Origin of the sequence: Pseudomonas sp. B6(2017) (assembly GCF_002112765.1) — a bacterium.
GTDB lineage: Bacteria > Pseudomonadota > Gammaproteobacteria > Pseudomonadales > Pseudomonadaceae > Aquipseudomonas > Aquipseudomonas piscis.
In genome coordinates this window covers 56,944-167,415 of the sequence record NZ_NEIQ01000007.1, presented here as the reverse complement: position 1 = coordinate 167,415, position 110,472 = coordinate 56,944, and the positions used below count along the sequence as shown (strand labels likewise).

General features: G+C 63.6%; 105 protein-coding genes and 1 pseudogene (2 of these 106 cut by a window edge). 52 read left to right on the top strand and 54 right to left on the bottom strand.

Features of this window, described 5'->3' with window-relative positions; all coding sequences use genetic code 11:
- Positions 1 to 640: the 3' portion of a GntR family transcriptional regulator gene (locus tag CAG11_RS13790; RefSeq protein ID WP_085596770.1), read on the top strand. Its footprint begins 14 nt before the window's first position; only the last 640 of its 654 coding nucleotides appear in the window; the start codon falls outside the window, past its left edge; it ends in the stop codon at positions 638 to 640.
- Positions 641 to 655: 15 nt separating this feature from the next.
- Positions 656 to 1,507: a DUF1989 domain-containing protein gene (locus CAG11_RS13785; RefSeq protein WP_085596769.1), complete on the top strand. Its 852-nt coding sequence runs from the start codon at positions 656 to 658 to the stop codon at positions 1,505 to 1,507.
- Between the two features lie 41 nt (positions 1,508 to 1,548).
- Here the strand turns inward: CAG11_RS13785 and CAG11_RS13780 are convergent, their stop codons facing one another.
- The gene (locus CAG11_RS13780) at positions 1,549 to 1,716 is read right to left on the bottom strand and encodes a DUF2897 family protein (protein WP_085596768.1); all 168 of its coding nucleotides are present in this window, start codon (positions 1,714 to 1,716) and stop codon (positions 1,549 to 1,551) included.
- A 126-nt stretch (positions 1,717 to 1,842) separates the two neighbouring features.
- On the bottom strand, positions 1,843 to 3,207 hold the full coding sequence (eat, locus tag CAG11_RS13775; RefSeq protein ID WP_085596767.1) for an ethanolamine permease: 1,365 nt from the start codon (positions 3,205 to 3,207) through the stop codon (positions 1,843 to 1,845).
- A gap of 326 nt (positions 3,208 to 3,533) precedes the next feature.
- Here eat and CAG11_RS13770 point away from each other — a divergent pair, with 326 nt between their 5' ends.
- The 6 genes from CAG11_RS13770 to CAG11_RS13745 all read left to right on the top strand — a co-directional run bounded on the left by CAG11_RS13770 (position 3,534) and on the right by CAG11_RS13745 (position 11,547).
- Positions 3,534 to 3,623 carry a potassium-transporting ATPase F gene (locus CAG11_RS13770; protein WP_022640106.1) on the top strand — a complete coding sequence of 30 codons (90 nt, stop codon included), beginning with the start codon at positions 3,534 to 3,536 and terminating at the stop codon, positions 3,621 to 3,623.
- 11 nt (positions 3,624 to 3,634) lie between these two features.
- Positions 3,635 to 5,329, top strand: a complete 1,695-nt coding sequence (kdpA, locus tag CAG11_RS13765; protein ID WP_085596766.1) for a potassium-transporting ATPase subunit KdpA — start codon at positions 3,635 to 3,637, stop codon at positions 5,327 to 5,329.
- Between the two features lie 10 nt (positions 5,330 to 5,339).
- The gene (gene kdpB, locus CAG11_RS13760) at positions 5,340 to 7,424 is read left to right on the top strand and encodes a potassium-transporting ATPase subunit KdpB (RefSeq protein ID WP_085596765.1); all 2,085 of its coding nucleotides are present in this window, start codon (positions 5,340 to 5,342) and stop codon (positions 7,422 to 7,424) included.
- A gap of 32 nt (positions 7,425 to 7,456) precedes the next feature.
- Positions 7,457 to 8,002, top strand: a complete 546-nt coding sequence (gene kdpC, locus CAG11_RS13755; protein ID WP_085596764.1) for a potassium-transporting ATPase subunit KdpC — start codon at positions 7,457 to 7,459, stop codon at positions 8,000 to 8,002.
- 99 nt (positions 8,003 to 8,101) lie between these two features.
- On the top strand, positions 8,102 to 10,753 hold the full coding sequence (locus CAG11_RS13750) for a sensor histidine kinase KdpD (protein WP_085596763.1): 2,652 nt from the start codon (positions 8,102 to 8,104) through the stop codon (positions 10,751 to 10,753).
- A gap of 98 nt (positions 10,754 to 10,851) precedes the next feature.
- Positions 10,852 to 11,547 carry a response regulator gene (locus tag CAG11_RS13745; protein ID WP_022640101.1) on the top strand — a complete coding sequence of 232 codons (696 nt, stop codon included), beginning with the start codon at positions 10,852 to 10,854 and terminating at the stop codon, positions 11,545 to 11,547.
- Between the two features lies 1 nt (position 11,548).
- Here CAG11_RS13745 and CAG11_RS13740 read toward each other — a convergent pair whose 3' ends face one another.
- Positions 11,549 to 12,586, bottom strand: a complete 1,038-nt coding sequence (locus CAG11_RS13740) for a patatin-like phospholipase family protein (protein ID WP_022640100.1) — start codon at positions 12,584 to 12,586, stop codon at positions 11,549 to 11,551.
- Positions 12,587 to 12,809: 223 nt separating this feature from the next.
- Here CAG11_RS13740 and CAG11_RS13735 point away from each other — a divergent pair, with 223 nt between their 5' ends.
- The 3 genes from CAG11_RS13735 to CAG11_RS13725 all read left to right on the top strand — a co-directional run bounded on the left by CAG11_RS13735 (position 12,810) and on the right by CAG11_RS13725 (position 14,907).
- Entirely contained in the window at positions 12,810 to 13,088 is a 279-nt protein-coding gene (locus CAG11_RS13735; protein ID WP_022640099.1) for a hypothetical protein, read from the top strand.
- Between the two features lie 144 nt (positions 13,089 to 13,232).
- Positions 13,233 to 14,000, top strand: a complete 768-nt coding sequence (locus CAG11_RS13730) for a CHAD domain-containing protein (RefSeq protein WP_085596762.1) — start codon at positions 13,233 to 13,235, stop codon at positions 13,998 to 14,000.
- A 109-nt stretch (positions 14,001 to 14,109) separates the two neighbouring features.
- Complete coding sequence (locus tag CAG11_RS13725) at positions 14,110 to 14,907, top strand: acyl-CoA thioesterase II (protein WP_022640097.1); 798 nt, start codon at positions 14,110 to 14,112, stop codon at positions 14,905 to 14,907.
- A 13-nt stretch (positions 14,908 to 14,920) separates the two neighbouring features.
- Here the strand turns inward: CAG11_RS13725 and CAG11_RS13720 are convergent, their stop codons facing one another.
- From CAG11_RS13720 to CAG11_RS13710, 3 genes are all read right to left on the bottom strand, one after another.
- The gene (locus CAG11_RS13720) at positions 14,921 to 15,283 is read right to left on the bottom strand and encodes a terminase (protein ID WP_085596761.1); all 363 of its coding nucleotides are present in this window, start codon (positions 15,281 to 15,283) and stop codon (positions 14,921 to 14,923) included.
- A gap of 153 nt (positions 15,284 to 15,436) precedes the next feature.
- Positions 15,437 to 16,918, bottom strand: a complete 1,482-nt coding sequence (locus CAG11_RS13715) for a methyl-accepting chemotaxis protein (protein WP_085596760.1) — start codon at positions 16,916 to 16,918, stop codon at positions 15,437 to 15,439.
- Positions 16,919 to 17,003: 85 nt separating this feature from the next.
- The gene (locus CAG11_RS13710) at positions 17,004 to 17,810 is read right to left on the bottom strand and encodes a TatD family hydrolase (RefSeq protein ID WP_085596759.1); all 807 of its coding nucleotides are present in this window, start codon (positions 17,808 to 17,810) and stop codon (positions 17,004 to 17,006) included.
- Between the two features lie 236 nt (positions 17,811 to 18,046).
- Between CAG11_RS13710 and CAG11_RS13705 the strand changes: the two genes are divergently transcribed.
- The 3 genes from CAG11_RS13705 (at position 18,047) to CAG11_RS13695 (ending at position 20,611) form a co-directional block, all read left to right on the top strand.
- Positions 18,047 to 19,468: a transglycosylase SLT domain-containing protein gene (locus tag CAG11_RS13705; RefSeq protein WP_085596758.1), complete on the top strand. Its 1,422-nt coding sequence runs from the start codon at positions 18,047 to 18,049 to the stop codon at positions 19,466 to 19,468.
- Positions 19,469 to 19,569: 101 nt separating this feature from the next.
- Positions 19,570 to 20,004 carry a DoxX family protein gene (locus CAG11_RS13700; RefSeq protein ID WP_085596757.1) on the top strand — a complete coding sequence of 145 codons (435 nt, stop codon included), beginning with the start codon at positions 19,570 to 19,572 and terminating at the stop codon, positions 20,002 to 20,004.
- 298 nt (positions 20,005 to 20,302) lie between these two features.
- Positions 20,303 to 20,611, top strand: a complete 309-nt coding sequence (locus tag CAG11_RS13695) for a hypothetical protein (RefSeq protein WP_085596884.1) — start codon at positions 20,303 to 20,305, stop codon at positions 20,609 to 20,611.
- An 86-nt stretch (positions 20,612 to 20,697) separates the two neighbouring features.
- On the opposite strand, the gene CAG11_RS13690 is transcribed toward CAG11_RS13695, so the two are convergent.
- Positions 20,698 to 21,327, bottom strand: a complete 630-nt coding sequence (locus CAG11_RS13690; RefSeq protein ID WP_085596756.1) for a response regulator transcription factor — start codon at positions 21,325 to 21,327, stop codon at positions 20,698 to 20,700.
- A 295-nt stretch (positions 21,328 to 21,622) separates the two neighbouring features.
- Between CAG11_RS13690 and greB the strand changes: the two genes are divergently transcribed.
- A complete protein-coding gene (greB, locus tag CAG11_RS13685) occupies positions 21,623 to 22,096 on the top strand; it encodes a transcription elongation factor GreB (RefSeq protein ID WP_031320264.1) in 474 nt (157 codons plus the stop codon).
- 24 nt (positions 22,097 to 22,120) lie between these two features.
- Here the strand turns inward: greB and CAG11_RS13680 are convergent, their stop codons facing one another.
- A complete protein-coding gene (locus tag CAG11_RS13680) occupies positions 22,121 to 24,631 on the bottom strand; it encodes an ABC transporter permease (protein ID WP_085596755.1) in 2,511 nt (836 codons plus the stop codon).
- On the bottom strand, positions 24,631 to 25,314 hold the full coding sequence (locus tag CAG11_RS13675) for an ABC transporter ATP-binding protein (protein ID WP_031320263.1): 684 nt from the start codon (positions 25,312 to 25,314) through the stop codon (positions 24,631 to 24,633). Before CAG11_RS13675 ends, CAG11_RS13680 begins: the two co-directional genes overlap by 1 nt.
- A 10-nt stretch (positions 25,315 to 25,324) precedes the next feature.
- On the opposite strand from CAG11_RS13675, the gene CAG11_RS13670 reads away from it, so the two are divergent.
- The 3 genes from CAG11_RS13670 to CAG11_RS13660 all read left to right on the top strand — a co-directional run bounded on the left by CAG11_RS13670 (position 25,325) and on the right by CAG11_RS13660 (position 27,389).
- Complete coding sequence (locus CAG11_RS13670; protein WP_085596754.1) at positions 25,325 to 25,930, top strand: arylesterase; 606 nt, start codon at positions 25,325 to 25,327, stop codon at positions 25,928 to 25,930.
- 56 nt (positions 25,931 to 25,986) lie between these two features.
- On the top strand, positions 25,987 to 26,280 hold the full coding sequence (locus CAG11_RS13665; protein WP_007931378.1) for a hypothetical protein: 294 nt from the start codon (positions 25,987 to 25,989) through the stop codon (positions 26,278 to 26,280).
- A gap of 134 nt (positions 26,281 to 26,414) precedes the next feature.
- Positions 26,415 to 27,389: a L,D-transpeptidase family protein gene (locus CAG11_RS13660; RefSeq protein WP_085596753.1), complete on the top strand. Its 975-nt coding sequence runs from the start codon at positions 26,415 to 26,417 to the stop codon at positions 27,387 to 27,389.
- A gap of 126 nt (positions 27,390 to 27,515) precedes the next feature.
- Here CAG11_RS13660 and oprI read toward each other — a convergent pair whose 3' ends face one another.
- Positions 27,516 to 27,767 carry an outer membrane lipoprotei OprI gene (gene oprI / locus CAG11_RS13655; RefSeq protein ID WP_003448337.1) on the bottom strand — a complete coding sequence of 84 codons (252 nt, stop codon included), beginning with the start codon at positions 27,765 to 27,767 and terminating at the stop codon, positions 27,516 to 27,518.
- 632 nt (positions 27,768 to 28,399) lie between these two features.
- Here oprI and CAG11_RS13650 point away from each other — a divergent pair.
- Entirely contained in the window at positions 28,400 to 28,681 is a 282-nt protein-coding gene (locus CAG11_RS13650; RefSeq protein WP_022640086.1) for a GNAT family N-acetyltransferase, read from the top strand.
- Positions 28,682 to 28,738: 57 nt separating this feature from the next.
- Here the strand turns inward: CAG11_RS13650 and CAG11_RS13645 are convergent, their stop codons facing one another.
- Entirely contained in the window at positions 28,739 to 29,815 is a 1,077-nt protein-coding gene (locus CAG11_RS13645; RefSeq protein ID WP_022640085.1) for a 3-deoxy-7-phosphoheptulonate synthase, read from the bottom strand.
- A 142-nt stretch (positions 29,816 to 29,957) separates the two neighbouring features.
- Positions 29,958 to 30,392, bottom strand: a complete 435-nt coding sequence (locus CAG11_RS13640; protein ID WP_085596752.1) for a PilZ domain-containing protein — start codon at positions 30,390 to 30,392, stop codon at positions 29,958 to 29,960.
- Here CAG11_RS13640 and CAG11_RS13635 point away from each other — a divergent pair.
- The 5 genes from CAG11_RS13635 to cysB all read left to right on the top strand — a co-directional run bounded on the left by CAG11_RS13635 (position 30,391) and on the right by cysB (position 34,338).
- Positions 30,391 to 30,777, top strand: coding sequence for a thioredoxin family protein (locus CAG11_RS13635; protein WP_085596751.1), 387 nt, complete (start codon positions 30,391 to 30,393; stop codon positions 30,775 to 30,777). The genes CAG11_RS13640 and CAG11_RS13635 overlap by 2 nt on opposite strands.
- Complete coding sequence (locus CAG11_RS13630; RefSeq protein WP_085596750.1) at positions 30,777 to 31,730, top strand: putative 2-dehydropantoate 2-reductase; 954 nt, start codon at positions 30,777 to 30,779, stop codon at positions 31,728 to 31,730. Before CAG11_RS13635 ends, CAG11_RS13630 begins: the two co-directional genes overlap by 1 nt.
- Before the next feature lie 31 nt (positions 31,731 to 31,761).
- Positions 31,762 to 32,667, top strand: coding sequence for a 5'-nucleotidase (locus tag CAG11_RS13625; protein WP_022640081.1), 906 nt, complete (start codon positions 31,762 to 31,764; stop codon positions 32,665 to 32,667).
- Positions 32,668 to 32,751: 84 nt separating this feature from the next.
- Positions 32,752 to 33,252 (top strand): universal stress protein, encoded by a 501-nt coding sequence (locus tag CAG11_RS13620; protein ID WP_022640080.1) that lies wholly within the window; start codon positions 32,752 to 32,754, stop codon positions 33,250 to 33,252.
- 111 nt (positions 33,253 to 33,363) lie between these two features.
- A complete protein-coding gene (gene cysB, locus CAG11_RS13615; RefSeq protein ID WP_022640079.1) occupies positions 33,364 to 34,338 on the top strand; it encodes an HTH-type transcriptional regulator CysB in 975 nt (324 codons plus the stop codon).
- A gap of 12 nt (positions 34,339 to 34,350) precedes the next feature.
- On the opposite strand, the gene CAG11_RS13610 is transcribed toward cysB, so the two are convergent.
- Positions 34,351 to 34,833: a GreA/GreB family elongation factor gene (locus tag CAG11_RS13610; RefSeq protein ID WP_085596749.1), complete on the bottom strand. Its 483-nt coding sequence runs from the start codon at positions 34,831 to 34,833 to the stop codon at positions 34,351 to 34,353.
- A gap of 2 nt (positions 34,834 to 34,835) precedes the next feature.
- On the bottom strand, positions 34,836 to 35,231 hold the full coding sequence (locus CAG11_RS13605) for a hypothetical protein (protein WP_085596748.1): 396 nt from the start codon (positions 35,229 to 35,231) through the stop codon (positions 34,836 to 34,838).
- A 124-nt stretch (positions 35,232 to 35,355) separates the two neighbouring features.
- Between CAG11_RS13605 and earP the strand changes: the two genes are divergently transcribed.
- Together earP and CAG11_RS13595 are read left to right on the top strand one after the other, a co-directional pair.
- Positions 35,356 to 36,489 (top strand): elongation factor P maturation arginine rhamnosyltransferase EarP, encoded by a 1,134-nt coding sequence (gene earP / locus CAG11_RS13600; RefSeq protein ID WP_085596747.1) that lies wholly within the window; start codon positions 35,356 to 35,358, stop codon positions 36,487 to 36,489.
- A 48-nt stretch (positions 36,490 to 36,537) separates the two neighbouring features.
- Entirely contained in the window at positions 36,538 to 37,110 is a 573-nt protein-coding gene (locus CAG11_RS13595) for an elongation factor P (protein ID WP_053133142.1), read from the top strand.
- A 70-nt stretch (positions 37,111 to 37,180) separates the two neighbouring features.
- Here CAG11_RS13595 and CAG11_RS13590 read toward each other — a convergent pair whose 3' ends face one another.
- From CAG11_RS13590 to CAG11_RS13580, 3 genes are all read right to left on the bottom strand, one after another.
- Complete coding sequence (locus CAG11_RS13590) at positions 37,181 to 37,600, bottom strand: organic hydroperoxide resistance protein (protein WP_085596746.1); 420 nt, start codon at positions 37,598 to 37,600, stop codon at positions 37,181 to 37,183.
- A 212-nt stretch (positions 37,601 to 37,812) separates the two neighbouring features.
- Positions 37,813 to 38,274: a MarR family winged helix-turn-helix transcriptional regulator gene (locus tag CAG11_RS13585; RefSeq protein WP_022640072.1), complete on the bottom strand. Its 462-nt coding sequence runs from the start codon at positions 38,272 to 38,274 to the stop codon at positions 37,813 to 37,815.
- Between the two features lie 75 nt (positions 38,275 to 38,349).
- On the bottom strand, positions 38,350 to 39,300 hold the full coding sequence (locus tag CAG11_RS13580) for a LysR family transcriptional regulator (protein ID WP_085596745.1): 951 nt from the start codon (positions 39,298 to 39,300) through the stop codon (positions 38,350 to 38,352).
- 105 nt (positions 39,301 to 39,405) lie between these two features.
- Between CAG11_RS13580 and CAG11_RS13575 the strand changes: the two genes are divergently transcribed.
- Positions 39,406 to 40,155, top strand: coding sequence for a sulfite exporter TauE/SafE family protein (locus CAG11_RS13575; RefSeq protein WP_085596744.1), 750 nt, complete (start codon positions 39,406 to 39,408; stop codon positions 40,153 to 40,155).
- Here the strand turns inward: CAG11_RS13575 and CAG11_RS13570 are convergent.
- From CAG11_RS13570 to CAG11_RS33165, 3 genes are all read right to left on the bottom strand, one after another.
- Positions 40,145 to 40,999, bottom strand: a complete 855-nt coding sequence (locus CAG11_RS13570; protein WP_085596743.1) for a LysR substrate-binding domain-containing protein — start codon at positions 40,997 to 40,999, stop codon at positions 40,145 to 40,147. The two genes, CAG11_RS13575 and CAG11_RS13570, sit on opposite strands and share 11 nt — an antisense overlap.
- Before the next feature lie 91 nt (positions 41,000 to 41,090).
- The gene (locus CAG11_RS13565; protein ID WP_085596742.1) at positions 41,091 to 41,660 is read right to left on the bottom strand and encodes a peroxiredoxin; all 570 of its coding nucleotides are present in this window, start codon (positions 41,658 to 41,660) and stop codon (positions 41,091 to 41,093) included.
- A 2-nt stretch (positions 41,661 to 41,662) separates the two neighbouring features.
- Positions 41,663 to 41,911, bottom strand: a complete 249-nt coding sequence (locus CAG11_RS33165; protein WP_143494556.1) for a hypothetical protein — start codon at positions 41,909 to 41,911, stop codon at positions 41,663 to 41,665.
- 109 nt (positions 41,912 to 42,020) lie between these two features.
- Between CAG11_RS33165 and CAG11_RS33795 the strand changes: the two genes are divergently transcribed.
- The 4 genes from CAG11_RS33795 (at position 42,021) to CAG11_RS13550 (ending at position 45,322) form a co-directional block, all read left to right on the top strand.
- Entirely contained in the window at positions 42,021 to 42,188 is a 168-nt protein-coding gene (locus tag CAG11_RS33795; RefSeq protein ID WP_022640067.1) for a hypothetical protein, read from the top strand.
- Positions 42,189 to 42,313: 125 nt separating this feature from the next.
- Positions 42,314 to 44,092 (top strand): hypothetical protein, encoded by a 1,779-nt coding sequence (locus tag CAG11_RS13560; protein WP_177409121.1) that lies wholly within the window; start codon positions 42,314 to 42,316, stop codon positions 44,090 to 44,092.
- Positions 44,089 to 44,985: a hypothetical protein gene (locus tag CAG11_RS13555; protein ID WP_085596741.1), complete on the top strand. Its 897-nt coding sequence runs from the start codon at positions 44,089 to 44,091 to the stop codon at positions 44,983 to 44,985. Before CAG11_RS13560 ends, CAG11_RS13555 begins: the two co-directional genes overlap by 4 nt.
- A gap of 121 nt (positions 44,986 to 45,106) precedes the next feature.
- Positions 45,107 to 45,322: a DUF1127 domain-containing protein gene (locus CAG11_RS13550; RefSeq protein ID WP_053133421.1), complete on the top strand. Its 216-nt coding sequence runs from the start codon at positions 45,107 to 45,109 to the stop codon at positions 45,320 to 45,322.
- A gap of 35 nt (positions 45,323 to 45,357) precedes the next feature.
- On the opposite strand, the gene CAG11_RS13545 is transcribed toward CAG11_RS13550, so the two are convergent.
- A complete protein-coding gene (locus CAG11_RS13545; RefSeq protein WP_085596740.1) occupies positions 45,358 to 46,533 on the bottom strand; it encodes a diguanylate cyclase in 1,176 nt (391 codons plus the stop codon).
- 261 nt (positions 46,534 to 46,794) lie between these two features.
- On the opposite strand from CAG11_RS13545, the gene CAG11_RS13540 reads away from it, so the two are divergent.
- Positions 46,795 to 48,009 carry a winged helix-turn-helix domain-containing protein gene (locus CAG11_RS13540; RefSeq protein ID WP_085596739.1) on the top strand — a complete coding sequence of 405 codons (1,215 nt, stop codon included), beginning with the start codon at positions 46,795 to 46,797 and terminating at the stop codon, positions 48,007 to 48,009.
- A 39-nt stretch (positions 48,010 to 48,048) separates the two neighbouring features.
- Here CAG11_RS13540 and CAG11_RS13535 read toward each other — a convergent pair whose 3' ends face one another.
- Positions 48,049 to 49,395, bottom strand: a complete 1,347-nt coding sequence (locus CAG11_RS13535; protein WP_085596738.1) for a class II 3-deoxy-7-phosphoheptulonate synthase — start codon at positions 49,393 to 49,395, stop codon at positions 48,049 to 48,051.
- 160 nt (positions 49,396 to 49,555) lie between these two features.
- Between CAG11_RS13535 and CAG11_RS13530 the strand changes: the two genes are divergently transcribed.
- Together CAG11_RS13530 and CAG11_RS13520 are read left to right on the top strand one after the other, a co-directional pair.
- A complete protein-coding gene (locus CAG11_RS13530) occupies positions 49,556 to 50,311 on the top strand; it encodes a spermidine synthase (RefSeq protein ID WP_022640060.1) in 756 nt (251 codons plus the stop codon).
- Between the two features lie 495 nt (positions 50,312 to 50,806).
- Positions 50,807 to 52,514: pseudogene (locus CAG11_RS13520) on the top strand (DEAD/DEAH box helicase).
- A gap of 81 nt (positions 52,515 to 52,595) precedes the next feature.
- Here CAG11_RS13520 and CAG11_RS13515 read toward each other — a convergent pair.
- The gene (locus CAG11_RS13515; RefSeq protein ID WP_085596736.1) at positions 52,596 to 53,363 is read right to left on the bottom strand and encodes a class III extradiol ring-cleavage dioxygenase; all 768 of its coding nucleotides are present in this window, start codon (positions 53,361 to 53,363) and stop codon (positions 52,596 to 52,598) included.
- Between the two features lie 102 nt (positions 53,364 to 53,465).
- Between CAG11_RS13515 and CAG11_RS13510 the strand changes: the two genes are divergently transcribed.
- Positions 53,466 to 54,131: a thiopurine S-methyltransferase gene (locus CAG11_RS13510; RefSeq protein ID WP_085596735.1), complete on the top strand. Its 666-nt coding sequence runs from the start codon at positions 53,466 to 53,468 to the stop codon at positions 54,129 to 54,131.
- 62 nt (positions 54,132 to 54,193) lie between these two features.
- Here the strand turns inward: CAG11_RS13510 and htpX are convergent, their stop codons facing one another.
- Together htpX and CAG11_RS13500 are read right to left on the bottom strand one after the other, a co-directional pair.
- Positions 54,194 to 55,081: a protease HtpX gene (gene htpX / locus CAG11_RS13505; protein WP_022640055.1), complete on the bottom strand. Its 888-nt coding sequence runs from the start codon at positions 55,079 to 55,081 to the stop codon at positions 54,194 to 54,196.
- 304 nt (positions 55,082 to 55,385) lie between these two features.
- Positions 55,386 to 56,597, bottom strand: a complete 1,212-nt coding sequence (locus tag CAG11_RS13500; RefSeq protein ID WP_022640054.1) for a pyridoxal phosphate-dependent aminotransferase — start codon at positions 56,595 to 56,597, stop codon at positions 55,386 to 55,388.
- 224 nt (positions 56,598 to 56,821) lie between these two features.
- Here CAG11_RS13500 and msrB point away from each other — a divergent pair, with 224 nt between their 5' ends.
- The 3 genes from msrB to CAG11_RS13485 all read left to right on the top strand — a co-directional run bounded on the left by msrB (position 56,822) and on the right by CAG11_RS13485 (position 58,415).
- Positions 56,822 to 57,214, top strand: a complete 393-nt coding sequence (msrB, locus tag CAG11_RS13495) for a peptide-methionine (R)-S-oxide reductase MsrB (RefSeq protein ID WP_085596734.1) — start codon at positions 56,822 to 56,824, stop codon at positions 57,212 to 57,214.
- 257 nt (positions 57,215 to 57,471) lie between these two features.
- Positions 57,472 to 57,957 (top strand): glutathione peroxidase, encoded by a 486-nt coding sequence (locus CAG11_RS13490; RefSeq protein ID WP_022640039.1) that lies wholly within the window; start codon positions 57,472 to 57,474, stop codon positions 57,955 to 57,957.
- Positions 57,954 to 58,415: a MarR family winged helix-turn-helix transcriptional regulator gene (locus CAG11_RS13485; protein WP_085596733.1), complete on the top strand. Its 462-nt coding sequence runs from the start codon at positions 57,954 to 57,956 to the stop codon at positions 58,413 to 58,415. The genes CAG11_RS13490 and CAG11_RS13485 overlap by 4 nt, the downstream gene beginning before the upstream one ends.
- On the opposite strand, the gene CAG11_RS13480 is transcribed toward CAG11_RS13485, so the two are convergent.
- On the bottom strand, positions 58,399 to 60,720 hold the full coding sequence (locus CAG11_RS13480; RefSeq protein ID WP_085596732.1) for a response regulator: 2,322 nt from the start codon (positions 60,718 to 60,720) through the stop codon (positions 58,399 to 58,401). The two genes, CAG11_RS13485 and CAG11_RS13480, sit on opposite strands and share 17 nt — an antisense overlap.
- A 166-nt stretch (positions 60,721 to 60,886) precedes the next feature.
- On the opposite strand from CAG11_RS13480, the gene CAG11_RS13475 reads away from it, so the two are divergent.
- Both CAG11_RS13475 and CAG11_RS13470 read left to right on the top strand, forming a co-directional pair.
- Positions 60,887 to 61,777: an ATP-binding protein gene (locus CAG11_RS13475; protein WP_085596731.1), complete on the top strand. Its 891-nt coding sequence runs from the start codon at positions 60,887 to 60,889 to the stop codon at positions 61,775 to 61,777.
- Positions 61,774 to 62,256: a GAF domain-containing protein gene (locus tag CAG11_RS13470; protein ID WP_085596730.1), complete on the top strand. Its 483-nt coding sequence runs from the start codon at positions 61,774 to 61,776 to the stop codon at positions 62,254 to 62,256. The genes CAG11_RS13475 and CAG11_RS13470 overlap by 4 nt, the downstream gene beginning before the upstream one ends.
- A gap of 4 nt (positions 62,257 to 62,260) precedes the next feature.
- On the opposite strand, the gene CAG11_RS13465 is transcribed toward CAG11_RS13470, so the two are convergent.
- The 9 genes from CAG11_RS13465 to CAG11_RS13425 all read right to left on the bottom strand — a co-directional run bounded on the left by CAG11_RS13465 (position 62,261) and on the right by CAG11_RS13425 (position 78,057).
- Positions 62,261 to 65,209 (bottom strand): HD domain-containing phosphohydrolase, encoded by a 2,949-nt coding sequence (locus tag CAG11_RS13465; protein WP_085596729.1) that lies wholly within the window; start codon positions 65,207 to 65,209, stop codon positions 62,261 to 62,263.
- Between the two features lie 235 nt (positions 65,210 to 65,444).
- Positions 65,445 to 67,106, bottom strand: coding sequence for a response regulator (locus tag CAG11_RS13460; RefSeq protein ID WP_085596728.1), 1,662 nt, complete (start codon positions 67,104 to 67,106; stop codon positions 65,445 to 65,447).
- Positions 67,107 to 67,149: 43 nt separating this feature from the next.
- Complete coding sequence (locus CAG11_RS13455) at positions 67,150 to 67,776, bottom strand: response regulator transcription factor (protein WP_085596727.1); 627 nt, start codon at positions 67,774 to 67,776, stop codon at positions 67,150 to 67,152.
- A gap of 202 nt (positions 67,777 to 67,978) precedes the next feature.
- Positions 67,979 to 72,937, bottom strand: coding sequence for a hemagglutinin repeat-containing protein (locus CAG11_RS13450; protein WP_085596726.1), 4,959 nt, complete (start codon positions 72,935 to 72,937; stop codon positions 67,979 to 67,981).
- A 98-nt stretch (positions 72,938 to 73,035) separates the two neighbouring features.
- Positions 73,036 to 74,679, bottom strand: coding sequence for a ShlB/FhaC/HecB family hemolysin secretion/activation protein (locus CAG11_RS13445; RefSeq protein ID WP_177409127.1), 1,644 nt, complete (start codon positions 74,677 to 74,679; stop codon positions 73,036 to 73,038).
- A gap of 819 nt (positions 74,680 to 75,498) precedes the next feature.
- Entirely contained in the window at positions 75,499 to 76,830 is a 1,332-nt protein-coding gene (locus CAG11_RS13440; RefSeq protein ID WP_022640029.1) for a deoxyguanosinetriphosphate triphosphohydrolase, read from the bottom strand.
- 183 nt (positions 76,831 to 77,013) lie between these two features.
- Positions 77,014 to 77,355 (bottom strand): hypothetical protein, encoded by a 342-nt coding sequence (locus tag CAG11_RS13435; RefSeq protein WP_022640028.1) that lies wholly within the window; start codon positions 77,353 to 77,355, stop codon positions 77,014 to 77,016.
- The gene (locus tag CAG11_RS13430; protein ID WP_022640027.1) at positions 77,352 to 77,741 is read right to left on the bottom strand and encodes a phage holin family protein; all 390 of its coding nucleotides are present in this window, start codon (positions 77,739 to 77,741) and stop codon (positions 77,352 to 77,354) included. Before CAG11_RS13430 ends, CAG11_RS13435 begins: the two co-directional genes overlap by 4 nt.
- Position 77,742: 1 nt before the next feature.
- Entirely contained in the window at positions 77,743 to 78,057 is a 315-nt protein-coding gene (locus tag CAG11_RS13425) for a YqjD family protein (protein WP_085596724.1), read from the bottom strand.
- Between the two features lie 332 nt (positions 78,058 to 78,389).
- On the opposite strand from CAG11_RS13425, the gene CAG11_RS13420 reads away from it, so the two are divergent.
- Complete coding sequence (locus tag CAG11_RS13420) at positions 78,390 to 79,598, top strand: ammonium transporter (protein ID WP_085596723.1); 1,209 nt, start codon at positions 78,390 to 78,392, stop codon at positions 79,596 to 79,598.
- Positions 79,599 to 79,657: 59 nt separating this feature from the next.
- Here the strand turns inward: CAG11_RS13420 and CAG11_RS13415 are convergent, their stop codons facing one another.
- The gene (locus CAG11_RS13415; RefSeq protein ID WP_022640024.1) at positions 79,658 to 81,613 is read right to left on the bottom strand and encodes a monovalent cation:proton antiporter family protein; all 1,956 of its coding nucleotides are present in this window, start codon (positions 81,611 to 81,613) and stop codon (positions 79,658 to 79,660) included.
- Positions 81,614 to 81,867: 254 nt separating this feature from the next.
- Here CAG11_RS13415 and CAG11_RS13410 point away from each other — a divergent pair, with 254 nt between their 5' ends.
- The 6 genes from CAG11_RS13410 (at position 81,868) to CAG11_RS13385 (ending at position 86,151) form a co-directional block, all read left to right on the top strand.
- Positions 81,868 to 82,962 (top strand): acyltransferase, encoded by a 1,095-nt coding sequence (locus CAG11_RS13410; RefSeq protein WP_085596722.1) that lies wholly within the window; start codon positions 81,868 to 81,870, stop codon positions 82,960 to 82,962.
- Between the two features lie 36 nt (positions 82,963 to 82,998).
- Complete coding sequence (locus CAG11_RS13405; protein ID WP_085596721.1) at positions 82,999 to 83,970, top strand: acyltransferase family protein; 972 nt, start codon at positions 82,999 to 83,001, stop codon at positions 83,968 to 83,970.
- Positions 83,971 to 84,040: 70 nt separating this feature from the next.
- Positions 84,041 to 84,277: a glutaredoxin family protein gene (locus tag CAG11_RS13400; protein WP_053133091.1), complete on the top strand. Its 237-nt coding sequence runs from the start codon at positions 84,041 to 84,043 to the stop codon at positions 84,275 to 84,277.
- 106 nt (positions 84,278 to 84,383) lie between these two features.
- Positions 84,384 to 84,821: a S24 family peptidase gene (locus CAG11_RS13395; RefSeq protein WP_085596720.1), complete on the top strand. Its 438-nt coding sequence runs from the start codon at positions 84,384 to 84,386 to the stop codon at positions 84,819 to 84,821.
- Between the two features lie 40 nt (positions 84,822 to 84,861).
- Positions 84,862 to 85,182: a hypothetical protein gene (locus CAG11_RS13390; protein ID WP_022640018.1), complete on the top strand. Its 321-nt coding sequence runs from the start codon at positions 84,862 to 84,864 to the stop codon at positions 85,180 to 85,182.
- 78 nt (positions 85,183 to 85,260) lie between these two features.
- Positions 85,261 to 86,151, top strand: coding sequence for a pseudouridine synthase (locus CAG11_RS13385; RefSeq protein ID WP_031320243.1), 891 nt, complete (start codon positions 85,261 to 85,263; stop codon positions 86,149 to 86,151).
- Positions 86,152 to 86,223: 72 nt separating this feature from the next.
- On the opposite strand, the gene CAG11_RS13380 is transcribed toward CAG11_RS13385, so the two are convergent.
- The gene (locus CAG11_RS13380) at positions 86,224 to 86,445 is read right to left on the bottom strand and encodes a YgdI/YgdR family lipoprotein (RefSeq protein ID WP_022640016.1); all 222 of its coding nucleotides are present in this window, start codon (positions 86,443 to 86,445) and stop codon (positions 86,224 to 86,226) included.
- Between the two features lie 246 nt (positions 86,446 to 86,691).
- Here CAG11_RS13380 and moaB point away from each other — a divergent pair, with 246 nt between their 5' ends.
- Together moaB and glp are read left to right on the top strand one after the other, a co-directional pair.
- On the top strand, positions 86,692 to 87,231 hold the full coding sequence (gene moaB, locus CAG11_RS13375; protein WP_085596719.1) for a molybdenum cofactor biosynthesis protein B: 540 nt from the start codon (positions 86,692 to 86,694) through the stop codon (positions 87,229 to 87,231).
- A gap of 22 nt (positions 87,232 to 87,253) precedes the next feature.
- Complete coding sequence (glp, locus tag CAG11_RS13370) at positions 87,254 to 88,441, top strand: gephyrin-like molybdotransferase Glp (RefSeq protein ID WP_177409128.1); 1,188 nt, start codon at positions 87,254 to 87,256, stop codon at positions 88,439 to 88,441.
- Between the two features lie 41 nt (positions 88,442 to 88,482).
- Here the strand turns inward: glp and CAG11_RS13365 are convergent, their stop codons facing one another.
- From CAG11_RS13365 to CAG11_RS13305, 13 genes are all read right to left on the bottom strand, one after another.
- A complete protein-coding gene (locus CAG11_RS13365; RefSeq protein ID WP_085596717.1) occupies positions 88,483 to 88,722 on the bottom strand; it encodes a hypothetical protein in 240 nt (79 codons plus the stop codon).
- Between the two features lie 103 nt (positions 88,723 to 88,825).
- Positions 88,826 to 89,776 (bottom strand): glycosyltransferase family 2 protein, encoded by a 951-nt coding sequence (locus CAG11_RS13360; protein ID WP_085596716.1) that lies wholly within the window; start codon positions 89,774 to 89,776, stop codon positions 88,826 to 88,828.
- A 13-nt stretch (positions 89,777 to 89,789) separates the two neighbouring features.
- Entirely contained in the window at positions 89,790 to 91,205 is a 1,416-nt protein-coding gene (locus tag CAG11_RS13355; RefSeq protein ID WP_085596715.1) for a lipid II flippase MurJ, read from the bottom strand.
- Between the two features lie 10 nt (positions 91,206 to 91,215).
- Positions 91,216 to 92,037 (bottom strand): acyltransferase, encoded by an 822-nt coding sequence (locus tag CAG11_RS13350; RefSeq protein WP_085596714.1) that lies wholly within the window; start codon positions 92,035 to 92,037, stop codon positions 91,216 to 91,218.
- Positions 92,034 to 93,452 (bottom strand): O-antigen ligase, encoded by a 1,419-nt coding sequence (locus CAG11_RS13345; protein WP_085596713.1) that lies wholly within the window; start codon positions 93,450 to 93,452, stop codon positions 92,034 to 92,036. The genes CAG11_RS13350 and CAG11_RS13345 overlap by 4 nt, the downstream gene beginning before the upstream one ends.
- A complete protein-coding gene (locus tag CAG11_RS13340; RefSeq protein ID WP_085596712.1) occupies positions 93,452 to 94,552 on the bottom strand; it encodes a glycosyltransferase family 1 protein in 1,101 nt (366 codons plus the stop codon). The genes CAG11_RS13345 and CAG11_RS13340 overlap by 1 nt, the downstream gene beginning before the upstream one ends.
- Positions 94,543 to 95,760 carry a glycosyltransferase family 4 protein gene (locus tag CAG11_RS13335; protein ID WP_085596711.1) on the bottom strand — a complete coding sequence of 406 codons (1,218 nt, stop codon included), beginning with the start codon at positions 95,758 to 95,760 and terminating at the stop codon, positions 94,543 to 94,545. Before CAG11_RS13335 ends, CAG11_RS13340 begins: the two co-directional genes overlap by 10 nt.
- A 2-nt stretch (positions 95,761 to 95,762) precedes the next feature.
- Positions 95,763 to 97,058 (bottom strand): cellulase family glycosylhydrolase, encoded by a 1,296-nt coding sequence (locus CAG11_RS13330; RefSeq protein ID WP_085596882.1) that lies wholly within the window; start codon positions 97,056 to 97,058, stop codon positions 95,763 to 95,765.
- Complete coding sequence (locus tag CAG11_RS13325) at positions 97,048 to 98,244, bottom strand: glycosyltransferase (RefSeq protein WP_085596710.1); 1,197 nt, start codon at positions 98,242 to 98,244, stop codon at positions 97,048 to 97,050. Before CAG11_RS13325 ends, CAG11_RS13330 begins: the two co-directional genes overlap by 11 nt.
- Positions 98,244 to 100,238: a GumC family protein gene (locus CAG11_RS13320; protein ID WP_022640002.1), complete on the bottom strand. Its 1,995-nt coding sequence runs from the start codon at positions 100,236 to 100,238 to the stop codon at positions 98,244 to 98,246. Before CAG11_RS13320 ends, CAG11_RS13325 begins: the two co-directional genes overlap by 1 nt.
- A gap of 18 nt (positions 100,239 to 100,256) precedes the next feature.
- Positions 100,257 to 101,030: a polysaccharide biosynthesis/export family protein gene (locus CAG11_RS13315; protein WP_085596709.1), complete on the bottom strand. Its 774-nt coding sequence runs from the start codon at positions 101,028 to 101,030 to the stop codon at positions 100,257 to 100,259.
- A gap of 67 nt (positions 101,031 to 101,097) precedes the next feature.
- Positions 101,098 to 102,555, bottom strand: coding sequence for a mannose-1-phosphate guanylyltransferase/mannose-6-phosphate isomerase (locus tag CAG11_RS13310; protein WP_085596708.1), 1,458 nt, complete (start codon positions 102,553 to 102,555; stop codon positions 101,098 to 101,100).
- On the bottom strand, positions 102,556 to 103,989 hold the full coding sequence (locus CAG11_RS13305) for an undecaprenyl-phosphate glucose phosphotransferase (protein WP_085596707.1): 1,434 nt from the start codon (positions 103,987 to 103,989) through the stop codon (positions 102,556 to 102,558).
- 430 nt (positions 103,990 to 104,419) lie between these two features.
- On the opposite strand from CAG11_RS13305, the gene yegS reads away from it, so the two are divergent.
- On the top strand, positions 104,420 to 105,319 hold the full coding sequence (gene yegS, locus CAG11_RS13300) for a lipid kinase YegS (protein WP_085596881.1): 900 nt from the start codon (positions 104,420 to 104,422) through the stop codon (positions 105,317 to 105,319).
- Position 105,320: 1 nt separating this feature from the next.
- On the opposite strand, the gene CAG11_RS13295 is transcribed toward yegS, so the two are convergent.
- The 3 genes from CAG11_RS13295 to CAG11_RS13285 form a co-directional block, all read right to left on the bottom strand.
- A complete protein-coding gene (locus CAG11_RS13295; protein ID WP_085596706.1) occupies positions 105,321 to 105,980 on the bottom strand; it encodes a response regulator transcription factor in 660 nt (219 codons plus the stop codon).
- The gene (locus CAG11_RS13290) at positions 105,977 to 106,870 is read right to left on the bottom strand and encodes a sensor histidine kinase (protein WP_085596705.1); all 894 of its coding nucleotides are present in this window, start codon (positions 106,868 to 106,870) and stop codon (positions 105,977 to 105,979) included. The genes CAG11_RS13295 and CAG11_RS13290 overlap by 4 nt, the downstream gene beginning before the upstream one ends.
- 534 nt (positions 106,871 to 107,404) lie before the next feature.
- A complete protein-coding gene (locus CAG11_RS13285) occupies positions 107,405 to 107,842 on the bottom strand; it encodes a hypothetical protein (RefSeq protein ID WP_085596704.1) in 438 nt (145 codons plus the stop codon).
- A gap of 562 nt (positions 107,843 to 108,404) precedes the next feature.
- Between CAG11_RS13285 and CAG11_RS13280 the strand changes: the two genes are divergently transcribed.
- Both CAG11_RS13280 and CAG11_RS13275 read left to right on the top strand, forming a co-directional pair.
- Positions 108,405 to 109,340 carry a chemotaxis protein CheV gene (locus tag CAG11_RS13280; protein WP_022639993.1) on the top strand — a complete coding sequence of 312 codons (936 nt, stop codon included), beginning with the start codon at positions 108,405 to 108,407 and terminating at the stop codon, positions 109,338 to 109,340.
- A gap of 82 nt (positions 109,341 to 109,422) precedes the next feature.
- Positions 109,423 to 110,226: an MOSC domain-containing protein gene (locus CAG11_RS13275; protein WP_031320238.1), complete on the top strand. Its 804-nt coding sequence runs from the start codon at positions 109,423 to 109,425 to the stop codon at positions 110,224 to 110,226.
- Between the two features lie 80 nt (positions 110,227 to 110,306).
- On the opposite strand, the gene CAG11_RS13270 is transcribed toward CAG11_RS13275, so the two are convergent.
- Positions 110,307 to 110,472: the 3' portion of a pyrimidine/purine nucleoside phosphorylase gene (locus tag CAG11_RS13270; RefSeq protein WP_022639991.1), read on the bottom strand. The gene runs 119 nt beyond the window's last position; only the last 166 of its 285 coding nucleotides appear in the window; its start codon lies off the right edge, out of view; its stop codon occupies positions 110,307 to 110,309.

Below are 110,472 nucleotides of genomic sequence, written 5' to 3'. Positions count from 1 at the left end.
ATCCCTGGCGGATCAGATTCGCCTGGAACTGCGTGCAGACATCATCGGCGGTCGTCTTTTGCCCGGCATGCCCCTGGTGGAGAACGAACTGGCCGGTAGCTACAACGCCTCGCGCAACACTATCCGCGAGGCGTTGCATTGCCTCGGGCAGGAGGGATTGACACGTTATGTGCGCCACAAGGGAGTGATGGTCCGCCGCTTGGAAAGGGACGATCTGCGCGATCTGTTCAGGGTGCGTCGAACCCTGGAGTTACAGGCAATCGCCAGCGCCAGGCCGCTGCGCGAGTGCCAGTCGGACCATATGCTCGATGCTATCGAGGCGGCCGAACTGGCCAGGGACCGAGAGGACTGGCGCGCCGTCGGTACCCATGGCCTGGTGTTTCACCAGCATGTGGTGGCGTTGCTGGACTCACCATTGCTGGACGAGTTCTTCACCAATGTGGTGGCGCAGCTGCGACTGGTGTTTTGCACCGCGCCAGACGAGGCGCTGTTCCAAGCCCCCTGGCTGGAGCGCGACCGGCAGATCCATGGATGGCTGGCCGACGGCGACACGGCGTCGGCCGGAGCGGCCATGGCGTGTTACCTGGATGATTCCGAGCGCCTGTTGCTGAACATGTTCGATCCATCCTTGCGTCATTGAACGAGGAGCATAGCGATGTACAAAAACTATCCCGCGGCCTACCAGGTCAGCAAGGGCTCGGCGTTGCAAGTGGACACGGCCTTCTACGAGCGCATTCGGGCCAACCCTGGCCAGCGCATGTTGATCGAGAGTTTCGAGGTGCCGATTCGCACGGGACGTGCCTGGAAGGTGCCAGCCGGTCATGTGTTCCGGGTCACCACGCCCCATGGTCCGCAGGTGGGCGATTTCAACGTCTGGAACGCCCACGATCCGCGCGAGCGCTTATGGGCGGCCCGAACCCGGCAGTTGCAGGGAGCGCATGTCAGTACTCACGATCGGCTCTGGTCGAACCTGCCGTTCCTGCGGCCGCTGGTGACCATCACCGATGACAGCCTGGCCGATTACGGTATCGATGAGCATGGCGGGCGCCTGCATGACTTGCTGGGAACCCGCTGCGATCCCTATGTGAACCGGATGCTTACTGGCGAGGATTTTCACCACCACTGCCATTCCAATCTGACGCGGGCGGTGCTGCCCCACGGCCTGACTGAGTTCGACGTGCATGATGTGCTGAACATCTTCCAGTGCACAGGGCTGAACCACGACGACCTGTACTTCATGAAGGCCTGCCCGGCGGGCAAGGGCGATTACCTGGAGTTCTTTGCCGAAATCGACCTGCTCTGCGCCTTGTCGACCTGCCCTGGCGGGGATTTGTCCCTGCCGATGTGGGGGCCACAGGCGCAGGACCCGCTCAGCGTATGCCGGCCGCTGGGGGTCGAGGTCTATCGCCTGGAGCCAGCGTTACTCGAGGGCTGGAACTCGCCTGAACGGGCGGCCTACCAGGGCCTGCATGGTTTGCAGATCGCCAAGCCCGAGTGGGAAAGTTGAGCCCATGGCCCCCTGCACCAAAGGCGCAGGGGGCCATGGGCTCACCGGTCGCGAGCGTCCCTGGCGTCCGCTTCGGCATTGCGTTCGGCCACACGTCGGCGCTGTTCTTCGGTAAGTTCCACCTTGCTGGCGGTATCGCGTAGCAGCATCAGGCCACCCACGATCGAACCGATAGCGACCACCAGAATCAACCAGGCATACCAGGGCATAGGGCTCTCCTTGATGAGGCCGTCTGCCGGAAGCGAGGTTCGCTCCGCAGCGGCTTGTAACGCTTTGAGTCAAAACGTTTTGCAGGGGTTCCATTGTATGCCTGATCGGCCTGGTCGGCAGCGTCTCTAGAGTCCGGTGAGCATGGCATCGGCCGGCGCGTTGGCCCGCGACTGCGCGGTGCACTGGAAGTAGATGAAGCCCAGCCCCATGAGGCCGAGGAAGACCAGGCCGATCAACGTATTGAACCAGGCCATGGCCACCAGGCACACCACGGCCAGCAGCAGTGCCAGGGCCGGGACCAGCGGATAACCGGGAGCGCGGAAGCTGCGTGGCAGGCCGGGCTCGGTCCGGCGTAGCCGGAATAGGCTGAGCATGCTCATGATGTACATCACGATGGCGCCGAACACGGCCATGGTGATCATGGCTGCGGTGAGGCTCAGCCCACCGAGGTTGACCAGGCCATCGCTGTAGATCGCGGCGATGCCCACCAGCCCACCGGCGATGATCGCCCGGTGCGGGGTCTGGAACCGCGACAGCCCGGCCAGGGAGGCGGGCAGGTAGCCGGCGCGGGCCAGGGCAAAGAACTGCCGCGAGTAGCCGAGGATGATCCCGTGGAAGCTGGCTACCAGGCCGAACAGGCCGATCCACACCAGCATGTGCAGCCAGCCGGAGTTATCGCCGACCACCGCCTTCATGGCCTGGGGCAGCGGGTCGTTGATGTTCGCCAAACTGCGCCAGTCACCCACGCCACCTGCGAAGAACATCACGCCCAGGGCCAGCACCACCAGGGTCAGGATGCCGCTGATGTAGGCCCGGGGGATGGTGCGCCTGGGGTCCTTGGCCTCCTCGGCAGCCATGGCCGCGCCCTCGATGGCCAGGAAGAACCAGATGGCGAAGGGGATCGCCGCGAACATGCCGGCAACTGCTGCGCTACCGAACTGATCCGTGCCGGCCCAGCCATTGGCGGCGAAGTGGCTGAAGCTGAACGCCGGGGCCACCACGCCCATGAATACCAGCAGTTCCAGGACTGCCAGGACGCAGACCACCAGTTCGAAGGTTGCCGCCAGCTTCACCCCGAGAATGTTCAGGCCCATGAAGACGACATAGGCCGCCACTGCGGCGTGCTTGGGGTCCAGCGTCGGAAACTGCACGTTCAAGTAGGCACCGATGGCCAGGGCGATGGCCGGTGGGGCGAAGACGAACTCGATCAGGGTCGCCAGCCCGGCGATCAGCCCGCCTTTTTCGCCGAAGGCCCGACGGCTGTAGGCAAAAGGGCCTCCGGCGTGGGGAATCGCGGTGGTCAGTTCGGTGAAGCTGAATATAAAGCAGGCATACATGCAGGCGACCAGCAGCGAGGTCACCAGGAACCCCAGGGTCCCGGCCACGCCCCAGCCATAGCTCCAGCCGAAATACTCCCCGGAAATCACCAGGCCGACAGCGATCCCCCAGAGATGCAGCGTGCCCAGGGTGGGCTTGAGTCTTGTGTTCATCGATAGCGTCCTGAACGATTGGAAAGGTCCGGGACAGGGCGTTGCAGCGGTCGTGCCAGGCGGCCACGGGGCGTCGCAAAGTTCGGAAAACCGTCGTATCGAGGATATTCCCCGACCGCGGCCCGTCTTGGGCGTTGCAATCCGGTGCGCTTGGCAGCCTCGCTTTGGGGCAAGGGCCTAGCGTCCCTCACCCGGGTCAGAGCGGCCCTGGCGTGAGTCTTTACGCTTTCTTTATGGCCCACCCACCCCCTCGCTCTCGTTCCTTTACAGGCAGCCTGCGGACAATGTCGCCATTCGCGGCGATCGCCGTACCTCGGAGACATTCCATGAACATACTGGACGCGGTGTCGTTGCTGCTGGCGGTGGGCCTGTTCGTTTACCTGCTGATTGCACTGTTGTGCGCGAATCGGAACTAGGAGCGACGCTGATGCACAGTTATGACTATTGGCTGATCCTCGCCTTCTTCGCGCTGGTGCTGGTGCCCGCGCCCTGGCTGGGACGCTTCTACTACAAAGTGATGGAGGGCCAGCGTACCTGGCTGACCCCGATCCTGGGGCCGGTGGAGCGTGTGTGCTACCGCATCGCCGGGGTCGATCCCCAGCTGGAGCAGAGCTGGCAGAAGTACAGCCTGGCCTTGCTGGCGTTCAACCTCGCCGGGTTCGCCCTGTTGTTCCTCATCCTGCTGTTCCAGGACCACTTGCCCCTCAACCCGCAACACCTGCCGGGGCAGGAGTGGACCCTGGCCTTCAACACCGCGGTCAGCTTCATGACCAACACCAACTGGCAGGCCTACAGCGGCGAGGCGTCCCTGAGCTACTTCAGCCAGATGGCCGGCCTGACGGTACAGAACTTCGTCAGCGCGGCCACCGGGCTGGCGGTGCTGGTGGCCCTGTGCCGGGGTATCGGCCGGCGCTCGGTACGCACCCTGGGCAACTTCTGGGCCGACATGACCCGTGCCACCCTCTACGGCCTGTTGCCGCTGTGCCTGCTGCTGGCCTTGCTGCTGGTCTGGCAGGGCGTGCCGCAGACGTTCGCTCACTATGTGGACGCCCTGACCGTGCAAGGTCACGACCAGGTGATTCCCCTGGGGCCAGCGGCCAGCCAGATCGCCATCAAGCAACTGGGCACCAACGGCGGTGGCTTCTTCGGGGTCAACTCGGCGCATCCGTTCGAGAACCCCACGGCCTGGAGCAACCTGTTCGAACTGGTATCGATCATCCTGATCCCGGTGGCGCTGGTCTTCACCTTTGGCCATTACGTCAAGGACATGCGCCAGAGCCGGGCCATCATCGCCTGCATGCTGGCGCTGTTCCTGATTGGCGGCGCCACCTCGCTGTGGGCCGAATACCAACCCAACCCGGCATTGGCCAACCCGGCCGTGGAGCAGGCAGCGCCGCTGGAAGGCAAGGAGACGCGCTTCGGTACCATGGCCACGGTGCTGTGGTCGGTGACCACCACCGCCGCTTCCAACGGTTCGGTCAACGGCATGCACGACAGCCTCAACCCGCTGAGCGGCATGGTGGCGCTGATCAACATGATGGTGGGCGAGGTGATCTTCGGCGGCGTCGGCGCCGGGCTCTACGGCATGCTGCTCAACGTGCTGATCGCAGTATTCCTGGCCGGCTTGATGATCGGGCGCACGCCTGAATACCTGGGCAAGAAGCTCCAGGCCAGGGAGGTGCAACTGCTGGTATTGACCCTGATGGTCATGCCCATCGGCGTGCTGGTGCTGGGTGCGCTGGCCGCCAGCTTGCCAGGACCGGCAGGAGCGATCAGCAACCCTGGGCCCCACGGCTTCAGCCAACTGCTGTACGCCTACACCTCGGCCAGCGCCAACAACGGTTCGGCATTCGGTGGTTTCAGCGCCAACACCCCGTTTCATAACCTGATGCTGGGCCTGGGCATGCTGATCGGTCGCTTTGGCTACATCCTGCCGGTGCTGGCGCTGGCTGGCAGCCTGGCCCTGAAAAAAACCGCGCCTGTAGGCCAGAACAGCTTTCCCACCCATGGCCCACTGTTCGTGGCCTTGCTGACCATGACCATCTTGCTGGTAGGTGGCTTGACGTTCCTGCCGACCCTGGCGCTGGGGCCAGTCGCCGAACAACTGAGCATGGGCTTCTGAGGATCCGATGATGAATATGCATGTTCCCGCTTCGAACAAGGTCGCCGATGCGGCGGCCAAGGCCAAGCATTCTCCTGCGCCGTCGTCGGCCACCAGCCTGTCCGCCCTGTGGCGCCCGGCGCTGGTCCAGGCTTTCGTCAAGCTCGACCCACGGCAACTGCAGCGCTCGCCGGTGATGCTGGTGGTGGAGCTGACCGCGATCCTCACCACTGTGCTGTGCTTGGTGCCCAACACCGCGGTGCCGACTTTCGTCGCCGCGCAGATCGCCCTGTGGCTGTGGTTCACCGTATTGTTCGCCAACTTCGCCGAGGCCCTGGCCGAAGGGCGTGGCAAGGCCCGTGCCGACAGCCTCAAGGCCGGCAGCGAAGGCCTGAGCGCCCGGCGCCGGGGGGCTGATGGCAGCTTCCAGCTGGTGCCAGCGGCCAACCTGCGCAAAGGCGATGTGGTGCGGGTCGATGCCGGGGAAATGATCCCGGGCGACGGTGAAGTGATCGAAGGCATCGCCGCGGTCAACGAAGCGGCGATCACCGGGGAGTCGGCGCCGGTGATCCGCGAGTCCGGTGGCGATCGCTCAGCGGTAACCGGCAACACCCGGCTGGTGTCCGACTGGTTGCTGGTGCGTATCACCAGCAATCCCGGGGAGTCGACCTTGGACCGCATGATCGCCCTGGTGGAAGGCGCCAAGCGCCAGAAAACCCCCAATGAGGTGGCCCTGGACATCCTGTTGATCGGCCTGACCCTGATCTTCCTGCTGGTGGTGGTGACCCTGCAGCCGTTCGCCCATTTCGCCAATGGCAGCTTGCCGCTGGTGTTCCTGGTGGCACTGCTGGTGACGCTGATTCCGACCACCATCGGCGGCCTGCTGTCGGCCATTGGCATCGCCGGCATGGACCGCCTGGTGCGCCTGAATGTCATCGCCAAGTCCGGGCGGGCGGTGGAAGCCGCCGGGGACGTGCATGTGTTGATGCTGGACAAGACCGGCACCATCACCTTCGGCAATCGCCGGTGCAGCGCCATCCACCCGGCGCCGGGCATCAACGCCGGGGACATGGCCGAGGCCGCCTTGCTGGCATCCCTGGCCGACGACACGGCCGAAGGCAAGTCCATCGTCGAATACCTGCGCGAACTTTATCCACAGCCCGAGCCGGGCAGCGAGGTGCTGGTGGCCGTGCCTTTCAGCGCAGAGACCCGGCTGTCCGGGGTCGACTATCGCGGCCAGGCCTACCGCAAGGGAGCAGTGGACTCGGTGCTGGATTTCGTTGGCCTCAAGCGCGATGACCTGGCTCCGGCACTGGCCCGCGAGATCGACAAGATCGCCCAGAGCGGCGGCACTCCGCTGCTGGTCTGCGCTGCTGGCCGGTTGCTGGGCGCGATTCACCTCAAGGATGTGGTCAAGCCCGGTATCCGCGAGCGTTTCGCCGAGTTGCGCAAACTGGGGATCCGTACCGTGATGGTCACCGGCGACAACCCGCTGACGGCCGCCGCCATCGCCGCCGAAGCCGGGGTCGACGATGTGCTGGCCGAAGCCACGCCGGAGAAGAAGCTGGCGCGCATCCGCCACGAGCAGAACGACGGACGCCTGGTGGCCATGTGCGGCGACGGCGCCAACGATGCTCCGGCCCTGGCCCAGGCCGATGTCGGCATGGCCATGAACGACGGCACCCAGGCCGCTCGCGAGGCGGCCAACATGGTCGACCTGGACAGCGATCCGACCAAGCTGCTGGACGTGGTGCAGATCGGCAAGGAACTGTTGGTGACCCGTGGCGCCCTGACCACCTTTTCCATCGCCAATGACGTGGCCAAGTACTTCGCCATCCTGCCGGCCTTGTTCGCGGCGATTTATCCACAGCTGGGCGTGCTCAACATCATGCACCTGGCCAGCCCGCAGAGCGCGATTCTCTCGGCGATCGTGTTCAACGCGCTGATCATCGTGGTGCTGATTCCCCTGGCCTTGCGCGGTGTACGGGTGCAGGCCGCGAGTGCCGCCCATCTGTTGCGGCGCAACCTGCTGATCTACGGCCTGGGCGGCATTGTGGTGCCCTTTGCCGGGATCAAGCTGATCGACATGCTGCTGACCGCCGCGCACCTGGTGTAGGCGGCCGGGATTGACCCATCGAGGATTGAGAAATGTCTAGCGTATTGCGTCCGGCCTTGAGCCTGATCGTGTTGATGACCCTGATCACCGGCGTGGCCTATCCGCTGGTGGTCACTGGAGTGGCCCAGGTCGCGTTCGCGGACCAGGCCAATGGCAGCCTGGTCCGCGATGACAGCGGCAAGGTGCGGGGCTCGGCCCTGATCGCCCAGGACTTTGTCGGTGATGCCTGGTTCCACCCGCGCCCCTCCGCAGGTGCCTTTGCCACGGTGGCCAGCGGGGCCAGCAACCTGGCACCGAGCAATCCGGCGCTGGCGACCCGGGTGATCGAAGATGCCAACAAGCTCTTGGTGCCCGGGCAGGGCCCGGTGCCCCTGGCGTTGCTCACCACTTCCGGCAGCGGCCTGGATCCGCACTTGCCACCGCAGGCGATTGACTATCAACTGGCGCGAGTTGCAGCGGCACGCAACCTGCCAGCCGACCGGCTACGAGTCTTGGTGGCAGAGCACACCGAACGGCCGCTGATCGGCCCGCTGGTGGTCAACGTACTGGCCCTGAACCTGGCCCTGGAGCGGCTGTAATCTGGCGAGCCAGGGAAAGCCCCGAAAGGGGCTTTTGCGATGCTCGAGCCCCAAGGAGTGACGATTGAAATCCATTGTCTTGTCGCAGAGAGATACCCCATGAGTGATTCCGGTCGCGCCGACGCGCTGCTTGCCGAGCTGCCCCGGGACGGACGTGGCCGGCTCAAGGTCTTTCTCGGCGCCGCTCCCGGAGTCGGCAAGACCTACGCCATGCTCCAGGCCGCCCACACTCAGATGCGCCAGGGCGTCAAGGTCCTGGCCGGGGTGGTGCAGACCCACGGCCGGGCCGAGACCGAGGCACTGCTGGGCGGCTTGCCGCAACAGCCCCTGCTGCGCTCGGAGTATCGTGGGGTGCTGCTGGAGGAGATGGACCTGGACGGCCTGCTCAAGGCCCGGCCCAAGCTGGCGCTGGTGGACGAATTGGCCCACAGCAACGCCCCGGGCAGCCGCCATGCCAAGCGCTGGCAGGATATCCAGGAGCTGCTGGCGGCGGGCATCGACGTGTTCACCACGGTCAACGTCCAGCACCTGGAGAGCCTCAATGACCAGGTGCGCGGCATCACCGGGGTCCAGGTCCGCGAGACCTTGCCCGACTGGGTACTGCAGGAGGCCTATGAGCTGCAACTGGTGGACCTGCCGCCCCGGGAGCTGCTGGAGCGCCTGCGCGATGGCAAGGTCTATGTGCCGGAGCAGGCGCGGGCAGCTATCGATGCCTTCTTCAGCCAGACCAACCTCACGGCCCTGCGTGAGTTGGCGATGCAGACCGCGGCGGCCCAGGTGGACAACGACCTGACCCAGGGTTATCGCCGCCTCGGGCAAGCGGCACCGGCGGTGCGCGGGCGGCTGTTGGTGGGCGTCGACGGTGATCTCCAGGCCGAACGCCTGGTGCGCCATGCCAGCCGGGTCGCACAGCGTCGGCACTTGCCCTGGAGCCTGGTGCATGTGGATAACGGCCGCCTTGGCGACGAGCAGTCGCGCTTGCGTCTGCAAGCGGCCCAGCAACTGGCCGAGCGCCTGGGCGGCGAGGTGGTGCTGCTGCGGGCGGGCGAGGTGGCCAAGACGCTGATCCAGCACGCTACCGAGCGGCGGGCCAGCCTGTTGCTGGTGGGGCAGTCGAGTCGTCGCTGGCGCCGGCGCTGGTTCGGCGGCGGGCTGGCGGCACGTTTGCTGCGCAACGCCGATGGCCTGGAAATCAATGTCCTGGACAGCGAGCCATTGCCCAGCCAGCCGAGGTTGCGGGTCAAGCATCCGCTGATGTGGTTCGACTATGCCCTGGCGCTGTTGGCGACGCTGTTGGCCAGTGCCCTGGCCTGGGGCGTGGCCGGAATCCTGGCGCTGCCGAACATCTCCCTGGTATTTCTCGCCGCAGTGCTGCTGGTGGCGGTGCGCAGCAGCCTGGGGCCGGCCCTGGCCTGCGCCGCGCTGTCGTTCCTGAGTTACGACTTCCTGTTCATCCCGCCGAACTTTTCCCTTTCCATCCAGCGCGAAGAAGATGTGCTGACCCTGCTGTTCTTCCTGCTGATGGCCGCCCTCACGGGTAATCTCGCGGCCCGCCAGCGCCGGCAGTTGCAGGCCCTGCGCGATACCCAGGAAGAAACCGGCGAGCTGCTGGACCTGTCGCGCAAGCTCACGGCTGCCACCGATCGGCAGGCGGTGATCAGCGCTGCGATCCAGCACCTGAACGGGCGCGAGGAGTTGCGTATCTGTTTGTTCAACCGCGATGAGCAAGGTGCCTGGAAGGTCGAGAGCGGTGGCACGCAGCAACTCTCCGAAGCCGAGCGAGCCGCAGCCGATTGGGCCTGGCAGCACGATCAACCTGCGGGGTTGGGCACCGGGACCCTGCCTTTTGGCCGTTGGTGGTGGTGGCCGCTGTCGGTGGATGACGGCCCCTTGGGCTTGTTGGGGGTGTGCCCCAGGGAGGGCGCGATCTTCAGTGATCAACGTCGGCGCTTGCTCACCGCGCTCAGCCAGCCGTTGGCCCAGGCCCTGGCCCGGGCGCGCCTGGCCGAGGACCTGGAGGCGGCGCGCTTGCACGGCGAAACCGAGCAACTGCGCAGCGCCTTGCTGGCCTCGGTGTCCCATGACTTGCGCACTCCGCTGACGTCGATGCGCGGCAGCATCGATAGCCTGCTGGCCTTGGGCGAGGCGATTCCCCTGGAGGATCGCCAGGAACTGCTGGAGGGTACCCGGGATGAGGCCGAGCGCCTGGATCGGTACATCCAGAACCTGCTGGACATGACCCGCCTTGGCCATGGCGCCTTGAAGCTGGCCCGCGACTGGGTCACCCCGGCGGATATCGTCGGCAGCGCGCTCAATCGCCTGCGGGTGGTGCTGGCGCCATTACAGGTCAGTACGCAGTTGCCCCGGGATCTGCCGCTGCTGTATGTGCACGCGGCGCTGATCGAACAGGCCCTGGTCAATGTGCTGGAGAATGCGGCGCGTTTTTCCCCGGTCCATGGCCGCCTGCACCTGGCGGTTCACGCCGACGAGCAGGAGCTGAGTTTCGCTGTGAGCGACGAGGGGCCGGGTATTCCCGAGGAGGAGCGGGCGAAGATCTTCGACATGTTCTACACCGCCGCCAGGGGCGATCGGGGCGGCCAGGGTACGGGCCTGGGATTGGCGATCTGCAAGGGCATGGTGGGGGCCCATGGCGGGCACATCAGTGTCGCCGATGGCATCGACGGGCAGGGTACCTGTATCACCCTGTACCTGCCCTTGCAGGCCCAGCCGGAACTCGAGGGTGAGCTGTGATGCGCCTGGTGGCAGGGGCGAGGGCTCCTGCAAAAGCCCTCTGGAGGAGATTGGCGTTGCGCTACTCTCTTGTCTCTTATTTGTCTTGAACTGAACCCATGAGCCAGACCGCGACCATCCTGGTCATCGACGACGAGCCGCAGATCCGCAAATTCCTGCGCATCAGCCTGGCGTCCCAAGGATACAAAGTGATTGAAGCCGGCACCGGTACCGAGGGCCTGGCCCAGGCGGCGCTGAACAAACCGGACCTGCTGGTGCTTGACCTGGGGCTGCCGGACATGGATGGTCAGCAGGTGCTGCGCGAGTTTCGCGAGTGGTCGGCGGTACCGGTGCTGGTGCTCTCGGTGCGGGCCAGCGAGTTGCAGAAGGTCGAAGCCCTGGACGGTGGGGCCAACGACTATGTCACCAAGCCATTCGGCATCCAGGAGTTCCTGGCTCGCATACGCGCCCTGTTGCGCCAGGCCCCGTCCGGAGAAGTCCAGGAAGCGGCGTTGCAGGTGGGGCCCTTGACGGTCGACCTGGCGTACCGCCGGGTGTTGCTCGAAGGCGTGGAAGTAGCCCTGACACGCAAGGAATATGCTGTGCTGGCCCAGCTGGCTCGCCACCCGGGGCGGGTGATCACCCAGCAGCAACTGCTCAAGGACATCTGGGGGCCGACCCATACCGAAGACAGCCATTACCTGCGGATCGTGGTCGGGCACTTGCGCCAGAAGCTGGCAGACGATCCGACCCGGCCGCGTTTCATCGTCACCGAGGCCGGGGTCGGTTATCGCTTGTTGGCGGGGGAGGCTTGAGCTAGGGCTGCTCCTGTTCGTAGCGGTCGAGAGTGTCGCTGGCGATTTCCCGACCCAGGGCGATCAGTTCCGGCGCCTTGTAGAACTCGAAGAAACGGCACACCCGCTTGGGTACGTTGACCAGGATATCCGGCGGGTAGCCGGCGATCTTGTACTGGGCCAGCGACGTCTGCATGACCTCGAAGCTCTGGTTGACCAGGTCCAGCAGCGAGGCGGGGCCGACGTTATCGACGATGAACGAGCCGCTGGCTGACCTTGGGGCACCGTCGGTTTCCGGGGCCGCGGCGGGCTGCTGGGACTCAGGTTCGGCGCCTTCGACCCAGGGATTGATCTGCGCCGCATCGCTCCTGAACGCCTCTTGCTCCAGCAGCAACAGTTGCTCGGCCTGCTTGCGCCGGAATGGCAGGCGCGAGCCCAGCGAGTTGATCAGGCTGTCGAAGCGGCTCTTGAAGGCTGGCGGGCGCTGGATCACCGGCAACTGATAGTGCCGCTGGTTGGTGGAGTTGAGGTTGACCGCGATGATCAGGTCGCAGTGGCTGGAGACGACCGGCACGATGGGCAGCGGGTTGAGCAGGCCGCCATCCACCAGCATGCGATTGCCCTGCATCACCGGGGTGAACAGGCTGGGGATCGCCGCCGAGGCGCGCATGGCCTGGTGCAGGCAGCCTTCCTGGAACCAGATTTCCTGTTGGTTGGTCAGGTCGGTCGCCACTGCGGTGTAGGGGATGCGCAGGTCCTCGATGTTGATGTCACCGACGATCTTGCGAATCTGGCCGAAGACCTTCTCGCCGCGAATCGCCCCCAGGCGGAAGCTCACATCCACCAGGCGCAGCACATCCAGATAGTCCAGGCTCTCGATCCATTCCCGGTACTGGTCGAGCTTGCCTGCCGCATAGATGCCGCCCACCACCGCCCCCATCGAGCAGCCGGCGATGCAGGCAATCTCGTAACCGCGTTTTTCGATTTCCTCGATGACCCCGATATGGGCGTACCCACGGGCACCTCCCGAACCGAGGACCAGTGCGACACGTTTTTTCATGATTCGTCCTTTCGCCAAGCAGGCTGCCACAATGCACCCTTAGCGCCCCGAGGTTCAATCGCGGCTGGCCCGGGAATGCGCCTCGGCACGGCGTCGCGGACTGACGTCGAGCCTCGCGCCACGGCGCCTGCGGCTATATTTTCCTGGAGGTGGCCTCGGCACTTTTCTTCACCGCCACCGTCTTAACCCGTACGACTGTATTCCCATTCTTGAGGTGTCATTGATGAAAGCCTGGATCTGCTTGCCCCTGATTGCATTGGTTCTGACCGGTTGCGCAGGCAAGACCGCCTACCGTGACAGCTGCGGTACCCAGCTGGATGCCGCCTGGCGTGAGCTGGACCTGGCCAAGGCCGAGGGTTTCGCCGGCACCGTGAGCTACTCCAAGGCGCTGTCGCTGCTGACGGGGGCCAAGACCCAGCAGCAGTTCGAAGCCTTCGAGGGCTGCACCAACAAGGCCGAGAAGGCGCGTTTCTATATTCGCGAATCACGTGCCGGACGTTGAAAGGCGACAAGCGCTACGCTAAGCCGGCAAAATCGAAGATCGCGGGCCGCGGGCCGGACGTAATGCCGGTCACCGGCCCGCGATTTCATTCCGGGGCCGGATGAGCCGGCACCGGGTTGGTTGAGTTGTGTTGGGGAATCCTTGATGTCTGCCCTGGTTGATCGATTGGTGGCTCGGATCCTGAGCCTGGACGTGAACTTGCTGGCCTGCCAGGCGCGCCTGGCGGCCGCCACGGACGCCGAGGCGCTGCATGACCTGCGTGTCGGGGTACGGCGCTTGCGCAGCCTGTTGCGGCCGTTGCGCGGCCTGCCGGGAGTCGAGCAACTGGAACAGGCCGGTGCGCAAGTAGGGCGCGTGACCACGCCGATCCGGGATCGCGAAGTCCTGGCGGCCTACCTGCATCAGCATGGCCAGCATGCCGCCGGCGACCGCCGCACGGTACTGCTGGCCCAGGAGTATCCTGCCGTGGCGGCGGGGCCTGAGCTGGCGCGCCTGGTCATGGTGCTGGATGCATTCCCGCGATTTCTCAGGGCCGCCCAGCGCCAGGAGTTGCTGGGCGGCTTGCGCCCGCGCATCGAGAAGCGCCTGGGCAAGCAGTGGCAGGCCCTGGGCCAGGCACTGGAGGATCCGGCCCACGACCGCCATCGCCTGCGCTTGCTGATCAAGCGGGTGCGTTATGCCGCCGAGTCCTATCCTGAACTGGACCGTTTGCCTGGCCCGGCCATCAAGCGGCTCAAGGCCGCCCAGGCGGCGCTGGGTGATTGGCATGACTGTTGGCAATGGCTGGCCCAGGCCGAGCAGCAGCCGGACCTGCTGCCTTGCGTGGCTACCTGGCGGCGCACCATGCTCAAGGCCGAGGCGCGTGCCGACCGCATGCTGGACAAGCTGTACGGCGATTGCTTCGGTCATTGAGCATCGGCCAGCGGCCTATCTGTCCGCTGCTTTGGCCGGAATGGTTGCTGTAGAGCCTTGGCTCGCTGGTTAAGATCCTTGGGTTCATTCATTTCCTGTAGAGGTTTTCATGCGTTTCTATGATTTGCTCGAAGCGGTTCGCAAGCAGCCCGAGGCCCTGACCATTCCGGCGCAATGGGCCCAGGGGCGGGCCAGCTTCGGCGGTCTGGTGGTGGCCCTGCAGTACGAGGCGATGCGCGCCAAGGTCCCGGCGGACCGCCCGGTGCGCTCCCTGGCGGTGACCTTCGTCGGTCCTGTGGCTCCCGAGGTGCCGGTGAGTTTCGAAGTGGATGTGCTACGTGAGGGCAAGGCGGTCAGCCAGGTCCTGGGGCGGGTGATGCAGGAAGGCCAGGTCGTGACGTTGGTGCAGGGCAGCTTCGGCGCCTCGCGGGAGTCGGTGGTGAGTGTCGAGGCCTTGCCGGCACCCGAAATGAAGCACTGGGACGATTGCCAGGAGCTGCCCTATATCCCGGGTGTGACCCCGGAATTCATGCGCCACCTGGCGATGCGCTGGAGCATCGGCGGCATGCCGTTCACCGGCAATCGCTCACGGGACATGGGGGGCTGGGTGCGTCTGCGGGGCGACGTCAAGGAAGAACCGGTGACCGAAGCGCACATCCTGGCCCTGGTGGATGCCTGGCCGCCGGCGTTGTTGCCGCACCTGACCAAGCCCGCCGCCGGCAGCACCCTGACCTGGACCATCGAATTCGTCCAGCCGCTGCTGGAGCTGGACACCCTGGACTGGTGCAAGTATCGGGTGGAGATCGAGCATGCCCGCGACGGCTATGGGCATGCCGCTGCCGCACTGTGGAGTGCCGATGGGCGGCTGGTCGCCCTGAGCCGGCAGACGGTGACCATTTTCGGCTGAGCCCCAGTGGCCGTCAGTGCCGGTGGCGTTGCAACCAGGCACGCCACCAGGCGCCGCTCACGACGAAGCGGGGAAAGGTCACGAACTGCTCCACCAGCAAGCGCTGGACCGCGTCCTGGCGATCGGTGAAAGGCTCGCTGGCCTGGGTTTCGAGGCTATGGCCGTGGCGTTGCAGGCCCAGGGCCGCGAGGATGCCGATCACGCCGATGGCCAGGCTCAGCAAGCTCAGGGAAAACACTCCCGAGGCAATCAGCAGGAAACCGACGATGAACAGTGGCACGGCGATCAGGTGCAGCACCAGGTTGGCCGGATGCTGGTGGCTGTTCGGGTAGACCCGCCATTGCCAGGCGGGGAGGTTGGGGTGGCGTTGGCCCATGATGCTCATCCTTAGTGTCTGGAAACTCATGGACCAAGGATAGGGCGCGAGCCGCACGGCGACGAATCAAGGCTGGCTATCGTCTCGATAGCGCAGGCGTGGAGGCGCAGAGGCGGGGGCGAGCAGCTCGCCCCCTTTGGCAGGTCTTGTCGCTCAGAGCTTGAGCTGGCCGATGGCCTTGCTCAGTTCGCCGGCCAGGGTGGCCAGCTCGCTGCTGGTCGTGGCGGAGGCCACGGTCTGCTGCACGGTGTTTTCGGTGACGTCACGGATGCTCACCACCGCCCGGTTCATTTCTTCGGCCACTTGGCTCTGCTGTTCCGCCGCGACGGCGATCTGGGTATTGCTTTCGCGCATCTGCGCCACGGCACCGGTGATTTCCGCCAGGGCTTCGCCGGCCTCCTGGGCCTGCTGCACGCAATCATCGGCCTTGAACGAGCTTTCCTGCATGAAGTCCACGGCGTCTCGGGTGCCTGCCTGCAGGGCGGAGACCATGCTGGTGATTTCATCGGTGGAGGTCTGCACGCGCTTGGCCAGGTTACGTACTTCGTCGGCCACCACGGCGAAGCCGCGGCCCATCTCGCCAGCCCGCGCGGCTTCGATGGCGGCGTTGAGCGCCAGCAGGTTGGTCTGTTCGGCGATGCTGTGGATAACGTTGACCACGCCGTTGATCTTCTGGCTGTCCTCGGCCAGCTTCTGGATCATCTCGGCGGTCTGCTGCACGCCGTTGGACAACCCGGCGATGGACTTCTGCACCCGGCCTACCACCTCATGCCCGGAACCGGCCAGGGCATCGGCGGTTTGCGACAGGTCCCGGGTCGCCCCGGCATGCTGGGCGATGTGGTAGACGGTGGCGGACATTTCATTGATCGCTGTCGCCGCCTGGTCGGTTTCGCTTTGCTGGCCGAGCATGCCGTGGCGCACGTCGTTCATGCTCGATGCCAAGCGTGCGGCCCCCTGGTCAAGCTGGCGCGCGGTATTGGCCACAGTGTTCACCACCCGCTGGTAGCCGGCTTGCATGGCGTTGAAGGCGCTGGCCATCTGGCCCACTTCGTCCTTGCAGGACAGCGGTACCCGGGCGGATAAATCGCCGGTCTTTTCAACGTGCAGCATCACGTCCTTGAGGGTGTTGAGCTGGCTGAGAAGAAAGCGGATCAGCAACTGCGAAGCGCAGAGCATGGCGAACATCAGGATGAACACCGCGACTGCGTAGTTGGTGAAGCGATCGCCGAACACCTGGGCGAAGCTGGGAGTATGGGCCAGTACGGCGACTTGCCGGCCGTCGGCGCGGCCTATGACCTCAGCGCCCAACAGCGGGTTGTCGCCGAACAGCGGCAGGTGGTTGAGTTCGACCCAGCCGCTGGCGCCATTCAACTCGGGGACGGGCTGGTCGTTCAGGGCCGGTGTCTGCCCTCGGGAGAAAAACACCAGGTTCTCGGCACTGGGCAGTGGTTTGTCGACAGGCCAGGTATCGAGCAGGCGTGCCTGGGCCTGGGCAGCGGCCTGGGCACTCTGGCTACGGGCCTGTTGTTCCAGCTGCACGGCGTATAGCACTAATAACAAGGTGGTGACGAAGGCGACCGCATTGACCGCCCAGAATTTGTATTTCAGCGAGATATTGCTAAGCCAGGCACCCATAGAAGGTCTTCTCTGATTGAGCGGAATAGTATTGGCAAGGTGCCATTATTGTGCCGTTATGCGTTAAGAAAAATCTTGATATGCATCAAGCAATTTCTGACAGGCCGAAGAACGCCCGGGCGCAGGCTGTGCTGTGGCGAGCCAGGTCCTCCGGTGTTTCCTGGCGGTGCAAGGCCACTTCACGCAGCACCTCGGTCAGGTAGGCCGGTTCATTCTGGCCATTCTTCGGTTTCGGCCGCAGGCTGCGTGGCAACAGGTACGGCGCATCGCTCTCCAGCATCAGGCGGCCCCGGGGAATCTCCCGCACCAGCGGATGCAGGTGGGTCCCCCGGCGTTCATCGCAGATCCAGCCGGTGATGCCGATATGCAGGTCCAGGTCGAGATAGCTGAACAGCGCTCGCTGCTCACCGGTGAAACAATGCACCACGGCTGCCGGCAAACGGTCCCGGAAGTCTTTCAGGATAGCCAGCAGGCGCTCGTTGGCATCGCGTTCGTGGAGGAACACCGGCAGTTGCAACTCGGCCGCCAGCGCCAGGTGCTCTTCCAGGACCTTTTCCTGCTGCGGGCGAGGCGAGAAATCCCGGTTGAAGTCCAGGCCGCATTCGCCCACCGCCCGTATCCGCGATTCGCCCAGCAGGGCTCGCAGGCGCCGGGCGCTGTCGGGGTTCCAGTCGCTGGCGCTGTGGGGGTGCAGGCCGGCAGTGGCGAACAGCCTCTGGCCCTCGGGATCCAGTTTTTGGCACAGGTCCAGGGCCTGTTCGCTGCCCTCGACGCTGGTTCCGGTCACGATCAATTGGCAGACACCGGCTTCATAAGCACGATCGAGAACCGCTTGGCGTTTTTCGGAAAAACAGGGATTGGTCAGGTTGACGCCGATATCGATGAGTTGCATGGTGCTATCTCCGCCTGCGGCCGGAAAGCATATCAGAGCTCTGGATTTAATAAGAAAAACCAAGAACTACAACGAGTTGAAGCTGTCTCTTGCTGTCGCAAACAGCAATGGCCCAGCGCTCGCACCGGCCATTTCAGCTGTCTTTCGCACCTTGCCAGCGCCCACGGCGCTTAGTTTCTGGCGATCAACCCCGGAAAAGCGACGAAGGGTTGAACAGTATTCCATGCGGAGAACGGATGACCCGACCCTCGATCTTGCTCGCTCTGTGCCTGACCCTGCTCCTGCCGTTGCCGGCGGTGGCGCGCCTGGCCGGGCCACCGGAAGTCCAGGCCAAGGGCAAGGTCCGCGACCTGGCGGAAATCCGTAGCAGTCGGGTGCTGCGGGTGCTGGTCAACCAGAGCCGCAACAGCTCCGGTGAAGTCCAGGGCCAGCCCATCGGGGTCGAGTACCATCGCCTGCGGGCTTTCGAGCAGTACCTTAATGGTCATGCCCGCGATGGCCAGGAAATCAGCCTGAAGATCATCCCCAAGGCCAAGGACCAGCTACTGGGCGCCCTGCAGCGCGGAGAAGGGGACCTGGTGGCCCCAGGGGAGTTGCTGGAGGCCCAGCCCGGGCATGCGGTCAGCTCCAGCGATCCGATCGCCAGTAACGTTCCGTTGCTGCTGGTGGGTATCAAGGGGGAGCGGCGTTATACGCGAGTCGAGCAACTGTCCGGCAAGACCCTGACCCTCACCACCGGCAGCGCTGCCGGTGAGGCGGTGAGCCAGATCAACCAGAAGCTGGCCCTGCACAAGCTGGCTCCGATCAAGGTCGAGTGGGTCGATCCCAGCCTGGCGGTGGAAGATGTGCTGGAAATGGTCCAGGGCGGCATCTTCCACCTGACCATAGTCGAGCAGCCGATTGCCGAGCGCTGGGGCAAGATCCTCGGCAAGTTGCGCCTGGACCGGCAGCTGAAGATCAGCGAGCCCGGGGAGGAACACTGGTTCGTCCGGCGTGATGCCTCGATGTTGCGGGCGAGCATCGATCGGTTCCTCAAGACCTACAAGACGCCAGCGGACCAGGATGCGGCCTTCCTGCGTATCTACCGCCGCCAGTACCAGGTGCATTACCCGCTGGCCCGGGCCGATCGCCAGCGCCTGGAGAAGTTGCGGCCGGTGCTGCAAAAGCATGCCGGGGAACAGGGCATGGATTGGCTGAACCTGGCAGCCCTGGCCTTCAAGGAATCGGCACTTCAGCCCAGTGCCAGGGGGGGTGGCGGTCCCACCGGACTGATGCAGATCACACCTTCGGCGGCGCAGCGGGTGGGCGTGAGCAATATCCAATCCGTGGACAGCAATGTGCAGGCCGGAGCCAGGTACCTGGCCATGATCCGTCGCAAATTCTTCGCCAGCCCCAAGCTCAACGAGCGCGAGCGGATGGCGTTCATCCTGGCGGCCTACAACATGGGGCCGGAGCGGGTCCAGGGCATGCGCACCGAGGCCAGGCGTCGCGGGTTGAACCCGAACCAGTGGTTCTTCCAGGTGGAGCGCATCGCCATGGAGCAGGTGGGGATGGGGGCGGTCAGCTATGTTAATAGTGTCAACAAATACTATCTGGCCTTCGATCGCGAACGGGACTCCCTGGAGCCTCGTGAGCGAAAAGTTGCATCGCGCAAATAATCGAAAAATTTGATTGTTATATCGGAGTATTTCCGCTTTTAACATGATGAAAACTGATTAATATGGCGACCAACTTCTCCCCCTTACACAGGACACACAGCATGAGCACTTTGATCAAGAACGTACTGGGAACCCGCGCAGGTTATGGCCTGACCGTCGTGCGCATCCTTGTCGGCATCATCTTCGCGGCCCACGGTTCGCAGAAACTCTTCGGTTGGTTCGGCGGTGGCGGCCTGGCGGGCACTGCCCAGTGGATGGAAAGCATCGGCCTGGCCCCGGGTTACCTGATGGCCTTGCTGTCAGGTGGCACCGAGTTCTTCGCCGGCCTGGCGCTGGTCATCGGTTTGCTGGCCCGTCCTGCGGCCCTGGGCCTGACCTTCACCCTGGTGGTGGCGATCTTCTCGGTGCATATCAGCAATGGCTTGTTCATGGCCAACAATGGCTACGAATTCGCCCTGGCGCTGCTCGGCGGTACCCTGGCGGTGCTGATCGAAGGGGCCGGCAAACTCTCGCTGGATGCGACCATCGCCAAGTGATCCTGGCGCTCGATCCGGGTGGGCGCAGCTCCTGCGATTGTCCCGGATCAAGCGCTTGCAAGAATGTCCCAAGGCCTGCCGATGCAGGCCTTTTTTCGTCTTGCTGGAATCTTGACACTGACCGGCCGGCTTCTCTAGGATGCTGCTCATGCGCCGATTTAAACAGCTACTTGCGGGGCGCCAGGCAAGCCGAAAGCTTGCTGCCAGAAGCCAGTCCGGCTTCGAAGTACCGCTAAAGCGCTGGTTCGGTGTTGCCTCTCACCTGCCCGGCAGAAACTTGAGGCAGAGACACGATACGATGAATGCACCACGCCCCCTTGTACGTCTTGCGCCAATCACGGCGAGTCTTTCCCCGCGCAATCCGAAAATCCTCCTCAGCGGTCAGCACCAACCTACCTTGTTGCGTTATCTCGATGGCTGGCCCCGGCGTTCCACGGGACCGGCGGCGTTCCTGATCCAGTTTGTCGAGGACGGTGAATCCCTGGCTCGTTTTGCCAGTGACAATTTCGACTTGGCGGTCATCCCCGCTCCCCAGGCGCATGACGCCGCTGAAGTCATCAAGCAGTTGACCCGTGTCGCCCGGCAAGGGTTGATCGTTCGTCGTTGAGCGTCCTCTCTCCAGTCGGACCCGTATCGGTCGGCGGTACCAAGGGCTCACCAGCGATGGTTCCAGTCCGACTGGCGAGCAGTCATTCACACCACCGAATTGCGCTTCGCCAACTCGGCCAGGGCTACCAGGTTGGAAATGTTGAAGTGCTTGAATAGCCGAATCTTGTAGGTGCTGACGGTCTTGTGGCTGATCAGCAGGTTATCGGCGATCTGTTGGTTGTTCAGCCCATTGGCCAGTAGTTTCAGGACCGTGATCTCGCGATCGCTGAGACGGGAAATAAGCACGCTCTCCCGATCGGTGGCACGGCTGTTCTGCTGCATCAGGTTGAGGGTGTCGTCGGGAAAGTAGATATAGCCGGATAATATGGCTTTGACGGCATGACCCAGTTCGTGGAGGTTTTCGGTCTTGCTCAGGAAACCCATGGCTCCGGCCTGAAGGCAGCGCAAGGCGTAGTTCTTCGACTCACTGGCGGTGACCACCAGGATCTTGAGAGGCTTCTGGATACACCTGATGTGATCGATGACCGAAAATCCGTCCAGGTTGGGAATGCCTAGGTCGAGGATCAGCAGGTCCGGGTTGTGTTGGCGTACCAGTTGCACGGCGTCTGCGCCATTGTCGGTTTCGCCGACTATGGTGTACTGCCGGGTTTCCAGTTCCGACCTGAGCGCCAGGCGGATCAGTGGATGGTCATCGACGATGATGATGCTACCCATCGGTGGCTTCCTTTGATTTTCGGCGGATCGAGAGGCACCTTGAGAGTCCTTGAAGTGGAGGGCTCCAGCTGGCGAGCGGCGTGGGATACTGAGAGCGCTGCTGAAAAGGTGCCGTGTCGTCTGAGGCTTTGTCCTCTTGATCAAATGATTGGTCGATTTTTCTGAGATCTAAATCGGACAAATCTGATAGTTGTATAGGGCGGAAGTTGCGGAGCGGCGATGCTCCCTGGTGACCGTGCTTTGCGGTTCATTCAAACAACGTAGCAGCCTGCCGGGCTGGGAGATGACAAGCCAATTGAGTACCAAGCTCATCACGCAGGAAGGTTACGAGGCTCTCAAGCAGGAACTGGATTACCTGTGGCGGGAACATCGCCCGGAAATCACGCAGAAGGTCACTTGGGCGGCTTCGTTGGGGGACCGGAGTGAGAATGCCGACTACCAGTACAACAAGAAGCTGCTGCGGGAAATCGATCGCCGGGTGCGCTACATACGCAAGCGTCTGGAGGACATGCGGGTAGTGGGATATGCGCCGGAGCAGGAGGGCCGGGTGTTCTTCGGCGCTTGGGTCGAAGTCGAGAACGAAGCGGCCGAGATCAAGCGTTTTCGCATCGTGGGTTATGACGAGATCTACCAGCGCAAGGACTACATATCCATTGATTCGCCCATGGCCCGGGCCCTGCTGAAAAAGGAAGTGGGAGATGAAGCCATCGTCGTGACCCCGGCGGGCGAGACCTGTTGGTGGATCAACCAGATCGACTACCAGAAGTAGGCTCGCCACCGCAGCGGCGAGCTCTCATCCCTCGCGCAGAACGCTCAATGGGCTGGCGTTGAGCGCTCGCCGGGTGCCGAACACCCCGGCTGCCCCCACCAGCACCGCACCAGCCAGCGGTAGCAGCAACAGCCAGGGGTGCGGGTGCCAGGGCAGGTCGAAGGCGAAGCGGTAGAGCACCAGGCTGACCAGTTCGCAACCCAGTGCCGCCAACAGGCCGCTCATGGCCCCGAGCAGGCCGAACTCGATCCGTCGTGCCTTGACCAGCAGCCGTCGTTCGGCGCCCAGTGCTCGCAGTAGTGCACCTTGGCGCAGGCGTTCGTCGAGAGTGGCTTGCAAACCGGACAGTAGTACCGCCATTCCTGCCGCTAGTACGAACAGCAGCACATACTCCACCGCCAAGGTGACCTGGGCCAGGATGCTGCGCAATTGCTCCAGCAAGGCCTCGATCTGGAGAATGGTCACTGCCGGGAAGGCCCGCGACAGCTCCACCACTTGCTGGTCGTGCCCGGGGCTCAGGTAGAAGCTGGTGAGGTAGGTCGCTGGCAGGTCCTTGAGGGTTCCAGGTTGGAAGATCATGAAGAAGTTCGGCTGGAAGTTGTCCCAGTTGACGCTGCGCAAGCTGGTGACCCGGGCTTGCCGATTCACACCGGCAACGGTAAAGGTCAACTGGTCCCCCAGTTTCAGTTTCAGGCTTTCGGCCACCTTGGCCTCCACCGATACACCAGGCAGTGCCTCATCCGCCTGGGGCGAGGACGACCACCAGCTTCCTGCGGTAATTTGGTTGCCCGCGGGCAATTCGGCAGACCAGGTCAGGCTCAGGTCGCGTTGCACCGCTCGATCGCCACTGGACTCCTTGGTGACGATCTGCTGCACCGCTTCGCCATTGATGCTCACCAAGCGTCCGGGGACCACCGGGTACAGGGGCGCGGATGGAGCGGACAACTGCAGCAGGCGTTCGGTGAAGGCTTGCTTGTCGGCTGGCAGGATATTCAGGGCGAAGTAGTTGGGAGCATTTTTCGGTAATTGGTTTTGCCAGGTGTCCAGCAGTTCTGCCCGCAACAGGGCGATCAGCGCCATGGACAGCAGGATCAGGCCGAACGCCATGGATTGCCCGGCGGCGGCCAGGGGATGGCGCAGCAACTGGCCCAAGCCCAGGCGCCAAGGCAGGGAGGAGCGAGCCAGCAACCGGCGCAAGCTCTGCAGCGCCAGCAATAGCAGGCCGCCCAGGGCCAGCGCGGCGACCAGCCCGCCACCCAGCAGGGCGAAGGTCAGGATCAGATCCAGGCTCAAGCGCCACATGATCAGGCCCAGGGCCAGCAGCGCGACGCCATAGATCAGCCAAGTGCTGGGTGGGATCGGCAGCAGGTCGCGACGCAGGACCCGCAGGGGCGGCACGCGGCCCAGCGCTGCCAGGGGCGGCAAGGCGAAGCCGGCCAGGGCCACCAGCCCGGTACCGATGCCGGCAATGGCCGGCAGCAGGCCTCCCGGAGGAACATCGGCAGGTAGCAGCCCGTGCAGCAGGTAGAACAACACCAACTGCGCCAGCCATCCCAGCAATGCGCCACTGAGGCTGGCCAGCAGACCGAGCAATGCCAATTGGGTCGTGAACAACAACAGGGTTTCCCGGCGCGATAGCCCCAGGCAACGCAACAAGGCGCTGGCATCGAAACGGCGCGCAGCGAATCGGTTGGCCGATAGCGCCACCGCGACTCCCGAGAGCAGTACCGCCACCAGGCTGGCCATGTTCAGGTAACGCTCGGCCTTGCCCAGTGCGCCGCCGATCTGCTGGTTGCCATCGCGTGCATCCTGCAGTCGCTGGTTGGCTTGAAGCCCCGGCTTGACCTGCTGGCGGTAAGCCTCCAAGGCAGGTGCAGGGCCGCGCCAGAGCTCCTTGTAGCTGACTCGGCTGCCGGGCTGGACCACGCCGGTGGCTTGCAGGTCATCAAGGTTGATCAGCACACGGGGCGTCAGGCTATAGAAGTTGCCGGCACGATCCGGCTCGTAGGTCAGGACCCGGGCCAGGCGCAAGGTCTTGCTGCCGACGTCGATGCTATCGCCGATCTTCAAGTTAAGTGCGGCCAGCAACCGCGGCTCGACCCAGGCTTCGCCGGGCCCGGGAGTCCCGCCAGGTATCTCGCTGGCATAGGGGGCTTCGGCGCTCTTGAGCTGGCCGCGCAACGGGTAGGCGCTGTCCACCGCCTTGATGCTCGACAGCTGGATACCGTTGTCCGTGGCGATGACACTGGAGAACTCGACGATACTGGCGTGTTCCAGGCCCAGGGCGCGCCCGCTGTCGATCTGTTGCGGGTGTGCTGGCGAGCTGCCTTCGAGCAACAGGTCGGCGCCCAGGAATTCGGTGGCCCGCAACTGCATCGCTCCGTTCAGGCGGGCGCCGAAATAGCCGATGGCCGTGCTCGCCGCAACGGCCACCAGCAAGGCGAAGAACAGGACCCGCAGCTCACCGGCCCGGGCATCACGCAGCAATTGGCGCAGGGCCAGGCTGAAGACTCGCAACAGGGGCAGGCGTGCCATCAAGGCTCCAGGGGGGCGACCAGCGAGCCCGCTTCGAGACGGATCAGGCGCTGGCAACGGTGGGCCAGGCGCTCATCATGGGTCACCAGCACCAGGGTGGTACCGCTCTCCCTGTTGAGTTCGAACAGCAGGTCGCTGATACGCTCTCCGGTATGGCTATCGAGGTTGCCGGTGGGTTCGTCGGCGAACAGCACGTCAGGTTCGGCGGCGAATGCCCGGGCGATGGCCACCCGTTGCTGTTCTCCACCTGACAACTGGCGCGGCGAGTGGCTCAGGCGTTGGCCCAGGCCGACCCGGCGCAGTAGCTCGGTGGCGCGTTCGCGAGCATCGCGGCGGCCATCCAGCTCCATGGGCAGCATGACGTTCTCCAGGGCGTTGAGGCTGTCGAGCAATTGGAAGGATTGGAAGACGAAGCCTACATGCTCGGCCCTGACGCGGGCCCGCTGATCTTCATCCAGTTGGCCGAGGCTCTGGCCGGCGAGGATGACCTGGCCACTACTGGGCAGGTCGAGGCCTGCCAGCAAGCCGAGCAGGGTGGACTTGCCGGAGCCCGAGGCACCGACGATGGCCAGGCTGTCGCCCTGGTCGAGTTCCAGGCTGAGCTCGTGGAGGATAGTCAGCTCGCCTTCCGCGCTGGGAACCACTTTGCTAAGGTTCCGCGCAGTGAGAATGCTTGCGCCCATGGAGAATCCGATGCGTGTATGGTTTTTGAGTGCCGGCCTGGCCTTGATGTGCATGGTCCAGAACGCAGCGGCGGGAACGGTCCTGATCGTGGGCGATAGTATCAGTGCGGCTTTCGGCCTGGATACCCGCCAGGGCTGGGTGGCACTGTTGGAAAAGCGCCTCGACGACCAAGGTTTCGGCGCCAGGGTTATCAATGCCTCGGTCAGCGGTGATACCAGTGCCGGAGGCCAGGCACGGCTGCCGGCGCTGCTTGCGGAGCATAAGCCGCAGGTGGTGGTGCTCGAACTCGGAGGCAATGACGGCCTGCGAGGCCAGCCCCCCCAGCAATTGCAACAAAATCTTGCCTCGATGATCGACAGTTCCCAGGCCGCGGGGGCCAAGGTGCTGCTTCTGGGCATGCAACTACCACCCAATTACGGCGTGCGTTATACCCAGGCTTTCGCCAAGGTCTATGGTCAACTGGCCAGCGACAAGAAGGTGGCCCTGGTGCCGTTTTTTCTCGAAGGGGTCGGCGGTCACCCGGAGATGATGCAAGCGGACGGTCTGCACCCGGCGGCAGTGGCCCAGGACAAGTTGCTGGAAAATGTCTGGCCGACGCTAAAACCGCTGCTTTGACGCTTTTCTAGTGGCGGTGTTTCGGCTAATGTTGCGCCCCCGATTTGGAGCCCCCGATGCCGCGTCCCGCCTGGTCCCTGTTTGCCTATCAACTGATCGAGCCTGATGAACAGCTTGACCTGTTCGCTTGTCAGGAGGTCAGGGTGCACCTGGTGACGCGACAGCTGGAGTTGGGCGGTTCCGCCGACCGTACCTTGTGCGGCACGTTATTGCCGGCGCAACCGCGTTGGTCGAGCGTGGATAGGACGATTTTCCAGGACCAGCGACTCTGCCCCTTGTGCCGGGCGATCCTCGAGTCGCAGAAACGTGGCACTCCGCCGATCTGGCCCGAGCTACGCTTCGAGTTGTAGGCGGCCGCTAGCGGGTCGTTTCGGCAGGGATTGCGTATGTGCGCTTGTCTCCCCCGGCCTGGCTCCCGGAGTCTTGGGGCGGGGGTGTACAATCGTGTTTCTTTCATTGGTTGTATATGCGAAGGATTATCCGGATGTTGCCGCGCCTCCCTGTCCTCACCCGTTGCCTGTCACTTGCCGCATTGTGTGTGGCTGGCCCTGTTGCCGCATTGGAATTCCCCCTGCCTCCTCCCGGCGAAGATATCGTCGGCCAGGTACAGGTGATCAAGGCCAAGTACGAAGACACCTTCGCCGACCTGGGCACGGCCAACGACCTGGGTTACCTGGAGATGGTGGCGGCCAACCCGGGTGTCGATCCCTGGTTGCCGGGTGCGGGCACCGAGGTGATCCTGCCCACTCGCTTCATCCTGCCCCCGGGGCCGCGCGAAGGTATCGTGATCAACCTGGCGGAGTATCGGCTGTACTACTTTCCAAAGGGGCAGAGCGTGGTCTACACCTTCCCGCTGGGGATCGGTCGAGAAGGCTGGGGGTCGCCGATCGCGCATACCAGCATCACCGCCAAGACGCCGAACCCGACCTGGACGCCGCCTGCCTCGATCAGGGCGGAGCACGCTGCCGATGGCGATCCGTTGCCTGGCGTGGTGCCGGCCGGGCCGGATAACCCCCTTGGGCCGTTCAAGTTCACCCTGGGCACGCCCGGCTACCTGATTCATGGTTCGAACAAGAAGTTCGGGATTGGCATGCGTACCAGCCATGGTTGTTTCCGCATGCTCAACAACAACGTATTGCAAATGGCCGGTATGGTCCCGGTGGGAACTTCCGTGCGTATCATCAATGAACCGTATAAGTTCGGTATCAGTGCCGGCAAAGTCTATCTTGAGGCTCATACGCCATTGGATGATAAAGGCAATCCTTCGGTGGTCGACAAGCACACTGCGGTAATCAACGCCTTGCTCAAACGCGAAGACCTGGCTAACAACCTGCGTATGAACTGGGATGTGGTACGCGATGTAGTGGCGGCCGAAGATGGCTTGCCGGTAGAGATTGCCTTGCCAACGACTGCTCCCGCGACATCGTTGTCCAGCACACCTTTTGAAATGCCGCAGTAAGCGGCTCAAGAGAACCCGCCGCGGCCTGTTGGCTGCGGCGGGTTTTTTATTGCCGAGGCAAAAGCCAGGCAATAAAAAAGCCGACCCAAAAAATTGGATCGGCTCGATAACAATCCCGAGGGACTATTACTTGCGGCTAGCTTTTTCCAGCATACGCAGAGCGCGCTCGTTAGCTTCGTCAGCAGTCTGTTGTGCTTTTTGAGCAGCAGCCAGAGCTTCATCAGCTTTACGATAGGCTTCGTCTGCACGAGCCTGAGCACGAGCTGCTGCGTCTTCAGTAGCAGTCAGACGAGCTTCGGTTTCTTTGGATACGCTGCTGCAACCGGTAGCCAGAACTGCGGCCAGAGCCAGAGCAGAGAATTTCAGAACGTTGTTCATCGTGTTCCCCTTCAAGGACTTTCTATTAGTGGCTATCACCTCAAAACGAGGAAATAGCCGGCGTACATACTACCCATTACTTGTAGTAAGTAAACTGACGTAGCGCAAGAAGCAAAAAAAATTCTAGGTGGTGAATCTTTTTCGATCAACTCCACAAACCGCCTGTATAAAAAATATTCAACGCAGAGGCCTTGCAGGGCATGAGTGCTGCTTGTTTGCCAGCATTGATCCCGAAATTTTTCCAGGCGCAGTTTCGGGCGCTAGACTAAAGTCGGTCTATATTGTGTCGATGACACTTTTGTGCAGATCTCGATCAAGCTCTTTATGTGTACGGGCGGTGACTTTAAGAGCGCTGCTTCGTCTTAAGTTTCAGCATCCGGCGATGTGTCACTGCCAGGTATCTTGAATCAGAGCCAGGCGGGGATGGCAAACGGCCATCAGGTCCTTTTTTCTGGTCTGTGACGGGTATGGCTTGAGCATTCATGCCAAGGGCGCCTAATATTTTGTAACGTGCTCTCTTGGTGCAAGATTCTACTCGGCGCCTGACAGGCACGAGGTGGCGTAAGTTGTTCCTTCGCCGGAAAAACATCGGTAAGGTAGGGGTCAGCATTCCAGACCCGCAAGGAGTAGTGATGAGCGAGGCGTTGTCCATCCACCATGACCAGGTTGGTCATCAGTTCGAGACCAATGTGGACGGTCATCGTGCCTACCTGACCTATATGGACCTGGGTAAGCAGACCCTGGATATCTACCGCACCTTCGTGCCCAACGCCCTGCGGGGGCGTGGCATCGCTGCGGCGCTGACCGAGCAGGCCCTGGAGTACGCCGACCGCATGGGCTACACAGTGATCCCATCCTGCTCGTATGTGGAGCGCTATATGGAGCGCCACCAGCGCCACGCGGCAAAACTCTGAACAGGGTGATAATGAAAAACGCCGGGCTTGTGCCCGGCGTTTTCGTATCTGGCGAAATCAGCTGCGCTTGCGTTGCGGCAGGACATCCTTGAGCTTGGCATGCATGCTGCGCAAGGTCTTCTCGGTGCTTTCCCAATCGATGCAGGCATCGGTGATCGACACGCCGTATTGCAGCTCCGACAGGTCCTTTGGGATCGCCTGGCAGCCCCAGTTCAGGTGGCTCTCCACCATCAAACCGATGATCGACTGGTTGCCTTCGAGAATCTGGTTGGCGACGTTTTCCATCACCAGTGGCTGCAGCGCCGGATCCTTGTTGGAGTTGGCGTGGCTGCAGTCGATCATGATGTTCGGCTTGACCTTGGCCTTGTTCAAGGCCTGTTCGCAGACCGCGACGCTGACCGAATCGTAGTTCGGCTTGCCGTTGCCGCCCCGCAGGACCACGTGGCCGTAGGCGTTGCCCTTGGTGGTGACGATGGACACGCCGCCCTCCGGGTTGATCCCCAGGAAGCGGTGAGGGCTGGAAACCGATTGCAGGGCGTTGATCGCGACGGTCAGGCCGCCATCGGTGCCATTCTTGAACCCTACTGCCGAGGACAGGCCGGAAGCCATCTCGCGGTGGGTCTGGGATTCGGTGGTGCGCGCGCCGATGGCCGACCAGCTGATCAGGTCCTGCAGATATTGCGGGGAGATCGGGTCCAGGGCTTCGGTGGCGGTAGGCAGGCCCATTTCAGCCAGGTCCAGCAACAGCTGGCGGCCGATGTGCAGGCCATCCTGGATCTTGAACGAGTCGTCCAGGTAGGGGTCGTTGATCAGGCCTTTCCAGCCAACGGTGGTACGAGGTTTCTCGAAGTACACCCGCATGACCAGGTAGAGAGTGTCGGAAACTTCGGCGGCCAGGGCCTTGAGTCGTTCGGCGTACTCATGGGCCGCCTTGATATCGTGGATCGAGCAAGGCCCGATGACGATGAACAGACGGTGATCAGTGCCATCGAGGATGTTGCGGATCACTTCGCGACCGCGGGTCACGGTGCGCAAGGCGGTGTCGCTCAGCGGAATGTCTCGCTTGAGTTGATCGGGAGTGATCAGGGTCTCGTTGGAGGCGACGTTAAGGTCGTTGATCGGTAAATCAGCCATCGTGTTACTCGTCAGGTCACGGATGCCGGCCGCCAGCGATCCCCGAGAGCGGCGGAGCACAGCGGATTTGGGCGCGTCGGGGAGCCGAACCTTAGCGCGTTACCCGGGGGCTCGACAATGGGCAGGGTGCGGTTTTATGGGGCTATGGCTGTATGAATGCCTGGCGTACCCGGTCCTCGGAATAATCCTGCGCGTGGCGCTCGACCCAGTCCAGGGCCAGTGCCTCGATACATTGCTGTTCGCTCTGGGGCTCGTGCAGGCGACAGTAGCGAGCGATCTGGCAAACCTGTTCACTCATGCGTGCGCCGAACAGCGTCTGTTCGTCGACGAAGGCGATGCCCACCAGGTAGCCACGCTTGCGCTTCAGGCACCAGGCCACATAGCCGTTATAGCGGGCATACTCACCCAGGGTCGGCATGTGCACTTCAAGCGCGGTGCCGCGACGCCAGGCGCGATGGTAATTGCAGGCCATGCCGCCGAGGCTGATAGTGTGCAGCCGCTGGCGCGAAATGCAGGCATGCTTGCGCAGGGTCAATTCAACCGGAACATCATCAGGATGAGGCAGAAACCGTCCCATGACCGCAGACTCCGAGTGTCGTCCAACTGACATTGTTTCCCGAAGTATAGTGGCCCAATTGGAGCTGACCGATTTCGACGTCGACCAGACCTTGCTGGGGCTGTCGGGGGTTTCCCTGGTGATCTTCACCAGCCCCGGCTGTTCCGCCTGCCGTTGGGCACGGCAGCAGTTACCCAGGCTGGATTTGCCGGTCGATCGTCTGTGCTGGATCGATGCCGGTGACAATGGCGGCGCGGTGGAGCGTTACCAGGTGTTCCACCTTCCAGCATTGTTCGTGGTGCGCGATGCTCGGTTTCATGGGGGCATAGAATCGCGGCTGACGGCTGGAGAGCTTGCCCTGGGCCTGGATCAGGCGCTTGAACGATTACCAGAGGAGTTGCCGTGATGGATGCAGTTCGCAAGCCGCGTGTGGGCATTATCGGGACCGGGGCAATCGGCGGTTTTTATGGGGTGCTGCTGGCCCGTGCCGGTTTCGACGTGCACTTTCTATTGCGCAGTGAATTTTCGGCCGTCGTCGAACAGGGGCTGCGCTTGACCAGCGCGGTACATGGCACCTTGACCCTCGATCCAGTGCAGGCCTACGCCAGCGCCGAGCAGATGCCGCCTTGCGATTGGCTGCTGGTGGGCGCCAAGAGCACCAGCAACCTGCAACTGGCACCGGCGATCATCCAGGCTGCCGCCCCGGGAGCCAGGGTCCTGTTGTTGCAGAATGGCCTGGGTGTCGAAGACCAACTGCGTGGTGCTTTGCCCGACTCGCTGCATCTATTGGGCGGCTTGTGCTTCATCTGTGTCCATCGTGCCGGCCCCGGGCAGATCGAGCATCAGGCCCTTGGCGCCGTGAACCTGGGCTATCACAGCGGTCCCGCCGGCGACCCGGCGCTGCGCCAGGCGATCGTCGAGGAGGGGGCCGGGTTGTTCCGTGAAGCCGGGATCGATTCCCAGGCCATGGGCAACCTGCAGCAGGCGCGTTGGCAGAAGCTGGTGTGGAACGTGCCGTACAACGGCTTGTCGGTGCTGCTGCGGGCGAGTACCACGCCGCTGATGGCCGACCCGGACTGCCGGCAGTTGATCCAGGATTTGATGCGAGAGGTATTGCAGGGAGCTGCGGCCTGCGGCTACGCCATTCCCGAGGCCTATGCCCAGCAGTTGTTCAAGTCCACCGAGTTCATGCCCGACTATTGGCCCAGCATGTACCATGATTTCCTGCAGCGGCGCCCGCTGGAACTCGGGGCTATCTACGCTGCTCCGTTGGCTGCCGCGCAGGCAGCGGGTTGCGAGCTGCCGAAGATCCGGGCGTTGTACCAGGCCCTGGGTTTCATCGATCGACATCCGGCCTGAGGCCGGCCCATCACCTCAACTAGGAGCGAATATGGCAAAGGGACTGGACGGCAAGCTGGTGGTAGCGATCTCTTCGCGGGCACTGTTCGACCTCAGTGACAGCCATAAGGTCTACCTGGCCCAGGGGGTGGAGGCCTACCGGCAATACCAGATCGAGCACGAGGAGGAAATCCTCGAACCCGGTGATGCCTTTCCCCTGGTCAAGAAGCTCCTGAGCCTGAATGCCAGCCTGGGGCGGGCGCGAGTCGAGGTGGTACTGGTATCACGCAACAGCGCCGACACGGGCCTGCGAGTGTTCAACTCGATCCAGCATTATGGCCTGGGGATTTCCCGGGCTGCCTTCGTTGGCGGGCGCAGCCCCTATCCTTACCTGGCGGCCTTTGGCAGCGACCTGTTTCTTTCCACCCATGCCGAGGATGTGCGCAGTGCGCTGGAGGCCGGTTTTGCCGCGGCAACCATTCTTTCCGGTGGCACCCGGAGGGCGGAGAACGGCGAGCTGCGCATTGCCTTCGATGGTGACGCGGTATTGTTTTCCGATGAGTCGGAACGCATCTACCAGTCCGGCGGTCTGGAGGCGTTCCAGGCCAGCGAGCGCCAGTCGGCCCGCGAGCCTCTGCCAGGTGGGCCGTTCAAGGGATTCCTGGCGGCGCTCAACCTGCTCCAGGGCGAGTTCCCCGGCGATGCCTGCCCGATTCGCACGGCACTGGTCACTGCACGTTCGGCCCCGGCCCACGAACGGGTGATCCGGACTTTGCGCGAGTGGAACATCCGCCTCGACGAGTCGCTCTTTCTCGGTGGCCTGGAAAAGGCCGCCTTCCTCGAAGCCTTCGCCGCCGATGTGTTCTTCGACGACCAGGCCGGTCACTGCGAGCTGGCGCGAGAGGTGGTAGCCACCGGTCACGTGCCCCATGGCATCAGTAACCAAGCCAAGGCCTGAGCCCCCCGGAATCCGGGGCTCGCACACCTCCAGGCACTGCTAAGCTGAATCAATCTCCGCCAGATTGGCAGTTGAGGAGGTCGTATGATTCGTTCGATGCTGTATGCCACGGACCTCGGTGTGTACGCCCCCTATGTGATGCAGCACGCCCTGGAATTGGCTCGAACGTTCAATGCCGACCTACACGTGGTGCACGCCGTCGAACCCATGGGGTTGTTCGCCGAGTCGGTATTGCAGAGCTATCTGGACGAGCAGTCGCTGAACGAGTTCCATCGCCAGGGGCTGAACACGGTGATGGCCAATATCGAGCAGCGGGTGCTGGACAGCTTTCGCGAAGAACTGGGGGAGGGCATGCAGGACCTGACCCTGATCCAGTCGGTACGTGTCCTGCAGGGAGACCCCTCGCAGGTGATACTCGAGCAGACGGCGAAACTCTCGGTGGATCTGTTGATCGTAGGAAGTCACAGCCATGGGGTGGGGGCGCAAACGCCGTTGGGCCGCACCGCCGCGCGGGTCTTGCAACTGGCCAAAGTGCCGGTTTACCTGGTCCCCCTGGTGCAGCGGCGACGCCAGGGCGACGCCTGAGGACGGAATGGAAAATTCTGAAGAAAAGTTCTAGATTTATTCTCCTGACCATTAATATAGTTATATACCGTCGCTGATACCCGTGGCGCCTACCTGCTTTGAGGGATTGATATGAAGCTTCAACAATTGCGCTACATCTGGGAAGTGGCGCACCACGACCTCAACGTTTCCGCTACTGCCCAAAGCCTCTACACCTCGCAACCGGGTATCAGCAAGCAGATCCGCCTGCTCGAGGACGAACTGGGTGTCGAGGTCTTCGCCCGCAGCGGCAAGCACCTGACCCGCGTGACCCCGGCGGGCGAGCGAATCATCAACACCGCTGGCGAGATCCTGCGCAAGGTCGAGAGCATCAAGCAGATCGCCCAGGAATTCTCCAACGAAAAGAAGGGCACCCTGTCCATCGCTACCACCCACACCCAGGCGCGTTATGCCCTGCCTCCGGTGATCAGCAGCTTCATCAAGCAGTACCCGGATGTGGCCCTGCACATGCACCAGGGCTCGCCCATGCAGATCGCCGAGATGGCTGCCGACGGTACCGTGGACTTCGCCATCGCCACCGAGGCGCTGGAGCTGTTCGGCGACCTGGTGATGATGCCGTGCTACCGCTGGAACCGCTGCGTGGTCGTGCCCCAGGGCCACCCGTTGACCAAGCTGCCGAAGCTGACCCTCGAGACCCTGGCCGAATACCCTATCGTGACCTACGTGTTCGGCTTCACTGGCCGCTCCAAGCTCGACGAAGCCTTCAGCCATCGCGGCCTGACGCCCAAGGTGGTATTCACCGCCGCCGACGCCGACGTGATCAAGACTTATGTGCGCCTGGGCCTGGGCGTGGGCATCGTGGCCAAGATGGCCGTGGATACCAAGCTCGATAGCGACCTGGTGGTACTGGATGCCAGCGAGCTGTTCGAGTCGAGCATCACCAAGATCGGTTTCCGTCGCGGTACCTTCCTGCGGGGCTTCATGTGCGACTTCATCGAGAAGTTCGCCCCCCACCTGACCCGCGAAGTCATGGCCAAGGCCATCCAGTGCCATAACAAGCAAGAACTGGAAGAGCTGTTCGACGGCGTCGAGCTACCGGTCCACTGATTTCCCGCCGGCCTAGCGCACCTCGGTGACAGTGAACTGTTGCCGAGAGCCGGCCACCACGATTTCCACTTCATCACCCTCGAACTTGCCAAGCAGGCCCTGGCCCATGGGCGAGCGTGGAGTGATCACCGTCACTATCTGGCCGACCACCTGGACCTTCAGCCCCGCTGCGTCGGGCCCGAGGAACAGCCACTGTTCGCGCCCGCGCTCATCTTCCAGGCCCAGCAGGCTCCCGACCTGGATGCTCGATTGCGCATCGCCGGGGCGCAAGACCAGGTTCTGCCAGAGCCCCAGGGCCTGGCGGATTTCCTCGACCCGCCTGGATTGACCGGCGGCCAGGTACGCGGCTTCAAGCCCCAGGGTGTCGTACTTGTTCTCGGCGACGCTCTCTTCGTGGGTTGCGGTTTCGTAGGCGGTTTGCGCCGCTCGCAGGGCGATCAGCAGATCGTCCTGGAGCTGTTGCAAAATCAGTTGGTAGACGGACTGTTTATTCATGGTCAATTACAGAACTGCAGGACGTTGGCCCGGCTCTTGTCGGTCGGCGCGGTCTGGTCCTGCTGCAGCCAGAACTGGCACTTGGGGTTGGACAGGTTGCGCGGGTTGCTACGGGCGTTCTCCAGGGATTGCAGTTCCTCGTTCTTGCGCAGGTTTTCCTGGTATTGCTCGAACAGGCGGTTGGGCTGTTCGGGGGCGGCCACGGCGGGTTTGCCCAGCTGTTGCACGGCCTGGGCCACCGGCGCCAGTTGCTGGCTGAACAGAAAGTGCGAGGCCAGCCAGCAGGTCAGGGCGATCGCCAGGAACCCCAGCCACAGGCCCAGGGCGATACTGGCGCTGAGCGCCAGGGCATTGAAGCCGATGCGCAATGGGCGGCGGGCGGGCGGACGGTGCGGCATGTTTGCCTCCTGGCGGGCAAGGTTGAACGAGAGCTGATTGTCGCACGAAGATTAATCGAGGTCGGCTCTTCTGCGCAGGGGCATTTATGCGGACAATCGGCGCCTTTGCCAATCGGGGACAGGAATGAAAGCCTCCTGGGACATTTTTTGCAGCGTGGTCGACAACTACGGGGATATCGGCGTGACCTGGCGTCTGGCCCGGCAGTTGGTGGCCGAACATGGTTGTGCCGTGCGCTTGTGGGTCGACGACCTGCGCGCCTTCGAGCGGATCTGTCCGGAGATCGACATGGACAAGGACCGCCAGCAGCAGGACGGGGTCGAGGTCCGGCATTGGCCGGCCCAGTGGCCAGGTGAAGTCGCGGCCGATGTGGTGATCGCTGCGTTTGCCTGCCAGTTGCCCCATGCCTATATGGAAGCCATGGCCGATCGTGAACGGACGCCCTTGTGGTTGAACCTGGATTACCTGAGCGCCGAGGATTGGGTCGGGGGCTGCCACGGCCTGCCCTCGGTGAAGTTTCGTGGTGTGCAGAAGTACTTCTTCTTCCCGGGATTCCAGGCGCAGACCGGCGGGTTGCTGCGCGAGAGCGGCCTGCTGGAGCGACGCCGGGCGTTCCAGGCTGACCTCGAGGCCCAGGCGGCATTCCTTCGCCAGCTTGGGGTGGTGCCAGCCAGCGATGCCCGGTTGATGTCGCTGTTCGCCTATGAAAATGCCGGCCTGGCTGGCTGGCTGGACGCCCTGGCCGCCGATCGGCGCCCCACCCATTTATTGGTGCCCGAAGGGCGCATCCTCGGTGATGTGCAACGCTGGCTGGGCGTCGACTCCTTGGCCGTGGGCAGCGTGCTGGCCCGGCAATCGCTGACGCTCCAAGTGCTGCCTTTCATCCGCCAGGAAGATTATGACCACCTGCTGTGGTGCTGCGATTTCAACGCAGTACGGGGCGAAGACTCTTTCGTCCGGGCGCAATGGGCGGGGCGGCCGATGCTCTGGCACATCTATCGCCAGGACGAAGACATCCACCTGGACAAGCTCGAGGCGTTCCTCGCGCTATATACCCAGGGGCTGTCAGTCGAGGCCGGGGCGGCGGTGCTGGCCCTGTGGCGGGCCTGGAACACCGAGGGGCAGATGGCCGATCCCTGGGAAAAACTGCTGCGACATTGGCCGGAAATCGCCGCGCATGCCGAACAATGGTGTCTGGAACAGGGCTTGCAGGCCGATCTTGCTGCGGCGCTGGTGCAGTTTTACCTAAATTGGATATGATACGCGGCCTAGATTTTTGTAAATCCCATCCAAATTCGGATATTCGCAATGAAAACTGGTAAAGAACTCAAACCCGGTACCGTGATCCGTATCGACAACGATCCTTGGCTGGTTCAGAAAGCTGAATTCACCAAGTCCGGTCGTAACAGCGCGATCATGAAGACCAAGCTGAAGAACCTGCTGACCGGTTACAAGACCGAAACCGTTTACGGTGCGGACGACAAACTGGACGACGTGATCCTGGATCGCAAAGAAGCGACCCTGTCGTTCATCAGCGGTGACTCCTACACCTTCATGGACACCACCGACTACACCATGTACGAGCTGAACTCCGAGGACATCGAAGCCGTTCTGCCGTTCATCGAAGAAGGCATGACCGACGTCTGCGAAGCCGTGTTCTTCGAAGGCCGCCTGGTTTCCGTTGACCTGCCGACCACCATCGTGCGCCAGATCGACTACACCGAAGGTTCCGCTCGCGGCGACACTTCGGGCAAGGTGATGAAGCCTGCCAAACTGAAGAACGGCACAGAGCTGAGCGTTGCCGACTTCATCGAGATCGGCGACTGGATCGAGATCGATACCCGCGAAGGCGGTTCTTACAAAGGCCGCGCCAAGGTTTAAACCTGGCCGTTCTTGTAGATGAAAAAGCCCGACCTTGAGTCGGGCTTTTTTGTGCCTGCAATTCGTCGTTTCAGACGCTTACGTGCAGGCGAACCTCGACATTGCCGCGGGTGGCGTTGGAGTAGGGGCAGACCTGGTGAGCGGCATCTACCAGGCTTTGTGCCTCGTCCCGGGCCAGGCCGGGCAGGTTGACGTGCAGGTCGATGTCCAGGCTGAAGCCGCCGGGGATCTGGCCGATGCCGACATGGGCGGTGATCGAGGCGTTGTCTGGCATCTTGCGCTTGCTCTGGCTGGCCACGAACTTCAAGGCGCCGATGAAGCACGCCGAGTAGCCGGCGGCGAACAGCTGCTCCGGATTGGTTGCCTGTCCACCCGCACCGCCCAGCTCCTTGGGAGTGGCCAACTTGACGTCGAGGATGTTGTCGCTGGAAACGGCACGACCGTCACGGCCACCGGTGGCGGTTGCAACTGCGGTATAGAGAGTCTGCATGGTGAAAGCCTCGTTCTGGTTTGTAGGTGCTAATTATTGGTGCGCTAAGTAATCTGGGGAAAATATATTGCGCTAATATTTAGTGCGCAAGATAAATTTTCGTGTAAAACCGTCCATAGGGCGCTTTTAATGGCTAACCGATTGATTAGTAACGAAAATATTTTTTGACGAAGGACCAGCCCCGAGGCGGGGCCGGTAGGCTCTGGGGAGGGCTAGAGGCTTTCTTGCAGATTACGGCGCAGGGCCAGCAGGTCTTCCTGCAACTGGCGCAGTTGCGCCACCGTCTGGCCGCTGGCGCCGAGGATGCATTGCGGTATTGCCTGGGCCTGGGCTTGCAGGGCACGGCCCTGTTCGGTCAGTTGGACGATCACCACCCGTTCGTCTTCACGGCTTCGCGTACGGCTGAGCAGGCCCTCGGCCTCCAGGCGCTTGAGCAGTGGGGTCAGGGAGCCGGGGTCGGTGAGCAGGCGCTGGCTGATTTCGCCGACAGTCAGCCCATCCCGCTCCCAGAGCACCAGCATCGCCAAGTATTGTGGATAAGTCAGCCCCAGACGCTGCAATAGCGGTTTGTAGACCTTGGTCATCAGCAAAGAGGTGGAATGCAGGGCGAAGCACAACTGGTTGTCCAACAGCAGTGGATCGCAGGCGGGCGAGGTGGTGCGTTCGGTGGTCATGTCGAAGCCTTGATCATTGATGGTCCTGAATCTAGCGGGCGAATCTTTAATGCGCCAGATGAATTTCGCCAGGGCTCAGCCCATGGTGCTCTGCAGGGCCAGGTCCCATGGCGGAATAGGGCTGAACCGGCTCTTGAGGTACTCCAGCAGCAGACGGCTGCGGGCATTGGGATGCTGCTCCATGCGCAAGGCATAGATACCGGCGGTTTCCGGCTTGGGCAAACCGCCGTTGCAGAACAGCGGCACCAGTTCCCCGCGCAGCAGATATTCGCTGGCCAGCCAGGTCGGCAGGTGGGCGATGCCCAGGCCGGCCAAGGCCCCGGACAGCAGGGCCTCGGCGTTGTTGGCACTGAAACGGATCCGCCGCGGACGATGAGTCTGCAGTTGGCCGTCGAGCTCGAAGCGCCAGGCGAACAACGGAGCCAGGCCGTCCCAGTCCAGGCCATCATGCTGGTCGAGTTCGGCCGGGTGGACCGGGGTGCCGCGGCTCTTCAAGTAGGCTGGGCTGGCACAGGCGATCCGCACGATGCTGGCCAGGGTCGTGGCCACCATGCGCGTGTCCACCTGCTGTCCGGCCCGCAGTACCAGGTCGACCTTGCCCAGATGCGAGCCTTGCATGTCGACGAAGCTGTCGATCAAGTGCAGTTGCACGTCCAGGCCCGGGTACAGCATCAGGAAATCCGCGATGGCCGGGGCCAGGTGGCGGCGGCCGAAGGCGGCAGGAGCATCGATGCGGATCAGCCCCTCCGGCGCATGGCTCAAGGACACTGCCTCGGCCCTGGCCAGTTGCAGTTCGGCGACGATGCGCCGGGCCCGCTCGGCGAATGCCAGGCCGGCCGCGGTGGCTACTACGGCATGGGTGGTACGCATGAACAGCGTGGTGCCCACGGCTTTTTCCAGGCCGTCGATACGCCGGGCCACTGCCGAAGGGGTCAGGGGATGGCGGCGGGCGGCGGCGGAGAAGCTGCCGGCTTCCAGTACATCGAGAAACAGCCCCAGTTGTTCAGTAAGGGTATTGGGATTCATGGTCAGCTCGCCTATGCGAAAACAGCAAAGCCATTGTGCGTTGTTGTGCGTTTCCGTACCAGCAGTGACTGCGTAGCATGCAAGCCTCGAGTGAGGAGAGCGGTCTTGATCGATTTAGTGATGTATCTGCTATTGGGCGCGGCCCTGGGGACGGTCGGGGGCCTGTTTGGCATCGGTGGCGGGTTGATCGCCATCCCTGTGCTGGGGGTGTGGTTCGGTCTGGACCAGCAACTGGCCCAGGGCACGGCGCTGGTGATGGTGGTGCCGAACGTGATGCTGGCGCTGTGGCGTTATCACCAGCACAACCGTATCGAGGCCCGGCATGCCTTGCCCCTGGCGCTGATGGGCTTCAGCTTCGCCTGGCTCGGTTCGATCTGGGCGGTGGGTATCGACCCACAGAAAATGCGCACCATCTTCGTGGTTTTCCTCCTGGCCCTGTCCGGCTACAACCTGTTGCGGCTGTTCGGCAATGTTCCCGCGACAGCTTCCTCGATGCGCTATTCCTGGCCTTGGTTGGGAGCGCTGGGAGCGGCTTCCGGGGCGCTCGGCGGGCTGTTCGGGGTCGGCAGCGCGGTAGTTGCCACCCCGGTGCTGACCAGTGTCTTCGGCACCTCCCAGGTGGTGGCCCAGGGCTTGGCCCTGGCCCTGGCGCTGCCCAGCACCGGGGTGACCCTGATGACCTATGGTCTGCATCACCAGGTGAACTGGCTGGTGGGCCTGCCCTTGGCGGCCGGTGGCTTGCTGAGCATCAGTTGGGGCGTGAAGGTCGCCCATGCCTTGCCCGAGCGCCTGCTGCGCGCATTGTTCTGCGCCTTCCTGGTGATGTGCGCAGTGATGCTGGGACTCAGGACTTGAAACCCTCGACGATATGCTCGGCCAGGCATTCGGTGATCGGCGATGGCTGGTTGAGGTTGCGTACCAGCATGATGCTGGCCTCCGGTAGCAACGGCAGGCCTTCGGCCTCTCCCAGGATGCGCAAGTCAGGTGTGATCAAGCTCTCCAGTTGGGCAGTGACCGCCAGCCCCGCGCTGACCACCGCCATGATCGCCGACAGGCTGGAGCTGTTGTAGGCGATGCGGTAGTCGAGGCCGCTGGCATCCAGGGCGTTGCAGGCCCACAGCCGGCAGAAGCAGTCGCTGTTGAACATCGCCAGGGGTAGCGGTGTTTGCCCCGGGGGCTCGAAGCACTCGGCCGCGGCCCAGACGAAACGCTCCTTGCGCAGCAACTGGCCGATTTCGTTGCCCGGCTCGCGAGTGACGATGGACAGGTCCAGGTCCTGGCGCTGCAACAGTTGCTTGGACGATTCGCAATGCACCTCGATCTGGATCAACGGGTAACTCTGGGCGAATCGCGACAGGATGCCCGGCAGGAAGCGCATCACGTAGTCATCCGGAGTGCCGATGCGCACCAGGCCCACCATATGCGGCTCACGCAGGGTATTGAACACCTCGCTGTGCAGCTTGAGGATGCGCCGGGCATACCCCAGCAGCACCTGGCCTTCGGCGGTGAGCTTGACCTGGCGGCCGTCGCGCTGGAACAGCTGGCGTTGCAGCACGTCCTCCTCCAGCCGTTTCATCTGCATGCTCACCGCTGACTGGGTACGGTTGACCCGCTCGCCGGCCCGGGTGAAACCACCTTCATCGGCGATGGCGACGAAGGTGCGCAGTACTTCGGTATCGATGCTGGGGAACTGGGACATTCATCAAACCCTGAGATGGATACGCAGGAAGCATTCTTGCGGCTGATCTTATTCCCCACGGGCCAGCGCCGTCATCCCCCGGGCTGCCCGTTCATGCCCGGCTTCGGGATGACAGCCAGGCCAGTACTTGTTGCGGATTCTGGTCGGGGGGGAACACCGGGTAGAACACCTGCTCGATCCGCCCGCCATCGATCACCAGGGTCAGGCGCTTGAGAAAACGCCTGCCGTTGAGCTCGAACTGTGGCAGGGCCAGGGCCCGGGCCAGGTGTTCCTCGGCATCGGACAACAGCGGGAAGGGCAGGTGCAGGCGTTCGACGGCTTCGCGCTGGTAGGCGCTGTCCTGGCTCGACAGGCCGAACAATTGCGCTACGCCCGCTGCTGCAAGCTCCTGGGCATGATCGCGAAAGGCACAGGATTGCGGGGTGCAGCCACGGGCCCCGGGGGTCTGGTCCCAGCCTTCGAGCAGCGGCAGATCCGGCCGGCCGGTACGCGGATAGATATACAGCACCGTCCGACCTGGCAGCACGGACAGGTCCACTGCCTGTCCGATGGTCGAGGGTAGCGACAATCGTGGCAGGTACCGGCCGGCCAGGTGCCGGGCCGCGCCGTCATCCTGGGGAGCGGGAATGCTCGACCAATCCACGTTCAGCATGTCTCTCATCGTTAATGCTCCTTGGTGCTCCGGTTGCGCTTGCCGGTCTCGTCGCCTCCGGCGGCTGCAAGACTGTTATAGGTGCTATCGCTTGTTTCCGCTCTTGTTGAGGGGCTATCCGAAGTTGATAGTTTGGCAATAGTTATTATCAGGCCTGGAAATAAGCAAGTTTCGATACAGTGGTTGGCTATGGTTTTATTTTTATTAATTGCCTGCGGCGATAAGAATTTCAGGTTGGGGATAATGCCGATTAATGGCATGTTTTATCTTTTTTCAAGTTTGCCTAAAGCTATATCCGCTACTAGTGTTGCGGGTGCCATGTACAGATGGTCTGTACTGGGAATGCGACCAACTTTGGAGGGTCCTTTCATGAGCGCGAAAGCGGAACATGCCGAACCAACTAATGCAGAACTTACCCAGCTCAAGGCCAAGCTCAAGGCCGGCAAGCTGGCGCCAGAAGACCTCAAGGCCCTGGTCGGCCTGGTAGAGCGTACGGAGAAGGCTGCCAAGCAACTTAGGGCAGCCATAGTCGAGTAACCGACGCTAACGTCTTGGAGGGCGGATCAGAAATGGAAATCACTACTCGGAACAATCATGTTGATCTATCTGAACCATTGCGTAGCCCTCCATTTTTAGCGCGAAGTACCCATGGCGATCATGCGGTGCTGTTATTGGGAAGCCTGGAAGCTCCGATCTCGACGCTGAGCGACAATGCCTCTTTTACCGAGCGCCTGGCCCAGAGCCTCAACTTATCGATACTGGGCAGTCACTTCAGCGCGGAAGAATTCATCTTGTTGCTCGGCGAGCAATACACCGCCGCCGAAGAGTTCGTATATGGCCATCCGATCTGGAGAAAGATCCGCGAGGGTGATCAATCCGCGTTGCATGCCTACATCCTGGAAACCCGGCATTACCTGGCTGCCGCCGCTTCCCGGATGTGCCCTGCCGTCAGCCCGGGTATCGGCTTGTCACCGATCACCCTGATGCTCTCCAGGCATGCCCTGGAGGAATGGGATCACGCGCGGTTCTTCAACGAGGCCCTGGAGCTCATCGGTTGCTCGAACGACGTGGTGCGGCTGGCCAGGCCCTTGCCGGCGACCCTGGAGTGGATCCACCTGTCCCGGCACATCGCGGCCATGGGCGAGTTGGTGTCGGCCGCCTGTTCCGGCTTCATGGAGCATTCCTCGGTGGAGAAAGAAGCCGTGATTGGCTGGCACGACCTGCTGGTGGGCCACAACCTGCTGAGCCCCATGGCCACCAACAAAGTGCTGGGCCACTTCGCCACCGACCTCGACTACGGGCACTCCGAGAACTGGAAGAAGGCGGTCCGCACCCAGGACTGTCATCCCGCCTCGGTGGTGGCCAGCGTACTGAACACGGTGTGCAGCCTGAGCGAGATGATCTACCGCTGGTTGTCCGCCCTCGAGCAGGGCTGCGCCAGTTCCATCGTCACGGCGGCGCAAGTGCTCGCCGAGGATGGCCTGGACCAACCGCTGCGCGATTGCGATTCGCCGCTGGAGGTGGGCATCTTCCAGGGCTTGCCGGTCTGGCCGGCCAGTGTCATGAGCCTGGTCAACGGCGAACGCTCTGGTGATGACAGCCCTTCGGACATCATCGTCGCTTCCTGTTATGCCCTGGGGCACCGGGTGCCACAACTGGCCGCCAACGGCGCGCCGTTCTGCCTGCTGCTGGGGCAGATCCACGAGCAACTGGTCGACAGCCAGGGTGTCGGCGCCGACAGCGTCGCGGCCATCGAACGGATGACCACGGATTGGCTGGTGTCGGTGGACGGCCATCCTTTATGGCAGCAGATGACCCAGGGGTGCAGCGACGAACTGGTGATTGGCTACATGCTGGAGAATTTCCATTACCTGGCCTCGGCCACCCGCCATGTCAGCCCGGCGATTGCCGCCTGCCAGGATGCACGGATCCGCGAAAACCTGTTGCAGCACCTGCAGGACGAGCTGACCCATTGCGACATTCTCAAGCCTCGCCTACGGGAGCTGGGAGTCCGGCAGCCTACGGCGATGCGGCCGCTGCCCACCACCGCGGCCTTCGTCGGTTACCTCAGCGACCTGGCGCGCCATGACTGGAAGGGCTACCTGATCGGTTCGACCTACCTGCAAAAAAGCCTGAGCGAATGCCGCGGCGATGATCGCCACATGAAGTTCTATTCCCGGGTTTCGGCCAACAATCCCCGTTGCGCCGCGCTGCTGGGGGCCATGGCGGCCCACGATGAGCTGGATGATGAACTGGGCCATGACTTGCGACCCTCGCGCAATATCCAGTACCTGCTGGCACGGGGCGAGGTGAGTCGCGATTCCGTGGCGCGGGCGGCGATCCTGCCGTCGCTGGCCTGGAGTTTCCTGGATGGCATTCGCGCCCATTACTGCACCGGCAAGGATTCGGTCCTGCAGCGCCAGGCCTGGAGTGCAAGATGAACCGGCCCTACTTCCAGACGGTGCAGCCCCTGGCGCGCCTGCATGAGCTGCTGTTCGAGGAGCGGGACTTCGACGCCCTGGCCAGGCGCCTGCCGGAGCCGCGCATGTCGCTGGCGATGTGGCGCGATGTGCTGCACAGCGAGTTGCTGGCGTTGTTTCGCTGGGCGCTGATCCGCGCCAAGGAGGACCTGGGCCAGGCGCAGGCCCAGGCCTACGGCGAGGAGGTCCTGTGCCTGTTGCCTTACTACGGTTTTTGCCTGCATGCCATTCGCCGCGCCGTGCCATTCGCCTTGATGGGTATTGCTACCACGGTGTCGGTACGCGATGACCGTTATCCGCAGGCCAGCGCAGTGATCGCCGAATTGGCGAGACTGCTGCAGGTGCAGGAGCTGCTGCGCGTCAGCGACCAGCCCTCGGCGAGCCTGGCCAGGCAGTTCCAGGGGCGGGACGGGTTGATCGTCCTCACGGGCAAGCAGTCCACCTATGCCAGCTTGCGCAGTCGTTATCCGCAGGCGCGAATCATGGGGGCGACGGGCTGTTGTGCGGTGGTCCTGGCGGCGGCTGAAGAGCCGGCGCGGCAGATCGAAAAGCAGCGCATGCAAGGCCGACTTTCAGTTAGTTGCAGCAATCACGGGCATACCGTGCTGGTCGAAGCGCTGGCCCCTGGGGCGGCGGTGCTGGCCGTCGATGGCAGCCGGCCGACGACCCGGCCTCGCGTGGAGGACGTCCTCGGGCAGTTGCATCCGTCCATAGTGCTGGCGCCTTCGGCTGCGGACCTGCCCGACGACCTGGGAGGCTACAGCCTGTTGGCATGGGAGGAGGCCGCGACGGCCAGTCTCGATGGTTTCGGGCGGGACCCTCTGGGCGGCTGGCCCGGAGACTACCGGATTTGAGATGGCGTTGGATGGGCAAGGATGATTCATCAAATCCTGAGATGTAGAGCATAAGAAACATTCGTTGGATTGATCATTTGCCCAGGCAGACACTGTCGTCATCCTACAGGAGGACAAGATGATGAAAGGTCAAAAGGGTTATCTGTTGGTCCAGTCGTTCCACGGCTTCTCGCTCGCGGCCTTGTGGCACAAGGTTGCGCGCTGGTACGTCCTGGGTCATGAGCGGCGGATGCTGGCGGGCTTGAACGATGAGGCGCTCAAGGATATCGGCTTGTCCCGGGCGGATGTGGAGCACGAACGGGCGCGGCCGTTCTGGGACGATCCGTTGTTGAAATGAGTGCCCGCCGGTTCGCTGGCCAACGGCGTGCCGTTTCAGTGCACAGGTAGTTCGAAGGTGGGGCGCACCAGGGTTTGTACCCGGTTGCGGCCCTTGCCCTTGGCGTCGTACAGCGCTTCGTCGGCCTGGGATAGCAGGCGCGACAGGTCATAGTCCAGGGCCTGGCTGGTCACCACGCCGATACTGACGCTGAGCAGCCCGGGCTCGAGCAACGTCAGGTCGGCGAAGGTCTCGCGGATGCGCTCGGCCACCCGTACCGCCTCTTGCTCATCCACCGCCGCCAGCAGGCAGGCGAATTCCTCGCCGCCGATACGACCGAAGGCGTCGTTGGCGCGCAAGGTGCGCACCAATACCTGGCTGAAGGCGATCAGCGCCTGGTCGCCGGTCTGATGGCCGAAGGCGTCGTTCAGGCGCTTGAAGTGGTCAAGGTCGCACAACAGCAACGCCACTGGTACGCCTCGTCGTTGGCAGTTGGCCAGCAACCGTTCGCCATTGGCCATGAATGCCCGGCGATTGCCGATCCCTGTCAGGGCATCACAGAAAGCCGCGGCCTTGAAGCGTCGCTCCACTCGTTCCTTGACCATGGCCAGGGTCACGTAGGCAATGCCGATCACGTAGACCATCGATTCGAACAGCATGAACGAAAAGAACGGTACGCCTTCGCCTTGGCCATCCAGGGCCTGGGCCAGCCCCAGGCCCTGGTCGATGACGCTGCGCACGACATAAAAGCAGGTATGCAGGATGGTCAGTACCAGGGCCGGGACATAGGCCACTTCCAGGCTCCGGCGGCTGCGCCAGAACTCCAGGGCCGTCAGTGCTCCATAACCACCCGCCAGCAGCGAGTACACCGTGACCCGTACCGGCATCGATTCATGGAAGGCCGGGACCAGACAAAGTGCCAGCCACAGGCCGGCGCCGGCGAGCATGCCGGCGACATGGGGTTCACGTCCGGCGAAGATCCGCATCGCCGTCCAGTTCAGGGCCGCGCTGAACAACAGGACCACGTTGCCGAGCACGACGGGAACCCAATGCGCCCCGTGATGGCGCCAGCTCACCAGCACCACGCCAATCGATGCAAGCAGCATCATGCTGCCCAGATAGGCCAATGGCCGTTCGCGGCTTTCCCGCAGCCAGGCATGCAAGGTCAGCAGGCCCATCAGGAAGAAGATGAACACGGATACCACGAGCAAGGTGGGGAGGTGCAGCGTCATATCCTGGTTCTCATCAGCAAGGGCGGAGCGGAAAACAACCGCCGGTGCGGCTCATTGCCATTAGTGGGCGCGATTGTAGCCAGAACGGTGACCGGAGGGGGCAGTAACTGGTGCGCTGCAAAGGCGGCGAGTTTGCGCTTGCAGGGCAGTGCGGTGCTATCGATGGCTGCCCGGGTCGGTCGGTGTCGCGAAAATGCCCGGCGCCTGGCTATCCAAGTGGGGTGCGGCTGCGTTAGCGTGCGGGCAGACAAGGAGCATCCCATGACCGCAGCCCATTCCTTTTCCCTCAAGCAGGCTCGTCGACTGGCCCTGGCCGCCCAGGGGTTTGGCGGTCGCCAGCCGCCAGCGGCGATCAAGGCCGCGCGGCTCAACCAGCAGATAGAGCGCCTGGGCTTGTTGCAGATCGATTCGGTCAATGCCCTGGTGCGCGCCCACTACCTGCCGCTGTTCTCCCGCCTTGGACGTTATCCACAGCAGTTGCTGGACCAGGCCGCCTGGAGCCAGGGACGGCGACGTACCTTGTTCGAATACTGGGGGCACGAGGCGTCGCTGTTGCCGATGTCCATGTACCCGCTGATGCGCTGGCGGATGCAGCGGGCCAGCCAGGGCCAGGGCATCTATTCGCAGCTGGCGCGTTTTGGCCACGAACACCAGGCGACCATCGGCCGGGTCCTGGCCGCTGTCCAGGAACGAGGCGCGCTGGGCGCCGGCAGTCTGTCCACCCGTGAGGAGCGTGCGGGCCCATGGTGGGACTGGAGCGCAGAGAAGCACGCCCTGGAGTGGCTGTTCGCCGCCGGGGAAGTGACGGTGGCCGGGCGTCGTGGTTTCGAGCGCCTGTACGATTTGCCGGAGCGGGTGATCCCCCAGGCGATTCTGTGCCAGCCGCTGCCGGACGAGGCCCAGGCCCAGCGCCGACTGCTGTTGCAGGCGGCGCGGGCCCTGGGCGTGGCCACGGAAAAGGACCTGCGCGATTACTTTCGCCTCGATCCGGCGGACAGCCGTGCCCGGCTGGGCGAATTGCTCGAAGACGGCCAGTTGCTGGCCTGCCAGGTTCAGGATTGGCGCCAGCCGGCCTATTGCCTGCCCGAGGCCAAGGTGCCGCGCAAGGTCGCTGCCAGTGCCTTGCTGTCGCCCTTCGACTCGCTGATCTGGGAGCGCAGCCGCACCGAGCGCCTGTTCGATTTCCGCTATCGGCTGGAGATCTACACACCGCAACACAAGCGGGTCTATGGCTACTACGTGCTGCCGTTCCTGCATGACGAGCGTATCGCCGCGCGGGTCGATCTGCGGGCGGAGCGGGCCCTGGGGCGCCTGGCGGTGCATGCGGTGCACGAGGAAACCCCCGGCCTGGACGAGCAGGGCATCCAGGCCCTGGCCGGGCAACTGCGGCAGATGGCGGATTGGCTGGGGCTGGCGGATATCCAGCTCAATTGTCAGCGCGAGGGGGCACGGCGTCTGCGCCAGGTCCTGGCCTGAGCGCCGCGCGCCATGGCTGGCGCGGCGCTGTGAGCGAGCCTAGCGCTTGACCTGCTTGAGGGTCTCGGCGATCAGAAATGCCAGTTCCAGCGACTGGTCGGCGTTCATCCGCGGGTCGCAGTGGGTGTGGTAGCGGTCCGACAGGCCATCTTCGGTGATGGGGCGGGCGCCGCCGATGCATTCGGTGACGTTCTGCCCGGTCATTTCGATATGGATGCCGCCGGCATAGCTGCCTTCGGCCTGGTGCACCTGGAAGAACTCCTTGACCTCGGTGAGGATCTGCGCGAAATCGCGGGTCTTGTAGCCGCTGCTGGCCTTGATGGTGTTGCCGTGCATCGGGTCTGAACTCCAGAGCACCCGCTTGCCTTCGCTTTCCACCGCGCGGATCAGCCGTGGCAGGTGGTCGCCGACCTTGTTGGCGCCCATGCGCACGATCAGGTTGAGCCGGCCGGGGTCGTTGGCCGGGTTGAGGATGTCGATCAGGCGGATCAGCTCGTCGCCGTTCATGCTGGGGCCGACCTTGACCCCGATCGGGTTGTTCACCCCGCGCAGGAATTCCACATGGGCGCCATCGAGTTGCCGGGTACGGTCGCCGATCCACAGCATGTGCGCCGAGCAGTCGTAGTAGTCGTTGGTCAGGCTGTCGCGCCGGACGAAGGCTTGTTCATAGTTGAGCAGCAGCGCTTCGTGGGCGGTGAAGAAGCTGGTCTCGCGCAGTTGCGGCGAGCTGTCCAGGCCGCAGGCGCGCATGAAAGCCAGGGTTTCATCGATGCGATCGGCCAGTTGGCTGTACTTTTCGGCCAGGGCCGAGTTGGCGATGAAGTCCAGGTTCCACTTGTGCACCTGGTGCAGGTCGGCGAAACCGCCCTGGGCGAAGGCGCGCAGCAGGTTGAGGGTGGCGGTGGCCTGGTGGTAGGACTGCAGCAGGCGCTCCGGGTCCGGTACCCGGCTCTTTTCATCGAAACCTATGCCATTGACGATATCGCCACGGTAGGCGGGCAGGGTCACGCCGTTGACCGTCTCGTCGTTGGCCGAGCGTGGCTTGGCGAACTGGCCAGCCATGCGCCCGACCTTGACCACCGGGCAGCCGGCGGCAAAGGTCATGACGATGGCCATCTGCAGCAGCACCTTGAAGGTGTCGCGGATCTTCGCCGCGGAGAACTCGGCGAAACTCTCGGCGCAATCCCCGCCTTGCAGCAGGAAGGCCCGGCCCTGGGTGACTTCGGCGAACTGGCGGCGCAACTCCCGGGCCTCCCCGGCGAATACCAGGGGCGGGTAGCTGGCCAGGGTCTGCTCGACCTTGAGCAGGTGTGCCGCGTCGGGGTAGTGGGGTTGTTGCTGGATCGGCAAGGCGCGCCAGCTGTCGGGGCTCCAGGGTTGGCTCATCGCAGACTCGAATGCTTTACGTTGGGATGGGCATGTTAGCAGCAAATTAGTGCGTGACCTGTTCCTGCGCCTTGGTCGACAATCGCGCCTTTGCGCTCGCTACCGAGCGGCAGGTTTAGCGCCCCGGCAAGGTTCCCGGCCCGGGCGACGAGGAGATGAAATGACTGAGGAACGCGTCGAACGCGTACTGGCCGAGGTTCACGACGAGTTCGGCATGATCCGGGTCCTGGAAGTGGCCGATTACCGCTTCCTCGAATTCGGTGAGGCCATCGAGCAAAGCTGCGTGTTCACTGCCGACCCCAGCTGGCTGGAGTACGACTACACCCGGGCCATGCTGATCGGCGCGCTGTGCCATGACGCACCGGAGAGCGCGCTGTTTCTTGGGCTTGGCGCCGGCACCCTGACCCAGGCGTGCCTGAAGTTCTTGCCCCTGGAGGACGTCGAGGCCATCGAGCTGCGTCCGGACGTGCCGCGCCTGGCCATCCAATACCTGGGGCTGGACGATGATCCGCGTCTATATATAAGGATCGGCGATGCCCTGGAGCTGCTGGAAAGCGCCGAGCCCGCCGACCTGATCTTCGTCGACCTGTATACCGATGTCGGACCGGGCGTCGGGCACCTGGCCTGGGGGTTCCTGGAAAACTGCCAGAAGCGTCTCAATCCGGGTGGCTGGCTGGTGATCAACCAATGGGCCACCGATGACGGCAAGCCCCTGGGCGCCGCATTGCTGCGCGGCCTCTATCACCGCCACTATTGGGAGCTGCCGGTGAAGGAGGGCAACGTGATCCTGATCGTCCCGGCTGACCTGGAGCAGGAGCTGGACATGCCGGGCCTGGTCGCCCGGGCCGAGGCCCTGGCACCGCGCCTGGGGTATTCGTTGCAGTCGTTGATCAAGGACATCCGGCCCGCTACCTGAGCGGACGCGTCTGGCAGCGCTGGCGGCCAGGCTCGCCGGGGCGCGCCAGGTCGACAAGTACCGGTGTGCTTGCATCGCGCAAGTGGCACCGTGGCCCGGGAGATCCGGACGCCATTCTCTGCAGCAGGCGAGGCAGTTTGCCGCAGTGGCTTGGCTTCACGAGGTGAACCGTTTAAGCCAGGGGCCCGAATACGCTTGGGTTCGAGCCCGATGGCCGGCCTTCCGAAACGGCGCAAAGCCTGTGGTAGTCGGGGGTTTGGCGGATTTTTTCCGACAAAAAAAACTCCCTTTTTTGAGTAATTCCGGTATAGTGCGCGCCGGCCTTTAGCAGGGCCTCGTTTAGGTAACGCATTTCCCCGAAGTCAGCTTCGGCTGCTTGTCCGCTTCGCGGACTATCCTTGACGTTCATTTCTTTCAATCGTTTTCGCAAATCCCCGCCGACAAAGCTGCCAGGGTGACTCATCGAGTCTTACACGGCATGCGCAGCTTTGGAGCATGGGTCTTTGCGGATGCACTTAGAGGCAGACCCATGACCCAGGAAATCGGCGGCTTCGCCGCTCTTGAACTTCATCCCAGTATTGTTGCTGCAGTAGTCGCCACCGGCTACGAAGAGCCTTCGGCCATTCAGCAGCAATCGATCCCGATCATCCTCGCCGGTCACGATATGATTGGCCAGGCGCAAACCGGTACCGGTAAGACCGCTGCCTTTGCCCTGCCTATCCTGCACCGCATCGATCCGTCCAAGCGCGAGCCGCAAGCTCTGATCCTGGCCCCAACCCGCGAGTTGGCGCTACAAGTAGCAACCGCCTTTGAAACCTACGCCAAGCAAATGCCGGGCGTGACTGTTGTGGCCGTCTACGGCGGTGCGCCGATGGGCCCACAAACCAAGGCAATCCGTAACGGCGCACAGATCGTTGTCGCCACCCCGGGCCGTCTGTGCGACCACCTGCGTCGTGACGAGAAGGTCCTGGCCACCGTGAACCACCTGGTTCTCGACGAAGCCGACGAAATGCTCAAGCTGGGCTTCATGGATGACCTGGAAGTGATCTTCAAGGCCATGCCCGAATCCCGCCAGACCGTACTGTTCTCGGCCACCCTGCCGCAGTCGATCCGCGCGATCGCCGAGCGTCACCTCAAGGATCCGAAGCACGTCAAGATCCAGAGCAAGACCCAGACCGTCACCGCGATCGAGCAGGCCCACCTGCTGGTTCACGCCGACCAGAAGACTGGCGCGGTCCTGAGCCTGCTGGAAGTCGAGGACTTCGACGCCCTGATCATGTTCGTGCGCACCAAGCAAGCGACCCTGGACCTGGCCAGCGCCCTGGAAGCCAAGGGCTACAAGGCCGCCGCGCTGAACGGCGATATCGCCCAGAACCAGCGTGAGCGCGTCATCGACTCCCTCAAGGATGGCCGCCTGGACATCGTTGTGGCCACTGACGTCGCCGCCCGTGGCCTGGACGTACCGCGCATCACCCACGTATTCAACGTGGACATGCCTTACGACCCGGAATCCTACGTCCACCGTATCGGCCGTACCGGTCGTGCGGGTCGCGAAGGTCGCGCGCTGCTGCTGGTGACTCCACGCGAGCGTCGCATGCTGCAAGTGATCGAGCGTGTGACCGGGCAGAAAGTGGCTGAAGTCCGCCTGCCGGACGCCCAGGCCGTACTCGACGCGCGCATCAAGAAGCTGACCAACGGCCTGGCGCCACTGGTAGCTGACGCCGAGGCGTCCCATGGCGACCTGCTGGACCGCCTGACCGCCGACATCGGTTGCAGCCCGCGCGCCCTGGCCGCGGCCCTGCTGCGCAAGGCCACCAATGGCCAGGCGCTGGATCTGGCGACCATCGAGAAAGAGCGTCCGCTGGTGCCGAACAATGCCCCACGTGGCGAGCGTTCCGAGCGTTACGGCGACCGTCCTGATCGTGGTGATCGCGAGCGTCGCGCTCCGGCTCCACTGGCCGAAGGTCGTGCTCGTTGCCGTACCGCGCTGGGCGCCCGTGATGGCATCGCCGCCAAGAACCTGTTGGGTGCGATCCTCAACGAAGGTGGCCTGGCCCGTGAAGCCATCGGCCGTATCCAGGTACGCGACAGCTTCAGCCTGGTAGAGCTGCCGGAAGACGGTCTGGACCGCCTGCTGGCCAAGCTCAAGGACACTCGCGTTGCCGGCAAGCAGCTCAAGCTGCGTCGCTACCGCGAGGATTGATCCGCTCCCTGGGCTGATCGATCACGCATGAAAAATCCCCGGCTGGTCCGGGGATTTTTTTGCCCGGGATTTACCCGCGCTTCAACCGAAGCGATAGATGTCCATGCCCAGCGCACCCATGGTGAAACCCTGGTGGGCCAGGCTGAATGCGCCACCGGCGCCCCGGGCGAAATACAGCGGCAACAGATGTTCGTCGCTGGGGTGGCTGCGTACGGCATGGGGCGCTTGTCGCCGGTAGTCATGCAGCGCGGCCTGGTCGTCGCTGGCCAGCTTGTCGATCATCCAGTCGCGAAAGGCCTGGGCCCAGGGGGTGACGCTTTCCGGGCCGGCGTGCCAGTCCAGTTCCCGCAGGTTGTGGGTGATGCTGCCGGAACCGATCAGCAGCACGCCTTGCTCGCGCAGGCTGGCCAGGGCCTGGCCGATGCGGGTCTGCAGCGCCGGGCCCTGCTGGCTGGGCAGGGACAGCTGGACCACCGGAATGTCCGCCTGCGGGTACATCAGCGACAGCGGGACCCAGGTGCCATGGTCGAAGGGCCGTTGCTCGTCGAGTCGCGCCGGCAGGCCATTGGCCGTCAGCAATTGCACGACCTGGGCGGCCAGCCCGGGATCGCCAGGCGCCGGGTACTGCACGGCGAACAGGGCGGCGGGAAAGCCGCCGAAGTCATGCCAGGTCTCCGGGTGCGGATGGGCGCTGACCCGCAGGTCGGGGCTTTCCCAGTGGGCCGACACCACCAGGATCGCCCGCGGCCGGGGCAATTGCGCCGTCAGGCGGGCCAGGGCAGGGCCGCTGTCGCCGGGCTCCAGGGCCAACATGGGAGAACCATGGGAAATGAACAGGCTGGGGAGCATGAAGAAGGTCCTGAGGGTTAAGATGCGCCATCTTCAATCAGATCATTGATCTAAATCTAATATAAGTTTTAGGGCTTTTTGATCGAATTCCAAGGACATTCCATGCAAGCGGACTTTTGGCACAAACGCTGGGAACGCGACCAGATCGGCTTCCACCTGGCGCAGGTCAATCCTTATCTTCAGCAGTACTGGCCGGGGCTTGGGCTCGCTGACCAGGCCCGGGTGCTGGTACCGCTGTGCGGCAAGAGCCTGGACCTGGCCTGGCTCGCCAGTCGCGGGCATCAGGTGCTGGGGATCGAGCTGTCGGAAAAGGCGGTGGAGGATTTCTTCCGCGAACACCAGTTGCAGCCGCAGGTCAGCCAGCAAGGGGCGTTCAAGGTCTATGCCCATGGGGCGATCCAGCTCTGGTGCGGCGACATCTTCGCCCTGGCCGCCGAGGATGTCGCTGGCTGCACGGCCCTGTACGATCGCGCGGCGATGATCGCCCTGCCGCGGCAGATGCGCCAGCGCTATGCCGCGCATATCAATGGCTTGTTGCCCCATGGTAGCCGTGGGCTGCTGATTACCATGGACTACGACCAGGCGCAGCTCGACGGGCCGCCATTCGCCGTGCTGGACGATGAGGTGCGCGAGAGCCTGGAGGGTAGCTGGCAGCTGCAGGTGGAGACCGAGCGCGACATCCTCGGTGAAAGCTGGAAGTTCCTCCAGGGCGGGGTCACCCGGCTGGTGGAGCGGGTCTACCGCCTGGAGAAGACCGGCACCCGCTGAGCTTTTCCACGACCATGAAAAAGGGCGACTCGCGTCGCCCTTCTTGTTGTTGCCGGAGTGGATCAACCGCGACGGCGCAGGGCGTCGATACGGTCTTCCAGCGGTGGGTGGCTCAGGAACATCCGGGCCAGGCCCTGCTTGATACCGCCGTTGATGCCGAAGGCATTCAGGGTATCGGGCATGTGCACCGGCAGGCCCTGTTCCGAGCGCAGGCGCTGCAGGGCGCCGATCATCGCATTGGTGCCGGCCAGGCGCGCACCAGCTTCGTCGGCGCGGTATTCGCGTTGGCGCGAGAACCACATGACGATGGCGCTGGCGAGGATGCCCAGGACCAGCTCGGCGAAGATGGTCGCCACGTAGTAGGCCATGCCCTGGCCTTCCTCGTTCTTGAAGATCACCTTGTCGACGAAGTTGCCGATGATCCGCGCGAAGAACATCACGAAGGTGTTCACCACGCCCTGGATCAGCGCCAGGGTCACCATGTCGCCATTGGCGACGTGGCCGATCTCGTGGGCCAGCACGGCCCGCACTTCATCGGGGGAGAACCGCTCCAGCAGCCCTTGGCTGACAGCTACCAGGGCATCGTTCTTGTTCCAGCCGGTGGCGAAGGCATTGGCCTCGTAGGCCGGGAAAATCCCCACTTCGGGCATCTTGATGCCGGCTTCGCGGGACAGTTGTTCAACGGTCTGCAACAACCATTGCTCATGGCGGGTGCGCGGCTGGGTAATGATCTGCGTGCTGGTGCTCATCTTCGCCATCCACTTGGAGATGAACAGCGAGAACAGCGAGCCGGCGAAACCAAAGACCGCACAGAAAATCAGCAGCTGATTGAGGTTCAGATCAACCCCGTTGGCCGCCATGAACCCGTTGAAGCCGAAAAGGCTCAGGGTAATGCTGGCAATCAGCACGACCGCAAGGTTAGTGGCCAAAAACAGCAGGATTCGCATCATGGTTGTAGAAATCTCCTCAAGCTAAAGATGTAGCGTTCCGCGGGGGTATATAAGGCGCGGCAAGCACCGATTCAACACGGCTTCTATTTCAAACTATGTCGCATGGGGCGGGGCATGACAGGCGTGTGGCAAGTTCATGACCGATCGCCGTGGACGACCGTCGTCGAGCTGCGGCGCAGACGCTGTGACAGTGGCAACGACGGAAAGTGCAAGCTTAGTAGAGGGGGGCGGGGAGGGTCAGTGAAGATGTGTTGCTGAATTAATCGCAGTGCGATCCGCGAAAGATCGCACTGCGTTTGAGAAATTACTGACGATAGGACTTGAGGAAGTTGCCGATCCGGCCAATGGCCTGTTCCAGGTCGTCGACCCGGGGCAGGGTCACTACCCGGAAGTGGTCCGGCCATGGCCAGTTGAAGGCGGTGCCTTGCACGACCAGGAGCTTCTCGGAAAGCAGCAGGTCGAGGACGAACTTCTCGTCGTTGTGGATCGGGCAGATCTTCGGGTCGATCCGCGGGAAGGCATACAACGCGCCCATGGGCTTGACGCAGCTTACGCCGGGTATGTCGTTGAGCAGTTCCCAGGTGCGGTTGCGCTGCTCCAGCAGGCGGCCAGGCGGCAGGACCAGGTCGTTGATGCTCTGGTAGCCGCCCAGGGCGGTCTGGATCGCATGCTGGCTGGGCACGTTGGCGCACAGGCGCATGTTGGCCAGCATGTCGATGCCCTCGATGTAGCTCTGGGCATGCTGCTTGGGACCGGAAATGGCCACCCAGCCGGAGCGGAAGCCGGCCACGCGGTAGGACTTGGACAGGCCGTTGAAAGTCAGGCACAGCAGGTCCGGGGCCAGGGAGGCGGTGCAGATATGCACGGCGTCATCATAGAGGATCTTGTCGTAGATCTCGTCGGAGAACACCACCAGGTTGTGCTGGCGTGCCAGCTCCAGCATGCCCAGCAGCACTTCCTTGGGATACACGGCGCCGGTGGGGTTGTTCGGGTTGATGATCACCAGGGCCTTGGTGTTCGGGGTGATCTTGGCCTTGATGTCGGCGAGGTCGGGCCACCAGTTGGCCTGCTCGTCGCACAGGTAGTGCACCGGGTTGCCGCCGGCCAGGCTCACCGCGGCGGTCCACAGTGGATAGTCGGGGGCTGGGACCAGCACTTCGTCGCCATTGTTGAGCAGGGCCTGCATGGCCATCACGATCAGCTCGGATACGCCGTTGCCCAGGTAGATATCCTCGATGCCGATGCCTTCCACCTGCTTCTGCTGGTAGTACTGCATCACTGCCTTGCGCGCGCTGAACAGGCCCTTGGAGTCGCTGTAGCCCTGGGCGGTCGGCAGGTTGCGGATCACATCCTGGAGAATCTCGTCCGGCGCCTCGAAGCCAAAGGGCGCTGGGTTGCCGATGTTCAGCTTGAGGATGCGATGGCCTTCCTCTTCCAGGCGTTTGGCGTGCTTGAGCACTGGGCCGCGAATGTCATAACAGACGTTGGCGAGCTTGTTCGATTTGCTGACCTGCATGGCGATGTGTTCCCGAAAATGAACGATCCAGGCGGAGGATGAACTACCGTACTGGGAATCCTGCCGTCCTACACCGGGCTGTAGCCCGCACCGGCTGCGGCAAAATCCGTTTGAATGGGTGTAGCGCGGCTGCCAGACTGGCGTCTGACGAGGCGCAATCATACGTGCCGCCCGATCCGTGGAAAAGATACAGATCGGGCTTTTTCCGTTGCAGAGGAAGGACCATGGAAAAGCTGGAAAAAACCCTGGAAGAATGGCGGGCGATGCTCGATCCGGAGCAATACAACGTCTGCCGGCTCAAGGGCACCGAACGCCCGTTCTCGGGCAAGTACAACGGCACCAAGACCGATGGGGTGTACCTCTGCGTCTGCTGTGGCGAGCCGCTGTTCGACTCCAGGGCCAAGTTCGATTCCGGTTGCGGTTGGCCGAGCTTCTACGAGCCCATCGCCGACAGCGCGATGATCGAGATCCGCGACCTGAGCCACGGCATGATCCGCACCGAAGTGGTTTGCGCCAAGTGCGATGCGCACCTGGGCCATGTGTTTCCCGATGGCCCGCCACCCACTGGCCTACGTTATTGCATCAACTCCGTCTGCCTGGACCTGGTAGCCCGCTAGGCGGTAAGGCGGGACGATAAGCTAAGGAAATTGTAGGGGCGAGGCTGGCCCGCACTGGGCTTCAGGGCGCTGCGTTTATCCAGTCAATACGCGCAGCGTTGACGATCATCGCGAGCAAGCTTCGCTCCCAAGGAGGGTCACCTCGCTCGACTGACGGGAATCAGGCACCATGGAGCCGATTTTTCGTGATTTAAATTGCATGCAATCTAATCGAGCACTATTTTTATCCGTTCCTAATCTCGAGTGGAGTTGCTGCCATGACCGATGCGTTGCTGACTATCCCCTGCACCACCATCAAGGGCGAGCAGAAGACCCTGGCGGATTTCGCCGGCAAGGCCGTGTTGGTGGTCAACACCGCCAGCAAATGCGGCTTCACCCCGCAATACAAGGGGCTCGAGCAGTTGTGGCAGTCCTACAAGGATCGGGGGCTGGTGGTCCTGGGCTTTCCGTGCAATCAGTTCGGCCAGCAGGAACCGGGCAACGAGGGGGCGATCTCGGAGTTCTGCGAGCTCAACTACGGCGTCAGCTTCCCGCTGTTCAAGAAGATCGAGGTCAATGGCGCCGGTGCCCATCCGCTGTTCGTCCAGTTGAAGAAGCGCGCCCCCGGACTCCTGGGCTCCCAGGGCATCAAGTGGAATTTCACCAAGTTCCTGATCGGCCAGGACGGCAAGCTGGTCAAGCGTTTCGCCCCGACCACCAAACCCCAGGACCTGGCCGGCGAGATCGAAGCCCTGCTCAAATGAACCGGCTGCCCGATGCTTCGCTGCAACTGGATAGCCAGCTGTGTTTCAAGCTGTATGCCGCTTCGCGAGCGGTGGTGCGCGGCTACAAGCCGATGCTCGACCAGCTCGGCCTGACCTACCCGCAGTACTTGGTGATGCTGGTGTTGTGGGAGTGGCACGGGACGCCGCCGGCGCTGCCCACGGTAAAGGCTTTGGGGGAGCGCCTGGCCCTGGACTCCGGCACCTTGACGCCCCTGCTCAAGCGCCTGGAACAGTTGCAGTTGGTGCAACGCCGACGTTCCGGACGCGATGAGCGCGAGGTGCACCTGAGCCTGAGCGATACCGGGCTGGCCTTGCGTGAGCAGGTCAGGCCGCTCAAGGCGGCGCTGTTGTGCGAAAGCGGCGTCGATCTCGACAGCCTGGGCCCGTTGCGCGAACAGCTCGACCGCCTGTTGCTGCAGCTCAGAGCTTGCTCGTAGTCGGTACCCACAGGTCCAGCAGAGCGATCAGTTCTTCGCGCCTGAAGGGCTTGGCCAGGTAGTCGCTCATGCCGGCGGCCCGGCAGCGCTCGCGCTCCTCGGGCATGGCATTGGCGGTCAGGGCGATGATCGGCAGGTCCGGCCAGCGCCCGCTGCGGCGAATTTGCCGGCTGGCCTCGTAGCCATCCATGACCGGCATGTTGCAGTCCATCAGGATCAGGTCGAAATCGCTGTGTTCCAGCTGGTTGAGGGCTTCGGCCCCATGCACGGCCACGGTCACTGCGCAGCCGAGCTTGCTCAGCATGCCCTTGGCCACCAGTTGGTTCACGGGGTTGTCTTCCACCAGCAGGATGTTCGCCCGGCGGATCTGCACCGGCATCTCCAGTTGCGCATCGTTGAGGGTGACGGTTTCGGCCTGCAATGAACGACGCAGGGTCTGGTACAGGGCGTTGCGTGCCAGAGGCCGGGCTTGTTGCTGCAGGGGGGCCAGGGCGCTGGCCTCCTCGCTGGGCAGGAAGCTGCCGTAGGCGGTCACCAGCAGGATCGGGGCGCTGATGGCCGGGCGCAGGCCGAACAGGCACTCCGGGCAGTCGGTGACCAGCAAGTCAGGATTGAGTCCGGCCAGCGAATCCTCGATGTCGCAACGCTGGTAGGCCAGGCCCCAGGCCGGCAACAGGCTCGACAGCAGCTCGGACAGGCCGCTGCCGCTATCGGTGATGGCGATGATCTTGCCGGACAGGCGCGGCGGCACGGTGGCCGGGGCGTGGCTGGGCAGCGGCAGGTCGGCGCAGAACTGGCTGCCGAACCCCACTTCCGAGCTGATGCTCAGGCGGCCGTTCATGGCCTCGCAGAGGTTGTAGGTCAGGGCCAGGCCCAGGCCAGTACCGCCGTACTGGCGGGTGATCCCGGCGCCGGCCTGGGTATAGGGCTGGAAGATCTTCACCTGGGCTTCCTGGGCGATGCCGATGCCGGTGTCGCAGATCTCGATGCGCACGCCATCGGCCAAGGTGCTCAGGCGCACGTCGACCCGGCCGAAACGGGTGAACTTGAGAGCGTTGGACAACAGGTTGCTGACGATCTGCCGCACCCGCATCGGGTCGCCCAGCACCAGCGCCGGAAAGTCCGGGGCCACCAGGCAGGTGAGCTCGACGCTGGCCGCGGCGTTCTGCGACAGCAGGTTGGCGGTGTCCTCCACCAGCACCCCGAGATCGAAGGGGATGCGCTCGAGCTCCAGTTGCCCGGCGTCGAACTTGGACATGTCGAGGATATCGTTGAGCAGTTCGACCAGCACCTTGCCGGAGTCATGGGCGATGGATAGCTGCTGGCGTTGTTCGGGGTTCAGCGGACTGTCCAGGGACAGGGCGATCATGCCCAGCAGGCCGTTGAGCGGCGTGCGGATCTCGTGGCTCATGTTGGCCAGGAAGGCCGAGCGGGCCTGGGCCATGTCCAGGGCGGTCCGCCGGGCGGCTTCCAGCTCCTCGTTGGATTGGCTGAGGCTGGCGTTGCTGGCCTTGAGTTCGGTGGTGCGCGCCGAAACGATGTTCTCCAGCTGCCCGAGGTACTCGGTCAGGCGGTTCTCGGCATTGCGCCGCTGCTGGATCTCGGTGGCCATTATCTCGAACTGCTGGTTGGCCACCTTGACCAGGACTCCGACTTCGTCGTTCTCGTGGCCATGAGGGAAGTCCAGCTTGGCCTGCCGCGAGCCCCGTGGGTCACGGCTGCTGAGTTCGCGGATCACCCCCACCAGGGGCTTGGTCAGCATCACGTAGAACAACCCGAGCAGGATCCCGGTGAGGATCAGGCTGCGCACGAAGCCGTTGAGCAGGGTGACTTCGGCGCGACGCAGGAAGCGGCTGCCGAAGGCGTAAGTGTCGACGTCCAGGTGCAGGGTGCCGAGGGATTCCTCCGGCAGGTGGCTGAGGTAGAGGCGGTCTTCGAATTGCCGGTCGGCGCCGAACAGGAAGTCGCTGATGGCCCGATAGCGGCTCTGCAACGGCGGGCGCTCGACGTTGGCCAGCAGGGTATCGTTGTTGTCGATCAATTGCGCACGAATGATCGCCGGGGAGCGCAACAGGCCCAGGGTCAGTTCCTGTGCCAGCTCGGCGTCGATGTTGTAGGCGATGCGTGAGGCCGGGTTGTGGCTGATTTCCAGCAGCGAGTGGATTTCACGATTGATGGAGGCGTCTTCGCTGGCATAATCGATACCGATTTGCACCAGACTGAGCGCGGTCCCCAGAATGAAACCCACCAACACGGTGAGCCGGGCCTGTTTATAGGACAGGCGGTTGGTGAACTTGATATCCATGGGGGGTTGAACCACTTTCGTTTCCCTTCGCTGCGCAAGCATAGCTGATCATCTTGGGTTGCCGGCTTGGCCTGGCAGCAGCTGACAGGGCCTTTGGACCCGTTGATCAGGACTGCGTTTCATCTGTGTGCCGCATCATTACCTTGAACGTGCCTGAGGAAAAGTCGTGGATGGTCGATTGAATGCATTTCTTGAACGCGCCGATGCGGTCCTGGCTCGGATCGAACCGCTGTTGCCCACCCCGCGCCAAGCCATCGACTGGAGCCAGTGCCTGGCTGCGCGCTGGCAACGTGAAGGCCGCAGCGGTTTCCTGCTGCCCCTGGACGTTAGCCTGGACATGCGCCTGAGCGACCTGATCGGGGTCGACAAGCAGCGCGAGCAGCTGGCCCGCAACACCCAGCAGTTCCTCGACGGCTTGCCGGCCAACCACGCCTTGCTCTGGGGGTCGCGCGGCACCGGCAAATCTTCCCTGGTCCGCGCCCTGCTGGCCGAGCACGCCAAGGGCGGCCTGCGCCTGATCGAGATCGAGCGCGACCACCTGGCCGACCTGCCACGGGTGGTGGAGCAACTGGTCAAGCTGCCCCAGCGTTTTGTGCTGTTCTGCGATGACCTGTCCTTCGAATCCGGCGAGGGCGACTACCGGGTACTCAAGAGCGTGCTCGATGGCTCCCTGGAGCAGGCCCCGGAGAACGTTCTGTTGTACGCCACCTCCAACCGCCGCCACCTGGTGCCGGAGAAGGAAAGCGACAACGAGAACTGGAAGCGCGTCGATGGCGAGCTGCACCCCAGCGAAGCGGTGGAAGACAAGATCGCCCTGTCGGACCGCTTCGGCCTGTGGCTGTCGTTCTATCCCTTCACCCAGGAACACTTCCTCAACGTGGTGGAGCACTGGATCGGCGAACTGGCCCGCAAGGCCGGCCTGAAGTGGCAGCGCGATGAAGAGCTGGACATCCTGGCGGTGCGCTGGGCTACTGGACGCGGCAACCGCAACGGTCGCTGCGCCTATCAGTTCGCCCGCTATTGGGTGGGCCTACAACTGCTGGAGCAAAAGGCATGATCGATCTGAAAAACGCCGGACAGGGCCTGGACGGTTATGGGTTGCTGTGTGCCCAGCTCGAATCGCTGCTGGCCGATGAGCGTGACTTCATCGCCAACGCGGCGCAGTTCTCGGCCTTCCTGTTCAGCCAGCTCGACGACCTGAACTGGGCCGGGTTCTACCTCGCCCGTGGTGAGGAACTGGTGCTTGGCCCGTTCCAGGGGCAGATCGCCTGCGTGCGCATTCCTTTCGGCCGGGGTGTCTGCGGTACTGCAGCAGCGACCTTGCAGACCCAGCGGGTAGAGGACGTGCACGCCTTTGCCGGGCATATCGCCTGCGACAGCGCCTCCAACAGCGAGTTGGTGGTGCCGCTGCTCAAGGCTGGCCGCTTGATCGGCGTACTGGACCTGGACAGCCCGAGCCTCGCGCGCTTCGGCGTCGAGGACCAGGCGGGGATCGAGCGCCTGGCGCAGATCTTCCTGAACGCCAGCGACTGCTGAGCCCTCAGCTGTCCAATCCGGCCTTGCCCAGCAAGGCCGCCTGGTCCACTTCGTCGATCTGCTGCGGCGTCAGGAAGCGCTCGGCGTACTGCTGATAGATCTTCTGGCGGATGAACAGCCCGAACAGTTGCGGATCGATATGGGCGTCGCGGCACATCATCGCCATGATGTTCAGCGCCTCGCTCAAGGTCTTGCCTTTCTTGTACGGACGGTCTGCCGCGGTCAGCGCCTCGAAGATATCGGCGATGGCCATCATCCGCGCCGGCAAGCTCATCTGCTCGCGCTTGAGCTGGCGTGGATAACCGCTGCCGTCCATTTTCTCGTGGTGACCACCGGCGATCTCCGCCACGCCCTGCAAGTGGCTGGGGAAGGGCAGGTGTTCGAGCATGATGATGGTCTGCACTATGTGGTGGTTGATCACGTAGCGCTCCTCGGCGGTCAGGGTGCCCCGGGGAATGCTCAGGTTGTACAGCTCGCCACGGTTGTACTTGTGCTCCGGCACCTGGAGCTTGAAGCCCCAGGGGTTGTCGGCGGCGAACACTTCCGAGCTGTCGCGCTCCAGCAGGTGGTCGGGCCTGTCGGCCAGCAAGGTTTCCGTGACCGGCAGGCTGGGCGCCGGCGAACGCTCCAGGCGCTGGCCCTCGGTCCAGGATACGCCCAGGCGATTGTCCAGGGTGCGGCTCCAGGTGCGTTGGGCGATGCGCTGCAAGCGCTGCTGGTCGGCCTCGGCCATGAACTCCGCCCCCAGGTTGCAGCGGGCGACGAAGGCGAATTCCTCGTCCAGCTCCTGTAGCCGGGCGTCGCGCTCGCTGGCTTGGGGCGCTTCCTCGGCCCCTTGGACCAGGGCCTTCCAATAGTCGATCCAGACATCGCGCTTGAGCACTTCGAAGCGCGTGCGGATTTCATGGATCCGGTCGTTCAGGGTTTCCAGCTTGGTGGCCTTGTCCACCACGTATTCAGGGGTGGTGACCTTGCCGCAGTCGTGCAGCCAGGAGGCCACATGCAGCGCTTCCCATTCGTCCTCGCTGGGCCTGTAGGTGGCGAATTCCGGCTCCTGGCTGGCCGCCGCGGCCTCGGCCAGCATCAGGGTCAATGCCGGCACGCGCTGGCAATGCCCGCCGGTATAGGGGCTCTTGGCGTCGATGGCGCCGGCCAGCAACTGGATGAACGAGTCCAGTAGCTGCTTCTGCTTGTTCTGCAGGCGCTGGCTTTCGATGCACAGCGCGGCGGTGGCCGATACCGCCTGGATGAAAGCGATGCGATCGGGGCTGAGCTTGTCCAGGTCCGCCTCGGTACCGCTGTCCACCAGGAACAGCAGGAGCATGCCCACGGTCTCGTGGTGCCGGTTGCGCAGGCGAATTCCCACCAGGTGGGTGCTGGGGCTGTCCAGGGCGAGCAGTATCCTTTGCAACTGGCCGGCCTGCTCGAAGCCCAGGGTGGTGACCACGTTGTCGTGGTCCGCCAGCTGGCGCAGCCAGTCCGGGTTGTGCGGGGCGGCCAGGTCCTGGGTGGCGATATCGAACGACGACAGGTCCTGGGGTTGCCCGTCGATGATCAGGCCGTGGGGCTCCAGGCGCGATCCCTTGCTCTCGCAGAGGTAGATCAGCCCGGCCTGGGCCTGGGCGATCTTCACCGTTTCGAACAGCACCCGCTGCAGCAACGGGTCGAAGCGGGTTTGCGCGGACAGGCTGGCATTGATCTCGAAGAAGCTGGCCAGGGTGCTCTTCATCCGCGTCATGGACACGCTCAGCTGATCCACTTCCAGCACCGGTGAACGGCGTGAGGCCGGGTAATGGAAGTCGAAGCTGCGGATGGCATCGGCCTCTTGCACCAGGTTACGCAACGGACGGACCAGGATGCGCGAGATCAGCCAGCCCAGGGGCAGGCACAAGAGCAAGGTGGTGAGGGTGATCAACGCGCCTTGCCAGCGCAGGCGGTAGGCATCGGCCAGCAGCTCATCCTCGGGCACCAGCAAGTCCAGTTGCAGGCCGCCGGGGCCGCCCTCGGCGATGTGGCTGCTGGCGACTATCCAGTTGCGGCCCTGGGCCTGCAGGTGACCGTCCTCGGTCCGCCCCTGCAACAGGGCATCGAGCGCCGGACTCAGGTCGCTGCCCTTGATCAGGCGTGCGGAGCGTTGCTCCAGCAGCAGCTTGTGACTTTCGGGATAGGCCACGACATTGCCCAGATCGTCCAGCAGGGCGACTTCGGTGGTGGGCGTGACCCGATGCTTGGCCAGGGTCGAAGACAGTTGTTCCAGGGTCAGGTCGGCGGCGATCACTGCCAGCTTGCCGCTGCTGCGAGCCAGGGTGGTGCCGACGTTGAGGGTGGAATAGAACACATAGGGGCGGGTGGTGATCTGGTCGGTATTGCCCCGGGCATTGACGAACCAGTCCCGGGTCCGTGGATCGTAGCGCTCGTCCGAATGCTCCAGGCGCTCGAGCAACACCAGGTTCGCGTCATAGAACAATGACTGCGACTTGACCTGGCCGGCACTGGCATCGCGCTCGATGCTCCATACCTCATAGGCGCTGTTGGCCGGGGCCTGGCGCTTGTCCCGGATCTGGGCGTCGCGCAGCGGGCGCACCATGAAGAAATCGCCGTTGGCATAACCCAGGTACAGCGAGGCCAGGTCGGAGTTGTCCAAGAGGGACTGGCTGAATGGCCGGAGCAGTTCCAGCCGCTGCTCCAGGCTGGGGGCCTGGGTCGCCGACCTGGTCGCCAGCAGGCTGAGCACATGGCGGATGGGTTCGTAGGTGGATCTCAGGTCGCTGCGGACATCCTGCTCGATGCGCTGGAACAGTTTTTCGCTGCTGCCCAGGATGATCCGGGTGGTGGCGTGGTAGTTGTAGATGCCCAGTATCACCCCGGTCATGAGCAGCAACAGGGTGAACATCACACTGATATGAATATGCAGAGGGAAGCGGCGTTGTGCGGGCAAGGGGGTGCTCGGCATTCCAGTTCTCTCCAAAGGCACATCGGGCTTGGCTCAGGATCCAAGCATAGTTAAGGCGGGCATTCCTGCCTCGACTGGCCTGGAGTTCGCCGACCTCGACCCGCTCCCAGGCATGGACGGTGTGGGCGGTAGGTACGGCGAAGAGAATACTGGCTTTGTGATATCAATCTGGCAATAGGGTATCGCCAGGGACCGGTATCAGCTGCCGGTGATGGTGCAGTGCGGGGCGCAGGGATCAGGTGGCAGGTTGGCGCAAGGATTCGATGTGTTGGTGCAGGGCCTGGCTGAACCGCACCAGGGCCAGGTCGAGGTCGCGCACCTTGGTATCTAGGGTGTCGATCCCGCTGTCATCCTGGCAGGCCTGCTCCAGTGCTTCGCAGCAGCGGTACAGGACATTGGCCCCGGCCATCAGCGCAGAGCCCTTGACCTTGTGGGCCAGGGCCCGCAGTTCTTTCTGGTTGCCGACGGCGATCAGTCCCAGCATCCGCCGATCGTCGTGGCAGCATTGCAGCAGCTCCCTGAGCATGCGCAAGGCGAACGGCGTATCGCCGCGGGTGAGGGCCAGGAGGGCGGCCATGTTGAAGCAGTCCGCCCTGGGCAGCGGGGCGAGCATCGCCAGCTTGCGGCCCAGCAGGTTGATGCCCAGGGGTTTGAACAGGCAGTCGTGCATGCCGGCTTCCAGGCATTGCCGGACCGTTTCCCGCTCATGGCTGGCGCTGTAGCCGATCACAGTGATGGCCGGACGCTGCGTCCGGGCCTCGTCGCGGCGTATGGCTGCGGTCAGCTGGTAGCCGTTCATCCCGGGCATGTTGCAGTCGACGATCAGCAGGTCGAAGTCCCCGGCCAGCCAAAGCTGGTATGCCTGTGTGCCATCCTCGGCGCAGGTGACCCGGTGCCCCAGGTACTCCAGTTGCCCCTGCAGCAGCGCCAGGCTGGCCGGATGATCGTCCGCCAGCAGGATATCCAGCGGCGGGCTGGCGAGCTGGCGTACCGGTTCCTCGATCACCGGGGCGGGCGTCTCGCGGCCGGCCAGGGTCAAGCCGACCCGCGCCTCGGTGCCAGGGCCGTTGCGCCCGTGCAGGGTCAGGCTGCCGCCCATCTGCTGGCACAGGTGGTGACTGATGGGCAAGCCCAGCCCGGTGCTGTCGCGGGCCGACTGGCCGGCCGTGGCGGATTGGGCGAAGGGTTGCAGCAGCACGCGCTGGCGTTGTTCCTCGGCGATGCCCAGGCCGGTATCCAGCACTTGCAGGCGCAGCCGGAACTGGCCCGGCAGGGAATCGGGCTGCAGGTGCAACCTGACCCGGACTTCGCCCAGGTGGGTGAACTTGATCGCATTGCTCAGCAAGTTGCTGAGCACCTGCTTGAAACGCAGGGCGTCGATCAGTACCTGGGGTTCGGGTTCCGGGGCGTTGAACTCCAGATGCAAGCCCAGGTGCTTGCGCCGCGCCAGGACCTGGAATATCCCCATCACCGGATCGACGCAGTCCCGTAGCAGGACCCAGTCCGGGTTGAGGGACATTTGCCCGGACTCGATCCGAGTCACGTCCAGCAGGTCCGCCAGCAACTCCCGCAGGTCCCTGGCAGAGTCCAGCGCCAGCTCCAGGGAGCAGCGGTTCGGGTCCAGTGGCTGGGTACGGCGCAGCACCAGTTCCAGCAGGCCGACCAGGGCATTGAGCGGCGTGCGGATCTCGTGGCCGATATTGCCCAGGAACCGGCTTTTTTCGCGGCTGGCGGTTTCGGCCTGCCGCTTGCCGGCCTTCAACTCCGTGCTGGCCTGCTGGGCCACTTGCAGCGAGCGTTGGCTGCGACGCAGCCGCCGGTATAGCCAGGCCAGGCCCAGTCCAGCCGCCAGGAGCAAGGCCCAGGGGGCGGGTTGTTGCAGTATGGGCTCGATCATTGCCATGGCCTGCGGGGTGGCCAGGGCGGCAGGGGCAGGCTGTTCATATCAGTGCATGGCGCTTGGCCAGGTCCACTAGGGTGTTCATGGAGGTGGTCGCCAGTTTTTGCATGATGCGCTTCTTGTAGGTGCTGACGGTCTTGTTGCTGAGGAACATGCCCACGGCGATCTGCTGGTTGGTCTGGCCCATGGCGAACAGCTGCATGACCATCAGTTCCCGGTCGTTCAACGAGTTGAACTGGGCCAGTTCCAGGGTCTGGCCCAGCGCCACCTGGTTGATCAGCAGGGCCTGGCTGGGGAAGTAGTTGTAGCCATTGCAAATGGCCCTGATAGCGCTGAGCAGCTCGCTCAGGTCCTGCTGCTTGCAGACGAAACCGCTGGCCCCGGCGCGCATGCAGCGATTGGCGAAGAGCGTCGCCGACTGGGCGGTCAGGACCAGGACACGCAAGGGCTTGGGCATGCTGCTGAAGCGTTCCAGGAGCTCCAGGCCATCCAGCTTGGGAATGCAGATGTCGAGGATGATCAGGTCCGGCTCGGATTCGCGGACCATCTGCAAGGCATCGACGCCGTTGTCGGTCTCACCGATGACCACATACCCCTCGTGCTCCAGGAGAAAGCGGATGGCCAGGCGTATGACGGGATGATCGTCGATGATGAGTACCGAGCGCATGCAGGCCTCCTGTAGATGAATGGAAAACCCGAACAGTAGCCCAGCTGCCTTGGGGGTGGCGTGGCGAAAAAGACCGTGAAGCGAATTCGAGAACGGTCCTACAGCGAATAAGGGGAGGTATTACAAGAGGGTGGTAATCAGAGGAAGTCCCGTGCGGGGAAGGGAGTGGCAAAGGCCGCCCCCGGGAGGGGCGGCCGTTGCTTCAAGGTGCTTTCTGGTCGATACCGGCCTGCAGCAGTTGGCTGTCACTGTGGCCGCCGACACGCAGCGGGCCCAGGTTGAACACCTGGTCCTTCTGGGTGGCGTCGTCCTGCTTGCGGGTCAGTTCGTTGCCACTGCCCAGGGCCAGGTTGACTGGCGACTTGGACAGGTTGACCCCGGCGTCGACGCGGTAGTCCGAGCCGGCCAGGGCGGTGCTGGTGACTCGCGAGCCGCCCAGGTCGACACGTCCGTCACTGGCGCCGATACGGGCCCCGGTCAGCCTGGTTTCACCGCTCACCGACAGATTGACGCCCTGCCGGCCACTGATGCCCGAGGCCTGCTGCACGCTGTCCTTGGCCTGGTGACTGAGGTTCAGGTTCAAGGTCGGGGTGTAGGAGGTATTGCCGCTCTTGTCGCCGAACAGCACGTTTTCCGTGGTGTTGGCCACGCTGGCGCCAGTGCTGGTCTTCTCGTTGACCGAGTAGCTGTCGCTGGTCTTGGGCCAGAAGCGGTCCTTCAGGCTGGAGAAGCGATTGCCCAGCGCGTCGGCCTTGTCGGCGAGATAGCCCTTGGCCTTGTCCACGCTGTTGCCGATGGCGCCGCGAGGCTCGGGGTTGACCTCGTAGCTGGCGCTGCGGCTGAGCTTTTCGCCCAGGCGTTCCTTGGCATTGTCGGCCTGGCTGACCAGGCTGTCCTTGGCCGAGCCGAGCTTGTCCACGCCCTTGTCGACGGCGTTCTCGAGTTTTTCCCGGTGCTTGCCGAAGCTCTTCTCGGCCTTGGCTTGCAGGTCGTCCTTAAGCGGACCGGCGGGTTTGGCCAGCTTGCTCACCAGGCCAGGTTGGTTCTTCTCCGCGTCCAGCTTGGCGTCGATGTTGACCTGGGTGGAACGCACCTGGTCCTGGCGGCTGTCGATGGTCAGGTCTGCGCCGATCGCCCCGTCGACCCGCTGGGCGTCGATGTGGGCGCCGGCCAGGTGCACGTTGCCGGCACTGGCGAGCACAACCTGGTCGGCCTTGATCAGGCTGTCGTGCTGGGTGCTGTTCTGCCGCCGGTCGACGTCGATCTTGGCCCGGGCGTTGATCCCGTGGGCGTTCTTCGCCGGGCCCTGCTCGGCGTCGGTCGGGGTGGTCTGGCTCAGGTTGGCCCCGGCGCCCAGGGTCAGGCCCCAGTTGTTATGGACCTGGGTGGCTTGTGCCGACTCCTGGTAGATACCGCCCTGGGCGGCATCGAGCACCACCTTGCCGGCGTCGATCCGGGTGCCTTGCAGGTGGATCGCAGCATCGCCGCTGGCGCCGCTGGCGAGTGTTACCTGGCCCTGGCTGTAGACCTGGCCGCCACGCTGGTCCTGGTCCTGCTCGGAGACCCGGCCGATGTTGAAGTTGGCGCTCAGGTTGGCGTTCTTGCCGCTGCTCTGCTCGCTGCTGGACTTGCCACCACCGGCGGTGAAGCCACCGCCCAGGTTGCTGCCCTGGCTGGCGTGGGTGTCGGTGGCGGCTTGCAGGTCGAGCTTGCCGCCGGCATTGAGGCTGACATCCCCGGTGGGGCGCGCGGCGTTGCCGATCTTGGTGCCCTGCAGGGTCAGGTTGCCGCCACTTTCCAGCTGCACCTTGCCCTGGCCCTGGATGCTGGCGACGTGCGCCTGGCTGTCCTGTTGGTCCAGGCGCTTGTGGTCCAGCTGGACCCCGGCGCCGACGTTGAGGTTGGTGCCGCTGCTGCCGGGCAGGGTGCCCAGGCTCAGCGAGGCATCGCCACGCAGGCTGGAGTTGCTGCTGTCCTGCTTGTCGTTGGCCTGGTTCAACGCCAGCTCGCCGCCGGCCTTGATCTTCACGTCGCCCTGGCCGCCATTGAACTGGCTGCCTTCGAAACGGCCGTCGCCGGCGACTTTGATCTCCACGCCCTGGCTGCCGGCATAGCTGCCCACCTGGGACTTCTGGGTGTTGCTGGTGACGGTGCTGCTGCCGCCGGCGCCACTGCCACGGATGTTCAGGTCTTCACCGGTGTTGGTGTAGACCCGTACGCCGACCTTGGCGTCCACCGCCTGCTCGCTGCTGCTGTGGGTATCCTTGGCGGCGCTGGCCACCAGGCTGCCGGCATCGATCTTCAGCGCGCCGTCGGTGGCGCGGTACTGGGTGCCCTGGTCCTGCAATTGGCCGTCGGCCTTGACCTGGACCTGGCCACCGCTCAACTGGCTGGCCACCGCAGTGCTGGCGCTGGTGTCGAGTTGGCGGTTCTGGTGGCTGATATCCACGTCCAGCCCGATGTTGGGCTGTTCCAGGGCGTCGAGTACCCCGGGTTGGTGGAATTTGCGCTGGGCCACGCCCTGGACGGCTTTCTCGATGGGCCGGGCCACGCCCTTGTATTCGACGTTGGCGCCGACATCCACCGCCCAGTTGTTTTCCTGGTGATGGCTGCTTTCGCTGTTGCGCGCGGCACGGTTGTCGATCTGCCCGGCACTGACCTGCAGCTTGTCACCGGCCTTGACCTGGGCGCCTTCGGTGCTCAGGCGGTTGCCGGCGCTGATGGTCAGGTTGCCGCTGGCGGCGATGTTGCTGGTTTGCGCAGTGCTCTTGCTGCTGCTGTCCTGGCTGCTGTTATGGGCCACCTCCACGCCGTTGCCGGCCCGGTCCAGGCCGCCGGTGTAGTAGAAACCGCCGCCGGTGGTGGTGCTGTCGCTGTGCTTGTCTTGCTTGTCGTGCGCTGCCAGCAGCTCGACGTTCTTGCCGCTCAGGCTGGCATCGCCGGCGGTGGCCGCCACTTTGCTGCCCTGGATGCTCACGTCCTCGCCGGCGCTGACCGCCAGGCTGGCGCCGCCGAGGCTGGACGCCTGTTGCCGGGTGCTGTCGCTGCTGTCGTTGCGTTGCTGGTCCTGGTAGCGCACGCCGGCCCGGTACTGGCCGCTGCCGGGTGCGGTCTGCTTGGCGTAGGCATCGAAGCCGCGCTGTTGCGAGCTGCTGCTGGTGTGCTGGGTGTCCTCGGCCGCTGTCACCTTGACCGAGCCCTTGGCGCTGGCGTCCAGCTGGCCCTTGGCGTTGACCTGGGAACCACTGACGACCAGGTCCTTGGCGCTTTGCAGCTTGAGGTTGCTGTCCGAGCGCACTTGGCTGCCGACGGTGGTGCTGGCCTTGTCCTGCTGGCGGCTCTCGTCCTTGGCCACGCCGAAGAACTTGCTGTCCTTGCTATGGCTGTTGGCGTGGGAGGTGTCCTGCACGCCGTCGATGGTCAGCGAACCGTTGTCGCTGATGACGCTGGCCTGGGTACCGCCCCGGGCCTGGCTGCCGCTGATGCGCACGTTGTCGGCTTGCACGATCAGCTTGCCGTCGGCAGTGACCTTGCTGCCCTGGTTCTGGGTCTTGCCCTGGTCGCCATCGGCGTTCTTGCCGAAGAAGCCACCGCCCACCAGGTCGCCGGAGTAGCGTTGTTCGCTACTGCTGCTGTGGCGGCTGGCGCTATTGATATCCACGTCCTTGGCGGCCAGGCGGATGTCACCCTGGCTGTGCAGCTCGGCACCCTCCAGGCGCAGCTTCTGCTTGCTCTCGAGTTGTAACTGGTTACCGCTCTTGAGCTGGCTGGTGATGCTGCGTTGCTCGCTGCTGGCGGTATCCCAGGTTTCCTTCCACAGGTGCTTGCGGTGCTGGCCCTGGTCGCGCTGGGTATTGGTCTCGGTGGCAGCCGTGAGCAGCAGGTCGCCATCGCTGTTGGCGGACAGGCGATTGCCGGCCTCGATGCTGCTGGCCTGGATGCGGGTATTGGCGCCGGACTTCAACTCGGCATCCTGTTGCGCCACCACCTTGTTGCCGTGCTGGCGGCTGTCGCTGCCGGTCTCGGTGCGGTCGTAGGTTTCCCAGGTGATGCCGATGGTGCTGTTGTCCCATTGCTGGCGCTTTTCCTGGAGCTTGCGGCTTTCGATGCTGCTCAGGGTCAGGTTGCGCCCGGCGTCGAGCTTGACGTTGCGCCCGCTGACATCGGTGGCGGCCAGGTCCAGGTCGCGGCGGCCATGCAAGTCGATGTCGCCCTGGCTGCGCAGGTCGGCACGGGTGGCGTCCAGGCTGTTGGCCACGGCCTGGCCGCGGATGTCCAGGTCGCCGGCGGAGCTCAGCTTGATGCCATCGTGACCGTCGATCTGTACCGCGCCAACGCGTACCCCGGCGCCTTCGGCAGTGCTGACGATATTGATCCGCCCGGCGCGCATGGCCCCGAACAGGCTGGCGTCGATGCGTTGTTCCTGGGTATGGCCGGCGGGATCGACCCGGGTTACTTGCCCCTTGGCATCGAGCTGGTTGCGGCCCACGGTCAGGTTCAACTGTTTCTGGGCCGCAAGTTCGCCCTGGCTGTCGATGCGTGGAGCGATCAGATCGATCGAACCGTTTTCATTACGCAGGCCGCCACTGTGGATATCCAGCTGGCCACGGGCGTCCTGGGTAGTGAAACCTTGCAGCTTGCCGCCCTCGAGTTCCGGGCGCCCCACTACCAGGCTGGCGTTGGGGGTGTTGAGGAAGCTGCCACCGTTGACCGAGATGCCGTTGGGGTTGGCCAGCACGAAATCGGCGGCGGTGCCGGCGATTTCCTGGATACCGTTGAGTTGCGAGGCATTGCGGCTGATCACTTCGTTGAGGATCACGCTGGCCGCCTGGCCCTGGAACTGCGGGTTGGCCGCCACCTGGCCAGCCAGTTGCGAAGCTGCCTGGTGCAACACATCGCTGTTGTTGTTGAGCACTACGCCTTGCTGGCCGACGTTGTAGTCCAGGAACTGGTTATGGGACAGGCCGCCGGAGTTGGGCGCGACGATGTTGACGATGGGCACGCCGCCCTGGTCTTGCAGGATCGGCACGCCACCCGGGCCCTCGACCACGGTGATGCCGCTGGCCAGGGCCAGGGGCAGGTGGGAGACCAGCAGCAGGCTGGCAATGGTCCAGCGCAAGGTGCCCTGGGGGGAAAGGTGGAACCTAGTGTTGTCAGGCATGAGAACCTCGTTCTAAGTGGTTGAGCCCGGCGCTTTCTTCGGTGCAACGGCGCGTGGTGCCCAGGTTCATCGATTGGTTCAGGCTAATCGGCGGTTGGTCAGATCTGCAGGCTGATGCGGGCCAGCCAAACCTCCGGCTCCGTGCGCAGCCCCTGCGGGGTGCTGAGGTTGCGCTGGTAGTCGAGGTCGAGCTGGAGTTTTTTCCAGGCCAGGTTCAGGCCCACGCTGGCACCGGCCAGGTGCCGGCTCTGGGCGCCGTGGTCGGCCTTGATCCAGCCGTTGTCCAGGCCCAGGCGTGGGGTGAGCTTCACCGGCAGATCGTTGTCCAGGGGCAGGCGCAGGGTGTTGCGCCATACCGCGCCGATGGCGCCGGAAACACTGTTGAGGCGATAACCACGCACCGCCGAGTCGTCGGTGCCCAAGAGCTGCTCGATGGCTGGCAGCGGGTCCGGGCTGTACTGCGCCGCCAACTGGCTCTGCCACTGCCAGCGCTGGCCGCCCAGCTGGCCGTTGCGCCACTGGCTGAGGCCGGCGCGGTACTTGCGGAACTGCGCTTTGGGCAGGTTGCGTTGCACTTGCTGTGAGTCGTCGTCGGCACCGAACCAGGTCAGGCCCTGGGCGTAGCTGGCATCCAGGTTCCATACCGCGCTGTTGAGCCAGAACAGGTTGAGGCCGGCCTCGGCCACGGTCAGGGTCGGGCTCTGGATCTTCAGGTGGGCCTTCTGCAGATAGCTGTCCACATCCTTGTAGGCCAGTTGCAGGTTGGCGCTGAGCTGGTGGCTCTGGCCGCGCCACAGTACCCGGTCGGCGCGAGCGCTGACCATGTCGGTACGGCCACTGTTGTACAAGGTGGTGCGGGCCAGCTTGAGCGGCGCGCGGTATTCGGCATGGCTGGCGAACAGGCTGTAGGTCCAGTAGCCGTAGGGCACCGAGTAGAACAGGCTGGAACTGCGGCTGTAGCGCGGTCCGTGGTTGAGCGTGTCGCTGTAGTTCAGGTTCAGGGCATCGTTGAGCTGCAACGGGCTGTCGAGGTTGAAGTTGATCGACTGCCGGTCGCGGCCGGTGCTGGCACTGCCCAGGTTGTCCACGCCCAGGCCCAGGCCCCAGCGTGCGGCACTGGTGCGCGAGCGCAGGATGATCCGCGAGGCGCCGGGCTGGCTGCCGGGGGCGATGTCGGCGGTCAAGTCCAGTGAACGCAGGCGGTTGAGCTGGTCCAGGCCTTGTTCCAGGTCGCGCAGGTTCAGGGGCTTGCCGAGCATTCCCGGGAACGCTCCGCGCAACGACACCGGCAGGCTCTGGTCGGCCAGCTCGATGGCCTCGACGTAGCCTTCCTCCACCAGGATGTCGAGGCTGTGCCCGGCGGCCGGGGCGGTGGTCAGGTACGGACGGCTGGCGATGTAGCCGGCGTCGACGTACAGCCGGGTGAGGGCGGCCAGCAACTGGTTGATCTGGTTGACCCCCATGCAGGGCGCCACGTACGGCTTGATGTAGTCGTTGAGCCGGGTCTTGCTGAACAGGCTGACGCCGCCGATACGGGTGCCGCTCAAGGGCCAGCAGCGGCTATCGCTGGCCGGCTGCTGAGGTACTTCCGGCGTCACCGGGCTGGCACTGAAGCTGCCGCGCTGCATCTGCCGCTGGCGCTGCTCCAGTTGCAGTTGCTGCAGGTCACGTTGTTGCTGTTGTTGCAGGCGCAGGGCTTCCTGGCCCGGCTCATCGGCCAGGGCCGGGCCCAGCTGCGCCATGCCGAACAGCAGTCCCAGGCACCACACGCCGGTGCGGGGGAGGAGGGAGCGGACAGTGTGTGATGAATGGGGCACTTGGCATCCTTACTGTAAAAAGACCAAGTGACGAACAACAGAGAAGCCGGTCAGCGGGCTCAACTAGTGACGTCGCTTTTAGTTCTGCCCTATGAACATGTTGCGCCGTCGATATCTATATCGGGGGCAAATGTCCAAGTGCTCGAGAGTGACAGTTCCTGAGTGAGTACCGGATGAATCAGTGCAGTTTCAGGTATGACAAAAGGGTTGAGTGAGTTGACCTGGAAACGTTACAGCGCAGAGCAGAATTATTTTTATTCGGGGGCGTTCAGCGGGGAAATTTCCTGTTGAAATCGAGACTATCCGAAACCAAAAAACCTATTTGTATCTAAATTGTAAGTGCATAGAAGGCTAACTAAATTTGCGTCATGTCCTTGGTGGGCAAGGCTTGTAGCTGAGATGGCAAAATGCCAAAGGTCGGATGTTTGGTTGAGTTGATGAACAAATGTTTAATTCTGTGAGGGTGGCCGGATATCCACTAGCGGACTAATGAGTGCTTCTAGCTAGTTGGGGATTTGACCTGAGTAGTTGCTCTAGTTTTTGTCTGGGTTGGTTAAATTAGTTTCACTAAGGGTTTTCCCTAGATATCTAATTCTGCTGCTATTGCCCTGTTCATGGGCGTGCTTGGCAAGTATCCGACTGGTGCTGGTGGATAGTGGGCTAGGGGAATCCCCTAGTTGCTGGCGGGGTGGTCGCGAGGCTATCGCGGCCTGTCTCGAAGACCAGGCCGCGGCAGCGCAGGGGTCATTGCGGGCTGGAGCGTCCGGTCATTTCCCGGGCCATTTCGCTGGCATAGCTGTCGGTCATGCCGGCGATGAAGTCGATGACCCGCAGGAAAGCCTTGTGCAATGGCCAGCCTGGGTCCGGGGCGTTGTTGCCCAGCAGGTCGAGAATGCGCCGGTTCTTGAACGACGGGGTCTTGCCGCCATGTTGTTCCAGCGCGGCGCCGCAGAAGGAGTTGAGCAGGATCTCCAGGGTGGTGTAGGCGCCGATCTCGTGCAGGGTCTTGCGCTTGTCCTGGAAGATCTTCTTGCGGGCCATGTCCTTGGCGTTGAGCACGCAGCGCTTGGCGGGGCCATGCATGTGCTCCACCAGGTCGCCGTGCAGGGTGCCGGCCAGCAGGGCGTCCTGCTGCTCGACGAAGGCCCGTGCGGCGGCGTTGGTCAGGTGCTCGATGGCCTTGCCCCGCAAGATCGCCAGGCGCCGTCGGCGCGAGTCACCCGGGCCCAGCTGGCGGTAGGTTTCCGGCAGGTCGTCGCCCACCAGGCCCAGGAGCAGGGACTCCACCTCGGCATACTCCAGCAGGTCCATTTCCAGGCCGTCCTCGAGGTCGATCAGCGCGTAGCAGATGTCGTCCGCGGCCTCCATCAGGTACACCAGGGGGTGTCGGGCCCAGCGCTGCTCTTCCAGTTGCGGCAGGCCCAGCTTGTGGGCGATCTGCTCCAGTAACGGCAGCTCGCTCTGGTAGCAGCCGAACTTGTGCTTCTTGTAGCCCAGTGAGTCGGCATGGCGCGCGGTCCAGGGGTACTTCAGGTAGGTGCCGAGGGTGGCGTAGGTCAATCGGGTGCCACCGTCGAACTGGTGGTATTCCAGCTGTGTCAGGACCCGGAAACCCTGGGCATTGCCCTCGAAATTGAGGAAGTCCTGGCGTTCGGCCTCGCTCATCGCATCCAGCCAGCCACGTCCGGCCGCTTGCTGGAACCAATGGCGGATGGCGTCCTCGCCGGAGTGGCCGAAGGGTGGGTTGCCGATGTCGTGGGCCAGGCAGGCCGATTGCACCACCATGCCCAGGTCGCTGGGTTCGCACCATTCAGGCAGGGCGCCGCGCAGGGTCTCGCCCACCCGCATGCCCAGGGAACGGCCCACGCAGCTGACTTCCAGGGAATGGGTCAGGCGGGTGTGGATATGGTCGTTGCTGGATACCGGGTGTACCTGGGTCTTGCGGCCCAGGCGGCGGAAGGCGCCGGAGAAGATGATGCGGTCGTGGTCTTTGTGGAAAGGGCTACGGCCCAGTTCTTCCGGGCTGTGTACTGGCTTTCCGAGGCGTTCGCGGTTGAGCAGGGTCTGCCAATCCAAGGCGGGGTCTCTCCGAAGAAAACGTGAAGCGCCCAGCTTCCGGGTTCCCGGCCATGGCTGCAAGGGGCGCGACGGGAAATGTCCTCGGGGATTATCGGCGATCTGGCGACGGCCGAAAGCGGCCCCTGGAGTCCGGGAGCCGCTGCGGATGGCCGGGCAAGGAGCAGGGACTACGCAGGCGCTTCAGGATTTGCGCGAGGAGCCCTGCAGCACCAGCTTGATCAACGGCAGCAGGCTGGAGCCCAGGCGTACCAGGCGGGTCAGGCTGCTGGTACCGCCATTGCGAGCACCCTTGCCGGTAAGAAAGCCCAGCAGGGTCACCACCGCCACGCCCCACAGTGGCGCGTGCTTGATCCCAAGGCCTTGCTGCCAGTTCTGCCCCATGCTGCGCATGCGCTGCAGGGGTTGCAGCAGTTGCCGGGTTTCCTGGCGGATCTCCTGGCGGTGCATTTCCATGCGCAAGCGGATCAGGGCCTTGCGCATGTCCCGGCGCGAGGCGTTCTGCGGAATGTCAGGCAACTTCATGGCAGTAGGCGCTCCCGGTCATTGGCCAGCTCTTCGAGGGTGGCATGGAAGGGCGAGGACTCATCGAACACCGCCGATTTCAGGCGCAGGCCGCAGAACAGCGCGGCCAGGGCGTAGAACACGCACAGGCCGACGATGCCGGCCAGGCGATAGGTGTCCCAGAGCAGGATCAGCACCAGTGCCGACAGCCCCACCAGCAACAGCAGGGCGAATACCAGGGCCAGCCCGGCGAACAGCAGCAGGCTCACGGTGCGGGCCTTCTGCTCCTGCAGTTCTATGCCAAATAGCTCTACGTGGCTGTGCAACAAGCCCAGGACTGCCGCCCCCAGGCGCCGTGAGGAAGCGCTCGGGCCGCTGCCCGATGCGCTGGATTCGTCGAGTGCCATATCAGCGCCGCGTCGCCAGGAGGCCAATGAGGAAGCCCACCCCAGCGGCGATTCCCACCGATTGCCAAGGGTTGGCCTGGACGTAGTCTTGCGCGGCGGTGACGGCCGCCTGGCCCCGCTGGCGCAGGGATTCCTCGGTCAGTTGCAGGGTTTCCCGGGCCTTGAGCAGGCTCTCGTGGATCTGCTCGCGCAACTCATCGGCCTGGTCGCCGGCCAGGGTCGCGGTGTGCTCCAGCAGACGCTCGGTGTCGCTGACCAGTGCCTGAAAATCCGCCATCAATACTTCTTGAGCTGTCTTTGCCGTTTTGCTGGCCATGCTGCTGCCTCCTTGGGTGGCTTGTGTGAGCTATGAGTGTGAGCCCCGGATGAAGGTTCACTGAAATTGCCTGGTACAGCTTTTGCTTTGTCCTGGTGCGCAGGCCCCGGGGCCTGCGCCGAAAATGCGCGGGGCTGGCGTGCAAGCCGCGTCAGCCCTGGACGAATCAACCACAACTCCCGGTCATTGTCTTGCCTGCGGTTTCGCGTGCGGCGTGCGGCGCGCCAAAACGGTTCATCGGAGGCGCTTGCCGGCGCCCCTGGGAGCCAATTTGGTGCAGGGCGCGTCGACCGCAGGGCAAGCCGACCGCCATTAGCGGATCTGCCCACTCCATGGAAAACCTGCAAAGCGCTGTGGACACCCTGGTCCACGGTTCCAACACGCTGTTCATCCTGATCGGGGCGGTCATGGTCCTGGCCATGCACGCCGGTTTCGCCTTCCTCGAAGTGGGGACGGTCAGGCAGAAGAACCAGGTCAACGCCTTGTCGAAGATCCTCAGCGACTTCGCTGTCTCGACCCTGGCCTATTTCTTTATAGGCTACTGGATCTCCTACGGCGTGAGCTTCCTGCAACCGGCGGCGGCACTCAGTGCCGACCATGGCTACGGCCTGGTGAAGTTCTTCTTCCTCTTGACCTTCGCCGCGGCGATCCCGGCGATTATCTCCGGCGGCATCGCCGAGCGTGCGCGTTTTGTCCCGCAGTTGTGCGCCACGGTGTTGATCGTGGCGTTCGTCTACCCGTTCTTCGAAGGAGTGGTGTGGAACGGCAACCATGGCCTGCAAGCCTGGCTGCAACAACGCTTTGGCGCCGGTTTCCACGATTTTGCCGGTTCGGTGGTGGTGCATGCCATGGGGGGCTGGCTGGCCCTGGCGGCGGTGTTGTTGCTGGGGCCGCGCCATGGGCGCTATCGCGACGGCAAGCTGGTGGCCTTCGCGCCATCGAGCATTCCCTTCCTGGCGCTGGGCTCGTGGATCCTCATCGTCGGCTGGTTCGGCTTCAACGTGATGAGCGCCCAGACCCTGCAGGGCCTGAGCGGGCTGGTGGCGGTGAACTCGCTGATGGCCATGGTCGGCGGCACAGTGGCGGCGTTGATCGTCGGGCGCAACGACCCGGGCTTCCTGCACAACGGGCCGCTGGCGGGGCTGGTGGCGGTCTGTGCCGGTTCGGACCTGATGCATCCGGTGGGGGCGTTGTGCACCGGGGTCATTGCCGGGGCGCTGTTCGTCTGGTGTTTCATCGCCGCCCAGGGCAAATGGAAGATCGACGATGTGCTGGGAGTGTGGCCGCTGCATGGCTTGTGTGGGGTCTGGGGCGGAATCGCCTGCGGGATCTTCGGCCAGGCGGCGCTGGGCGGGTTGGGCGGCGTGAGCCTGGCCAGCCAGTTGCTCGGCACCGGGCTCGGGGTGCTGGTGGCGCTGCTGGGAGGCTTCGCCGTGTATGGCGCGATCAAGGCCACCTGCGGCCTGCGCCTGAGCCAGGAACAGGAGTACTACGGTGCCGACCTGTCGTTGCACAAGATCGGTGCGGTCAACCAGGAGTGAGCGAGTCGCCATCGCCCCCCGGTTGACCATGGGCCAACCCGGGGCACGGCGCACCAAGCTCAACCGCCCAGCAGGCGCGCCTCGCAAGCTTCGATGGCGTTCTGCGGACCGGACAGCAGCACCCGGTCGCCCGCTTGCAGGCGCAGGCCCGGACCTAGCGGCAGGTCGTGGCCCTGGCGTTGCACGGCGCGGATGTCCACTCCCAGGCGATCCAGGGCCAGGGCTTGCAGCGGCTGGTCGCAGGCATGGGCATCGGCATCCAGGTTCACTGCGTGCATCTGTACGGCAGGCGGTTCGTGGTTGTCCTGGGTATCGCTTTGTCCGCCATGGTAGAAGCCGTGGAGCAGCCGGTAGCGGCTTTGGCGCACTTCATCCACTGTGCGCTGCACCCGCTGCTCGGGCAGGCCCAGCATGATCAGCGCATGGGAGGCGAGCATCAGGCTCGACTCCAGCAGCTCGGGCACCACTTCGTTGGCACCGGCGGCCTTGAGTTCCGCCAACTGGCTGTCGTCCCGGGTGCGCACCAGGATCGGCACGTTGCCGTCCAGGCGCCGGGCGGCCTTGAGCACGGTCAGGGCGATATCGGTCTTGTCCACGGCGATCACCAGCAGCCGCGCGCGCTCCAAGCCGACCGCCGCCAGCAGGTCGCCGCGCCGACAGTCACCGTAATGCACGCAGCTTTCCGCCGCCGAGGCCTCCTGGACCCGCACGGGATCGTCGTCCAGGGCGATGTAGCGCAGTTGTTCGTGGCGCAGGAAACGGCCGATGGACTGGCCGACCCGACCATAACCGCAGATCAGCACGTGGCCCTGCAACTGCGCGTTCTGCGCGCTGATTTCCTCCAGCTGCGCAGCCTGGTTGGGCTTGCGGTGCAAGCGCGCGGTGAGCACCGGGGCCGCGCGCAGCAGCAATGGCGTCAGCAGCATCGAACAGAAGGTGGCGGCCAATAGCAGGCTGCTGAGCGTGGACGGGATCATCTGGCTCAGCTGCATCTGGGCCATCAGGGCGAAGCAGAATTCGCCGCCCTGGGCCAGGGCCAGGCCGCTGCGCCAGGCGGTTTCGCCGTCGCTGCCGCGCAACTTGAGCAGGGCCGCGACCACCGTGCCCTTGACCAGCAGCAGGGCCAGGGTCAGGCCGATGATCAGCAGGCTGTGGTCGATGAACAGCTGCAGGTCGATGAGCATGCCGATGCTGACGAAGAACAACCCCAGCAGGATGTCGCGAAACGGCCGGATATCGGCTTCGATCTGGTGCCGGTAGTGGCTTTCCCCCAGCAGCATGCCGGCCAGGAAGGCTCCCAGGGCCGGCGACAGCCCCAAAAGGTGAGTGAGCCAGGCGGTCAGCAGGACGATCACCAGGGCCAGCAGCACGAAAAGTTCGGCGGAGTGGGAGGCGGCGACCTCGTGGAACAGGCGTGGCAGCAGCCAGCGACTGGCCAGCAGCAGGCCGACGAACAGCACCACGGTCTTGCCCAGGGTCGCGGGCAGGGCCCAGTACCAGGCCTGGTCGGTGCTGCCGGCGAACACCGGGACCAGGGTCAGCAACAGCACGGCCACCACGTCCTGGAACAGCAGCACGCCGATGGCATTCTGGCCGTGGCTGCTGAATATCTCGCCCAGGCTGGTCAGCTCCTTGCTGACGATGGCGGTGGACGACAGGGCCAGCCCGGTGCCGAGCATCAGCGCCGAGCTCAAGGACATGCCGAACAGCGCCAGCAGTCCACCCAGCACCAGGCCGGTGCACAACACTTGCAGGCTGCCGAGGCCGAAGACCACGCGACGCAGGGCGAGCATCTTCGACAGGGAAAATTCCAGCCCCAGGGAGAACAGCAGGAACACCACCCCCAGCTCGGCCAGGTCCGGCAGGTCCTCGCTGTCGTTGACCCAGTCCAGGGCGGTGGGGCCGACCATCAGTCCGACCGACAGGTAACCCAGCACCGGCGGCAGGCTCAGGCGCCGGAACAGCGCGATGACCACCAGCGAGGAGGCGAGAATGATCAGCAGGTTGGCGAACAACGGTTATCTCCGGACAAGGGGCGGCCAGGCAAAGCCTAGAGGCAAAAAGGTCGGAAGGATCCCCCGGCCGGCAGGAAGTCGTGCTGACCCAGGTCATTCTTTCGCCAGAGTGTCCCATCTTCACGAGCCTTCGCTATGCTCAGAAACGGTCGATGCGAGTGGCGCCCGGCGGCAAGTGGCCGGGGGGCGACGCAGGGCGATGTTCAGGCAGCCTGTGCCACAGGGGCCGTGCCAGTGGGGAGCCGGAGAGGTTTATGGAGCGTCTGTATTCACTGCAAGGGTTGCGTGGGGCCGCGGTGCTGGGGGTGGTGCTGTTCCACATGATGTCGGTGGAGATCAAGTATTCCGGGGGCGACATCCTGTTGCCGGTGTACGTGGACTTCTTCCAGCTGGGGGTCGACCTGTTCTTCGTCATCAGCGGTTTCGTGATGGTGATCGTCAGCCGCGGGCGCTTCCAGAAAAGCGTCGAGACCCAGCGCTTCCTGTTCAACCGCTTGTCGCGGATCTATCCCACCTACTGGCTGTATTTCTTCATCACCCTGGGGGTGTACCTGTGGCAGCCGGCGCTGGTGAACAGCTCCCACGGCGGCTCGAACCTGTGGATGTCGTTCCTGCTGCTGCCCAACGACCGAGTGCTGCTGGTGATGGTGGCCTGGTCGCTGCTGTTCGAGTTGTGGTTCTACCTGGTGTTCACCCTGCTGCTGTTCTTCAAGGAGCGCTGGTTGCCGTGGATCCTGCTGCTGTGGGCGGGGGCGCTGGTGGCCTTCAACCTGTTGCAGGACTGGCAGGACTATTCCCCGGCCCTGAAGATCATGCTGCATCCCTATGCCCTGGAATTCATCGTCGGCAGTGCCCTGGCCCTGTTCTTCTATGGGCCGTACAGCGCCCGGGTGCCCACCTGGCTGGCTTGGGGCGCGCTGGTGGCGGTGCTGCTGGTAGGGTTCCCGTTGATCTACAGCTACCGGCTCTTCACCACCGAAGGCTTGCCGAGGATGCTGGCGGTGGGCCTGGCGTTCGGCGCCCTGGTGCTGTCCCTGGCGCTGTTGGAGCGGCGGCAGTTGATCCGGATGCCGGCCTTTCTTACGGCCACCGGCGATATGTCCTACACCATCTACTTGTCGCACCTGTTGGTGCTGGGGGTGATCGGCAGGGCCTGGCAGGTGATCGGAGCCTGGCCCCGCAGCCCTGTGGATAACCTGCTGTTCCTGCTGCTGATGATGACGGCGGTGGTCTGTTATGGCTGGGTGGGCTATCAGTTCTACGAGAAGCCGATCCTCGACCGGGCCACGGCCTACTGCAAGCGTCGCTTCAGTTCGGCCGGCAAGCGCAAACACTACGATCCGGTGTAATCCGGGAATCCTCCTGCCTGCTCGGGTAGCCATTCGATGCCGAAAGTTCTCAACGGAAATCTCGACGCCCTCAAGGTCCTGCTCGCGGTAATGGTGGTGATGCTGCACTGCAAGCTGCTGGGGGGCAATTACACCTGGGTCGGCTACCTGTTGTGCAACGGCCTGTTCCGGGTGGCGGTGCCGACCTTCTTCATCATCAATGGCTACTACCTGTACCAGACCCTGGAAGGGGGGCATTCCTTCGCCCAGTGGTTCAAGCGTGGGTTGCTGATCTACCTGTTCTGGATGCTGGTCTACAGCCCGCAGTACGTCGATCCGGCGACCATCGCCAGCCTCGGCGGGATACTGGGGGTGGTGAAGAAGCTGCTGATCGGCTACTTCCACCTCTGGTACCTGCTGGGAATGCTGGGCGGCGGGCTGATCCTTTTGGTGTTGCGCCGCTGGCGTTCGCCGGCACTGATCGGCCTGGCCCTGGCGGCGTTCCTGGCTGGCTTGTGCCTGCAATACGCGCGGGTCTATTTCGAGCTGCCCAACGCCTTTCTCCAGCACTTCAACCAGAACGACTACACGGCGCGCAATTTCCTGTTCATGGGTTTCCCGTTCATGGCCATCGGTTTCCTCTGTGCCCGCCATGAACTGGCGCAGCGTATCGGCCGGCCGCTGCTGTGGGGCTGGCTGGGGCTAGGGTTGGTGCTGATCCTGGGCGAGGCCGCAGTGAATTTCGCGCTGCGGGCGGACGTCGAGCAGAACTTCGATTTCCTCGCATCGCTGCTGGTGATCACCCCGGCGCTGTTCCTGCTGCCCCAGGCTTACTTCCGGGCCAGCCACAGCAACTTCCCGGCCAAGCTGTCCTCGGCGGTGTATTACGTGCACCCCTGGTTCGTCTATGGCGCGCTTGCGGCGGGCATGGCCTATGGCAACCAGATGACGCTGCTGGTGTTGGTGCTGGCCTTTGCCGTGGCACCGCTGCTGATCCTGGCCAGCCGCCGGGTGCGCTTCATTCTCTAGGGCGGCTCGACGCTGTTTTCATCCAGGCCCTACAATGAGCGCCCGTTCCTCATTTCAATGGTCGATCCCCATGCCTCCTGAATGCCAATTGTTCGGCACCCTTGGCTGCCATTTGTGCGAACTGGCCGAGGCCGAGCTGATGCCGCTGGTGGAGCACGGCCTGATGGTCGAGTTGGTGGACATCGCCGACAGCCAGGAGCTGTTCGAAGCCTACGGCCTGCGTATCCCGGTGCTGCGCCGGGCAGACAATGGCGCCGAGCTGGGCTGGCCGTTCGACGCCGAACAGGTGGTGGCCTTCCTGCGCTGAAAACTGGCGTCGCGCAGTTTCCGCCTGTCGCCCTTGCCTGGAATTCGTTGGCGAGATCCATCGATTCGGTTACTGTATGCATATACAGTCAACGAGGAATCTCGCCATGTCTCTCACTTTCCTGACCGGTATCGAACGTTCGCAACCGTTGCCAACCCGTCTCATGGAGTTGGGCGACAGCGAGCCTGCCCCTGGCCCCATCGGCAGCGGTTTCTCACTGGACCGGACCCTGGGCCTGGGGGCCCCTCAGATCCACGGCCTGCTGGTGGACGATGACAACCTCCTGGGGTTTGGCATGTATCCCGGGGATCGCCTGGTCGTCGATCGTTCCGCCACCCCGGTGGTGGACCAATACCTGGTGGTGCGTCCCCACGGCTGCAGCGAGTATTCGCTGCGCCTGCTGGCACCCGATCCCCGTGGCGGCCTGCTGCTCAAGGCAGCGCGTCCGTCGATCCCTTCCATTGCCCTGGACGACCTGGGCTCGATCGAGATCTGGGGCGTGGTGCTTTGGGTCGTCAGCTACGTTGGGCACAAGCAGCCCTGATGGATGTGGCGCAGGCTTCGAACCTTCAAAGGAATAAATGATGGTCAATGTCGAACAACTGAAAAACAGCGTGAACAACATGTCTCCAGACGTGCTGCGCGAGGCGGTGCATGAGCTGCGCCTGGATGGTCTGGTCACCGAGGGCAAGACGCCTTTCAACAAGCTGCATTTCAACACCTGTTTCGCCGAAATAGAGGCCCTGTTCCAGCGTGCGGGCTATCACCGCCAGTTGGACGTCGTCGGGTACCAGGGGCTGTTGTATGCCCTTTACGATCCGGCTCGCTGGGAAGCGGTAGACGTCTTGCGCTGGCTCAAGGAGTTCACCGAGGCGGCGGCCCAGGCCAGGCAGTCCTGTGCCTGAAGGCGGGCAAACTCTTCCTAGGCTGCCGGGGATCGCTGTTGGATAATGCCGGCTTGGATCGATCCCTCGAGTTTTTGTATGTCTTGCGTGAGTTTTTCTGCGGCACAGCATCAGGCCAGCACTTTGTACCTGCCTCCAGGCCCCTGGGCGACCGTGCTGGATTGCCTGTGCGATCACTTCAAGGCCATCAGTCGCGAGCAATGGCTGGACCGGTTTGCCCGGGGGCGGGTGCTGGACGGACAAGGCCAGCCCATCGCTGTGGAGCTGGCCTATCGTGAAGGTTTGCTGATTCACTATTTTCGCGAGGTACCGAACGAAAAGGTGATTCCGGTGCAGGAGACGGTGCTGTATGCCGACGAGCACCTGGTGGTGGCGGACAAGCCGCATTTCCTGCCGGTGACCCCGGCGGGCGAGTATGTCGAGCAGACCTTGCTGCGGCGGTTGATCCGTCGCTTTGACAATCCGCACCTGGTGCCCCTGCATCGTATTGACCGGCACACCGCTGGGCTGGTGCTGTTTTCCGCCAACCCGGGTAGTCGCTCGGCCTATCAGGCGCTGTTTCCCACCCGGCAGATCGAGAAGCGCTATGAAGCCATTGCCGGGGCCTTGCCCGAGCTGGTCTTCCCGCTTTTGCACAAGAGCCGGCTGGTGGACGGCGAACCCTTCTTCCGCATGCAGGAGGTCCCAGGTGTGAGCAACACCGAGACCCTGGTGGAAGTCCGGGAAAAGCATGGTGACCTTTGGCGTTACGGGCTGTATCCGGTGACGGGCAAGAAGCATCAGTTGCGCGTGCACATGAGCGCGCTGGGCGCGGCGATCTGCAATGATCCTTTCTATCCCCAGGTGCTCAAGGACGCTGAGGATGACCCTGCCAAGCCGTTGAAGCTGCTGGCCCAGGGCTTGCGCTTCATCGATCCGCTGACTGGCCAGGAGCGTGAGTTCGAGAGTGGTATCCGCCTCGACTGGTAAATCTCGAGACGTAGAAACGCTAAAACCCGCACCAGGCGGGTTTTAGCGTTTTCAGGTCGGCAGTCGCCAGGCTTACAGCTCCTTGACGGTACGTACCTGATCCTTGTTGATGCGAGTGCGCTTGCCGTCCAGTTGTTCGAACTCGTAGAAGCCGGAATCACTGTCGAACTTAGGGGTATCCACGGCCTGGATTTCGCGACCATCATTCAGGGTGATCACTGTCGGCGATGCGCAACCGGCGAGAGTGGCCAGGCCCAATGCGAGCATGAAAGTGGCGAGGGTCCGTTGAGTCATTGTATGTCTCCGAAATGAGTACTTATGAGTGCTGGTCTTCAGACGTATACAACGTCTGCAAGTTCCTTGGCCAGGGACATTCTGCCACGTTGGCGGGACGATCGCAGGCGTTCGCTGATGTGCGCCGCTCATTGTGCCTGATTGTTCCCGAATGAACCGACCCTCGAGGCATTGCCGGATGCACGGCGGCGGAGCGGAGGCCTGTGATATAACACCGGCCTGTTTCCCCATCACTGGATCGAGCCTATGAAAGCCAAGGCTGATGTACCTTTTGCCCCGCTGAATATAGCGGTCTTGACCGTCAGCGATACCCGCACCCTGGACACCGATACCTCCGGCCAGCTTTTCGTCGAGCGCCTGGGTACTGCCGGTCACCACCTGGCGGCGCGGGTCCTGCTCAAGGACGACCTGTACAAGATCCGCGCCCAGGTCGCCACCTGGATCGCCGATGACCAGGTACAGGTAGTGCTGATCACCGGCGGTACCGGTTTCACGGGGCGCGATAGCACTCCAGAAGCGGTGGCGTGCCTGCTGGACAAGCAGGTCGATGGTTTTGGCGAGCTGTTCCGGCAGATCTCCGTGGCGGACATCGGCACCTCCACCGTGCAGTCGCGAGCGCTGGCCGGCCTGGCCAATGGCACGCTGGTCTGCTGCCTGCCTGGTTCCACCAACGCAGTGCGCACCGGTTGGGATGGCATTCTTGCCGAACAGCTGGACTCGCGGCACCGTCCCTGCAATTTCGTTCCTCACCTGAAACAGGCGGCATCCTGTGAATCCCGTGGCTAAGCCGGGCAAGCTCGGTGCCCTGATGCCTGTGGAGGAGGCGCTGGAGCGCCTGCTGGCGATGGCCGAGGCGACGCCGATCCGCGAGCGCGAGCGTTTGCCCCTGGCGGCGACCCAGGGGCGGGTGCTGGCCGAGCCCCTGGTATCCAGCCTGGACCTGCCGCCCTGGCCCAATAGCGCCATGGATGGTTATGCCCTGCGCCTGGAGGATTGGAAAGGCGAGCCCCTGCCGGTCAGCCAGAAGATCTTCGCCGGCCAGGTCCCGGAGCCGCTGCAACCGGGAACATGCGCGCGGATCTTCACCGGGGCCCCAGTGCCGGCCGGCGCGGATTGTGTCCAGATGCAGGAAAACACCGAGGTCCAGGACGATCAACGGGTGCGTTTCACCGAGCCGCTGAAAGTCGGGCAGAACATCCGTCCACAGGGCCAGGAAACCACCATTGGTGAGCAGATCCTCGCTGCGGGTACTCGCCTGGGGCCTATCGAACAAGGGCTGGCCGCTTCCTTGGGATGTGCCGAGCTGGACGTGATTCGCCGTGTGCGGGTGGCGGTGCTGTCCACCGGCGACGAACTGCTGGAGCCGGGCCAACCCCTGGGGCCCGGGCAGATCTACAACAGCAACCGGGTCCTGTTGTGCAGCTGGCTGCAGCGCCTGGGCTGCGAAGTGCTGGACGCCGGGATCCTGCCTGACGACCTGGCTGCGACCCGCGAACGCTTGGCAGAGCTCAAGGACGTCGATCTGATCTTGTCCACCGGCGGTGTCTCGGTAGGGGAGGCGGACTTCCTCGGCCTGGCCCTGCGCGAGGCGGGCGAGCTGGCGTTGTGGAAGCTGGCGATCAAGCCGGGCAAGCCCCTGACCTTCGGGCATTTTCGGGGTGTGCCGGTGATTGGCTTGCCTGGCAACCCGGCATCGACCCTGGTGACCTTCGCCCTGTTGGCTCGTCCCTACCTGCTGCGGCGCCTGGGTGTGCAAAGTATCCAACCGCTGCGTTTCCAGGTGGCGGCCGGCTTTGCCTGGCCTCAGCCGGGCAATCGGCGTGAGTACTTGCGGGGGCGGCTCGAGGATGGCCGAGCGATCATCTATCGCAACCAGAGTTCAGGGGTCCTGCGTAGCGCGGCGTGGGCCGAAGGTCTGGTGGAGGTGCTCGAAGGGAGGACCCTGGTCGAAGGTGACCAGGTCGCTTTCATTCCCCTGAGCGAGCTGCTGGATTGAACCTGCGGAGCCGGCCCGGTGTTGGGACGGCTCCGATGCGTTCAACGCAGCAGTAACAGCAGCAACAGGCCGAAACGGCTGTGAAGACCCCAGGTCACCAGACCCGCCAGCAGGGCTGCGGCCAATGCCAGTCGACCCAGGCGCTTGAGCAATGACGATAGGCGGGACTGAGGCGGGCGCGGTTCGCGGAACTCCTGGCTTGAGGGGCTGGATAGCCAGGCGTTGTCTTTGATGCGGTTGAGCGTCGAATGCGCTCGTGGATACAACCCCTTGTCATTCATGACCTTGTACTTCCCTGTTTGAGGCGTCAGTGCCTGACGACCACAGTCACTGATCGGTGCTGGAGGGTCAATTCGGGGGATTCTCTTTCTAAAGTCAGAAAAGTTACTGCCGCGGCCCTGGCTGTGGGCGAGCGTTGGGGCCGTCCCAGTAACGGCGGTACATGCCCAGGCGCTTCTTCAGGCCCAGGGGCAGGTAGCGTTCCTGCTGGCTGAGCTTGTAGGCGAACAGCTTCAGTGCATTGCGCAGCAATGAGCCTGGCCATTGCAGCAGCCGTCCGAGACCGAGGAACGCCAGTTCGGATTTGACGTAGCGCAATCCCTCGCCGCCGGCGCCGCCGAAGGCCTGGCGGATCCAGGGCTCCCGGGCGTGGAACACACCGATGTCGAAATAGCGGCGAAACTCTTCCCTGAGGCTGTAGTTGTGGGAGTGACGGCAACAGGCTGTGCCTTCATAGACGACCTTCCAGCCGGCCAGGAGCATCTTGGCGCCGACGTACATGTCCTCGGACAGGATCACGTGGTTGGGAAAACCGCCCACTTGCATCAGCGCCTCGCGACGATAGGCCGAGAACGAGTTGGACATGAAGGCGGTCTTGATGCCCAGCGCCGGCACATCGGCCAGGCTCTTCACCTGGGACGTGGGAGGGTAGTTGAACAGCCGCGCATGGGTGGCCAGGGGGCTGGCATCCAGGTGCGGCAGTTGGCGCCCGCACACGGCTCCCACTTGTCCATCGGCGAAGGGCGCGACGATCCTGGCGATGCCCTCGGCATCGGCGAGGTAGGCGTCCTGGGTCATGAACACATAGACGTCGTAGTCGGCATTGCGCTCAACCATCAGTTGCCGGGTGCCACCGTGATTGAAGTCGCGGCTATCGATGCGCAACACGTTGGGGCAACGCGACACGGCCAGTTCATAAGTACCGTCGCTGGAACTGGAATCGACGATCAGGGTATCGAAGACGGCGCTCTGGATGGCCAGGGAATCCAGCAACCGGGCCAGGTCCCGGCAACCGTTGTAGGTGGGGATTACACAGGCCACGCGCAGTGCCGACATAGTTGCCTCCGGTTCAGGTCAGGTTCTGGCGCCAGGGGCGCAGCCAGGCGGCGAGTCCCAGCAACAATAGCAACCCGCAGGCACTGCTCAGGGCCAGTTGCCAGATGATCGAGGTCAGCGGATGCAGGAACAGCGCCGCCAGCAGCATGCCACCGATGCCGATCGACCAGTGGCTGCGCCAGGGCAGCAGGCCCAGCAACTGCTGGCGGCGCATCAGCAGCAGGGCGGTGAGCACCACTCCACAGATGGCCGCCAGGGCGATGCCCACCAGCCCCAGGAAGTAGGGAAGCGCAGCTAGCAGCAAGGCATTGAGCAGGCTGCCGGCCAGTTCGCAATTGAGCGGCATGCGGGTATCTCCCGCAGCGTAGGCATAACGCGCCAGCAGGGCGTTCCAGGCACCGAACAGTAGTGGCACCGAGAACCAGGCCAGCAGGTTCGGCAAGGGGCTGTCCGCTGCCTGGGCAGGCAACAGCAGATGCACCAGGGCCGCCGCGGCGCCGATCAGCCCCACCACCGCCGGGATGGTCAGCAGGCTGGCGCTGCTCAGCCCCTTGCGCAACAGATCCAGCCGTTGTTCACCGGAGCTGCCGCTCATCAGGCCCAGCAGCACCTGGTTGAGGCTCATCAGGGCGATCAGCGGCAGGTTGATCAGCTTGCGCGCCAGGTTGATCCAGGTGACCGCACCCTCGCCCAGCAACGAGGCGGCCATGCGTTCCAGCAACGCCAGGCCCTGGCTGGCCAGGTTGCTGCTCAGCAACGGCCCGATGCGCTGCAGCAACTCGCGGCCGGCCCCGGGCGCGCCCTGGATGCGCCAGGGGCGCCAGCCCTCGCGCAGCAGGCTGGGCAGCAGCACGCTGGGCATCAGCACGCTGCCCAGGACACAAGCGGCCGCCAGGCCGGTGGGGCTGGCGGCATGATGCAGGCTGGCCAGGTAGAGCACTGGCGGCAGGTTGAACAACAACGAGCCCAGCCCTGCCAGGACAAAGCGCGAACGAGCCTGCAAGGGCACGCAGAACAGGCTGTGGAGGATGAACCCAGGCGCGCACCAGGCGAGCCAGTGCAGGCCACCGCTGGCCAGGGCGTAGCCGTCATGGGAAAGGCCTGGGCCCACCAGGCGTACCCACAGCGGCGCGCCGAGGCTCAGTATGCCGCCCAGCAACAAGCCGCAGAGCAACAGGCGCGGAGCCAGGGCGGCGAGCCAGGCCTGCTGCTGCGTGGCCGAGCGTTGCTGGTACAGCGGCAGGGCCGCGGCGCTGAGCAGGCCGGCGGCCAGGGCCATGCGCAGGGCCTCGGGCAGGAACATCGCCACCAGGAAACCATCGCTCTGGCCGCCCGCCCCCCAGGCGGCCACCAACAGCCACTCCCGGGCGAAACCCGCAGCCAGGCCGGTCAGGGTGGCCAGGGTCAGCCACAGCGTTGCGCCGAACATGCCGGGCGTTTCAGTGGAACAAAGTGAACAGGCCTTTGCCGCCCACTTTGTAGTTGAGGTTACGGCAACGTTCACCCTTGATCGCGGCATCCGGGCCGCTGACGATGGCATAGGGCGGTACCGGCTTGGACACCACCGATTGGCCTCCGACCACCGCGCCCTCGCCGATATCAGCGCCGTAGGACAGCAGGGCGCGACTGGCGATCCAGGCGTAGTCATGGATATAGATCGGTCCGCCGACCGCCCAGAACTCAGGCTCCTTGAGGTCGTGGCCGCCGGCGATGATCAGCACATGGGAAGCGATGGTCACGTGATCGCCGATGATCAAGCCACCCCGGGCATCGAGCTGGCAGTGCCAGGCCACGGTACTGTCCTGGCCGATGCGCAGGCTGTCGATACCCAGTACCTCTGTGTTGCGCCATACCGTGGAGCCCTTGCCGATCTTCGCCCCGCCCATGCGCAGCCAGAGCAGGCGCAGGGTGTGGCTGGGGATCTTGCAGATCAGGATGTTGTACATCTGCTCCCAGGTGCGCAGCATGCGATCGCGCAGGGTCGGCCAGTTGATGCCGTACATGGGGATCAGCGCGCCTTTGACTTCGCGACCCAGCAGGGCATAGAAGCGCCGAGGCAGGGGCGGTTCGATCTTCGACTCGATGTTCAGGTAGCTGACATACGTGAGGATGTTGCCCTTGAGCGGCTGCTCGAAAATCACGTCGTTTTCCAGCATCCACTGATAGGCCGCTTCCAGTTCCTCGAGGCTGACGCCCATTTTCTGCGCATATTCGGGCAGTGCCTGTTTCAGGTTCTGCGAGTGAAAGAGGCGATGTTTCATGAATGGATTCCTGAGCTAGAAGATTCTGGAGCATTGCCTGGCGCCGCGGCCAGGGCCTTGAGCCGCAGGCGCCTGGCTTCATGCAGGTTGAGGCCCAGCAGCAGCCAGAACAGGGCGGCCAAGACCTGGGTGAAGCTGAAATAGTGGTCGAACAGGCCGCTGATCAGCGCCGCGCTCAGGCCTGCGCCGCTGCCCAGCCACAGCGCATTGTCCCGGGTCAGGCGGGTTTGCAGGCCAGGGGCCCGGGTTTCCCGCCACCAGCTCCAGATCACCGCGACGAACAGCAGCATGCCCGGCACGCCGATCTTGTAGATGTAGTTCAACCACAGGTTGGAAATCCCCCACAGGCCAGTGCCAGGCACCGGCGGATCGACCTTGAAGCCGATGCCGAAGGGGAACATCGCCATGGCCTCGGGGAAGTGCGTGTACTCGTCGACCCGCACGCTGGTACTGGCATCGTTGGAGGTGAACAGGGTCAGCAGGCGATCCTGCAGGGGCGGGTAGGACATCATCAGCAGGGCGCCCAGGACGAACCCGCCCATGAGCATGCGTCCGGTGTAGGGCACCCGCTGGCGGGCCATCCAGATCAGTACCACCAACAGGCTGAGCAGGGCGCCACGCGAGCCTGAGAGCAACAGGCCGACCGCGCCCAGCAAGGCCACGCCCAGCCCCAGGCGGCGTTCCCAGCCGCTGCGGGTCAGGCCGAAGCAGAAGGCCAGCGGCAGGATCAGCGCCATGGCGCCGCCAGTGACGTTGGGGTGCATCCAGGGCGAGCCCATGCGGTTGGCCAGGGCGCTGAGGCTGTCGCCCAGCACGGCGATGCCGCCGTAGCCGAGTCTTTCCAGGATCGGGGTCATGGCGGTGGCGGTGCCGCTCTTGAGGAATACGCTGATCGACAGCAGCAGGAGCATCAACGTCCCCAGCAACAGTCCGCAGACCAGTTGCTCCCGGGCTCGTTGCTCCTGCAAGAGGCGCGGCACCAGGAACAGTGCCGATAGGTTGAGCAGCCAGCGCACCCAGTTCACCGGCCCGTTGCCCACGGCGTCGACCGTCAACTGGCCGATGATGAAGGGCAGGGCGCTGAAGGCCATCAGCGCCAGCAACAGCTTCTCGGTGCGCAGCAGCCGGGGCGGGCGCGGCAGGTTGGAGAACAGGTTCTGGGTCAGGACGCTGACCCAGACCAACAGCAGCAGCGCCTCGGAGACCGTGGTGCGCAGTCCGATCTGCACCGTCGAATAGGGCAGGAAGGTGGCCAGCACGGCGAACAGCAGCAGCCCGCGCAAAGGTTGGCGGACCACGGTCACGGCCGCGGCGATGGCGACCATCAGCACCAGTACCTTCAAGGGCGGCAGCAGCCAGATCAGCACGCCGAAAACCAGGCTGAAGATCAGCGCCAGCGGCAGGGCGATGGGCATTACTTGAGCTCCTCGAGCAGTTCATCCAGGCGCTGGCGATAAGCGCCTTCGGCATAACCGGCGGCCCAGGCCTGGAGCGCCGCCGGATCTTCCTTGGGAGAGTCGGCCAACTGCACCATCAACTGGCCCAGCGCGGCACTGTCGGTGGGCGAGAAGCGCGGGCTGCCGGCCGGGGTGATTTCATCCAGGGCCGAGCCCGAGGCCACTGCCACCGGGGTGCCGACGCTCAGCGCCTCGATCACCGGCAAGCCGAACCCCTCGGCATAGGAGGGCTGCCACAGGCGCAGGGCCTGGCGGTAGACAGCGTGCAGTTGGCTGTCGCTGATGTCGCTGAGGAAATGCAGGCCGTGCAGGGCCCGTAGTTCGCTGGGCAGATGCTCGGGGGCGCCGATCAGCAGCAATTCCGGGACTTTGGCCGATTGCTGGCGTGCGGCCTGCCAGGCGGCGACGAACCAGGGAATGTTCTTGCGTGGTTCGCGAGTGCCCACTACCAGCCAGTAGCGCTCGGGAAGTTGCAGTTCGCTGATGTCGGCCGGCTCGCCGCTGAAGCCGGCCACCAGGTTGGGCAGGACCCGGACCTTGTCCCGGGCGGCGGGGAACAGCTTGACCAACTCATCGGCGGTGTACTGCGAGGGCGTCCAGATGCGGTCCGCCTGCTTCACCGAATAGCCGATGGAGAGCTTGTCGCTCTGGCGGTAGAAGCGCTCCTTGAGGCGCGAGCCATGGCTGTTGCTCAGGGTCAGTTGGAACAGGTCGTGCAGTTGCAGCACATAGCGCAAGCCCTGGGGTTTCTTGCCCAGCGGCAGGCCCATGTTGAAGTTGCAGATGTAGACCTCGACCCCCGCCTCGCGCAGGGCGCCCGGTAGAAAGCCGCCTTCGAAGCGCAGCCGTCCGGGCAACCGGTGGATGCCTTGCAGCGCCGATCCCCAGCGCGGGCAGTGCACCCGGCGACGTAGCGGATGATCTTCCGGGGCCACCCCGAACAACTGCAGGCTGACCTGCGGATTGGCGCGCAGGGCTTCTTCCAGCGCCAGGTTCTGCCGGCCAATCCCGGTATTGCTGTAACCCGCGGCGGGGCGGTAATCCAGGCCTATGCGCATACGGAGACTTCTTCCTTGACAGAGGGGAGTTGGTGATAGGCCGCTTCGAGCTGGGCGGCAGCGGCGCTCCAGTCATGCTTGGCCAGGACGTAGGCCCTTCCGGCCGCGCCGACGCGACGCAGGCGCTCGGGGTCGGCCAGCGCCTGGGCGAGGATCTGCACCAGGGTCGCGGAGTCTTCGCCGCCCAGGTAGTGCTCGCCGTTTTCCACCTGCAGGCCCGAGCAGCCCTGGGCCGTGGTGACCACCGGCAAGCCGGCGGCCATGGCTTCGAGGACCTTGAGCTTGGAACCTCCGCCCTGGCGTAGCGGGGCGAAGAACAGCGTCGAGCGTCGTTGCAGGTCGCGCAAGTCGGGAACGAAGCCTTGCCATTCGATGCGCGGGTCGGTCCAGCGTTGGCGGAAGCTGTCCGGCAGTGCATAACCGCAGATGGCGAAACGTACGTCCGGGTTGAGGGCCCACAGCTGCGGCAGGATATTGTCCAGGGCCCATTCCACGGCATCCAGGTTGGGGCTGTATTCGTAGTTGCCGATGAACAACAGCCGCTGGCTGGAAAAGTCCGGCTGCACCGAGGCGTAGTGTCCGCAGTCGACGCCGTTGACCACCACCGGCGCCGGCTTGCCGCTGAGGCGGGCCAGGGTCACGGCATCCTGTTCGGTCACGGCCACGACCCGGGCCGCCTGCCGGAATACCCGGGTTTCCCAGCGCCGGTAGCGCCACTGGTCATACAGGGTGAAGGGCTTGGACCAGGCTGGCAGGCGGTCGTAGCTGGCGGCTCCGAGGGCCGACTCGACATTGTGCTCGGTGAGGATGAAGTCTTGTCCGCGCTCGCGCAGTGGTTGCTCGAAGGGTTGGAAGCTGTAGCTGTGCTCGATCTGCACCACGTCCCAGGGCTCCTCCAGCAATTGCCGGAAACGCTGTTGCAGCGGCTCGGCCAGGCCATTGATCGTGGCCAGCATCGGGTACGGCGCGAACAGCACCGCCAGCAGGGTCTTGAGGCTGCGCAGGGGGCGGCGCGGCAGCACGATCAGGCGGTCCAGCCAGGGTTCCAGGGCGGCGCGCGAGGCTTCGTCCAAAGGCGTCTTGGATTGCACCAGCAGGGTAATGCGGTGCCCACGGGCGGCCAGGGCTCGCAGCAGATGGTATTGCCGGGTCTTGCCGCCGCTGGTGGCTGGCCAGGGCAGGTAGGGCAGGGTCCAGAGAATCTTCATGGTCACCACACCAGGAGTTGCAGGCTGGTTTTCAACGGCACGTTGATGCCCTGGGCCCCGCTCAAGTCGCTGCGGGTGCCGGCCAGCGGGTCATGCAAGGTGGCGCTGGCCAGCCCGGGGATCTGCAGGCTGGAGCCGCTGGCGCTCCAGAACATCCACACATGGGAGCCATCGGGGCGGGTCCAGGCGATGCTGTAGAGATCGTCCGGGGCATTGGCCAGGGGCGGCGGGTCGGCCGGAGCCAGGCTGGGGCCGGTGGTCTCGAGGAAATACTTGAGGGCGGTGTAGACCGGCTTGGGGTCGCCGGCCAGGTCCACCAGGCCATAGGACTGGTCGCGGTTGGTGGCCCGGGCGTCCAGGTCGCTCAGGTTGAACAGGAAGATCCGCTGGTAGTCCATGGCCGCCATCAGGGCCAGGCGCCGCAGGGTGTAGTCGGCCTGGCCGCTGGGGCCGATCATCGCCTGCATCTCGCGTTCGCCGGTGGTATAGCTCGACCAGCCCCATTCGGTGGCCCAGACCTGCTGCACGCCCTTGCCGTGCAGGGCACTGTTGAGGAAGTTGCCCCGGGCCAGGAAATCCTTGGCCGTCGGGTCATCGCCCTCGGGGTATTCGGAGTAGGGATGGTAGGCGGCGATCAGGTTGTCGTTGCCCAGGCCCTGGACCAGCAGGTTCTCGAGCATCAGCCCGGGAGTGCTGCGCATCTGGCTGTAGTAGGCCATGCCGGCGGTGGCCACGGGCTTGTTCGGCAAGGCGGCACGGATGGCGTTGCTGGTGGTGCCGAGCAGTTGGTCGTAGGCGCTGGGGTCTTCCTTGGGCAGCCAGACGATGTTCGGCTCGTTCCAGACCTGCCAGGTGTTCACCTGGGGATAGCGCTGGGCGAGCATCTTCATGCGCTGGGCGAAGACGTTGAAGTCCTTGGGCGGGTATTGGTCGGAGGGCGGCGCGCCGGCCGGGACGTTGGCGGCGAAGGGCGCTGAGCCGACCATGTAGGCGAGGATCTTGTAGTGGCGATCCTTCATGGCGTTCATCGCGCCATCCAGGGTGTCGAGTTTCAGCTGATTTTCCACGGGTTCGATCATCGCCCAGTGGATGGACAGGCGGACCCAGTTCAGGCCCAGGGCGTCGAGTCGGTCCATCTGCTTCTGGTACACGCTGGGGGCGAAATACTGGAATTGCGCATTGACCCCGAGGAAGTCCTTCCAGATTACCGGTCGCGGTCCGCGCATGGTGTTGTCGGCCAGGACCGGGCCGGCCAGGATGGCCAGCAGCACGAGCAACAGGCCTGATCTACGTGGCATGGACATGGGCAGCTCCTGCGCAGGCATCGGCGAACACTCGGGCGAAACGTTCGGCGGTTTGGCTCCAGACCCGATGCGCGCCGATCATCGCAGCGTGCTCGGCCCAGCGTTCCACCAGCTCCGGGCTGGCACACAAATGGCTGATCTCGGCGGCCAGGGCCGCGACGTTGCCCTGGGGAAAGATCACGCCATTGTCCTGCGCGACTTCCTCGGCGAACGAACGGGCATCGGAAGTGATGGCCCCGCGGCCGCAGGCCACGGCCCAGGACAGCGCTCCGCTGGTGCCGCGCAACTGCCCCAGGAGCTTGAGCTTGCTCGATTCGCGATAGGGCAGGACCATCACATGGTGGTCCTGGATGACTCGGGGGATATCACCGGCCGGCAGGTCCAGCTGCCAGTCGATGCTGTCCTGCAGGTTCAGGCGCTGGATGTGCTGGCGTAGCTGGTCCAGGTAGCTGCCGGCAGTGCCGAAGGCCATTTCCGGTTCGCTGCCTCCGGCCAGGGTCAAGCGCAGGCGTTGGCGCAGGTCCGGTTGCTGGGTGAAGACCATGGCCAGGGCGTCCAGCAGGTCCTCGATACCCTTGCCGCGATAGATGAAGCCGAAGTACAGCAACCGAAGTGGCCTCAGCGGTGGCAGTGGCCGGGCGGGGATCGCCAGGTTGCCATGGGGAATCACCACCATCTGCTCGGCGCGCAGCCCCATGCGCTGGCGCAGGCACTCACCGCCGGCACGGGTCAGGGTGATCAGCCGGTTCAGGCTGCGGGCCAGCTGTTTTTCCTCGTGCAGGCAGATCGGGTCGGCCAGCACCGTGGCCAGCTGAGGCATCGGTGAAGGCAGGCGTGCTGCCAGCGACAATGGCCAGGGCAGGGCGGCCCGGCGCCAGACCAGGCGCTCGGGGTCATGCACGGTGGCGCTCAGGGGCAGGCTTGGGAAGCGCTGGCGCAAGGCTCTCAAGGCATGGAATTCGGCCAGCCGGCCGCCGCCGAGCTCGGCGTGTACCAGGTCGATATCCTGCCAGTCGACCTGGGCCACGCGCTCGGTGGCCCGCTGCGGATCGTTGCCCAGGCCTTGCAGTGGTGTGCTGATCCGTATCCCTCGTTCCTGCAGGGCCGTGCGCAAATGCGCGGCATAGTCGGCGATGCCGTTCTGCTCGGGAGGCATGGGGGCCAGCACGGCGATATGCATCAGTGTGGGCTCCTGATCCGCGCCATGAAGCTGAGCACGCTTTCCGGAATACCGAAGCGCCGGCGGTTGAGGATGATGCCGTCGACGCGCTTGAAGGCAGTGTTGAGGATCGACAGGGCGTTTTGCAGGACCGGCACGGTGGTGGTCTCGGCCTCGATGATCAGGGCGATCAGGTCGGCTTCACGCAGGCTGACGAAGGCCTCTTGGTTAGAGAAGAAGCCCGAGGCTTCCAGCAGCACGATTTCACCGGGCTGTGCGGTGGGGGCGCCGTTGACTCGCACGCCGTGGCCGCGCTCCTGCAACAGGTCGCGCAGGTGGCCGGTCACGAAGCTCACGCCTTCGCCATGGCGGGCCGAGGTCAGGCCGATCACCAGGCCGCGCTCGGCCACCTGTTTCAGCGGCAGTACGCCATACAACCGGTAAAGGCTGGCGGTGAAGGCGCTGTTGCGCTGCGGCAGGTGGCTGTCCAGATCCTGCAGGCTGGTCCAGACCTTGACCCCGAAGCGCTCCTCCAGCTGGTCGGCGTCGTGGATGCGCTGGTCCAGCAGGTAGAAGAAGTACAGGGCCAGCAGGCCTACCGCCAGGCTCAGGGGAATGGCCGCCAGCAGCATGGTCAGGCTCTTGGGGAAGATCCGGCTGGGCTGGAAGGTGGCGTCCTCGATGACCGCGATGTTGCTGATCTGGCTCTGGTCCAGCTCGCGGTCGATCCGCGCCTTCTCGGTGCTGTCGCTATACAGGGCGAAGCTTTTCTCGGCGGCGCTGAGCTCGCGTTGCAAACGGGCCAGTTCAGGTTCCAGGTCCAGGGCATGGCGCCGGTCCTGTTCCAGCTTGAGCAACTGGCTTTCCTGTTGGGCAGCCTGGGTTTTCAGGCGGCTGAGGCTGGCTTGCTGGTCGGCGAAGCTGTTCTGCAGGCGGGTGTAGACCGGGTTCGGCGCCAGGTTCTCACTGCGCTGGACCGTGGCGTTTTCCGCCCGTAGCAGGGCCTGCAGGTTGGCGATCGCCGCATCCATGGCCCGGACCGGCGGAGCGCCTTCCTTGAAGGTACGGAGCATCTCCTGGCGCTCGATCTGCTTGGCGTTGATCCGCTGTTGCAGGTCCTGCCGGTCGGGGTTGAGGCTCATCTGGCGCCCGATGCTGATTTCTTTCTTCATGCTGTTGAGCTGCTGCTGGATGGTGTCCAGGCCGCTCTTGGTGGAGGCCACCGCACGAGTGGTATTGAGATGTTCGCCGCGCAAGTTGTTGAGGTTGCGCGAGATATCGTTCAGCCGCTCGTCGATGCTCACCGCGCCCAGCTGGTTGAGGTAGTCGGCGATCTGTTTCTTGTAGCCGAGGATGCGCTGGTTGGTGCTGGTGCTCTCGGTTTCATAGAAGGCGTACAGGCTCTTGCGCCCCAGGGTCTGCGCACGCTCTTGCTGGTACTGTTCGATCCAGCTCTTGACCACGGTCTGCGCCACTTGCGGATCGTTCCAGGTGAAGCTCACTTCGATCACCGAGGAGCCGGCGGCGTGGGTCACGCTGAAGTTCTTCAGCATGCGCTCGGTCAGGCGTTCGACCGGGGTTTGCTTCTCCACCAGGCCCACCAGTTGCAGCAGCCCGCGAAACAGATCGGCGATACCTTCGACCGCGCCCTTGAGCGCGTTCTTGATGGTGCCCAGTACGCCGCCGGGCTGGGGTTGGCGCGACAGGTCGTCGAGGTACTGCTGCGCCACTTTGCGGGCGATCGGGGCGCCGGTGAGGATGCGCTCCTCGTCGAGGATCGGATCACGCTGGGCGCTGGGGATCACCACTGCCTGGCGGTCGGAAATCTCGATGGGCAGGGTGCTGGTGTCGCGACCCGGCTTGACCAGCAGCAGGGCGGTGGACTCGAAGCGGTTGGGCAGCAGGAAGGCGCCCAGCACGATGATGATGAACGTCACCAGGACGGTGATCTTGACCTCGCGCTTGAAGATGAAGAACAGCCGCAGCAAATCGCGAAAGGAACGGATATTGATCATATGGGCAGTCCTTGGCGATCAATTGGATTGGCGGTTGATTTCGTAGCTGGCCCCGATACCGATCGACTTGGTGAACGGAATCAGCTGGTTGAGGTACACGTCCACCCATTCGATGCCGTTGCCGACGCTGGACTTGGGCACGAACACCACGTCGCCGCGTTGCAGCAGTACCGGCGCCGCCCCGGCGTTCCCGGCGATCATGAACTTGCGGTAGTCGAAGAAGTAGGTCTTGTAGCGCCCGTCCTCGCCTTCGCGCAGCAGGGCGATGTTGCGGCTGTCGCCCACTGACAGCAGTCCCCCGGCACCGACGATGGCCTGTTCCAGGGTGGTGGTGACGGTCACCGGCAGGGACGCCGGGTTACGCACCGATCCACCGACGAACACTGTATTGCCTGGTGCCTGGTTGATGTTCACGGTGAGCGCCGAGTCCTGGTAGACGTTCTTCAGCTTGCTTTCCAGGACCTGGGTCAACTGCTGCGGGGTGAGCCCCGCCGCCTTGATCTGGCCGGCATAGGGATAGGAGAAGGTGCCGTCGTTGAGCACGGTGAACAACGTCAGTTCGTAGATCGAGTTGGCGGTGAAGGCCGAGATCGACGGTGCCTCGCCGGTATTGCGAACGATGCGCAGGGTGTCTCCCGGGCGGATTCGCTGCGGCGGCAGCGGCTTGCCAGCCAGGGCCTCGCCAGCCCGGTGGCCTTGTTCGAGGTCCTGCCCGGGAGGTAGTTCCACCTTGGCCGGTATGGAACAGGCGCACAGCATGAGAACACTGGAAATCAGCAGCAGTCTTTTCATCGAGCGGTCTTCCTGGCGTGCATAGTCACAACTCCCTGTCGGGCCAGATTCGGGGTAGAGCGCGATTTCAGGTCTTGGCAGGTTCGGCGGGAACCCGTCCATAAATATCGTTGAAGCGCACGATGTCGTCTTCGCCGAGGTACTCCCCGCTCTGCACTTCGATCATCACCAGGTCGATCACCCCGGGATTGACCAGGCGGTGGGTGCGGCCAGGCTTGATGAAGGTCGACTCGTTGGTGTTGAGCAGGAACTCGTCCTCGCCATTGGTCACCCGGGCCATGCCGCTGACGACGATCCAGTGCTCGCTGCGGTGGTGGTGCATCTGCAGCGACAACGAGGCGTCGGGCTTGACCATGATGCGCTTGATCTTGAAGCGCGGTCCTTCCTCGAGCACGGTGTAGGTGCCCCAGGGCCGGGTCACGGTGCGGTGCAGCTTGTAGGCGTCGTGGCCCAGGCGCTTGAGCTCCTGGGCGATCAGCTTGACGTCCTGGCTGCGCTTGCCATCGGCCACCAGCAGGGCGTCCGGGGTGTCGATGATGATCAGGTCGTTCAGGCCGACCCCACCGACCAGGCGCTTGCGCGAGTCGATGTAGCAGTTGTGAACATCATGCAGTACGGTCTCGCCGTTGCAGTGGTTGCCGTGTTCGTCCGCCGGAGTCAATTCCCGCACCGCCTGCCAGGAGCCGATATCGCTCCAGCCGAGCTGGCAGGGCACCACGGCGACTTTCTTCGAACGCTCCATCACGGCGTAGTCGATGGAGATGTCCGCGGCCTGGGCGAAGCTGTCGCCGTCCAGTTCCACTTGCAGTTCGTGCTTGCCCTCCTTGCGGTGGCTCAGCTCCAGGCAGCGTTCCACTGCACTGACCACTTCGGGCACGAATTCCCGCAGTTCCTGGAGGATCGCATCGGCGCGCATGCAGAACATGCCGCCGTTCCACAGGTGCAGGCCGCCATCGACATAGCGCTGGGCGGTGGCGGCGTCGGGTTTCTCGACGAAGCGGCTGACCTGGAAGCCATCGTTGTTCAGGCCCTGGCCCTTTTCTATATAGCCGAAGCCGGTTTCGGCATGGGTCGGCACTATGCCGAACGTCACCAGCCAGCCTTGCTCGGCCAGTTGCCGGGCACTGCCCACCGCGGCGGCGAAAGCGGCCAGGTCCTTGATCAGGTGATCGGCCGGCAGCACCAGCAACTGCGCGTCCTCGCCATACAGGCGGCTGACGTGCAGGGCCGCGGCGGCGATGGCGGGCGCGGTGTTGCGGCCGAAGGGTTCGAGGATGAAGTCCAGGTCGACCCGCTTCTTGTTCAGCAGGCGGTAGTCATCCAGGGTGCGGAAGAACACCTCGCGGTTGGTCACGGTCAACAGGCGGCCGACGCCGTCCAGGGCCGTCGCGCGCTCGAAGGTCTTCTGCAGCAGGCTTTCGCCATCGGGCAGGCGCATGAAGGGTTTGGGCATTGCCTCGCGGGATACCGGCCACAGACGGGTGCCGGCTCCGCCAGCGATGATGCAGGGAATGAGTGTGCTCATTCAGAAGGCCTCGCGGGTCATGATCACTGATGGAACGGTGCGGAACAGGATGTACAGATCGAACCAGACCGACCAGTTTTCGATGTATTCCAGGTCGAATTCGACACGTTTCTCGATTTTCTCCAGGGTATCGGTTTCGCCCCGGTACCCGTTGATTTGCGCCAGCCCGGTGATTCCCGGCTTGACCCGGTGGCGCGAAGTGTATTCCTTGACCGCCTCCTCGAAGAGGATGCCGGCGGCCTTGGTGGCCGTGGCATGGGGGCGTGGGCCGACCATGGACATGCTGCCGCCGAACACGTTGAACAACTGCGGCAGCTCGTCGAGGCTGGTCTTGCGGATGAAGCGCCCGACCCGAGTGATGCGTGGATCGCCACGGGTGGTCTGCTTCTCGGCGTTGGCATCGCTCATGTGCTGGTGCATGGAGCGGAACTTGTAGACCTGGATCAGCCGGTTGTTGTAGCCGTAGCGCTTCTGCTTGAACAGCACCGGGCCCCTGGAGTCGAGCTTGATGGCCAGGGCCACCAGCAGCATCACCGGGGACAGCAGCACCAGGGCGATGCTCGAGAGGATCATGTCCTCCAGGCGCTTGAAGAACGGCGACCAGCCCCGCAGCGGTACTTCGGAGGCGTTGAACATCGGCAGGTTGGCGACTTCGGTGATGCGGTTGTGCGCATGCCGGAAGGCCACCATGTCGGGCACCAGCAGCACGTTCACCGGCAGCCTGCGCAGTTCGCGGATCACGTAGGCCATGCGGTTCTCCGCCGACCAGGGCAGCGCCACCAGGACCTGGGTGACCTTTTCCTCGCGGATCAGGCGCTCCAGATCGCTGGAGTTGCCCAGCAGCGGCAGGTTGCACAGCACCTTGGGCAGGCGGCCGATGCGGTCGTCGATGAAACCGGTGACCCCGGAGCGGATGTCCTGGTGCTGGGCCAGGTACTCGGCCAGGCGCTGGCCGTTCTCCGTGGCGCCAAGGATCACCGCGTTCTGCAGGAACACGCCGCGCTGCATCAGTTGCTGGAACAGGGTCAGGAGGATCAGGCGCTCGATGCCGAACAGCACGAAGCTGCCGAAGAACCACGCCAGCAGCCCGCGGTTGTCGACGGTATGGAACATCAACATCGAGTAATGCATGAACAGCAGCACGCAAAAGGACGCCGACCAGGCGAACAAGGTCAGTTGGAAGCGCAGCTGGTTGCTGAAGATGGATTCGGCATAGACCCCCAGGGCCTGGAAGATCAGCACGCTGATGATGCCGAAGAACACCAGGATGGTCAGGTCGCTCTTGAGCGCCGGGAGCTCGGGGTTCGCCAGCAGCAGGAGCAGGATCCCCGGAAGGATCGCAGTCAGTCCATGGACCACGCGGATGCCGAACAGGAAGTACTCGACCATGCTGGGTCGAGTCAGTAACAGGCTGTCTACAGGTTGCAACCGCATAAGATCAATTCCCTCGACCCAAGGCAAACCGGCGCCTCTGGAGGTTGGCCACCGGTCAAAAAATGCACCTTCGCATCGCGCAGTCCCGATACCGCACGAAACCAGGCAAACCAGCCCTGGTCTCGATCGCAAGCCATTGGGCAGGCAGGTGCACGCATCTGGGTGGGGCTCCTGGTACCGATCGACCCGATGGCTGCACTTGCTCATCTAAACGACTTGGCTGAGTAAAGCTCATGAAGCAGCGGCTGGCGAATCGAAAACCGACTGGCGATGAAAGATCTTTTGCGCTGTACCTTTAATCCCCTGCCAGCCCCTGGGAAGGGGGGCACCAGGGCGCTTGGAGGCAAAAAAAAACGATCCGGCAGATCTTTTCCGGCCGCAGGAGAGTCAACATCTCATCAGAACCCTATGACCGATGGGAGTCATCGTGATGAGTGAACGCAAGGCGCTCTTGATACTGCACGGCAAGCAGGCCCTGAACGAGCAGGTACGGGCCGCGGTGGAGGCCAGGCGCGCCGCCGGCTGGGAGCTGGCGGTACGCCTGACCTGGGAGGCAGGGGATGCCCAGCGCCTGGTTGGCGAGGCATTGGCCGCCGGTTATCAGCGGCTGGTCGCCGGCGGTGGCGACGGCACCCTGCGCGATGTCGCCCAGGCCCTGGCCGATGCCCAGAGCCCATGCAGCCTGGTGCTGTTGCCCCTGGGCACCGCCAACGATTTTGCCCGCGCCGCCGGGGTGCCGCTGGAACCCGCAGCTGCCCTGGACCTGCTGGATGTGCCGGCCCGGCCGATCGATCTTGGGGAAGTGGACGGGGAGGTCTTCCTCAACATGGCCACCGGCGGTTTCGGCAGCCAGGTCACGGCCAATACTTCGGAGGACCTGAAGAAGGTCCTGGGCGGAGTCGCCTATCTGTTCACCGGGTTATCACGGTTTGCCGAGCTGAGTGCCGCCTACGGTGAGTTGCAGGGGCCGGATTTTCATTGGCATGGTGAGCTCCTGGCCCTGGGCATCGGCAACGGTCGCCAGGCAGGGGGCGGCCATGAGCTCTGTCCCCAGGCGCTGGCCGATGACGGCTTGCTCGATGTCAGCATCCTGCCGGCGCCCCAGGAACTGGTGGGAACCCTGAAGAACCTGCTGGCCGGGGGGATGGCGATCGACAAACTGTTCGTTCGCACCCGCCTGCCCTGGGTCGAGATAAAGGCCTCGCGAGGGCTGGATATCAACCTCGACGGCGAGCCCCTGCAAGGCGACCGGCTGCGTTTCGAAGTCCGGCCCGCGGCCTTGCAGGTGCATCTGCCTGCCGATTCACCGCTGTTGGGCGGCGCTGGTTGACTCAGTCGTCGAGGCTGATGATGCGCTCGCGTACGGCGAACAGCACCAGCCCGGCGACGTCGAAGATCTGCAGGCGCTTCATGATCTGGGAGCGATGGGTTTCCACGGTCTTGATGCTCAGGCCCAGCCCCTGGGCGATTTCCCGGGTGGACTTGCCGCGCACGATCAGGCGCAGGATTTCCAACTGACGGGCTGTGAGGTTGTGGTTGTCCGCCGGCGGCGGCTGGGTCTTCTGGGTGCGGGTCAGGGCCTGGGTGATCACGGTGTGGGCGATGGCCGGGCTCAGGTAGCGCTCGTCGTTGCGCAGTGCTTCGAGGGCGTGTTCCAGTTCGGTGGCGGTGGTGTCCTTGAGCAGGTAGCCATGGGCTCCGGATTCCAGCGCTTGCATGATCAGCGCCGGATCGGTGTGCATCGACAAGATCAGCACCTTGCTGTGTGGATGGGTGGCCTTGAGCTGTCGCAGGGCCTCCAGGCCGCCGGTGTGCTTCATCGACAGGTCCAGCAGGACGATGTTCGGCCGCAGTTTCTCGACCATTTCCAGCAGGTGCACGCCATCGTCGGCTTCACCGATCACGGCGTATCCGGGAATGTCCATGACCAGGGCACGCACGCCAGCCCTGATGAGCGAGTGGTCATCCACCAAAAGTAAATTACAGGTCAATGTAGAACCTTATTTGTACTGGCCCGCTCCAGGGTGCGAGGGGCCCAGGGAAAAAGTGCTTCGATCTGGGTGCCCTGGCCGGTCTCGCTGGTGACCTTGAGCAAACCGCCCAGTTGATTGATCCGCTCTTGCATCCCGGCCATGCCGCGCTGGCCCTGGGCGCCGGGGTTGGCGGCGGGGGAAAACCCCTGGCCGTCATCGCTGATGAACAGCGACAGGCCTTCGGGCAGGCGTTGCAGGCGCACCAGCAGGTTGTCCGCCCGGGCATGCCGAAGCGTGTTGGTCACCGCCTCCTGAGTGATGCGGAATGCGGCGACGGCCATTTCTTCCGGGATGCCCGACAGGCGCTGGTGGCATTCCAGGCTCCAGTGCACCGAGGTGTTCTCCAGAGTCTTGAGCAGGTGGGCGCGCAGGCTGGCCTCCAGGCCCAGGCTGGTCAATTGCCGGGGGTTGAGAATGGCGGAAACGTCGCGCACCTTGGTCAGGGTCTCTTCCAGGGTGGTGCCGAGCAGGGCGAAATGCTCCTGCAGGTCTTCCGGCAGGCGCCGCTTGAGCCAGTCGGCCTGCAACTTGGCGGCCGTCAGCAGTTGGCCGATGTCATCGTGCAATTCGCGGCTGAGCCGATGACGTTCGTTTTCCTTGACTTGCAGCAGGCGTTCGGCGAGCTCCTGGGGCTGGAAGCGGATGGACTTGCGCGAGTAGCCATACTGCCCCCAGATGCAGGCCAGTGCCGCAATGTTGAGAAGTACCAGTGGCAGGGGCAGGGAGTCCCCGAGGCAATAGACCAGCACGGTGCCCAGCGCCGAGCCTGAGCACAGCAACAGGCTGAGCCAGCGCAGGTGATCATGGGAGAGCGGCCAGGAGAAGAGTGACTTGAGACTGGCGTACATGACGGATGGAGCCAATGAATGTTCGCTGCGAAGAGCCAGGTCAGGAATGGATGGCCAGGCTTGTTTGAGAAACGGTGCTATTTGAATATCCGGCTTCAATCAACTCTGCCTGTATTTCTGCTAGAGGCTCGATAGTGATTGTCGACATTGGAATCAATGTGCCATTAAGTATGACCATTAGTGCGCCGCATAATACCACCGAAGATACTGCTGGTCGCGCCCAAGTGCCTTGGCATATATGTCCTGAAGGTCAGGAAAACCACGGTCGATCATTCCTGTCCCGGGTTGCCGGGGGGCTGTTGCAAGCAATGAATCCGGGGGAATCCGCTGCTGCAGGTACACGCAACTCCCCGTGACGATCAGTGCCGGGTTGGACGCAAGTTGAAATTGTTTTAGTGGCTGATGTCGTTCTTGGGTATGTGCTGTTCAATAACGACAGTAGATTGGATAGTTAGCCGCCTACTTATTTATCTTGTGCGGCTGGTCATCGTCGTTCGATGTTCTCTATCCGGCAGCTTGGCGGTTATTGCAACTTCAATGGCTGCAAGATGGGTGCGAGCAGGTGCAGTTCTGCGAGACCTTGTCGGCCAATTCCTCGATCAGCATCACTTGTTCGCTGTCATCCATGTTGAGCTGGCCGTCGCGCGGGTCGATCAGTTCCAGTTGCCAGGCCATCAGGGTCAGGCAGCTCTTGAGCGCTGCGAGGATCTGGTCGTTGAGGTCCAGTGGATGCTCTGGCCGCTTGAGCAGGCCGTGGATGTGCAGGGAAAACTCCGATAGCGGGCTGATGGCATGGCGTGCCGCGCACTGCGCCAGGCGCTGCAGGGTCACTAACAGGCAATTGATGGCCTCCTCGTCGTTCCTGATCAGGTGCAGGTGGCTCAGGCAGTCTTCCGATTTGGCCAGCAGTGTCTGGGCTTCAAGCAGGAATTCGGGCAGGGGCGTGGTGCACTCATGGCCGTCCTTTAGCATGCTTATCTCCATGACTTCGTTTCCGATGGCGGGATAGGGCGTTGGCTGAACGGGTTCGATTTGGGAGGCGTTTGGGGAATTTGAATATTAGACAAGTCTGGTGTTTTTTCAGCAGTCGCAACCGGGTGCGATGAACGGATTTCATCGTTTGCCGCTGGCAGCCGGATACCGCCCACAGCAAAGCAGCGCATGGACGCTGGGGTTCTGTGAGCAGCGGTATTTAGGCTTGAAAGGGGGCCGGGCCACCCTTTTGCGATCAAAAACAAAAGCCTGACTCCATTCATGCAATGAGAATGGCGTCACATTAATGGCTATTGGATATTGCGAATATCAGGCTGGTCCTGATTGTTGATAGGGGAATCCCCTAGACACGGGAACCTTCCGCCGAGATAGAGGTCTCGACGGCGCAGCAGCAGTACTGCTGAATTGACCGCCGCAGTAAAGCATGATGTTAATGTGACATCAATGGCTTTGTGTGGCAATTTGCATACGGGTCAAGATACGGCGTACCTGGCCGATATCTGTCTTTAGTGAATTCATCAGTACAGCCCAGGAGTCATTAATGGCCGGCATTCTCGACACGGTAGATCAACGCACGCAACTGGTGGGTGAGAATCGACTGGAAATCCTCATGTTCCGCCTGGCCGGTCGGCAGCTGTTCGCGATCAACGTCTTCAAGGTCCAGGAAGTCCTGCAACTGCCGAAACTGACCCTGATGCCCCAGCGCCACCCCTTCGTCTGCGGCGTGGTCAACCTGCGTGGCCAGACCCTGCCGGTGATCGACCTGTCCCAGGCCATCGGCATGCGTCCGCTGGTTCCCGGGCCCAACAGCACCATCATCGTCACCGAGTACAACCGCTCGGTGCAGGCGTTCCTGGTGGGCGGCGTGGATCGCATCGTCAACATGAACTGGGAAGCCATCATGCCGCCGCCCTCCAGCGCCGGCCGCCAGCACTACCTGACCGCCATCAGCAAGGTCGATGACCAGTTGGTGGAAGTCATCGACGTCGAGAAGGTGCTGGCCGAGATCGTGCCGTACAACGCCAAGGTTTCCCGCGACAAGCTCGACGACCCGCTGTTGGCCCGTGCCCGCGGTCGCGAGGTGCTGCTGGTGGACGACTCCAACGTGGCCCTGTCGCAACTGCGCGATACCCTGGGCCAGCTGGGGGTGAAGATGCACATCGCCAGCGACGGCCTCAAGGCCCTGAAGATGCTCAAGGCCTGGGCCGACACCGGGGTCGACATGACCGAGAAGCTGCTGATGGTGTTCACCGATGCCGAGATGCCGGAGATGGACGGCTATCGCCTGACCACCGAGATCCGCAACGACCCACGCCTGCGCGGGCTCTACGTGGTGCTGCATACCTCGTTGTCGGGCAGTTTCAACGAATCCATGGTCAAGAAGGTCGGCTGCGACAACTTCCTCTCCAAGTTCCAGCCCGACAAGCTGGTGGATGTAGTGCGCCAGCGCCTGCTACTGGATGAAGCCGGCGCCTGAGCCCGGCGAGCCAGCGTCATGGATCTTTGTTTCACCGGGGCGCTGGTATAGGGTGGGCGTTTTTCCCCGTAGGGAGCAGGACATGCGTCTTAGCGCGCTTTATCGGTATCCGTTGAAATCCGCCAGGGGCGAAACCCTGCAACAGATCGGCCTGGACAAGCTCGGCCTCGAGGGTGATCGCCGCTGGATGCTGGTGGATGAGGCCAGCGGGCGCTTCCTGACCCAGCGTGCCGTAGGACGGATGAGCCAGCTCTCGGCGCTGTGGAATGCCCGGGGCGGCCTGACCCTCAGCGCCCCGGGCCTGGCCTCGCTGGAGGTGGCGCTGCCGGATGAGACTGCGGCCCTGCGTGGCGTGACCATCTGGCAGGACACCTTGCGAGTACCCGATGCCGGCGACGAGGCCGGAGCCTGGGTCAGCGAATTCATCGGCAAGCCCACGCGCCTGGTACAGGTTCCGCTGGAGCGGGCGCGGACCACCGCTGCCGGCTACGGCAAGGATGATGACCAAGTGGCTTTTGCCGACGGTTTTCCCCTGCTGCTGATCGGCCAGGCCTCCCTGGACGACCTGGCCAGCCGAGTTGGCCGGCCCCTGGAGATGCTGCGGTTCCGGCCCAACCTGGTGGTCGAGGGCAGCGAAGCGTTCGCCGAGGACAACTGGAAGCGGGTGCGTATCGGCGATGTCGAGTTCCGCGTGGTCAAGCCCTGCTCGCGCTGCATCCTCACCACCATCGATCCGCAGACTGGCGAGCGCAGTCCTGATCGTGAGCCCCTGGCGACCTTGCAGAAGTACCGGGCACGGGAGGATGGGGCGATGTTCGGCCAGAACCTGGTCAACGACGGGATTGGCCAGTTGCAGGTGGGCATGCCGGTGACCGTTCTCGAATAGCCTTGGCGCGGCGAAAAAAATGCCCGTCTCCTGCCGGGGGACGGGCATTTTTCATGCTCTGGTGCAAGCCGGGGGAGGGATCAGCCGCGGTATTCGCACAGGTAGGCGGTGTCCACCGCGACCTTGAGCTGGAACTTGCTGTTGGCCGGTACGTTGAAGTGGTTGCCGGCAGAGATGGTCTGCCACTCGTCGCTGCCTGGCAGCTTGACGGTCAGGGCGCCGGAAACCACATGCATGATTTCCCGT

What these genes read in the sequence shown, in the direction of transcription:
- CAG11_RS13715 (WP_085596760.1), bottom strand. Translation starts at nt 16,918, where the DNA reads ATGGGTGCCTGGCTTAGCAATATCTCGCTGAAATACAAATTCTGGGCG.
- CAG11_RS13535 (WP_085596738.1), bottom strand. Translation starts at nt 49,395, where the DNA reads ATGAGCCAACCCTGGAGCCCCGACAGCTGGCGCGCCTTGCCGATCCAG.
- htpX (WP_022640055.1), bottom strand. Translation starts at nt 55,081, where the DNA reads ATGATGCGAATCCTGCTGTTTTTGGCCACTAACCTTGCGGTCGTGCTG.
- CAG11_RS13665 (WP_007931378.1), top strand. Translation starts at nt 25,987, where the DNA reads ATGCCGCGTCCCGCCTGGTCCCTGTTTGCCTATCAACTGATCGAGCCT.
- CAG11_RS13390 (WP_022640018.1), top strand. Translation starts at nt 84,862, where the DNA reads ATGGTCAATGTCGAACAACTGAAAAACAGCGTGAACAACATGTCTCCA.
- oprI (WP_003448337.1), bottom strand. Translation starts at nt 27,767, where the DNA reads ATGAACAACGTTCTGAAATTCTCTGCTCTGGCTCTGGCCGCAGTTCTG.
- moaB (WP_085596719.1), top strand. Translation starts at nt 86,692, where the DNA reads ATGAAAGCCAAGGCTGATGTACCTTTTGCCCCGCTGAATATAGCGGTC.
- CAG11_RS13590 (WP_085596746.1), bottom strand. Translation starts at nt 37,600, where the DNA reads ATGCAGACTCTCTATACCGCAGTTGCAACCGCCACCGGTGGCCGTGAC.
- CAG11_RS13670 (WP_085596754.1), top strand. Translation starts at nt 25,325, where the DNA reads ATGCGTGTATGGTTTTTGAGTGCCGGCCTGGCCTTGATGTGCATGGTC.
- CAG11_RS13320 (WP_022640002.1), bottom strand. Translation starts at nt 100,238, where the DNA reads ATGATCAATATCCGTTCCTTTCGCGATTTGCTGCGGCTGTTCTTCATC.
- CAG11_RS13540 (WP_085596739.1), top strand. Translation starts at nt 46,795, where the DNA reads ATGACCGCAGCCCATTCCTTTTCCCTCAAGCAGGCTCGTCGACTGGCC.
- eat (WP_085596767.1), bottom strand. Translation starts at nt 3,207, where the DNA reads ATGAACACAAGACTCAAGCCCACCCTGGGCACGCTGCATCTCTGGGGG.
- CAG11_RS13550 (WP_053133421.1), top strand. Translation starts at nt 45,107, where the DNA reads ATGAAAGGTCAAAAGGGTTATCTGTTGGTCCAGTCGTTCCACGGCTTC.
- CAG11_RS33165 (WP_143494556.1), bottom strand. Translation starts at nt 41,911, where the DNA reads ATGCCATTAATCGGCATTATCCCCAACCTGAAATTCTTATCGCCGCAG.
- CAG11_RS13635 (WP_085596751.1), top strand. Translation starts at nt 30,391, where the DNA reads ATGACCGCAGACTCCGAGTGTCGTCCAACTGACATTGTTTCCCGAAGT.
- CAG11_RS13380 (WP_022640016.1), bottom strand. Translation starts at nt 86,445, where the DNA reads ATGACTCAACGGACCCTCGCCACTTTCATGCTCGCATTGGGCCTGGCC.
- CAG11_RS13730 (WP_085596762.1), top strand. Translation starts at nt 13,233, where the DNA reads ATGTCTGCCCTGGTTGATCGATTGGTGGCTCGGATCCTGAGCCTGGAC.
- CAG11_RS13570 (WP_085596743.1), bottom strand. Translation starts at nt 40,999, where the DNA reads ATGTCCCAGTTCCCCAGCATCGATACCGAAGTACTGCGCACCTTCGTC.
- CAG11_RS13445 (WP_177409127.1), bottom strand. Translation starts at nt 74,679, where the DNA reads ATGGCGCAGCTGGGCCCGGCCCTGGCCGATGAGCCGGGCCAGGAAGCC.
- CAG11_RS13735 (WP_022640099.1), top strand. Translation starts at nt 12,810, where the DNA reads ATGAAAGCCTGGATCTGCTTGCCCCTGATTGCATTGGTTCTGACCGGT.
- CAG11_RS13325 (WP_085596710.1), bottom strand. Translation starts at nt 98,244, where the DNA reads ATGCATATCGCCGTGCTGGCCCCCATGCCTCCCGAGCAGAACGGCATC.
- CAG11_RS13645 (WP_022640085.1), bottom strand. Translation starts at nt 29,815, where the DNA reads ATGGCTGATTTACCGATCAACGACCTTAACGTCGCCTCCAACGAGACC.
- CAG11_RS13330 (WP_085596882.1), bottom strand. Translation starts at nt 97,058, where the DNA reads ATGCCACGTAGATCAGGCCTGTTGCTCGTGCTGCTGGCCATCCTGGCC.
- CAG11_RS13275 (WP_031320238.1), top strand. Translation starts at nt 109,423, where the DNA reads ATGCGTCTTAGCGCGCTTTATCGGTATCCGTTGAAATCCGCCAGGGGC.
- CAG11_RS13625 (WP_022640081.1), top strand. Translation starts at nt 31,762, where the DNA reads ATGGCAAAGGGACTGGACGGCAAGCTGGTGGTAGCGATCTCTTCGCGG.
- CAG11_RS13385 (WP_031320243.1), top strand. Translation starts at nt 85,261, where the DNA reads ATGTCTTGCGTGAGTTTTTCTGCGGCACAGCATCAGGCCAGCACTTTG.
- CAG11_RS13360 (WP_085596716.1), bottom strand. Translation starts at nt 89,776, where the DNA reads ATGTCGGCACTGCGCGTGGCCTGTGTAATCCCCACCTACAACGGTTGC.
- CAG11_RS13610 (WP_085596749.1), bottom strand. Translation starts at nt 34,833, where the DNA reads ATGAATAAACAGTCCGTCTACCAACTGATTTTGCAACAGCTCCAGGAC.
- CAG11_RS13285 (WP_085596704.1), bottom strand. Translation starts at nt 107,842, where the DNA reads ATGCTAAAGGACGGCCATGAGTGCACCACGCCCCTGCCCGAATTCCTG.
- CAG11_RS13675 (WP_031320263.1), bottom strand. Translation starts at nt 25,314, where the DNA reads ATGGGCGCAAGCATTCTCACTGCGCGGAACCTTAGCAAAGTGGTTCCC.
- earP (WP_085596747.1), top strand. Translation starts at nt 35,356, where the DNA reads ATGAAAGCCTCCTGGGACATTTTTTGCAGCGTGGTCGACAACTACGGG.
- CAG11_RS13435 (WP_022640028.1), bottom strand. Translation starts at nt 77,355, where the DNA reads ATGAAGTTGCCTGACATTCCGCAGAACGCCTCGCGCCGGGACATGCGC.
- CAG11_RS13640 (WP_085596752.1), bottom strand. Translation starts at nt 30,392, where the DNA reads ATGGGACGGTTTCTGCCTCATCCTGATGATGTTCCGGTTGAATTGACC.
- CAG11_RS13725 (WP_022640097.1), top strand. Translation starts at nt 14,110, where the DNA reads ATGCGTTTCTATGATTTGCTCGAAGCGGTTCGCAAGCAGCCCGAGGCC.
- CAG11_RS13470 (WP_085596730.1), top strand. Translation starts at nt 61,774, where the DNA reads ATGATCGATCTGAAAAACGCCGGACAGGGCCTGGACGGTTATGGGTTG.
- CAG11_RS13705 (WP_085596758.1), top strand. Translation starts at nt 18,047, where the DNA reads ATGACCCGACCCTCGATCTTGCTCGCTCTGTGCCTGACCCTGCTCCTG.
- CAG11_RS13490 (WP_022640039.1), top strand. Translation starts at nt 57,472, where the DNA reads ATGACCGATGCGTTGCTGACTATCCCCTGCACCACCATCAAGGGCGAG.
- CAG11_RS13355 (WP_085596715.1), bottom strand. Translation starts at nt 91,205, where the DNA reads ATGTTCGGCGCAACGCTGTGGCTGACCCTGGCCACCCTGACCGGCCTG.
- CAG11_RS13315 (WP_085596709.1), bottom strand. Translation starts at nt 101,030, where the DNA reads ATGAAAAGACTGCTGCTGATTTCCAGTGTTCTCATGCTGTGCGCCTGT.
- CAG11_RS13410 (WP_085596722.1), top strand. Translation starts at nt 81,868, where the DNA reads ATGGAGCGTCTGTATTCACTGCAAGGGTTGCGTGGGGCCGCGGTGCTG.
- CAG11_RS33795 (WP_022640067.1), top strand. Translation starts at nt 42,021, where the DNA reads ATGAGCGCGAAAGCGGAACATGCCGAACCAACTAATGCAGAACTTACC.
- CAG11_RS13545 (WP_085596740.1), bottom strand. Translation starts at nt 46,533, where the DNA reads ATGACGCTGCACCTCCCCACCTTGCTCGTGGTATCCGTGTTCATCTTC.
- CAG11_RS13565 (WP_085596742.1), bottom strand. Translation starts at nt 41,660, where the DNA reads ATGAGAGACATGCTGAACGTGGATTGGTCGAGCATTCCCGCTCCCCAG.
- CAG11_RS13460 (WP_085596728.1), bottom strand. Translation starts at nt 67,106, where the DNA reads ATGATCGAGCCCATACTGCAACAACCCGCCCCCTGGGCCTTGCTCCTG.
- CAG11_RS13345 (WP_085596713.1), bottom strand. Translation starts at nt 93,452, where the DNA reads ATGCCCATCGCCCTGCCGCTGGCGCTGATCTTCAGCCTGGTTTTCGGC.
- CAG11_RS13690 (WP_085596756.1), bottom strand. Translation starts at nt 21,327, where the DNA reads ATGGGTAGCATCATCATCGTCGATGACCATCCACTGATCCGCCTGGCG.
- CAG11_RS13420 (WP_085596723.1), top strand. Translation starts at nt 78,390, where the DNA reads ATGGAAAACCTGCAAAGCGCTGTGGACACCCTGGTCCACGGTTCCAAC.
- CAG11_RS13630 (WP_085596750.1), top strand. Translation starts at nt 30,777, where the DNA reads ATGGATGCAGTTCGCAAGCCGCGTGTGGGCATTATCGGGACCGGGGCA.
- msrB (WP_085596734.1), top strand. Translation starts at nt 56,822, where the DNA reads ATGGAAAAGCTGGAAAAAACCCTGGAAGAATGGCGGGCGATGCTCGAT.
- CAG11_RS13350 (WP_085596714.1), bottom strand. Translation starts at nt 92,037, where the DNA reads ATGAAACATCGCCTCTTTCACTCGCAGAACCTGAAACAGGCACTGCCC.
- cysB (WP_022640079.1), top strand. Translation starts at nt 33,364, where the DNA reads ATGAAGCTTCAACAATTGCGCTACATCTGGGAAGTGGCGCACCACGAC.
- CAG11_RS13770 (WP_022640106.1), top strand. Translation starts at nt 3,534, where the DNA reads ATGAACATACTGGACGCGGTGTCGTTGCTGCTGGCGGTGGGCCTGTTC.
- kdpB (WP_085596765.1), top strand. Translation starts at nt 5,340, where the DNA reads ATGAATATGCATGTTCCCGCTTCGAACAAGGTCGCCGATGCGGCGGCC.
- CAG11_RS13750 (WP_085596763.1), top strand. Translation starts at nt 8,102, where the DNA reads ATGAGTGATTCCGGTCGCGCCGACGCGCTGCTTGCCGAGCTGCCCCGG.
- CAG11_RS13450 (WP_085596726.1), bottom strand. Translation starts at nt 72,937, where the DNA reads ATGCCTGACAACACTAGGTTCCACCTTTCCCCCCAGGGCACCTTGCGC.
- CAG11_RS13700 (WP_085596757.1), top strand. Translation starts at nt 19,570, where the DNA reads ATGAGCACTTTGATCAAGAACGTACTGGGAACCCGCGCAGGTTATGGC.
- CAG11_RS13425 (WP_085596724.1), bottom strand. Translation starts at nt 78,057, where the DNA reads ATGGCCAGCAAAACGGCAAAGACAGCTCAAGAAGTATTGATGGCGGAT.
- CAG11_RS13680 (WP_085596755.1), bottom strand. Translation starts at nt 24,631, where the DNA reads ATGGCACGCCTGCCCCTGTTGCGAGTCTTCAGCCTGGCCCTGCGCCAA.
- CAG11_RS13500 (WP_022640054.1), bottom strand. Translation starts at nt 56,597, where the DNA reads ATGCAGGTCAGCAAATCGAACAAGCTCGCCAACGTCTGTTATGACATT.
- CAG11_RS13580 (WP_085596745.1), bottom strand. Translation starts at nt 39,300, where the DNA reads ATGAATCCCAATACCCTTACTGAACAACTGGGGCTGTTTCTCGATGTA.
- CAG11_RS13395 (WP_085596720.1), top strand. Translation starts at nt 84,384, where the DNA reads ATGTCTCTCACTTTCCTGACCGGTATCGAACGTTCGCAACCGTTGCCA.
- CAG11_RS13405 (WP_085596721.1), top strand. Translation starts at nt 82,999, where the DNA reads ATGCCGAAAGTTCTCAACGGAAATCTCGACGCCCTCAAGGTCCTGCTC.
- CAG11_RS13280 (WP_022639993.1), top strand. Translation starts at nt 108,405, where the DNA reads ATGGCCGGCATTCTCGACACGGTAGATCAACGCACGCAACTGGTGGGT.
- CAG11_RS13430 (WP_022640027.1), bottom strand. Translation starts at nt 77,741, where the DNA reads ATGGCACTCGACGAATCCAGCGCATCGGGCAGCGGCCCGAGCGCTTCC.
- CAG11_RS13530 (WP_022640060.1), top strand. Translation starts at nt 49,556, where the DNA reads ATGACTGAGGAACGCGTCGAACGCGTACTGGCCGAGGTTCACGACGAG.
- CAG11_RS13660 (WP_085596753.1), top strand. Translation starts at nt 26,415, where the DNA reads ATGTTGCCGCGCCTCCCTGTCCTCACCCGTTGCCTGTCACTTGCCGCA.
- CAG11_RS13340 (WP_085596712.1), bottom strand. Translation starts at nt 94,552, where the DNA reads ATGCGCATAGGCCTGGATTACCGCCCCGCCGCGGGTTACAGCAATACC.
- CAG11_RS13485 (WP_085596733.1), top strand. Translation starts at nt 57,954, where the DNA reads ATGAACCGGCTGCCCGATGCTTCGCTGCAACTGGATAGCCAGCTGTGT.
- CAG11_RS13720 (WP_085596761.1), bottom strand. Translation starts at nt 15,283, where the DNA reads ATGGGCCAACGCCACCCCAACCTCCCCGCCTGGCAATGGCGGGTCTAC.
- CAG11_RS13605 (WP_085596748.1), bottom strand. Translation starts at nt 35,231, where the DNA reads ATGCCGCACCGTCCGCCCGCCCGCCGCCCATTGCGCATCGGCTTCAAT.
- CAG11_RS13595 (WP_053133142.1), top strand. Translation starts at nt 36,538, where the DNA reads ATGAAAACTGGTAAAGAACTCAAACCCGGTACCGTGATCCGTATCGAC.
- CAG11_RS13780 (WP_085596768.1), bottom strand. Translation starts at nt 1,716, where the DNA reads ATGCCCTGGTATGCCTGGTTGATTCTGGTGGTCGCTATCGGTTCGATC.
- CAG11_RS13710 (WP_085596759.1), bottom strand. Translation starts at nt 17,810, where the DNA reads ATGCAACTCATCGATATCGGCGTCAACCTGACCAATCCCTGTTTTTCC.
- CAG11_RS13510 (WP_085596735.1), top strand. Translation starts at nt 53,466, where the DNA reads ATGCAAGCGGACTTTTGGCACAAACGCTGGGAACGCGACCAGATCGGC.
- CAG11_RS13480 (WP_085596732.1), bottom strand. Translation starts at nt 60,720, where the DNA reads ATGGATATCAAGTTCACCAACCGCCTGTCCTATAAACAGGCCCGGCTC.
- CAG11_RS13740 (WP_022640100.1), bottom strand. Translation starts at nt 12,586, where the DNA reads ATGAAAAAACGTGTCGCACTGGTCCTCGGTTCGGGAGGTGCCCGTGGG.
- CAG11_RS13785 (WP_085596769.1), top strand. Translation starts at nt 656, where the DNA reads ATGTACAAAAACTATCCCGCGGCCTACCAGGTCAGCAAGGGCTCGGCG.
- CAG11_RS13585 (WP_022640072.1), bottom strand. Translation starts at nt 38,274, where the DNA reads ATGACCACCGAACGCACCACCTCGCCCGCCTGCGATCCACTGCTGTTG.
- CAG11_RS13745 (WP_022640101.1), top strand. Translation starts at nt 10,852, where the DNA reads ATGAGCCAGACCGCGACCATCCTGGTCATCGACGACGAGCCGCAGATC.
- CAG11_RS13335 (WP_085596711.1), bottom strand. Translation starts at nt 95,760, where the DNA reads ATGAAGATTCTCTGGACCCTGCCCTACCTGCCCTGGCCAGCCACCAGC.
- CAG11_RS13365 (WP_085596717.1), bottom strand. Translation starts at nt 88,722, where the DNA reads ATGAATGACAAGGGGTTGTATCCACGAGCGCATTCGACGCTCAACCGC.
- CAG11_RS13290 (WP_085596705.1), bottom strand. Translation starts at nt 106,870, where the DNA reads ATGTACGCCAGTCTCAAGTCACTCTTCTCCTGGCCGCTCTCCCATGAT.
- CAG11_RS13515 (WP_085596736.1), bottom strand. Translation starts at nt 53,363, where the DNA reads ATGCTCCCCAGCCTGTTCATTTCCCATGGTTCTCCCATGTTGGCCCTG.
- CAG11_RS13620 (WP_022640080.1), top strand. Translation starts at nt 32,752, where the DNA reads ATGATTCGTTCGATGCTGTATGCCACGGACCTCGGTGTGTACGCCCCC.
- CAG11_RS13465 (WP_085596729.1), bottom strand. Translation starts at nt 65,209, where the DNA reads ATGCCGAGCACCCCCTTGCCCGCACAACGCCGCTTCCCTCTGCATATT.
- CAG11_RS13400 (WP_053133091.1), top strand. Translation starts at nt 84,041, where the DNA reads ATGCCTCCTGAATGCCAATTGTTCGGCACCCTTGGCTGCCATTTGTGC.
- kdpA (WP_085596766.1), top strand. Translation starts at nt 3,635, where the DNA reads ATGCACAGTTATGACTATTGGCTGATCCTCGCCTTCTTCGCGCTGGTG.
- CAG11_RS13555 (WP_085596741.1), top strand. Translation starts at nt 44,089, where the DNA reads ATGAACCGGCCCTACTTCCAGACGGTGCAGCCCCTGGCGCGCCTGCAT.
- CAG11_RS13695 (WP_085596884.1), top strand. Translation starts at nt 20,303, where the DNA reads ATGAATGCACCACGCCCCCTTGTACGTCTTGCGCCAATCACGGCGAGT.
- kdpC (WP_085596764.1), top strand. Translation starts at nt 7,457, where the DNA reads ATGTCTAGCGTATTGCGTCCGGCCTTGAGCCTGATCGTGTTGATGACC.
- CAG11_RS13310 (WP_085596708.1), bottom strand. Translation starts at nt 102,555, where the DNA reads ATGAGCACACTCATTCCCTGCATCATCGCTGGCGGAGCCGGCACCCGT.
- CAG11_RS13455 (WP_085596727.1), bottom strand. Translation starts at nt 67,776, where the DNA reads ATGCGCTCGGTACTCATCATCGACGATCATCCCGTCATACGCCTGGCC.
- CAG11_RS13650 (WP_022640086.1), top strand. Translation starts at nt 28,400, where the DNA reads ATGAGCGAGGCGTTGTCCATCCACCATGACCAGGTTGGTCATCAGTTC.
- yegS (WP_085596881.1), top strand. Translation starts at nt 104,420, where the DNA reads ATGAGTGAACGCAAGGCGCTCTTGATACTGCACGGCAAGCAGGCCCTG.
- CAG11_RS13305 (WP_085596707.1), bottom strand. Translation starts at nt 103,989, where the DNA reads ATGCGGTTGCAACCTGTAGACAGCCTGTTACTGACTCGACCCAGCATG.
- glp (WP_177409128.1), top strand. Translation starts at nt 87,254, where the DNA reads ATGCCTGTGGAGGAGGCGCTGGAGCGCCTGCTGGCGATGGCCGAGGCG.